This window comes from Acidovorax sp. AC410, from assembly GCF_979253235.1.
The window spans coordinates 6243433-6353836 of record NZ_CEEDCG010000001.1 but is presented as its reverse complement, the minus strand read 5'-3'; the positions used below and the strand labels follow the sequence as shown (position 1 = coordinate 6353836).

106 protein-coding genes, 2 tRNA genes and 1 pseudogene (1 of these 109 cut by a window edge) are annotated in these 110404 nt (G+C 66.0%); 63 read left to right on the top strand and 46 right to left on the bottom strand.

Annotated elements, in window-relative coordinates:
- Positions 1 to 11: 11 nt before the first annotated feature.
- Entirely contained in the window at positions 12 to 1529 is a 1518-nt protein-coding gene (tnpC, locus tag AC0IZS_RS29520; RefSeq protein ID WP_471638930.1) for an IS66 family transposase, read from the top strand.
- 49 nt (positions 1530 to 1578) lie between these two features.
- A pseudogene (locus AC0IZS_RS29515) lies at positions 1579 to 1878 on the top strand (transposase); the annotation flags it as partial.
- Here AC0IZS_RS29515 and AC0IZS_RS29510 read toward each other — a convergent pair.
- The 4 genes from AC0IZS_RS29510 to AC0IZS_RS29495 are packed head-to-tail and all read right to left on the bottom strand — an operon-like array spanning position 1875 to position 5482.
- Positions 1875 to 2753, bottom strand: coding sequence for a glycoside hydrolase family 25 protein (locus tag AC0IZS_RS29510; protein WP_471638929.1), 879 nt, complete (start codon positions 2751 to 2753; stop codon positions 1875 to 1877). The pseudogene AC0IZS_RS29515 and the gene AC0IZS_RS29510 overlap by 4 nt on opposite strands.
- A gap of 18 nt (positions 2754 to 2771) precedes the next feature.
- Positions 2772 to 4598: a caspase family protein gene (locus AC0IZS_RS29505; protein ID WP_471638928.1), complete on the bottom strand. Its 1827-nt coding sequence runs from the start codon at positions 4596 to 4598 to the stop codon at positions 2772 to 2774.
- 24 nt (positions 4599 to 4622) lie between these two features.
- Positions 4623 to 4964, bottom strand: a complete 342-nt coding sequence (locus AC0IZS_RS29500; protein WP_471638927.1) for a hypothetical protein — start codon at positions 4962 to 4964, stop codon at positions 4623 to 4625.
- On the bottom strand, positions 4961 to 5482 hold the full coding sequence (locus tag AC0IZS_RS29495; RefSeq protein WP_471638926.1) for a hypothetical protein: 522 nt from the start codon (positions 5480 to 5482) through the stop codon (positions 4961 to 4963). The genes AC0IZS_RS29500 and AC0IZS_RS29495 overlap by 4 nt, the downstream gene beginning before the upstream one ends.
- Positions 5483 to 5845: 363 nt before the next feature.
- Between AC0IZS_RS29495 and AC0IZS_RS29490 the strand changes: the two genes are divergently transcribed.
- From AC0IZS_RS29490 to AC0IZS_RS29475, 4 genes are all read left to right on the top strand, one after another.
- Positions 5846 to 6019, top strand: coding sequence for a hypothetical protein (locus tag AC0IZS_RS29490; protein WP_471638925.1), 174 nt, complete (start codon positions 5846 to 5848; stop codon positions 6017 to 6019).
- Between the two features lie 578 nt (positions 6020 to 6597).
- Positions 6598 to 6984, top strand: coding sequence for a hypothetical protein (locus AC0IZS_RS29485; RefSeq protein ID WP_471638924.1), 387 nt, complete (start codon positions 6598 to 6600; stop codon positions 6982 to 6984).
- A 42-nt stretch (positions 6985 to 7026) separates the two neighbouring features.
- Positions 7027 to 8100, top strand: coding sequence for a hypothetical protein (locus tag AC0IZS_RS29480; RefSeq protein WP_471638923.1), 1074 nt, complete (start codon positions 7027 to 7029; stop codon positions 8098 to 8100).
- 198 nt (positions 8101 to 8298) lie between these two features.
- The gene (locus AC0IZS_RS29475) at positions 8299 to 9351 is read left to right on the top strand and encodes a hypothetical protein (protein WP_471638922.1); all 1053 of its coding nucleotides are present in this window, start codon (positions 8299 to 8301) and stop codon (positions 9349 to 9351) included.
- A gap of 19 nt (positions 9352 to 9370) precedes the next feature.
- Here the strand turns inward: AC0IZS_RS29475 and AC0IZS_RS29470 are convergent, their stop codons facing one another.
- Positions 9371 to 10324, bottom strand: coding sequence for a GlxA family transcriptional regulator (locus AC0IZS_RS29470; protein ID WP_471638921.1), 954 nt, complete (start codon positions 10322 to 10324; stop codon positions 9371 to 9373).
- A 109-nt stretch (positions 10325 to 10433) separates the two neighbouring features.
- On the opposite strand from AC0IZS_RS29470, the gene AC0IZS_RS29465 reads away from it, so the two are divergent.
- Positions 10434 to 11429, top strand: a complete 996-nt coding sequence (locus AC0IZS_RS29465; RefSeq protein WP_471638920.1) for an SLAC1 anion channel family protein — start codon at positions 10434 to 10436, stop codon at positions 11427 to 11429.
- 3 nt (positions 11430 to 11432) lie between these two features.
- Here AC0IZS_RS29465 and AC0IZS_RS29460 read toward each other — a convergent pair whose 3' ends face one another.
- Positions 11433 to 12443 carry a GlxA family transcriptional regulator gene (locus AC0IZS_RS29460; protein WP_471638919.1) on the bottom strand — a complete coding sequence of 337 codons (1011 nt, stop codon included), beginning with the start codon at positions 12441 to 12443 and terminating at the stop codon, positions 11433 to 11435.
- 63 nt (positions 12444 to 12506) lie between these two features.
- Between AC0IZS_RS29460 and AC0IZS_RS29455 the strand changes: the two genes are divergently transcribed.
- The 4 genes from AC0IZS_RS29455 (at position 12507) to AC0IZS_RS29440 (ending at position 16775) form a co-directional block, all read left to right on the top strand.
- Entirely contained in the window at positions 12507 to 13250 is a 744-nt protein-coding gene (locus tag AC0IZS_RS29455) for an SDR family oxidoreductase (RefSeq protein WP_471638918.1), read from the top strand.
- A complete protein-coding gene (locus AC0IZS_RS29450) occupies positions 13247 to 14254 on the top strand; it encodes a bestrophin family protein (protein ID WP_471638917.1) in 1008 nt (335 codons plus the stop codon). Before AC0IZS_RS29455 ends, AC0IZS_RS29450 begins: the two co-directional genes overlap by 4 nt.
- A 141-nt stretch (positions 14255 to 14395) precedes the next feature.
- The gene (locus tag AC0IZS_RS29445; RefSeq protein ID WP_471638916.1) at positions 14396 to 15043 is read left to right on the top strand and encodes a TetR/AcrR family transcriptional regulator; all 648 of its coding nucleotides are present in this window, start codon (positions 14396 to 14398) and stop codon (positions 15041 to 15043) included.
- A 19-nt stretch (positions 15044 to 15062) separates the two neighbouring features.
- Entirely contained in the window at positions 15063 to 16775 is a 1713-nt protein-coding gene (locus AC0IZS_RS29440) for an acyl-CoA dehydrogenase family protein (protein ID WP_471638915.1), read from the top strand.
- 80 nt (positions 16776 to 16855) lie between these two features.
- Here the strand turns inward: AC0IZS_RS29440 and AC0IZS_RS29435 are convergent, their stop codons facing one another.
- Entirely contained in the window at positions 16856 to 17488 is a 633-nt protein-coding gene (locus AC0IZS_RS29435) for a dioxygenase family protein (protein WP_471638914.1), read from the bottom strand.
- 40 nt (positions 17489 to 17528) lie between these two features.
- Complete coding sequence (locus AC0IZS_RS29430) at positions 17529 to 18389, bottom strand: MurR/RpiR family transcriptional regulator (RefSeq protein WP_471638913.1); 861 nt, start codon at positions 18387 to 18389, stop codon at positions 17529 to 17531.
- A gap of 115 nt (positions 18390 to 18504) precedes the next feature.
- On the opposite strand from AC0IZS_RS29430, the gene AC0IZS_RS29425 reads away from it, so the two are divergent.
- Entirely contained in the window at positions 18505 to 19509 is a 1005-nt protein-coding gene (locus AC0IZS_RS29425) for a Bug family tripartite tricarboxylate transporter substrate binding protein (RefSeq protein ID WP_471638912.1), read from the top strand.
- Between the two features lie 4 nt (positions 19510 to 19513).
- Entirely contained in the window at positions 19514 to 20470 is a 957-nt protein-coding gene (locus AC0IZS_RS29420; RefSeq protein WP_471638911.1) for a M14 family metallopeptidase, read from the top strand.
- A 6-nt stretch (positions 20471 to 20476) separates the two neighbouring features.
- On the opposite strand, the gene AC0IZS_RS29415 is transcribed toward AC0IZS_RS29420, so the two are convergent.
- Complete coding sequence (locus AC0IZS_RS29415; RefSeq protein ID WP_471638910.1) at positions 20477 to 21253, bottom strand: AraC family transcriptional regulator; 777 nt, start codon at positions 21251 to 21253, stop codon at positions 20477 to 20479.
- A 351-nt stretch (positions 21254 to 21604) separates the two neighbouring features.
- Here AC0IZS_RS29415 and AC0IZS_RS29410 point away from each other — a divergent pair, with 351 nt between their 5' ends.
- The 3 genes from AC0IZS_RS29410 to AC0IZS_RS29400 all read left to right on the top strand — a co-directional run bounded on the left by AC0IZS_RS29410 (position 21605) and on the right by AC0IZS_RS29400 (position 23910).
- Entirely contained in the window at positions 21605 to 22261 is a 657-nt protein-coding gene (locus AC0IZS_RS29410) for a pyridoxamine 5'-phosphate oxidase family protein (RefSeq protein ID WP_471639599.1), read from the top strand.
- On the top strand, positions 22248 to 22982 hold the full coding sequence (locus AC0IZS_RS29405; RefSeq protein WP_471638909.1) for a siderophore-interacting protein: 735 nt from the start codon (positions 22248 to 22250) through the stop codon (positions 22980 to 22982). The genes AC0IZS_RS29410 and AC0IZS_RS29405 overlap by 14 nt, the downstream gene beginning before the upstream one ends.
- A 271-nt stretch (positions 22983 to 23253) precedes the next feature.
- Positions 23254 to 23910, top strand: coding sequence for a 2'-5' RNA ligase family protein (locus AC0IZS_RS29400; RefSeq protein WP_471638908.1), 657 nt, complete (start codon positions 23254 to 23256; stop codon positions 23908 to 23910).
- 4 nt (positions 23911 to 23914) lie between these two features.
- On the opposite strand, the gene AC0IZS_RS29395 is transcribed toward AC0IZS_RS29400, so the two are convergent.
- A complete protein-coding gene (locus AC0IZS_RS29395; protein ID WP_471638907.1) occupies positions 23915 to 25633 on the bottom strand; it encodes a methyl-accepting chemotaxis protein in 1719 nt (572 codons plus the stop codon).
- Between the two features lie 47 nt (positions 25634 to 25680).
- On the bottom strand, positions 25681 to 26400 hold the full coding sequence (locus tag AC0IZS_RS29390; RefSeq protein ID WP_471638906.1) for a helix-turn-helix domain-containing protein: 720 nt from the start codon (positions 26398 to 26400) through the stop codon (positions 25681 to 25683).
- A gap of 154 nt (positions 26401 to 26554) precedes the next feature.
- On the opposite strand from AC0IZS_RS29390, the gene AC0IZS_RS29385 reads away from it, so the two are divergent.
- The 4 genes from AC0IZS_RS29385 (at position 26555) to AC0IZS_RS29370 (ending at position 31293) form a co-directional block, all read left to right on the top strand.
- Entirely contained in the window at positions 26555 to 28105 is a 1551-nt protein-coding gene (locus AC0IZS_RS29385; protein ID WP_471638905.1) for a PAS domain-containing sensor histidine kinase, read from the top strand.
- Positions 28102 to 28743 (top strand): response regulator, encoded by a 642-nt coding sequence (locus AC0IZS_RS29380; RefSeq protein WP_471638904.1) that lies wholly within the window; start codon positions 28102 to 28104, stop codon positions 28741 to 28743. Before AC0IZS_RS29385 ends, AC0IZS_RS29380 begins: the two co-directional genes overlap by 4 nt.
- A 208-nt stretch (positions 28744 to 28951) precedes the next feature.
- A complete protein-coding gene (locus AC0IZS_RS29375; protein ID WP_471638903.1) occupies positions 28952 to 30919 on the top strand; it encodes a putative bifunctional diguanylate cyclase/phosphodiesterase in 1968 nt (655 codons plus the stop codon).
- Positions 30920 to 30960: 41 nt separating this feature from the next.
- Positions 30961 to 31293 carry a hypothetical protein gene (locus tag AC0IZS_RS29370; RefSeq protein WP_471638902.1) on the top strand — a complete coding sequence of 111 codons (333 nt, stop codon included), beginning with the start codon at positions 30961 to 30963 and terminating at the stop codon, positions 31291 to 31293.
- Positions 31294 to 31444: 151 nt separating this feature from the next.
- On the opposite strand, the gene AC0IZS_RS29365 is transcribed toward AC0IZS_RS29370, so the two are convergent.
- Both AC0IZS_RS29365 and putA read right to left on the bottom strand, forming a co-directional pair.
- On the bottom strand, positions 31445 to 32359 hold the full coding sequence (locus AC0IZS_RS29365) for a diguanylate cyclase domain-containing protein (protein ID WP_471638901.1): 915 nt from the start codon (positions 32357 to 32359) through the stop codon (positions 31445 to 31447).
- Between the two features lie 267 nt (positions 32360 to 32626).
- Complete coding sequence (gene putA / locus AC0IZS_RS29360) at positions 32627 to 36373, bottom strand: trifunctional transcriptional regulator/proline dehydrogenase/L-glutamate gamma-semialdehyde dehydrogenase (RefSeq protein ID WP_471638900.1); 3747 nt, start codon at positions 36371 to 36373, stop codon at positions 32627 to 32629.
- Between the two features lie 127 nt (positions 36374 to 36500).
- Between putA and AC0IZS_RS29355 the strand changes: the two genes are divergently transcribed.
- The 3 genes from AC0IZS_RS29355 to rlmD all read left to right on the top strand — a co-directional run bounded on the left by AC0IZS_RS29355 (position 36501) and on the right by rlmD (position 39055).
- Entirely contained in the window at positions 36501 to 36974 is a 474-nt protein-coding gene (locus tag AC0IZS_RS29355) for an Lrp/AsnC ligand binding domain-containing protein (RefSeq protein ID WP_471638899.1), read from the top strand.
- 244 nt (positions 36975 to 37218) lie between these two features.
- Positions 37219 to 37518: a hypothetical protein gene (locus AC0IZS_RS29350; RefSeq protein WP_322596495.1), complete on the top strand. Its 300-nt coding sequence runs from the start codon at positions 37219 to 37221 to the stop codon at positions 37516 to 37518.
- A 73-nt stretch (positions 37519 to 37591) separates the two neighbouring features.
- Entirely contained in the window at positions 37592 to 39055 is a 1464-nt protein-coding gene (gene rlmD, locus AC0IZS_RS29345) for a 23S rRNA (uracil(1939)-C(5))-methyltransferase RlmD (RefSeq protein ID WP_471638898.1), read from the top strand.
- Between the two features lie 64 nt (positions 39056 to 39119).
- Here the strand turns inward: rlmD and AC0IZS_RS29340 are convergent, their stop codons facing one another.
- Positions 39120 to 39482 carry a hypothetical protein gene (locus AC0IZS_RS29340; RefSeq protein WP_471638897.1) on the bottom strand — a complete coding sequence of 121 codons (363 nt, stop codon included), beginning with the start codon at positions 39480 to 39482 and terminating at the stop codon, positions 39120 to 39122.
- Between the two features lie 111 nt (positions 39483 to 39593).
- Positions 39594 to 40289, bottom strand: coding sequence for a Bax inhibitor-1/YccA family protein (locus AC0IZS_RS29335; protein WP_471638896.1), 696 nt, complete (start codon positions 40287 to 40289; stop codon positions 39594 to 39596).
- Between the two features lie 258 nt (positions 40290 to 40547).
- Here AC0IZS_RS29335 and AC0IZS_RS29330 point away from each other — a divergent pair, with 258 nt between their 5' ends.
- Positions 40548 to 40955, top strand: a complete 408-nt coding sequence (locus AC0IZS_RS29330; protein ID WP_057203655.1) for a GlcG/HbpS family heme-binding protein — start codon at positions 40548 to 40550, stop codon at positions 40953 to 40955.
- An 81-nt stretch (positions 40956 to 41036) separates the two neighbouring features.
- On the opposite strand, the gene AC0IZS_RS29325 is transcribed toward AC0IZS_RS29330, so the two are convergent.
- The 10 genes from AC0IZS_RS29325 to AC0IZS_RS29280 form a co-directional block, all read right to left on the bottom strand.
- Positions 41037 to 42236: a fatty acid desaturase family protein gene (locus tag AC0IZS_RS29325; protein ID WP_471638895.1), complete on the bottom strand. Its 1200-nt coding sequence runs from the start codon at positions 42234 to 42236 to the stop codon at positions 41037 to 41039.
- A gap of 412 nt (positions 42237 to 42648) precedes the next feature.
- Positions 42649 to 42873, bottom strand: a complete 225-nt coding sequence (hemP, locus tag AC0IZS_RS29320) for a hemin uptake protein HemP (protein ID WP_471638894.1) — start codon at positions 42871 to 42873, stop codon at positions 42649 to 42651.
- A 217-nt stretch (positions 42874 to 43090) separates the two neighbouring features.
- A complete protein-coding gene (locus AC0IZS_RS29315) occupies positions 43091 to 43498 on the bottom strand; it encodes an ExbD/TolR family protein (RefSeq protein ID WP_471638893.1) in 408 nt (135 codons plus the stop codon).
- Between the two features lie 3 nt (positions 43499 to 43501).
- The gene (locus AC0IZS_RS29310) at positions 43502 to 44221 is read right to left on the bottom strand and encodes a MotA/TolQ/ExbB proton channel family protein (protein WP_007856166.1); all 720 of its coding nucleotides are present in this window, start codon (positions 44219 to 44221) and stop codon (positions 43502 to 43504) included.
- A 15-nt stretch (positions 44222 to 44236) separates the two neighbouring features.
- Positions 44237 to 44929, bottom strand: a complete 693-nt coding sequence (locus AC0IZS_RS29305; protein ID WP_471638892.1) for an energy transducer TonB — start codon at positions 44927 to 44929, stop codon at positions 44237 to 44239.
- Between the two features lie 101 nt (positions 44930 to 45030).
- Entirely contained in the window at positions 45031 to 45303 is a 273-nt protein-coding gene (locus tag AC0IZS_RS29300; RefSeq protein WP_007856164.1) for a (2Fe-2S)-binding protein, read from the bottom strand.
- 121 nt (positions 45304 to 45424) lie between these two features.
- Positions 45425 to 46546, bottom strand: coding sequence for an alpha-hydroxy acid oxidase (locus tag AC0IZS_RS29295; RefSeq protein ID WP_471638891.1), 1122 nt, complete (start codon positions 46544 to 46546; stop codon positions 45425 to 45427).
- A 30-nt stretch (positions 46547 to 46576) separates the two neighbouring features.
- Positions 46577 to 47269 carry a Fe2+-dependent dioxygenase gene (locus AC0IZS_RS29290; protein ID WP_471638890.1) on the bottom strand — a complete coding sequence of 231 codons (693 nt, stop codon included), beginning with the start codon at positions 47267 to 47269 and terminating at the stop codon, positions 46577 to 46579.
- A 57-nt stretch (positions 47270 to 47326) separates the two neighbouring features.
- On the bottom strand, positions 47327 to 49576 hold the full coding sequence (locus AC0IZS_RS29285) for a TonB-dependent receptor (protein ID WP_471638889.1): 2250 nt from the start codon (positions 49574 to 49576) through the stop codon (positions 47327 to 47329).
- A 305-nt stretch (positions 49577 to 49881) separates the two neighbouring features.
- A complete protein-coding gene (locus AC0IZS_RS29280) occupies positions 49882 to 50214 on the bottom strand; it encodes an SWIB/MDM2 domain-containing protein (protein ID WP_007856154.1) in 333 nt (110 codons plus the stop codon).
- Positions 50215 to 50546: 332 nt separating this feature from the next.
- Here AC0IZS_RS29280 and rraA point away from each other — a divergent pair, with 332 nt between their 5' ends.
- Entirely contained in the window at positions 50547 to 51059 is a 513-nt protein-coding gene (rraA, locus tag AC0IZS_RS29275; protein ID WP_471638888.1) for a ribonuclease E activity regulator RraA, read from the top strand.
- Here the strand turns inward: rraA and AC0IZS_RS29270 are convergent.
- Entirely contained in the window at positions 51048 to 52004 is a 957-nt protein-coding gene (locus AC0IZS_RS29270; protein WP_471638887.1) for a DMT family transporter, read from the bottom strand. The two genes, rraA and AC0IZS_RS29270, sit on opposite strands and share 12 nt — an antisense overlap.
- Positions 52005 to 52191: 187 nt before the next feature.
- Between AC0IZS_RS29270 and AC0IZS_RS29265 the strand changes: the two genes are divergently transcribed.
- The 12 genes from AC0IZS_RS29265 (at position 52192) to AC0IZS_RS29210 (ending at position 63761) form a co-directional block, all read left to right on the top strand.
- Positions 52192 to 53169, top strand: coding sequence for a zinc-binding dehydrogenase (locus AC0IZS_RS29265; RefSeq protein WP_471638886.1), 978 nt, complete (start codon positions 52192 to 52194; stop codon positions 53167 to 53169).
- Between the two features lie 32 nt (positions 53170 to 53201).
- Complete coding sequence (locus AC0IZS_RS29260) at positions 53202 to 53624, top strand: gamma-glutamylcyclotransferase family protein (RefSeq protein WP_428000268.1); 423 nt, start codon at positions 53202 to 53204, stop codon at positions 53622 to 53624.
- Between the two features lie 331 nt (positions 53625 to 53955).
- Positions 53956 to 55275, top strand: a complete 1320-nt coding sequence (gene aceA / locus AC0IZS_RS29255) for an isocitrate lyase (RefSeq protein WP_471638885.1) — start codon at positions 53956 to 53958, stop codon at positions 55273 to 55275.
- A gap of 373 nt (positions 55276 to 55648) precedes the next feature.
- On the top strand, positions 55649 to 57568 hold the full coding sequence (gene thrS, locus AC0IZS_RS29250; protein ID WP_471638884.1) for a threonine--tRNA ligase: 1920 nt from the start codon (positions 55649 to 55651) through the stop codon (positions 57566 to 57568).
- Positions 57569 to 57648: 80 nt separating this feature from the next.
- On the top strand, positions 57649 to 58257 hold the full coding sequence (infC, locus tag AC0IZS_RS29245) for a translation initiation factor IF-3 (RefSeq protein ID WP_471639598.1): 609 nt from the start codon (positions 57649 to 57651) through the stop codon (positions 58255 to 58257).
- A gap of 184 nt (positions 58258 to 58441) precedes the next feature.
- Positions 58442 to 58645 (top strand): 50S ribosomal protein L35, encoded by a 204-nt coding sequence (gene rpmI / locus AC0IZS_RS29240; RefSeq protein ID WP_007857467.1) that lies wholly within the window; start codon positions 58442 to 58444, stop codon positions 58643 to 58645.
- Between the two features lie 24 nt (positions 58646 to 58669).
- The gene (gene rplT / locus AC0IZS_RS29235) at positions 58670 to 59029 is read left to right on the top strand and encodes a 50S ribosomal protein L20 (protein WP_005795139.1); all 360 of its coding nucleotides are present in this window, start codon (positions 58670 to 58672) and stop codon (positions 59027 to 59029) included.
- Between the two features lie 104 nt (positions 59030 to 59133).
- On the top strand, positions 59134 to 60186 hold the full coding sequence (gene pheS, locus AC0IZS_RS29230) for a phenylalanine--tRNA ligase subunit alpha (RefSeq protein ID WP_471638883.1): 1053 nt from the start codon (positions 59134 to 59136) through the stop codon (positions 60184 to 60186).
- A 105-nt stretch (positions 60187 to 60291) separates the two neighbouring features.
- Positions 60292 to 62739, top strand: a complete 2448-nt coding sequence (gene pheT, locus AC0IZS_RS29225; protein ID WP_471638881.1) for a phenylalanine--tRNA ligase subunit beta — start codon at positions 60292 to 60294, stop codon at positions 62737 to 62739.
- A 42-nt stretch (positions 62740 to 62781) separates the two neighbouring features.
- The gene (locus AC0IZS_RS29220) at positions 62782 to 63135 is read left to right on the top strand and encodes an integration host factor subunit alpha (protein WP_322596515.1); all 354 of its coding nucleotides are present in this window, start codon (positions 62782 to 62784) and stop codon (positions 63133 to 63135) included.
- A gap of 98 nt (positions 63136 to 63233) precedes the next feature.
- Positions 63234 to 63653 (top strand): MerR family transcriptional regulator, encoded by a 420-nt coding sequence (locus AC0IZS_RS29215; RefSeq protein ID WP_471638880.1) that lies wholly within the window; start codon positions 63234 to 63236, stop codon positions 63651 to 63653.
- A gap of 31 nt (positions 63654 to 63684) precedes the next feature.
- Positions 63685 to 63761 (top strand) — tRNA-Pro (locus AC0IZS_RS29210).
- Between the two features lie 100 nt (positions 63762 to 63861).
- On the opposite strand, the gene AC0IZS_RS29205 is transcribed toward AC0IZS_RS29210, so the two are convergent.
- Positions 63862 to 64080 carry a hypothetical protein gene (locus tag AC0IZS_RS29205; RefSeq protein WP_471638879.1) on the bottom strand — a complete coding sequence of 73 codons (219 nt, stop codon included), beginning with the start codon at positions 64078 to 64080 and terminating at the stop codon, positions 63862 to 63864.
- A 572-nt stretch (positions 64081 to 64652) separates the two neighbouring features.
- On the opposite strand from AC0IZS_RS29205, the gene AC0IZS_RS29200 reads away from it, so the two are divergent.
- Positions 64653 to 64970 carry a single-stranded DNA-binding protein gene (locus tag AC0IZS_RS29200; RefSeq protein WP_179680835.1) on the top strand — a complete coding sequence of 106 codons (318 nt, stop codon included), beginning with the start codon at positions 64653 to 64655 and terminating at the stop codon, positions 64968 to 64970.
- A gap of 83 nt (positions 64971 to 65053) precedes the next feature.
- Here the strand turns inward: AC0IZS_RS29200 and AC0IZS_RS29195 are convergent, their stop codons facing one another.
- The 9 genes from AC0IZS_RS29195 to AC0IZS_RS29155 all read right to left on the bottom strand — a co-directional run bounded on the left by AC0IZS_RS29195 (position 65054) and on the right by AC0IZS_RS29155 (position 74684).
- Positions 65054 to 65260 carry a hypothetical protein gene (locus AC0IZS_RS29195; protein WP_471638878.1) on the bottom strand — a complete coding sequence of 69 codons (207 nt, stop codon included), beginning with the start codon at positions 65258 to 65260 and terminating at the stop codon, positions 65054 to 65056.
- Between the two features lie 374 nt (positions 65261 to 65634).
- The gene (locus AC0IZS_RS29190) at positions 65635 to 66912 is read right to left on the bottom strand and encodes a PDDEXK-like family protein (RefSeq protein ID WP_471638877.1); all 1278 of its coding nucleotides are present in this window, start codon (positions 66910 to 66912) and stop codon (positions 65635 to 65637) included.
- Positions 66913 to 67013: 101 nt separating this feature from the next.
- Positions 67014 to 67089 (bottom strand) — tRNA-Thr (locus tag AC0IZS_RS29185).
- 12 nt (positions 67090 to 67101) lie between these two features.
- Entirely contained in the window at positions 67102 to 68109 is a 1008-nt protein-coding gene (locus AC0IZS_RS29180; protein WP_471638876.1) for a class 1 fructose-bisphosphatase, read from the bottom strand.
- A 36-nt stretch (positions 68110 to 68145) separates the two neighbouring features.
- A complete protein-coding gene (locus tag AC0IZS_RS29175) occupies positions 68146 to 68988 on the bottom strand; it encodes a tetratricopeptide repeat protein (RefSeq protein ID WP_471638875.1) in 843 nt (280 codons plus the stop codon).
- A 16-nt stretch (positions 68989 to 69004) separates the two neighbouring features.
- Positions 69005 to 71719 carry an aminopeptidase N gene (gene pepN, locus AC0IZS_RS29170; RefSeq protein ID WP_471638874.1) on the bottom strand — a complete coding sequence of 905 codons (2715 nt, stop codon included), beginning with the start codon at positions 71717 to 71719 and terminating at the stop codon, positions 69005 to 69007.
- On the bottom strand, positions 71703 to 72437 hold the full coding sequence (locus tag AC0IZS_RS29165) for an HAD family hydrolase (protein WP_471638873.1): 735 nt from the start codon (positions 72435 to 72437) through the stop codon (positions 71703 to 71705). The genes pepN and AC0IZS_RS29165 overlap by 17 nt, the downstream gene beginning before the upstream one ends.
- A protein-coding gene (prfB, locus tag AC0IZS_RS29160) for a peptide chain release factor 2 (RefSeq protein WP_322596523.1) occupies positions 72437 to 73541 on the bottom strand; the annotation gives its coding sequence in 2 pieces (ribosomal slippage) (positions 72437 to 73459 and positions 73461 to 73541; 1104 coding nt in all). Before prfB ends, AC0IZS_RS29165 begins: the two co-directional genes overlap by 1 nt.
- Before the next feature lie 216 nt (positions 73542 to 73757).
- On the bottom strand, positions 73758 to 74684 hold the full coding sequence (locus AC0IZS_RS29155; RefSeq protein WP_471638872.1) for an alpha/beta fold hydrolase: 927 nt from the start codon (positions 74682 to 74684) through the stop codon (positions 73758 to 73760).
- Between the two features lie 198 nt (positions 74685 to 74882).
- Here AC0IZS_RS29155 and AC0IZS_RS29150 point away from each other — a divergent pair, with 198 nt between their 5' ends.
- The 11 genes from AC0IZS_RS29150 to AC0IZS_RS29100 all read left to right on the top strand — a co-directional run bounded on the left by AC0IZS_RS29150 (position 74883) and on the right by AC0IZS_RS29100 (position 85930).
- Positions 74883 to 75887 (top strand): AraC family transcriptional regulator, encoded by a 1005-nt coding sequence (locus AC0IZS_RS29150; RefSeq protein WP_471638871.1) that lies wholly within the window; start codon positions 74883 to 74885, stop codon positions 75885 to 75887.
- A 290-nt stretch (positions 75888 to 76177) separates the two neighbouring features.
- Positions 76178 to 77731 carry a methyl-accepting chemotaxis protein gene (locus AC0IZS_RS29145; protein ID WP_471638870.1) on the top strand — a complete coding sequence of 518 codons (1554 nt, stop codon included), beginning with the start codon at positions 76178 to 76180 and terminating at the stop codon, positions 77729 to 77731.
- 213 nt (positions 77732 to 77944) lie between these two features.
- Positions 77945 to 79225 (top strand): anthranilate 1,2-dioxygenase large subunit AndAc, encoded by a 1281-nt coding sequence (andAc, locus tag AC0IZS_RS29140; protein ID WP_471638869.1) that lies wholly within the window; start codon positions 77945 to 77947, stop codon positions 79223 to 79225.
- A 13-nt stretch (positions 79226 to 79238) separates the two neighbouring features.
- Positions 79239 to 79757 carry an anthranilate 1,2-dioxygenase small subunit AndAd gene (gene andAd, locus AC0IZS_RS29135; protein ID WP_471638868.1) on the top strand — a complete coding sequence of 173 codons (519 nt, stop codon included), beginning with the start codon at positions 79239 to 79241 and terminating at the stop codon, positions 79755 to 79757.
- 80 nt (positions 79758 to 79837) lie between these two features.
- Positions 79838 to 80149, top strand: a complete 312-nt coding sequence (andAb, locus tag AC0IZS_RS29130; RefSeq protein ID WP_471639597.1) for an anthranilate 1,2-dioxygenase ferredoxin subunit AndAb — start codon at positions 79838 to 79840, stop codon at positions 80147 to 80149.
- Positions 80150 to 80212: 63 nt separating this feature from the next.
- The gene (locus tag AC0IZS_RS29125; protein ID WP_471638867.1) at positions 80213 to 81418 is read left to right on the top strand and encodes an ABC transporter substrate-binding protein; all 1206 of its coding nucleotides are present in this window, start codon (positions 80213 to 80215) and stop codon (positions 81416 to 81418) included.
- Positions 81419 to 81455: 37 nt separating this feature from the next.
- Positions 81456 to 82376, top strand: a complete 921-nt coding sequence (locus AC0IZS_RS29120; protein ID WP_471638866.1) for a branched-chain amino acid ABC transporter permease — start codon at positions 81456 to 81458, stop codon at positions 82374 to 82376.
- Positions 82377 to 82378: 2 nt separating this feature from the next.
- Entirely contained in the window at positions 82379 to 83368 is a 990-nt protein-coding gene (locus tag AC0IZS_RS29115) for a branched-chain amino acid ABC transporter permease (protein WP_471638865.1), read from the top strand.
- Complete coding sequence (locus AC0IZS_RS29110) at positions 83365 to 84123, top strand: ABC transporter ATP-binding protein (protein ID WP_471638864.1); 759 nt, start codon at positions 83365 to 83367, stop codon at positions 84121 to 84123. Before AC0IZS_RS29115 ends, AC0IZS_RS29110 begins: the two co-directional genes overlap by 4 nt.
- Positions 84120 to 84839 (top strand): ABC transporter ATP-binding protein, encoded by a 720-nt coding sequence (locus AC0IZS_RS29105; RefSeq protein WP_471638863.1) that lies wholly within the window; start codon positions 84120 to 84122, stop codon positions 84837 to 84839. Before AC0IZS_RS29110 ends, AC0IZS_RS29105 begins: the two co-directional genes overlap by 4 nt.
- A gap of 17 nt (positions 84840 to 84856) precedes the next feature.
- The gene (locus tag AC0IZS_RS29100) at positions 84857 to 85930 is read left to right on the top strand and encodes a CDP-6-deoxy-delta-3,4-glucoseen reductase (RefSeq protein ID WP_471638862.1); all 1074 of its coding nucleotides are present in this window, start codon (positions 84857 to 84859) and stop codon (positions 85928 to 85930) included.
- A gap of 7 nt (positions 85931 to 85937) precedes the next feature.
- On the opposite strand, the gene AC0IZS_RS29095 is transcribed toward AC0IZS_RS29100, so the two are convergent.
- Positions 85938 to 86981 carry an AraC family transcriptional regulator gene (locus tag AC0IZS_RS29095; protein ID WP_471638861.1) on the bottom strand — a complete coding sequence of 348 codons (1044 nt, stop codon included), beginning with the start codon at positions 86979 to 86981 and terminating at the stop codon, positions 85938 to 85940.
- A gap of 251 nt (positions 86982 to 87232) precedes the next feature.
- On the opposite strand from AC0IZS_RS29095, the gene AC0IZS_RS29090 reads away from it, so the two are divergent.
- The 8 genes from AC0IZS_RS29090 (at position 87233) to AC0IZS_RS29055 (ending at position 97329) form a co-directional block, all read left to right on the top strand.
- The gene (locus AC0IZS_RS29090) at positions 87233 to 88033 is read left to right on the top strand and encodes an SDR family oxidoreductase (RefSeq protein ID WP_471638860.1); all 801 of its coding nucleotides are present in this window, start codon (positions 87233 to 87235) and stop codon (positions 88031 to 88033) included.
- Between the two features lie 10 nt (positions 88034 to 88043).
- Entirely contained in the window at positions 88044 to 89588 is a 1545-nt protein-coding gene (locus AC0IZS_RS29085; RefSeq protein WP_471638859.1) for a flavin-containing monooxygenase, read from the top strand.
- 38 nt (positions 89589 to 89626) lie between these two features.
- A complete protein-coding gene (locus tag AC0IZS_RS29080) occupies positions 89627 to 90847 on the top strand; it encodes a dienelactone hydrolase family protein (RefSeq protein ID WP_471638858.1) in 1221 nt (406 codons plus the stop codon).
- A gap of 131 nt (positions 90848 to 90978) precedes the next feature.
- Complete coding sequence (locus tag AC0IZS_RS29075; RefSeq protein WP_471638857.1) at positions 90979 to 92304, top strand: ABC transporter substrate-binding protein; 1326 nt, start codon at positions 90979 to 90981, stop codon at positions 92302 to 92304.
- A 75-nt stretch (positions 92305 to 92379) separates the two neighbouring features.
- Positions 92380 to 94128 (top strand): ABC transporter permease, encoded by a 1749-nt coding sequence (locus AC0IZS_RS29070; protein ID WP_471638856.1) that lies wholly within the window; start codon positions 92380 to 92382, stop codon positions 94126 to 94128.
- Positions 94129 to 94141: 13 nt separating this feature from the next.
- Positions 94142 to 95227 carry an ABC transporter ATP-binding protein gene (locus AC0IZS_RS29065; RefSeq protein ID WP_471639596.1) on the top strand — a complete coding sequence of 362 codons (1086 nt, stop codon included), beginning with the start codon at positions 94142 to 94144 and terminating at the stop codon, positions 95225 to 95227.
- Between the two features lie 77 nt (positions 95228 to 95304).
- Entirely contained in the window at positions 95305 to 96189 is an 885-nt protein-coding gene (locus tag AC0IZS_RS29060) for a LysR family transcriptional regulator (protein ID WP_471638855.1), read from the top strand.
- A 78-nt stretch (positions 96190 to 96267) separates the two neighbouring features.
- Positions 96268 to 97329, top strand: a complete 1062-nt coding sequence (locus AC0IZS_RS29055) for an aldo/keto reductase (protein WP_471638854.1) — start codon at positions 96268 to 96270, stop codon at positions 97327 to 97329.
- A gap of 33 nt (positions 97330 to 97362) precedes the next feature.
- On the opposite strand, the gene AC0IZS_RS29050 is transcribed toward AC0IZS_RS29055, so the two are convergent.
- Together AC0IZS_RS29050 and AC0IZS_RS29045 are read right to left on the bottom strand one after the other, a co-directional pair.
- A complete protein-coding gene (locus AC0IZS_RS29050; RefSeq protein WP_471638853.1) occupies positions 97363 to 98796 on the bottom strand; it encodes a M20 family metallopeptidase in 1434 nt (477 codons plus the stop codon).
- A gap of 22 nt (positions 98797 to 98818) precedes the next feature.
- Positions 98819 to 99811 carry a Bug family tripartite tricarboxylate transporter substrate binding protein gene (locus tag AC0IZS_RS29045; RefSeq protein ID WP_471638852.1) on the bottom strand — a complete coding sequence of 331 codons (993 nt, stop codon included), beginning with the start codon at positions 99809 to 99811 and terminating at the stop codon, positions 98819 to 98821.
- 167 nt (positions 99812 to 99978) lie between these two features.
- Here AC0IZS_RS29045 and AC0IZS_RS29040 point away from each other — a divergent pair, with 167 nt between their 5' ends.
- Genes AC0IZS_RS29040 through plsY form a run of 3 tightly spaced genes read left to right on the top strand, consistent with a single transcriptional unit; the run spans position 99979 to position 102131 of the window.
- Positions 99979 to 100920 carry a LysR family transcriptional regulator gene (locus AC0IZS_RS29040; protein WP_471638851.1) on the top strand — a complete coding sequence of 314 codons (942 nt, stop codon included), beginning with the start codon at positions 99979 to 99981 and terminating at the stop codon, positions 100918 to 100920.
- 20 nt (positions 100921 to 100940) lie between these two features.
- Positions 100941 to 101432 (top strand): Cys-tRNA(Pro) deacylase, encoded by a 492-nt coding sequence (gene ybaK / locus AC0IZS_RS29035; protein WP_471638850.1) that lies wholly within the window; start codon positions 100941 to 100943, stop codon positions 101430 to 101432.
- A gap of 45 nt (positions 101433 to 101477) precedes the next feature.
- The gene (plsY, locus tag AC0IZS_RS29030; protein WP_471638849.1) at positions 101478 to 102131 is read left to right on the top strand and encodes a glycerol-3-phosphate 1-O-acyltransferase PlsY; all 654 of its coding nucleotides are present in this window, start codon (positions 101478 to 101480) and stop codon (positions 102129 to 102131) included.
- Positions 102132 to 102170: 39 nt separating this feature from the next.
- Here plsY and AC0IZS_RS29025 read toward each other — a convergent pair whose 3' ends face one another.
- Genes AC0IZS_RS29025 through AC0IZS_RS29015 form a run of 3 tightly spaced genes read right to left on the bottom strand, consistent with a single transcriptional unit; the run spans position 102171 to position 104376 of the window.
- Positions 102171 to 103202, bottom strand: a complete 1032-nt coding sequence (locus tag AC0IZS_RS29025) for an HD-GYP domain-containing protein (protein WP_471638848.1) — start codon at positions 103200 to 103202, stop codon at positions 102171 to 102173.
- Between the two features lie 22 nt (positions 103203 to 103224).
- A complete protein-coding gene (locus AC0IZS_RS29020; protein WP_471638847.1) occupies positions 103225 to 103878 on the bottom strand; it encodes a retropepsin-like aspartic protease family protein in 654 nt (217 codons plus the stop codon).
- Between the two features lie 12 nt (positions 103879 to 103890).
- Positions 103891 to 104376, bottom strand: a complete 486-nt coding sequence (locus AC0IZS_RS29015) for a YajQ family cyclic di-GMP-binding protein (RefSeq protein ID WP_471638846.1) — start codon at positions 104374 to 104376, stop codon at positions 103891 to 103893.
- A gap of 71 nt (positions 104377 to 104447) precedes the next feature.
- Here AC0IZS_RS29015 and murB point away from each other — a divergent pair, with 71 nt between their 5' ends.
- Positions 104448 to 105521 carry a UDP-N-acetylmuramate dehydrogenase gene (gene murB, locus AC0IZS_RS29010; RefSeq protein WP_471638845.1) on the top strand — a complete coding sequence of 358 codons (1074 nt, stop codon included), beginning with the start codon at positions 104448 to 104450 and terminating at the stop codon, positions 105519 to 105521.
- Positions 105522 to 105591: 70 nt separating this feature from the next.
- Here murB and argG read toward each other — a convergent pair whose 3' ends face one another.
- The 4 genes from argG to AC0IZS_RS28990 all read right to left on the bottom strand — a co-directional run bounded on the left by argG (position 105592) and on the right by AC0IZS_RS28990 (position 108648).
- Positions 105592 to 106932 (bottom strand): argininosuccinate synthase, encoded by a 1341-nt coding sequence (gene argG / locus AC0IZS_RS29005; protein WP_471638844.1) that lies wholly within the window; start codon positions 106930 to 106932, stop codon positions 105592 to 105594.
- Between the two features lie 23 nt (positions 106933 to 106955).
- Positions 106956 to 107273, bottom strand: a complete 318-nt coding sequence (ppnP, locus tag AC0IZS_RS29000) for a pyrimidine/purine nucleoside phosphorylase (protein WP_007857410.1) — start codon at positions 107271 to 107273, stop codon at positions 106956 to 106958.
- Between the two features lie 212 nt (positions 107274 to 107485).
- On the bottom strand, positions 107486 to 108112 hold the full coding sequence (locus AC0IZS_RS28995; protein WP_471638843.1) for a glycine zipper 2TM domain-containing protein: 627 nt from the start codon (positions 108110 to 108112) through the stop codon (positions 107486 to 107488).
- A 146-nt stretch (positions 108113 to 108258) separates the two neighbouring features.
- Positions 108259 to 108648 carry an arsenate reductase gene (locus AC0IZS_RS28990; protein WP_471638842.1) on the bottom strand — a complete coding sequence of 130 codons (390 nt, stop codon included), beginning with the start codon at positions 108646 to 108648 and terminating at the stop codon, positions 108259 to 108261.
- Between the two features lie 57 nt (positions 108649 to 108705).
- Here AC0IZS_RS28990 and folC point away from each other — a divergent pair, with 57 nt between their 5' ends.
- A complete protein-coding gene (gene folC, locus AC0IZS_RS28985) occupies positions 108706 to 110034 on the top strand; it encodes a bifunctional tetrahydrofolate synthase/dihydrofolate synthase (RefSeq protein WP_471638841.1) in 1329 nt (442 codons plus the stop codon).
- Between the two features lie 24 nt (positions 110035 to 110058).
- Positions 110059 to 110404: the start of an SPOR domain-containing protein gene (locus AC0IZS_RS28980; RefSeq protein ID WP_471638840.1), read on the top strand. Its footprint extends 554 nt past the window's final position; only the first 346 of its 900 coding nucleotides appear in the window; its start codon is at positions 110059 to 110061; its stop codon lies off the right edge, out of view.

The following is a 110404-nucleotide window of genomic DNA, read 5'->3' as shown; positions in this document are numbered from 1 at the left end:
CACTGCCTGCCATGTTGATGCAGCCGCAATCCCTGGATGATCTGAGCGCCGAGCAATTGCGCGAGATGACCGCGCGCCTGCTCACCGAGCTGCGCCACAGCCAGGCGCTCAACGCCAAGCTCGCCCACGAGAACGCGCTGCTCAAGCGCATGAAGTTCGCCGCGCAGTCCGAGCGCTTCAATGCCGAGCAGCGCGGCCTGCTCGAAGACGAGATCGAGGCCGACCTGGCGGCAGTCGCCCACGAGATCGAGCAACTGCAGCCGCCTGCGGCGCCCGCCCCAGAGGCCAGGCAGCAACCCAAGCGCCAGCCGCTGCCGGCCCATCTGCCGCGCCGCGAGATCAGGCACGAGCCCGAGTCGAGCACCTGCCAGTGCGGTTGCCTGATGCAGCGCATCGGAGAAGACGTGGCCGAGAAGCTCGACTATGTGCCCGGTGTGTTCACGGTGGAGCGCCACGTTCGTGGCAAGTGGGCCTGCGCCCAGTGCGAGACCATCGCCCAGGCTCCAGTTGCAGCGCATGTGATCGACAAGGGCATCCCCACCACGGGCCTGCTGGCCCAGGTGCTGGTCGCCAAGTACGCCGACCACCTGCCCCTGTACCGCCAGGAAACCATCTTTGCGCGCGCTGGTCTGGTCATTGCCCGTTCCACCCTGGCGCAATGGGTGGGCACCTGCGGCGTGCGGTTGCAGCCGCTGGTGGATGCGCTCAAAGCCGAGATACTGAGCCAGCGCGTACTGCACGCCGACGAGACGCCGGTGCAGATGCTCAAGCCCGGCAAGGGTGCGACCCACCCCGCCTACCTGTGGGCCTACGCACCAGGAGCCTTCCAGGACATCAAGGCCGTTGTGTACGACTTCTGCGAGTCCAGGGCCGGTGAACATGCGCGCAACTTCCTGGGCGAGTGGAGGGGCGCGCTGATCTGCGACGACTTTGCTGGGTACAAAGCGGGCTTTGCGCAGGGCATCACGGAAGTCGGTTGCCTGGCGCACGCGCGGCGCAAATTCTTTGACCTGCATGCGGCGAACAAAAGCCAGATCGCAGGCTTCGCACTGGAGCAGCTCGCCAAGGTCTACGACATAGAGCGCGAGGTCAAAGACCTCAACGCCGATCAGCGCCAGGGCATCCGCCAGCAGCACACCAAACCGGTGCTTGATGCGCTGCACGAATGGATGGCGCTGCAGCGGCAAAAGCTGCCGGACAGCTCAGCGACGGCCAGAGCGCTGGACTACAGCCTGCGGCGCTGGACTGCGCTGACGCGCTTCGTCGATGACGGGCAATTGCCCGTGGACAACAACTGGATCGAGAACCAGATCCGGCCGATCGCCATTGGTAGGAGCAACTGGCTGTTCGCCGGCAGCTTACGCGCGGGCCAGCGGGCGGCGGCGGTGATGAGCCTGGTGCAGTCAGCCCGCATGAATGGGCATGACCTCTATGCCTACCTCAAGGATGTGCTGACGCGGCTGCCTACGCACAGGGCCAGCCGGGTGGAAGAATTGCTGCCGCATCGTTGGCAAGCTGCGAGCCCCTGATCGATAGCCGGCAGGCCGGCTACGGTCAACATGGGATTGCCGCGTGCTTACCACACACAAGACGCCCGCCATCAAGAACTGGCTTGCTCGGCACCCTCGCTTTCAGGTGCATTTCACGCCGACCTCTGCGTCCTGGTTGAACCAGGTCGAGCGCTGGTTCGCCACTCTGACGCTGAAGTACATTCGCCGCAGCATCCACCGATCCACTCGGCAGTTGGAGCAAGCGATCAGGCACTACATCAAGGTCAACAACGAAGATCCCAAGCCATTTGTCTGGTCAAAGACCGCCGATGACATCCTCGCTAGTGTCGAGAGATTTTGTCTGCGAACTTCTAACTCACGACATTAGCGTGGCGCTACTTTACCCGACAGCACGTCGAGGTCCTTACCCTTGAGCCGATTGACGTCGAACTTCACGCCCCCTCCATCGATGCCACCCACATCGGTAAATTGCCACGCCAAATGACGATGCGCTTTGACGCTCTTAGGGGCGCCAGCATTAATGCTCGACTGGCGATAGTCAGCGATCCAATGCGGGTAGTCCTTGAGCAGCATGCTGCCCGCCATCCTCTCGTTCCACCATGAGGCAGCGGTATATATCATTGGACGTCGACCCGTCGCGCTCTGTACCGCGTCGAGCCAGGCTTTCGCAGTCCGAACAATCTCTTCCGCAGGAACCTTGGACCATCGGTCTACCCGGGCGCTGCCCACCTTTTCCAAGTCCCATTCCAAGTCCAAAACAGGCGTGAGGTCATTGTTTGCAAGCCCACCGGACTTATTAACGAGCGTGAGATAGTTTTTTGCCTGCTCTGCCCCGTCAGCGCCTGCCGTAAGGAAGTGATAGGCGCCTCTTACAAGGCCAGCGTCGGCCGACGCACGCCAGTTGGCATCAAATTTTGGGTCACGGAAGTTGGTGCCCTGGCTGGCCTTGATATAGACAAACTTCACTCTCGAATCTGCGAGTTTTTCCCAGGGTACCAGCCCGTTGTGATGCGAAATGTCCACGCCGTAGACACCGTCATCCGCATCCGTGGGAAAGGAGAATGCTCGACGCACACTCCTCTCCCCAGGCGGCGCAAATCGAAGTAACTCATAGGCTGCTATTTGCGAGCGCGATTGGTCGTCGACAAGGTCAACCCAAGAGGGGTCAGCACCGGGCTGAGCCCAAGAAAATGGGGCGAGGAGCACCATCGCTACTGTCACAATTGTCTTTTTCTTCCACATGCGTTCTCTCCGTCGTGATTACTGAGGACTTTCTTTCTTGCCAACCCATACTTCGATCAGCCGCGCGCCGTTGAGCTGAGCGTCGTATCCAGGCACGAAGCGAGCCTTCACCGTTCGTTTCAACAGAGGCTGCATTGCGCGTGCCACCTCGGCGGCGTCGGAAGCCTCGCTTTTAGAGAAATAGCGAATCTCGGTCTCATTGGGAGATTTCTCAACCACCTCGATTCCCTTGGCAACCTTCGCGTTTGGCAACTGCTGAGCTAAATTGACGCCGAGTTCCGAAGCCTTACCCACCTGCTCCTGCGTCGCCGCTTGGACATAGATCGTAGGTCCCGCAGCGGCCGGCGTGGCACCGTCACACACCAGGATCGTCATGTAGTCGGAGGCCGAACCCGGCTTTTCTTCAATGCGAAGCTGCGGTCCGAGGCTCGACTGCAAACTCATTGCCCAGTCCTTTTGTGCGGGACTGTCGCGATTGAAGGTCAGCACAGAATCCCGCACCTTGTAGAGCGTTTGGTTCACTGCCGGCGGTATCGGAACGAGCCGCACCTCACCCACCTCAAGACCACCCACGGGAGAGCTGGTTCCGGTGAGCTGAAGGAGGTGCTCGCGAATGACTTCGGACTTCAGGCGGCGCTTCTCGGTGGCAGTATCACCCACGCAATAGAGAACATCGAATCGTACTTTCCGCGTATTCGCCGGGGCCGTTGGTGTGACAGCGGGCGCAGTTGCCTTCAACGTGAGGGTGGGATCAGGCACAGCCGGAAACTGCGCAACCGTCATGTTTTGCGTGCGTACCCGCATAAGTCTTGGTGCGGCAGTTGCACCGATAGTTCTCCCGACACTAAAAGGAGTGACTGGCCCAGTGATTGGTATAGCTTTTGACGGGGTTGTTGGACGTGGGCCAAATTCATCGTAAAATGACTTCCATTCCTCCTCGAGGGTTGGGCATCCCCGAATGCAGAACTTGGGCGGGCGTAGGATAATGCCAGATCGTCCGGTGTACTGGCGTCGGCTGCTGTCAAGAATGACTTCTCTAGTGACCGCACTCACGAGGTGATCGAGTTCGTCCTGATGCGCGACTGTTTGAGATCGGATTACGCTTGCCAATATTCGCGCGTACCGCGAAATTCCCCCTGGTGCACTGTCCGGTGAAGGCTCTCCTGCTATGGTTGAAAATGCGTAGAGGATGTTGTATGGTTCTGATGATTTGGCTGGATAACGGATCAAATCGAGGCCCACATCGCGCAATTTATTCAGGACTGGATTGGTTCTGCACGCATCGATAAATACAACTACGGCCTTGCCCCATAGCGGTTGGATTTGGCGCATGGTTTCGTCCAGCGGTACTGCGGCACCGCCAAAGAGTAGGGAATTTGGGTTTGCCCTATATGTGTCAAATTCGACCTTTTCATTTACCTCGGCGTCGACGCCAAAAAGATAATTCGTGCCTGCAACCTCGGCTCCATGACCGGAAAAATAAATAATGCCGAACGCACGTGGTTCGCGGCGCACCTTATCATTAAATTTCCTAATTTTCTTCGCAAGGTCATCCGTGGTGAGGTTGCACGCAACGTCAACGCTCCATTCGGCTGCCATCAGTGCATCTGCTACGGCTTTCGTATCGCTGTTTTCGGATTTGTCATCCGAGCAAGGAGAACCCAGAGTGGGCATATTGCCGTACTCGCCGTAGGCTGCATTACCGATAACGAGTGCAAACCGCGTAGGCTCGAGCATTTTTTTTAGCGATTGCTGTGCATATGCAGATCCATAGGCGGCAGTGGCAGTGACCGCTACAGCAAGTAGTCGCCAAGTGCTAGACCATATTTTTTCCGTAGACGTCATAGTTCAATCCTTAAGATTGGGTGCCTAGTTTTCTCTCACTTCAACGTCTTTGTACTTGCTCCTGATATCGTCCTCTAGCATTTTCAGTTTTTTGTTAAACTGCTGTAAGGTGCTTGTACAGAACTCATAGGATTTGAGCAAAGTGATATATGCCCTGCGGCATTCCGCGAAATCTTGACGGGTGTGCAGCGCGAGATCAGGGAGATCGGCATAAGTCATTTGCGTAGTCGGTGACGCCGTTGCGACACACGCGTTCTTTAAATCTGGTACGGTACATTCTGGAGCCGCAGCAGGCCGGATGATGACGGTCTTACATCCAGCGCAGGCGAGCACCACGACAATTATTCCAAAACGGATCGCATTCATGGTGTGCTCATCGAGTAGGTGGCCTTGAGCCTTATCAATTGCCCGTCAGCGACAGGCGTTGCAGCGCACAACTGCTGCAGCTTGTCTTGGTCTGTCAAAAGCGCCAGCGCCTCCGCGATCTTGGCCTCGCGTTCGGTATTGCCAACAGGGAGTTTCCCAATGGCTGTTGTGAGCGTAGCGGCTGAACTCTTTACTGAGACGCCCCCGCGTTTCAATGCCGCCGTAGCCTCAGCTAGCCCCTCGCGCGCACCATCAAAATCTGCGCGAACTTTATCGATTTCGCGCGCGTATGCGTCTACCAGCGCTTGATTTTTATCCTTAATCGCTGCGTCGAACGAGGACTTGAGTTCTGTTACGCGCTGGCCAAGCGTCCGGTACTCGGCTAATTGAGACTGCAGCCTGTCTAATTCGCCTTGCTTTACTTTCATCCCGAAGTAGAACCCCAGACCGCCGATGATTCCGACGGCAATGACACCTGGCGCAAGTTTGAGCAGCAGTGACCCGATAGGCAATGGCATTTTTTTTGTCGCGGATACTGAACACCCGTGAACCCTCCTTAGGGCGGAGAGTAGATCGATTTATTGGCATTGTGCAAGACTTAAATGACTCATTCCTCGTTGTGCAAACTGCGCAGCTTGCCACGGTAGGGCGCCGCTCAAAACCCACCTACTCAACCCTGAGCCCCAAGCCAAGCCGGAGCCTCCGCATGATCACGCCCCGCAGCGCCTTGCAGTTCGACCTCTTTGCCGACGCTCGCGCAAGCCCAAGACCGATGAGGTAGGCGATCCACTGCAGGCCATCGCCCAGCACATCGACTTCGGTGAACTGGCGGCGCTGGTAAGAGGGCCTTCTTTACTTTTTCGTCTATCCACCCACCAACATTGAGTGCCGCATCGTTGGCCTGCTGCACGCCCTGGGCCTGCCGCCTGCCGCCTGCTCCGTTGAGCGGCGCGCCCATGCGCGAGGAGGGCCTGCACCTCACCATCGAGAAGATGGGCCGCTTCATGGACCGCATTCCAGCCCGTCAGTTCGACCTTGCGATGGCGGCAGGCTAGAGCCTGTTGGCGGAGCCGTTCGATATCCACCTGGATGCCGTGCAGCACACCCGCGGTCCGATGGCAAAAGCACGGCGCAGCTGACAGGCCGTGCGTCGGGGCTGCGCTGCATGAAGGATTGCGAGCACGGCCTGGCGCAGGCCATGCGGCGGGTGGGCTTTCGAGAGCCACATTCGCCGCAGCTTCAACCCCTATGTGACGTTGGACTACTAGCATGCACCTTTTGCCCCGCGTTCGATTGAACCGATTGCCTGGCGGGTGTCTGAATTCTTGCTGGTCGACAGCCTGCATGGCCGTAGCAAGCATGTGGTGCTAGGCCGCTGGCCGTTGGTGGCGCGGCGCCAGCAGGCGTTCGATTGGTAGCGGCCTGCCCCGCATGCGTGACTGAAAGTGTCTCCGGGCGACGCTGGCCATGGGGTCGCAGGCCAAGTGAGCGCTCGCAGCAAGCCATACCTCGGTAGGGTTCACGATCCCGCGATGCACTTCCACAATAGCCTGGACCGTGTCGCCCTGGCCTGCGCAGGGCCATGTGCAGTTCCTGTCCATTCACATTGATCGCTCACTCCGAAACCATGCCCATGACCTTTCCGCGAATCTCCTCTGCCTGCGCCGCATCCCTCCTGGTCCTGTGCGGCTGCGCCACCACCGTCACGCAGCAAGGCATCGAGCAGCGCACGTCGCAAGCCATCGGCCGCGAAGTCGGCACCTTCACCATCAGCGACCAGCAAAAGGAAGAAGGCAGCAACGGCCGCATCAACTACCGCGTTCGCACGCGCGAGGGCGCCAGCTATTCCTGCTACATGTATTCGCCCTCGCAGTTCACGAAGGCGATGACCTTCGGCCAGACGCCGCAGTCGGATGCGATCTGCACGGCCATGGCAGGGCAGGGTGGGGGTGGCGCTGCCACTGCTGCTCCCGCTCCCGCGTCGTGCAACGCCTTGCTGCGCGCGGCGAAGCGTTGCTGAGCGCGGTTGAGGTCGTCACTTCGCCCATCGCCACAAAGCGCCATGCATTTCAAGCTGCCCCCGGTGTGCCTGCGCGCCCCTGCACGTCTGTCCGCCACGGCGCTGTGCGCCGTCATGTCGGCAGGCATGATCACGGCTTGCGGTGGGGGTGGGGACGATGCCTCCGGCAGTCTGGCGGTATCCGGCGTGCTGTCGGGTCTGGAGCAGGGCAAGACCGTCACCCTGCAGAACAACGGCAGTGATGAGCTGGCGCTCAACGCCAACGGCGCATTTGCGTTTGGGCACGCGGTAGCGCCTGGTGCGCCCTATGCCGTGACAGTCAAGACCCAACCCGCCGGCCAGCACTGCACCGTGGGGCAGGGCACGGGCACCCTGGCGGCAGCGCCCACGAATGTGCGGGTCGACTGCATGGGCGTGGGGGCTGGCTTCACGCTGGGTGGCACGGTGAGCGGCGTGCCGGCTGGCCAGGCCGTGGTGTTGACCAACGCGGGTGGTGAAGACCTGGCCGTTGCTGCCGACGGTGCGTTCACCTTCGCCAGGCCGCTGGCCGCGGGCGCCAGCTACTCGGTGGCGGTGAAGACGCCCCCCGCTGGCTCGGGTTGCGTGGTGCGCAATGGTTCTGGCGTGGTGGCCGCTGCGGCGGTGAACACGGTGGCGGTGCAGTGTGCGCCGCTGTCCACGCTGCCGGACGGTGAATGGCAGCAGGACCGGTGCCAGGCCTCGGCCAGTGGCGGCGTGCGAGACCTGTGGCGCCTTTCAGTTCGGGGCGAGGGCTGGTCGTCGGTTGACGTGGCCGTGGGCACGGTGAATTACCCCAATGGGCAATGCAATGGCATAGGTGTCGCGACCCCGGGTGCCTTGAGCCGCACCTTCTGGTTCCAGCCGCAACGCTCGGAGTTCGGGGCAGGCCTGGCAGTGTTCTGGGGCAACACCCAAGCCTTCCCATACGGCCATTTGCTGGCCCCGGTCTGGACGCGGGTGGCGCTGGTGCGCAAGGCCAATCACCTGTGCCTGCTGGACGACCCGGCAACGCTGTCGACCTTCTCCACTGCCGCCAGCCTGGAGCCGGTTGTCACGGCGGCCATCGCTGCTGGCCAGTGCTACGCCCCGCGTTAGCGTGCGGGCTGGCATGCCGGCCGTCGCCAAGGCACTGCGCCTGTTTTGCCCCGCAGCCCTAGACCCGTCCAGCCGTGCCAATGCATGACAATTTTCAAATTGTCATGCATGTAGCGCCGGGGCCACAGGGCGGGTGAAAGGTTGCGGCAGCCTTCACGCACAATGCGGCGCATCGTTGTTGCAGTGGAGGCATGTCCGATGAGCTACGTGGTCCATCTTTGGGAGCATCCCGAACCGGCCAGCCTGACGGCGGCGGATCGCTTGCACGAGTACCTTTCCGATCGGCCGTCGCCCCGCTCCGCAAAATGGCAGCGCCTGCACGATGAGGTCGAATCGCGCATGGCGGCGCTGGGTACACCCATGGAGTGGATCGAATCCCCCATCGACCCCGAGCACCGGGAGCGCACCTACGGCCTGCTGTTCGACGGGCCCGATAATTTCCAGCAGGTGCTGGTGCAGAGCGCCACGTCGCTCGGTCTGAGCGTTTACGACGACCAGGCCGCGCGCCTGTACCTGCCGTTTGGCTATGTGCTGACCTTCGACGGCATTGCGCGCATGGACTGGGGCGATGGCGCAATGCCGCCAGCCCGCATCGGCCCTGCAGAGCGCGAGGCGGTGCTGGAGCACTGCGAGGCGGCGTGGCGGCCGCGTTTCGAGGCGCTGGGCTTTGGCCTCGGCCGCGGCGAACTGGTGCGCGACGCGATTCCCCTGGTGGCCGAGCGCAAGGTGCCGGTGGGCACGCAAAGCATCGAGATCAGCTTTTCCGCCTTTCAGGACCGCCTGTCGTGCAGCGTGGTGGCGGCTGTTTTGCCGGACCTGCCCGACGCCGTGCGCGAGGCCTGCGGCGGCGTCAAGCAGATCCAGGTGCGCGGCCGCGAGTACCGTGGCATGGCCGCCTTCATGCGCGATTCAGGCAACGAGCCGCTGAGCATCGGCGGCGCCCTGCGCAATGCCGAGTACGTGGACCGGCTGATCGATGGCCTGTTCGAATACCTGGACGACGAGATCCTGCCCACGCTGGACGCCTGCACCACGGCCAACGGCGTGCTGCACGCGGCACTGCACCCGGACGAGAAGCCCGGCGTGCTGCGCCCGAGCCGGCTCACCTTGGCCTTGGCCTGGCTTGCGGGCGACAGCACACTCGAACGCGTGGCTGCGGAGCACGCCAAAATCCACCCGGACTGGAGCGCGGACTGGGGCGACAAGGTGGCCGAGGCGCTGCGCGCCTTGCCGCGGGGCTCGGTGGCATAGCTCACCGGCTTGACCGCTTTCACCCCGCAAACCGCCTGCGGTACTCCACCAGGCTCACCCCCAGCCGGCGCGTAAAGGCACGCCGAAACCCGTCCACGTTGGCGTAGCCCACGGCATCGGCCAGGCGCTTGGCGGGCAGGTCCGATTCCTCGGCCAGGCGGCGCGCGGCATCGATACGCGCGTTCTCGACAAACTCCGCAGGCGTGGTGCCGGCCTCGCTGCGAAAGGTGCGGGCAAAGCTGCGCTCGCTCATGCCGGCGTGCGCCGCCAGGGCGGGCACGGAGAGGTCGCTTTTCAGGTTGGCGAGGATATGGTCCTGCAGCGCACGCACGCTGCTGCGCTCTGCCGTCTGCGCCGCCAGGTGGGCGCTGAACTGGCTTTGCCCGCCGGGCCGCTTGAGAAACATCACCAGCTCGCGCGCCACGCGCAGTGCGAGATCGCGGCCATGGTCTTCCTCCACCAGGGCCAGGGCCAGGTCCATTCCCGCGGTGACGCCGGCGGAGGTGAAGAGCCTGCCGTCCTTTACGTAGATGGCGTCGGCCTCGACGCAGGCCTCGGGGTAGGCAGCGCTCAGCCGGGCGGTGGAGTTCCAGTGCGTGGCCACGCGCTTGCCGTCGAGCAGGCCGGTGGCCGCCAGCACGAAGGCGCCTGTACACACCGATCCATAGCGCCGCACCGTGCGCGCGCGGCGGCGCAGCCAATTCTGCAGGTGCTCGTCGGCCGCCATGTCGTCGAGGTTGGGGCTGCCCGCCACCAGCAGGGTGTCGATGGCACCGCGGTGCGTGGCCACGGTGGCATCCACCGCCATGCGCAGCCCGCTGCTGCTGCGCAGCGGGCCTGCGCTCGCGCTGAGCACCTGTACCTGGTAGGCGCGCGGCTGGCCGAGCTGGCGCGCCGCTTCGGCAAAAACGTCGGCCGGCCCGGCCACGTCGAGCAGCTGAAAGCGGGGAAAGGCGAGGATGGCGATGCGCATGGCAGTGGGGGCCCGGTGATTGGCAGAAAACGCCGTGCCGTGCCTGGGACGGCTGCGCCAGTTTGGCAGAAACTACCTGTCCATGCAAATTCTGCCAAGCGAGCCAGCCATGCAAAGCCTTTCCATCCCTTCTTCATTACCCGCTTCAACGCCCCGCAACGAAGCCTCGGTGCGCAACCTGCCTGTCAACCTGTTCGCCTCGGTCATGGGCCTCAGTGGCCTGGCGCTGGCCTGGCGGTTGGCGCACGGCAGTTTGGGCGCGCCTGCCGTGGTCGGTGAGGCCATCGGCGGGTTCGCGCTGCTGGTCTTCGTGCTCCTGTCGGCGGGCTACCTGGCCAAGATCGCCAGGCACCCCGACGCGGTGCGCGCCGAGTTCAACCACCCGGTGGCGGGCAACTTCTTCGGCACCACCGCCATCTCGGTGCTGCTGCTGTCTGCCGTGATCGATCCCTACAGCGCATCTGCCGCGCAGGGCATCTGGACGGTGGGCGTGGTGGCAACGCTGGTGCTGTGCTTTGTCGCCGTCTCGCGCCTGCTCAAGGGGCAGGTGGATGCATCGCTCGCAGTGCCGGCCTGGATCGTGCCGTGCGTGGCCACGCTCGACATCCCCGTGACCGGTGGGCACATGCCCATGGCCTGGGCGGGCGAGGTCAACCTGCTGGCCGGCGCCGTCGGCACCGTGCTGGCCCTGGTGTTGCTCACGCTGATCATCGGCCGGCTGGTACACCGCGACCCGCTGCCGCCCGCCATGGCGCCCTCGCTGATGATCCTGGTGGCGCCGTTTGCCGTGGGTTTTCTGGCGTACGCCAACCTTGCTGGCGGCATCGACCGCTTTGCCGGCATGCTGTTCTACGTCGGGCTGTTCATGTTCGCGGTGGTGGCGCCCAAGGTGTTTCGGCGCGGCGTGCCGTTCACGCCGGGCTGGTGGGCCATCAGCTTCCCCATGGCGGCGCTGGCGAATGCGGCACTCAAGTACGCGGAATGGCGCGCGAGCGGGCCGCTGTGGGCGATTGCCATCGTGCTGCTGGGCGCGCTGAGCATTGCCCTGGCCGTGCTCACGGCGCGCACTGTGCGCATGGCGCTCGACGGGTCGCTGCTTCGATAGCGCTCAACTGCGCGCAAAGCGCCTGCGGTAGTCCCTGGGCGCTACCCCCAGGTGGCGCTGAAAGGTCACGCGCATGCGCTCCTCGTCGCCAAAGCCGCATTGGTTGGCGATCTGGTCGATGTGGCGGGTGGAGTCCTCCAGCAGGCGCTTGGCGGCCTCCAGGCGAAACACCTCCACCGCCTTGGCCGGTGTGCGGCCGGTCTTTTGCTTGTACATGCGCGCAAAGTTGCGCGGGCTCATGCGGGCGCGCTCGGCCAGGAACTCCACTGTGAGGTCCTCGCGCTGCAGGTGGGCGCAGATCCACAGGTTGAGCTCCTCGAACGCGGGCGAGCTGTCGGCCTGTGAGCGCAGCAGCGCGCTGAACTGCGATTGCCCGCCGGGCCGCTTGAGGTACACCACCAGCTCGCGCGCCACCTCCATGGCCACGTCGTGGCCGCAATCGGCCTCCACCAGCGCCATCGCCAGGTCGATGCCGGCCGTGACGCCGGCCGAGGTCCACACGGCACCCTGCTGCACGAAGATCGCGTCGCGGTCGATCTCCACCGTGGGAAAGCGCTCGTTCATGCGGTCGAACATGAGCCAGTGCGTGGTGGCGCGCTTGTGGTCCAGCAGGCCGGCCGCGGCCAGCAAAAAGGCGCCGCTGCACACCGATGCGGTGCGCCGCGTTTTGGCCGATGCGCGGCGCAGCCACTGCACCAGCGCGGTGGACTGGTCGAGCACCCCATCCATGTGCGGCGAGCCGGGCACGATGAGCGTGTCCACCGTGCTGGCACGGCACTGGCGCAGCGCCACGGTCTGCAGCTCCAGCCCCTCGGCGCTGCGCACCAGGCCGCCTGCGGGGCTGGCGGTGATGCGCTCGTAGCCCGGCAGGCCACGCGCTTCCATGGCCTTGGTGGCCGCCCAGAACACAGTCTGCGCGCCGGTCAGGTCGAGCAGGCCCACGTCGGGGAAGGCCACGAACAGCACGCGCCGGGCATGCGCGCGTTTTGGCAGGATTTCAGGGGTATTGGTCATTTGAGACGGATGGCATCAATCCTACCATTCAGGCATCGACCCGCACACACCCCAAGGATCACCATGAAAATCGTCGTCATCGGAGGCACCGGCCTCATCGGCAGCAAGGTCGTCAAGCTGCTCACCGCGCGCGGCCACGAGGCCGTGGCCGCATCGCCCAACACGTGCGTCAACACGCTCACGGGCGAGGGCCTGGCTGCCGCGCTGCAAGGCGCGCAGGTGGTGGTGGACGTGGCTAATTCGCCTTCGTTCGAGGACAAGGCGGTGCTCGACTTTTTCGAGACCTCGGGCCGCAACCTGCTGGCGGCCGAGGCGGCGGCCGGCGTGCAGCACCACGTGGCGCTGTCGGTGGTGGGCACCGAGCGCCTGCAGGGCAGCGGCTACTTCCGCGCCAAGCTGGCGCAGGAAAAGCTGATCAAGGCTGCTGCCATCCCCTTCACCATCGTGCATGCCACGCAGTTCATGGAGTTCCTGGCCGGCATCGCCCAGGCGGGCACCGAGGGGCAGACGGTGCGCCTGTCGCCCGCGCTGGTGCAGCCCATCGCGTCCGACGACGTGGCCGCAGCCATGGCCGATGCAGCGCTGGGCGCCCCCGTCAACGGCACCATCGAGATCGCCGGGCCCGAGCGCGTGGGCCTGGCCGCGCTGGTGCGGCGCTACCTAGCGGCCATCGGCGATGCGCGCACGGTGGTGGCCGATGCCGCGGCACCGTATTTTGGCGTGCAGCTCGACGACCGCTCGCTCACGCCGAGCGATGCGCCGCGCCTGGGCACCATCACATTCGAAACCTGGATGACGCAGCGATGAACGTTGGCAGGGGATACCGGCTCTCCGAGTTCATGGTCTGGACGCGGCGAGAGCTGTATGTCCTGATCGCGCTGGGCCTGGTGCCCGTCTGCCTGTACCAACTGGCCCACTGGCGCTGGTTGAGCGTGCCGTGGACGGTGGTGGCGCTGATTGGCACGGCCACGGCGTTCATCGTGAGCTTCAAGAACACGCAGACCTATGCCCGCACGGTGGAGGCGCAGCAGGTGTGGACCGGCATCCTCAACGCCAGCCGCGCCTGGGGCCTGGTGAGCCGCGACTATGTGAAGAGCGATGCGGCCACCCGGCAACTGGTCAACAGGCACCTGGCCTGGGTCACCGCGCTGCGCTACCAGATGCGCCGGCACCGCGCGTGGGAGAGCACCAACCGGCGCACCAATGCCGAGTACCAGCGGCACTACTGTGTGCCCGAGCAGGAAACTGCGCTCGAGGTGGAGCTGGCGCGGTTTCTGGACGCGGACGAACTGCGCGAAGTGCTCGCCTCACGCAACAAGGCCACGGCCTTGCTGGCCAACCAGAGTAGGACAATTCTGAAATTGTTCCAGATGGGCGAGATCCCCATCAACTTCTTCATCGAGATGGAAAAAGCCCTCAAGGAGCTCCTGGACCACCAGGGGCGCAGCGAGCGCATCAAGAATTTCCCGTACCCGCGCCAGTACGCGATCATCAACACGTTCTTCATCCGCTTCTTCTGCGTGCTGCTGCCTTTCGGGCTGCTCAAGGAGTTCGATGCGCTGAATGCCGTGGCCAGCGGCTGGATGCAGGGCCACATGGTGTGGCTGGTGGTGCCCTTCAGCGTGATGATCTCGTGGATGTACACCACGCTGGAGCAGGTCGGTGCCAGCACCGAGAACCCGTTCGAGGGCGGCGCGAATGACGTGCCCATCGCCCAGATCAACCGCATGGTCGAGATCGAGTTGCGCGAGCTGCTGGGCGACACGGACCTGCCGCCGCTGCTGCGGCCCCAGAACAACATCATTCTTTGAAGGGAAGTGCGGGGGCTGCGCAGGGCCGCCAGCTTTATTGCGCGGAGCGCTGCGTACGACGGGTCTTTGGGCAATCACCCTTGCGCAAATAAAAGACTGAACTAGAATTCACTTCATTGCTGAACTGGAGTTCATTTCTTCATGGCCTACCGCCAGACCCCTGCCGTGGAAGCCCGCCTGCAGGACAACCGCAGCCGCATCCTCCAAGCCGCGCGCGCCCTGGTGAGCGAGGGCGGCTGGAAGGAGGCGCAGGTGGCCAGCGTGGCAGCGGCCGCAGGCATCGCCACGGGCACGGTGTACCGCTACTTTCCGTCCAAGGCCGAGCTGTTTGCGCAGGTGCTGTCGGCGGTGTCCCAGCGCGAGGTCGATGTGCTGACCGAGATCGCCAAGTCGGACGGCACCGCGCTGGTGCGGCTGCATTCGGCGGTGGAAACCTTCGTGCGGCGTGCCATGCGCAACCCGCGACTGGCCTATGCGCTGATCGCCGAGCCCTGCGACCGCGAGATCGACGAGGCGCGGCTGACCTACCGCGCCGCCATCAGCGAGGTGGTGCGCTCCATCATCGCTGCGGGGCAACTGGCGCAGGAAATGCGGCCCGACGTGCAGCCCGACATCGCTGCCTCCGTCATCGTGGGCGGGTTCATGGAGGGGCTGATCGGCCCGCTGTCGCCGCTGAGCCGCCAGCAGCACCAGGACACGGACAGCTACCGGCACGAAGTGGCCCTGCTCGCCGGCCAGATCGCGCGCCTGGCCTGCGCCAGCGTGGCGACACCCCCGTCCACGGTTTGACAACCCCACTGGAGACACCATGAACAAGCCCCATCCGCCCGGCATCCTCGACGCCTCGCCCGCCGAGCGCTATGGCACCCACGTGGTGCGCAACCAGGCACAGCCCGCCAGCGGCTTCAATGCCTTTACCGGCGACGCGGTGCTTCGCGCCGCCATCGAGCGCGAAGCCCCCTGGGCCGCCGGCCGCTGCGAGGCCCTGGGCGCGCTGGTGGGGGACGAGCAGGTGCAGGAGCTGGCACGCCTGGCCAACCGCCACATCCCCGAGCTCAAGACGCACGACCGCTTTGGCAACCGCATCGATTGGGTCGATTTCCACCCGAGCTGGCACGAGCTGATGGCCCTGGCCTGGAAGCACGAGGTGCCCAACCTGGCCTGGCGCACCCAGGAGAACAACGGCCACTACGCCCGCGCCGTGCTGTCTTACCTCTGGAACCAGGTCGAGCAGGGCACCGCCTGCCCGACCGGCATGGCCTACGCCTCGCATGCCGGCTTTGCGGCCGAACCGGCCCTGGCCATCTGGGCCGAAAAGTCCAAGGGCACGGCCTACGAATTCAGCCGCCGTGAGGTGGGCGACAAGCCGTCCGTGGTGGTGGGCTATGCCATGACCGAGAAGCAGGGCGGCTCGGACCTGCGCGAGACGCAGACCACGGCGCAGTACTCGCATGCGGGCGACTACCACGGTGCCACGGCACGCTGGTACGAGCTGACCGGCCACAAGTGGTTCTGCTCGGTGCCGCAGTCCGATGGCTTCTTCACGCTGGCCAAGGTCGCGGGCGAGGTGAGCTGCTTCTTTTTGCCGCGCACGCTGCCCGATGGCAGCTACAACCGGTTCTTCGTGCAACGGCTCAAGGACAAGGCGGGCAACCGATCCAATGCCTCCAGCGAAGTGGAGTACGCAGGAACGCTGGCCATCCTGGTCGGCGAAGAGGGCCGTGGCATCCGCGAGATCCTGTCCCATGCGCACCTGACGCGGCTCGATTTCGCGATCGGCTCGGCGGGCCTCATGCGCCAGTCGCTGACCCTGGCCTTGCAGCACACCAGCACGCGCAGCGCCTTCGGCACCCCCATTGCCGAACGGCCGATGATGGCGAACGTGCTGGCCGACATGGCCGTGGAGGTCGAGGCAGCCACCTTGATGGCCCTGCGCGTGGCCAGGGCCACCGACCGGATGGCGGCCAACGAGCACGAGCGGCTGCTGGCCCGCGTGGCCACCCCGGCAGCCAAGTTCTTCAACTGCTCGCGCGCCCCCTCCATCGCCTACGAGGCGCTGCAGTGCCATGGCGGCAACGGCTTCATCGAAGAGAACCCGATGGCGCGCCTGTACCGCGAGGCGCCGCTCAACAGCGTCTGGGAAGGCACGGCAAACATGATGTGCATGGACGTCCGCCGCGCCATGGCCAAGGACTCCCGCACCATCGACGCCCTGTTCGATGAAGTCAGGCCCTTGGCCGGTCAGGATGCGCGTTTCGACGCCCTGGTCCAGCACACCGCCCGCCTGGTGCGCGCGGCGGTGGACGACGAGTTCCTGGCCCGCCCCATGACCGAAGCGGTGGCGCGCGTGCTGCAAGGCGCCGAGCTGCTGCGCCACGGCAGCCAGGAGGTGGCGGACATCTTCCTGGGCACCCGCAGCCCGGGTGCCTCGGGCACCTGGGGTTCGCACTATGGAACGCTGGCCTTCACCACCACCCAGGCTGCGGCGCAGAAGGTCGTGCAGCGGGCCATGGTGGCTTGATCGCTTGATTGCGGGGAGGCCAAGACCCCTTCGTCGGTGCTGCTAGCGGTGTGTGGGCCGCAGCGCCTGGCGCATCCCTCTCAGGCTGCCACCACGATGGGAAAGCGCGCCTGCAACCCGTCCGGTCCGCGCGTGAAGGGCACCGTGAGGGCACCGCGCCCGGCGTCCGGCAGATTGCGCCACAGAAAATCGCGCGCATTGCCTGCATCGCCGGCCACGTAGAGCTGCGTGGTCAGCAGCTCGCGCGGGCCCAGGCGCACCTTGAAATGTACGTGCGGCGTGCGGCCGCTGTAGGGCACGGGGCGGATGGTGCGAAAGCGGTAGGTGCCGTCGGCCCCCACGGTCACCTTGCCAAAGCCCTGGAAGGCGGCGTCGGCCTTGTCGCCATCGCCCGGGTGGTGGTAGTGGCCGTTCTCGTCGCACTGCCAGATCTCGACCTGCGCGCCGCGCACGGGCTTGCCGGCCAGGTCGGTCACCGTGCCTTCGACCCAGGCCGGCTGGCCGCCGTGGTAGCTGAGCTGGCCGTTGCGCAGCAGGTCGTGGTCGGCATCCTGGGGCAGGCGCACGGGGTAGAACGGCCCCTCGGTCTGCGAGGGGGTGGCGATGCGTGCCGCGGTGGGCTGCGCGCGGGCGCCCAGCCAGAGGACCGGGGCGGCGACCAGGGCGGCTGCGACGACGGCGCGCCGGGGGAGGGCGGTGGTGGGCATCGCCATGTGAGCGCAGGGGCGGGGCGCGAGTTCCCGCAAACTGTCGTCAGCCCGGGTTTTCCTTCCAGTGCCTGGCCCACAGCGCTTCGCCGCGCTCCAGTGCGGCGCCTAACTCCTTCTTGCGGCGCTGGGCCACGGCCATCACGAGCGCGTTGGCGACCGAGAGCGCGGCCGTGTACGAATCGAACGGCGATGCGCTGGACGTGCGCACCAGCAGCACGTGGTCGGCCGAGGCGACCGCCGGGGCCGTGGGGTCGTCGGTCATCAGCACCACCCGAGCGCCTTGCTCCCGGAAGTATTTTGCGGCGCGTGTGATGGCCAGTGAGTGCCGGCGGAAGGTGGGTGCCAGCAGCACGTCGTGCTCGCCCAGCCAGAGCATCTCGTCTTCGATGAACAGGGGACTGGTGGCCGCCATCAGTCGCACCTCGGGCAGGCACATGTTCAGGTGCAGCGCCAGGTGGCTGGCGATGGGGGTGCCGTGGCGCTGGCCCAGCAGGTACACGCGCGCCTTGCGTTGGGTGAGCAGGCGCACCGTGGCCTCGAAGGCCGCCACATCGAGCGCGGCGAAGGTGGCCGCCAGGTTGTGCTGGTCGTGCAGCAGCACGTTGTCCAGGCACGAGCGGATGGAGATGTCGTCGCCAATCACGGCGCTGGCCCGCGTGCCCGGCGCGGCGAGCAGGGCGGTGACCTCCGAGCGGGCTTCCATCTGCGCCTGGGCATAGCTTTCGTAGCCCAGCTTGATGAGCAGGCGCACCACGGTGGATGCGCTGGTGTTCACCTTGCGTGCGAGCTGGGTGGCCGACTCGAGCAGGCCCTGCGGATGCTGGGCCTGCAGCTCGGCGATCAGGCGCTGCTCGCTCTTGGTGAGCTTTTTGCCGTAGCTGGCGATGCGTTGGTTCAGGTTCATGGCCATGGGATTGTGCGCAGATCGGCAGGGTACCAATTTTGCGCATGTTGTTGCAAAATTTTATTCAAACTGCAAGAATGCCTTCAAATTTCGCCATCCCCTTTTCAGGAAGCCCATGAACTCCACATCCCCTGCCTCCACCCTGCGCCGCCGCCAGCTCCTGGGCGCGGGCGTCGCCGCTGCGGCCGCGGCCTTGCCCTTTGCTGCCCGTGCGCAGGCTTATCCGTCACGCCCGGTGACGCTGGTGGTGCCGTTCCCCGCAGGCGGCTCGGTGGACCTGATCGCACGGCTTTATGCCGAGCCGTTGGCCAAGGCGCTGGGCACCTCGGTGGTGGTCGACAACCGCGCCGGGGCCGGCGGTTCCATCGCCAGCGCCCAGGTGGCGCGCGCCAAGGCCGATGGCTACACGCTGGTCGTGTCCTCACAAAGCTCGCACCTGGCCAACCCGCTTACCCAGGCCAACGTGGGCTACGACCCGATCAAGGACTTTGCCTCCATCGCCCAACTGGCGCGCACGCCCAACGTGCTGGTGGTCAACCCGGCCGTGCCGGCGAAGAACCTCAAGGAATTCATCGCGCATGTGAAGGCCAACCCCGGCAAGCTCAACTTCTGCAGCGCCGGGCCGGGCAGCATGGGACAGCTCAATGCAGAGCTGTTCAAGAACGCCGCGCAGCTTGACGCGGTGCATGTGCCCTACCGGGGCGGTGGCCCGCTGGTCACGGCGCTGATGGCCAACGAGGTGCAGTTCGGGCTGGACAACCTCGCGCCCTTCCTGCCCCAGATCCAGGCCGGCAAGCTGCGTGCGCTGGCCGTGGCCGCGCCCACGCGCCTGTCGGTGTTGCCCGATGTGCCCACCTTCGAAGAGCTGGGCTACCCCCTGAGCAACTCCACCTCGTGGATCGGCCTGGCCGCGCCCGCGAAGACCCCGCCCGAGGTGCTGGCCGCGCTGTACAAGGCCGTGCGCTCGGTGGCCGAGCAGCCCGCGATGATCGAAGCGCTGCAAACACGCGGCGCGCTGGTGCCAGAGGCCCTGTCGTCAGCGCAGTTCACCGCGATGATGGGCGAGCGCCTGGCGATGTATGGCGACCTGGTCAAGCGCCTGGGCATCCGGGGTGAGTAAGCCGATGTCGACGCAAGCCGCCTTCGCCCCCGACGATTCGCCCCTGGAGGTGCTGCCGCGTGATCTGTCGGCCTACCGCCAGGGCAACACCGGCATCGATTACGTACACCGCTTCGAGTCGGGCCGGCCCGGCCCACACGTGCTGATCAATGCGCTCACGCATGGCAACGAGATCTGCGGCATGGTGGCCGCCACGCACCTGCTGGATACCGGCATGCGCCCGAAGATCGGCACGCTCACGGTGAGCTTTGCGAACGTGGAGGCCTACGAGGCCTTCGACATCGACCGACCGTACGAGAACCGCCAGCTCGTGCACAACCTCAACCGCATCTGGTCGCCCGAGATGCTGGACGGCAGCGAGCAAAGCCCCGAGCTATGCCGCGCGCGCGCGCTGCGCCCGGTGCTGGCTGCGGCCGACAGCATCCTCGACATCCACTCCACGCGCGCGCCGGTGCAGCCCTTCTGGGTCTACCCGGAGTTCGAGCGCAATGCTGCCTTGACCCTGGCCGTGGGCAACCCGCTGGTGCACCTGGTGATGCCACCGGGCGCGGCACCGGGCACGGGGGTGATGTCCTATGCGCGCCATGGCGACGCGGCCAGCGACAGCCTGGGCGCGGTGGTGGTGGAGTGTGGGCAGCATTTCGCCCGGTCGGCCGCCGACCTGGCCACCGACGTCACCTTGCGCTTTCTGGCACACCATGGGCTCATCGACGCCATGCCTGCAGCCGCCGACAGCGCGCCCGCGCGGCGCTTTCGGCTGCTGGAGGTGCACCTGGTGCAGACACCGCAGTTCGCGTTCACGCGGCCGGTCATCGGCTTCGAGACCTTTGCCAAGGGCGAGCTGATCGCGGTGGACTCTGGCAAGGAGATCCGCTCGCCCTGCGACGGCTGCACCATCTTCATGCCCACGCGCGACCCGGTGGTGGGGCGCGAAGGGGTGTACCTCACGGTGCAGGTCTGAAGCGCCTCACAGCCGCTGCCGATAGGCCGCAGGGGTCTCCCCGAAGCTGCGCTTGAACAGGGTGATGAACGCGCTGGCCGTGGCGTAGCCCAGGTCCAGTGCGATGCTGTTCACGGGCACGTTGGCAGCCAGCATCTCCAGCGAGCGCATGAGGCGCGCGCGCTGCCGCCAGGCGGTGAAGTTGAAACCCGTTTCCTCCACGAAGCGCCGGCTCAGCGTGCGCGAGCTCAGGGCCGCCCACCGGGCCCAGGCCTCCAGGTCGCGCCCGTCCGCCGGGTCGGCGATGAGCGCATGCGCAATGCGCTGCAGGCGCGCATCCTTGGGCAGGGGCAGGCCCAGGGGCTCGACCGGCAGGCTGCGGATTTCGTCCAGGATCACCCCGGCCACGCGCGACTGGCTTGCATCGAGCGGGCCCAGCGGCCACTCGGCCGCGCGCAGCACGGCCTCGCGCAGCAGGCCCGAGGTGCGCAGCGTGCAGGGCCTGGCAGGCAGGCCCTGGCAGGCGGCAGGCTCGATGTACACGCTCCAGCCATGGAAAGGTCCATGCGACTGTGCGGCATGCAGGTGGTGCGGCGGCAGCCACACGGCATGGATGGCGGGCACGACCCATACCGCGTCCTGCACCCTCACCGAAATCAGCCCGCGCAGCGAGCCGAAGAGCTGGCCGCGTGCGTGCTGGTGCGGCTCGGACATGCGCTCGCCGTCCTGCGTGCCGGCGAGGGCGATGACCAGCGGGCCGTTGGGCGCGTCGATGGTGGCGAGGTCGAGCTTCAGGTCGGACATGGGGCGTTGGTGGCGGCGTAAATGGCGGATTCGAGCAATCAAATGGCTTATTCAGTCTACAGCCGCCAGATAAATGCATCTTATTCTTGTTTGCATCACATCAACAGGAATCAGGCCATGCGCGCACAGGATGTTCTTCCAGACCATGTCAACGAGGTGGAGGTGGGCGGCGTCACCGTCCGCAAGGGATCGGTGGGGGCCTTCCTCGCCAATGCGCGGGTGCTGCAAGATCCCGGCGCATCCGCCGGGGCCCGCGCGGCCGCTGCGGACGACATCGGGGCATTGGCGCCGGCGCTGCGCGCGCTGGGGCTGTTCGACGTGCTCGAAGTCAGGGACCCGCAGTTGCGCGCCCTGGTCGAGCCGCCTGTGCCAGAGCCGGTGGCGGCAGATGTGCCCGACCTCGATGCGCTGTACTCGCCCCCGTCCGAGATGATCCAGAAAGCGGTGCTCGATCGCCTCACCGGTTCGCACGAAAGCTACCTCAAGGCTGCGACCTTCTTCTGCCTGGCCACGGGCAGCGCCCAGGGGCTCGATGCCTCGCCGCGCGGCGGCCCGCCGGGCTTCGTGCATGTGCTCGACGCACACACGCTGGCCTTTGCCGACTGGCCGGGCAACAACCGCATCGAGTCCCTGCGCAACCTGGAGCACGACGACCGCGTGGGCATGCTCTTCATCTTTCCGGGGCTCGAAGTCTTCCTGCGCATCAACGGCCACGCCAGGGTGTCCACCGCCCCCGAACTGCTGGCCGAGTTGGCGGAACAGGGGCGCACGCCCAAGACCGCCACCGTGGTGGCCATCACCGAAGTGCTCATGCACTGCGGCAAGGCGGTGAACCGCGCCAAGCTGTGGGCCCCGGCATCGCTGGTGGACCGCGCCAGCCTGCCCACGGTGGGGCAGATGCTGGCGGAGCTCACCCGGCTGGGTGGTGCCACCACGCAGATCGGCGACGAGCAGGTCGGGCAGATCAACGCCCACTACGACCACGAGGTGCGGCATGCCCTTTACTGAGGAAGAGCGCAGGCCGGGCCTGCTGGAGCGCACCTTCGACCGGCTGCTGCTGCGCAACACGCGGGTTGCCGCCGTGCAGCAGGTGTCGGAACGCTTTCGGCTCATCGACCTGGAGGGCGAGGCGCTAAAGGGCGCGGCCTGGGCGCCTGGGCACAAGCTGCAGGTCAAGGTGGCCGGGCCGTTCACGGCACGCACCTTCACCCCCATCGTGTTCGATGCGGTGCAGGGGCACACGCGCCTGCTCGGCTATGCGCATGGAGCCGGGCCCGGCAGCGACTGGCTGCGGCGCGTGCAGGTGGGCGATGCCTGCCAGGTCTTCGGCCCGCACCGCTCGCTGGCGCTGGGCGATCTCACGGGGCCGGTGGTGCTGCATGGCGACGAGACATCGTTCGGCCTGGCCGCTGCGGTGGTGGCGGCCATGGCCGGCCGTTCCGTGCCGCGCTGCATGTTCGAGGTGGAGTCCCGTGCCGAATCCGCGCTGGCGCTGCAGGCGCTGGGCGTGGGGGCCGCAGTGCTGGTGGAGCGAAGCGACGAGGCGCTGCGCATGCAGGCGGCCAGCGAACTCTGGTCGCAGTGCAGCGGCGACGGCACGCTGTTCGTGCTCACGGGCCGGGCGCAGTCCATACAGCATGCGCGCCAGGCGCTCAAGGGCCATGGGGTGCCGTCTTCGCGCATCCTGTTCAAGGCCTACTGGGCTCCGGGCAAGGCGGGCATGGACTGACGGGGGCCTGCAGGCCCTGCTTACATCTGTTCTCGCAACGCACTGGACAAGCGGGCCCGCGAGCGCTAGTGTGGGAGCTAGGGCCTATTCACACTAATTTCGGGGATCGCGTTGCCCGGCCTGGGGGCTGGATGCAAGGCGCCCGTGCGCAGCAAGGTAGGTACCTTGCAAGCGCGGGCAACGCCGCAGATGGCCCCCAGGCCGGGCAACCCGAAGGGCCTTCGCGACCCCGAAATTAGTGTGAATAGGCCCTAGCCCATGGAGCCACGCCATGCCACACCAGCTGTCCTTGCCAGGGGTGGAACCCGCCGAGCCACGCCCGTCCCGGCCGCACCCCCAGCCCGCCCCCGAGCGGCGTGCGCGGCCCCACCACCTCTTTTTCGCGGTGCTGGCGGACTCCTCCACGGCATGGTGTGCAGACCGCTTGCGCCGCGACCTGATCGCACGCCACCAACTGGCCGGCAGCGAGGTGCGCACCGAGCGCCTGCACCTGACCCTGGTGTCGCTGGATTGGCATGCCGAGTTTTCCGAGGCACTGGCCCTGTGGGCGGCGCGGGCCGCCAGCGGGGTGGACATGCCGGCCTTCAATATCCGGCTCGACCGCTTTCTCAGCTTTCACCGGCGCCGTGGCAATCGCCCGCAGGTGCTGTGCGGCGCAGGCGAGGGAGTGGCCGGCTTTCTTGCGCTGTACCAGGCATTGCACGATGCGCTGCAGGCCGCCTGGCCCGTCCCGCACCCCGTGCGTGCCGCACCGGTCATCACACCCCACATGACCCTGTACTACAGCCCCCGCGACGTGCCGGCGCACCCCGTGGAGCCGCTGTGCTGGACGGTGCGCGAGTTCCAGCTGCTCTACAACCGGCTGGGCTCAGGGGGCGCCTACCGGGTGCTGGGGCGCTGGGCGCTGGACCACCATCGGTTTCATTAAGGCTCTATGCAGAGAGGCCCTTTGCAACTGGCGCAGTGATACGGTGCAGAGACTGCGGCCGTTGTCCCCGCTTTTCATCTTTGCGCGTGTCGCAGGTCTCGACTGCTCTGCGCTGGGCCTGTTTCCTCCGGGGGAATCCGTTGAGGCGGCTATCGTGGCTGTCTGGAACTATCTGGAACACGGATACCGCACGCTGCACGGTTTCTGCACTTTGGCTGAGGGTACCCGCTGATGCGGCCGACTCTTCCACCAGGGCGGCGTTTTGCTGGGTGACGGTGTCCAGTTGCAGCACCGCCTCATTGACCTGGGAGATGCCCTGCGACTGTTCCCTGGTCGCACCGGTGATCTGTCTCACCATGGCACCCACCTCGCGCACGGAGTTGGTGACCTCCACCAGTGTCTTGCCTGCGCCGTTGATGCGCTCAGAGCCTTCAGCGATGCGCTGGGCGGCCTCCGCGGTCAGCTGCTGAATTTCCTTGGCGGCAGTGGCGCTGCGTTGCGCCAGCGCACGCACTTCCGTAGCGACCACAGCGAATCCCCGGCCGCTTTCCCCTGCGCGGGCGGCCTCCACCGCCGCATTGAGTGCGAGAAGGTTGGTCTGGAATGCGATGCCTTCGATGACCGCCGTGATGCTGCCGATCTTGCGGGAGGTTTGCTCTATGGCGTCCATCGCCACACGGGCATCCTGCACCGCCTGTTCTCCGCGGCCTGCAATGAGGCCGCTGTCGTCGCTGCGTGTCGCCATCACCGAGGCTGTTTCTGCGGTCTGGCGCACTGTGCTTGCCAGTTCCTCCATGGCCGCTGCGGTTTCCTCCAGGCTGGCGGCCTGCGTTTCGGTGCGGCCCGCCAGGTCGAAACTGCCCTGCGCGATTTCCCTGGCGGAGGCGTTGAATCCGGTGATTTCCTTGCGAACATCTCCGACCACCGCACGAAGGTTGATCTGGACCTGGTTGAGCCGGCGCATCAAGGCACCCATCGGCTCGGGAAAGTCAAGCCGTGGGACGCCCGTCAGATTGCACGCCGACAGTTCGCCCGCAAATCGCAAGGCTTCGTGCAGCGCCGCATTCAGGCGCCAGGTGAACCAGGCCAATACGATGCCCAGGCCGGTGGCGAGGATGCCGGTTCGCGCGATGGTCGCCAACGCGCCTTGCCAGTCCATGGCGTCGGGCAGCATCGACAGGGTGGCCACCAGGGCCAGAGCGAAGCCCATGCGCGATGTCAGCGATGACTGGATCGCCGAGGCCGCCAAGCCTCGCACACCCCGTCTGCGAACCTGGCCGGCTGCAATATAAAAGTCCTCCTTGCCGTTCTTCGCCTGCTGTGCCAGCCGCAGGTACAGCGACTGTGCTGCATCGATCTGCTCCCGTGTCGGCTTGGTGCGAACGGACATGTAGCCGCTGGGCTTGCCACCTTCCATGATGGGCGTGACATTCGCCACCACCCAGTAGTGGTCGCCGTCTTTGCGGCGGTTCATGACCACGCCGGTCCAGGGCTCGCCACCGCCTATGGTCCGCCACATGTCCTTGAAGGCTTGCGCGGGCATGTCGGGGTGCCGGATCATGTGGTGCGGCTGGCCAATGAGTTCGTCGTACGCATAACCGGACACTTCGACGAAGGCGTGGTTGCAGTGCGTGATGACCCCTTGCCGATCGGTCATCGACACCAGGGAGTCGGTATCGGGATAGTCGTGCTCACGGTGGGTGACGGGAAGGTTGATCTGCATGGGGAATCCTTCGTAGGAATGGGTGAGTGGCAGTGGGGCCAAGCCTGCTAGTGAATGGCTGCTTGCGATTCGTTGCCCAGCAGCCTTCCTGCGTCAGCGATGCAAACGTGCCGCTGGTGTACCGTCAGGATTCCTTCGTGGGCCAGCCTGGAGAACAGCCGGCTTACGGTCTCCAGCTTCATTCCGAGGTAGGAGCCGATTTCCGCGCGCGTCATTCGCAGCACCAGTTCCGATCCCGAGAATCCGCGCGCATGAAGGCGCTTGACCAGGTTCAGCAGGAAAGTTGCCAGCCGCTCCTGCGCCCGCATGCTGCCCAGCAATAGCATCATCTGGTGCTCGCGAACGATCTCCCGGCTCATCGCCTTGTGCAGATGCTGTTGCATGACGGGCAGTTCACGCGAGAGCTCCGCCAGCCGAGCAAAGGGAATCGCGCATACCTCCGAATCTTCGAGCGCCACCGCATTGCCCATATGGCGCTCTGTGACGATCCCGTCCAGGCCAAGCATTTCGCCGGCCATCTGGAATCCGGTCACCTGCTCATGCCCCGTCTCGGTGGCAAGACCCGTTTTGAAGAAGCCGCTGCGCACGGTGAAGAGGGCCTTGAACGCATCGCCGTCGCGGAAGAGGTGCTCGCCTCGCTTGATCCGGATGCGCCGAATCGACAGTTGGTCCAGAAGTGCCAGCTGTGACGGCTCCAGGTCCATGGGAAAGCACGTGTCGCGTTGCGTGCAGTGGGAGCAGGTGGCGGCGGTGGAAGCGTTGGTCATGGTGCAGGTCCCCGGTTGGTGCCTTGACTGTAGGCAGCCGCCCTGGATCTGGCTGTGGGGAGTTCTCCACTGCGCGTGACGGGAGCTTCGGTCATGTTTCCTTGGCCATCCCAGCCCAAGCGAACCTACAATGTTCTAAAGAGGGTGGAGCGGCATGGGTGGTGCATCGGTGCATGCGCTGCCTGCCGCCTGGTTCCAACAAGAGGCGTACTTCCATTTGACTGACATGCCGCCACTGCCGATCGAGGCGCAGACCGGGCTCTCCGACAGCGAAGCCCGGCTGAGGGCGTTGTTCGAGTCGGCAATGGATGGCATCGTCACGATCGATGCAACGCAGCGCATCGTGCTCTTCAACAAGGCTGCGGAGCGCATGTTCCGCTGCGAGGCTGCGCAAGCGCTGGGCCACCCGATCACCCGCTTCATGCCCCAGCGATTTCGCGGGCAGCATGCGGCCCACGTCGAAGCTTTCGGCACCACAGGCATCACCACCCGCCGCATGGGCTCCATCGGTGCCATCAGCGGCCTCAGGGCCGACGGGGAGGAGTTCCCCATCGAGGCATCCATCTCGCAGGTGGAGATTGCGGGGCAGAAGCTCTTCACCGTGATCCTGCGCGACGTCACGGAGCGGGTCCAGAATGAGCTGCGCCTGCGCGAGCAGCAGGAGACCCTGGCCGCGGTGATCGATGCGGCCAGCGACGCGGTAATCAGCTGCGATGAAGAGGGGCGCATCGTGCTGTTCAACCCGGCGGCCGAGCGCATTTTCGGGCGCACCGCCGCCAGCATGCTCAATCAACCGCTGGACTCGCTGATGCCCGAGCGCTATCGCAGCGGGCATGGCGCCGATCTGCATGGGTTTGTCGAATCCAAGGTCACGCGGCGTGCCATGGGCGCTGGCCGCGTCAAAGGCGTGCGCGCCGACGGAGAGGTCCTGGAGCTGGAAGCGTCCATTTCACGTGCGATGGTCAATGGCAAGCTGACCCTCACAGCGATCTTGCGCGATGTCACGCAAAGAGCCCGGGCAGAAGAGGCGTTGCTGCGCTACCAGAGTGAGTTGTCGGATCTGGCGCAGCAGCTCATGCACCAGGAAAAGGAGACGACACAGCGGCTCGCTCAGGCGCTGCACGACCAGCTCGGTCAGACGCTCACCGCGATCAGGCTCACATTCGATGCAACCCCCATGGGGGCTCAGGAGGTTCAGGCCGGTGGGAGGGCCAGAGAGCAACTGGGTGGCCTGATTGACCAGGCGATCAAGCAGGTGCGTCAGGTCCTGGTGGATCTGCGCCCACCATTGCTGGACGATGACGGACTTGCAGCAGCCCTGGACAATGAATTGAGGTCGCGCGACCTCACCCTTCCCGGCATCGACCTGTTGCTTGAAGTCGAGCCTGAGGTCGCGCGCATGCGCTGGCCAGCCGATGCAGAGTACGCCGCCTTCATGGTCGCACGGGAGGCCACCTCCAACGCCGTGCAGCATGCGAAAGCGACCCTTGTGAGGGTTGTTCTGACAGGGGATGAAGGTCAGTTTCGGATCGATGTTGTTGATGATGGCCAGGGCTGGGCCTTGGATACGCAGATCGCCCGCCCGGGGCACTTGGGCGTGGTGGGCATGCGCGAACGCGCGCTTGCCACGGGCGCCCGCTTCAGTATTGCGCCGAACCCCGCAGGCGGCACCATCGTGCGGCTGGAGTGGAGAGGGCGCCCATGAGCAGACTTTATCTGGTGGACGATCACCTCATGGTTCGGGAAGGGCTGCGGGCGGTGCTGCAGATCGCGGGCCACGAAGTGGTCGGTGAGACGGCTGATCCCACTGTGGCCGTTGCCGACATCCAGCGGCTGATGCCGGAGGTGCTGCTCCTGGACTTGAGCCTGGGGGGACGGTCTGGATTCGAAGTGCTGGCCGATTTGCAGCGCCGCTCGCTGAGCGTGCGCACCGTGATGCTCACGATGTCGGCACAGCCCCAGCATGTAGCCGAGTCGTTGCGCATGGGGGCTGCGGGGTATGTCCTGAAGGGTGCTCCATCGAGCGAGGTGCTGCGCGCGATCGAGGTGGTGTTGCAGGGCCGCCGCTACCTTGGCCAGGAGGTGGCGGATCTGGCAGTGCAGGCCCTTACAGCGGATACAGATGTCAACCCTTTCGGGGCGCTGTCGCCCCGTGAGCGGCAGATCGTCGTCATGGTGGTCACAGGGCTGTCCAGTGCAGCCATCGGCCGAGAGCTGCACCTCTCGCCCAAGACCGTGGATACCTACCGCAGCCGCCTCATGGGCAAGCTGGGAACCTCCAATGTGACCGCGCTGGTGCGTCTTGCAATGCGCCATCAATTGCTCGGGACGGACGCGCAATAGTCCGCATCGGGGGCTGCCACCCGTTGGCGCGGTTGCCCGGATTGGCCGTCTGACATCGGCTGCGAAAGATGCCAGCGTGCATGCGCGTGTCGAGCTTCCCCCCACCCAGTCCATCAAGACTTCCCCACAGACCGGCCGGCCGACCGTTTCTACACTGAGCCATCTGGAGCGCGATCTGCTCGCTCCCGGTTCCTCTGCAAGGAAACATATGGCCGAGCAACACACTGTCTCCATCGACGCACATGGCGCCCACCCGGCTTTTGGCAGTGAGGTGGTCGGCATGCTGCTGCAGGCCATGCGGGAATCACCCGCGCCGATGGTGTTGACCGAACCTGACGGATGCATTCTCAAGGTGAATGAAGCGTTTGAATGCGCGACCGGCTATGCAATGAACGAACTCGTCGGGCGCAGCCCGAGCATGCTGCGATCTGGGCTGCAGGGGCGCAGCTTCTACAGCACCATGTGGGCATCGCTGGGCAGCCAGGGGCGCTGGCAAGGCGAAATCTGGAACCGCCGCAAGGACGGCCAGTTGTCGCAGGAGTACCTGACCATCGTCACCTTGCGTGGATCGGATGGCGTGGCCGCGTACCATCTGGGCACGTATGCAGAGCAGGGGGCTCAGCCGACCGGCAGCGGTAGTGCGAGACGGGACACCGCCACGGATGCCACCACGGGTTTGCTCAGCCGCAAGGCATTCACCGAGGCCGCCGACCTCCTGAGCGAGAAGGCCGATGTCGTCCATGTCCTCGCGCTGGACATCGATGGCTTCACGGAACTCAATGAGCTGCACGGGCTTGCCTCTGGCGATGCTGTGCTGCGCCAGATGGCACTGCGGTGCACGGAGGTCGCCGCTGCCGATGGCCGGCCTGCGGTGGTCGCTCGCGTGGGACCGGATGAGTTCGCGATCGCGTTGGCCGACTCGAATGGTGGCAGCGGCGATGTGGTCCAGTCGTTCGCATCGCGCCTGTATGCGAAGACGGCCCTGGCTTTCGACCTCGGCGAGGGAAAGCACATACAGATCTCGGTCAGCGTGGGCCTGTCATCGTTGGCGCGGGGTTGCGCAAGCGCTGCCGAAGCCCTGCTCCATGCATCGGCCGCCCGTCAGGAGGCTGTGCCAGGTTTGCCCACGCTGCAGTGCTATGAGGCGCAAGATGGACAGCGGCGCATGGCGCTTGCATTGCGCGATGCGGTGCGCCTGAACCAGATCACGGTAGCGTACCAACCCAAGGTGGATCTGGCTTCGGGGCAGTTGTCGGGTGTCGAGGCTCTGGCCCGATGGGTGCTGCCCGATGGCAGCAGTATTTCTCCTGGCGAATTCATTCCGCTGGCTGAGCGCCGTGGCCTGATCGGGCTGATTGGCGACAGCGTGATGGAGCAGGCGCTGGCACAACTCTCGTCCTGGCAGGCGCAGGGCCTGGCGGCGCCGGTGGTGGCTGTCAATTTTTCTGCGCTGCAGTTTCAACGGCAGAACTACGTGCAGCATGTTGCGCTGGCGCTCGACCGCCATGGCATTCCTGCCCGGCTGCTCGAAATCGAGCTGACCGAATCATTGCTGTTCGGCGATATCGACGCCGTCATGCAATCGCTGCAGTCGTTTCGCAACCTCGGGGTTACGCTCAGTATCGACGACTTCGGCACGGGATATTCCTCCTTGGCCTATCTGCGCCGTTTCCCGGTCCAGTATCTGAAGATTGACCGGCAGTTTGTATCGGCCATGGAGGACGACGCGAGCGCGTGCGAGATTGTGCGCCTCATTGTGGACATGGCCCACCGGCTGGATTTGCGCTGCATCGCGGAAGGGATTGAAACCGAAGCCCAGTTGAAGTTGCTCCAGTCGATGGGATGCGACGAGGGGCAGGGCTTTCTGCTTTCGCGCCCACTGGACGCTTCGGCCGCGCTGTCTGTCGTCTCTGGTCACCTTCCTTGGGCACCGCTTTTCGGATCGGGGCACGCGGAAATGGAGGCGGTTGACCTGGATCAAGTTGCCAAGAAAAAAGGAACTTCACAATCGCTCTCTGCGGGTTGCACTGGCGACGTTGCTGATGGTTCATTCACAGAGAGGCCTTTCCAAGACATGCGAGATGCAGCCGACACATGTGGGGTCGCCTTTTTGCATTTGCAGGATGCCGCATCAGCCCGTTCGCCCTTCGGGAGCGATTTGTGCCGGACAGACTAAACACTCTCAGGCAGAACATCGCGCCCTGCAGGGTTCTGACCGTGCTGCCGACCCGCAGGCACAGGCAAGCGGTTCAGGCGGTTTGCCGCGTGCGCGATCCCGGCTGCGTCATTACCGACGTACCCAGCGTGACGGATGCGGTGCTGGTGCTTTTGAGCGATCCCGTCGATGTGGTGGTGGTGGACATGGGGTTCGCGGGCGACATGTTAGGAGTGCTCCAGCACCATGCTCGCCGTTCCGCACCCAGAGCGAAGGTGGCCTTGTTCCGGGGCGAGTCGCACTCGGGGGGGGCTTCAACCACCGGTGATCTGTCGCAAGGCCATCCCTGGTCGGACATGGAGGCGACCCTGAGTCGACTGCTTTTGGATGCATGAAGCGTGCTCAGGTGGGCGATGAGCGTACAGCATTCCCCTGTTCTTCTTGCAGCAAGCGCCGATGCGATACGTTGAACTTGTAGCCCGGAGCAACTTCTTGACCATGGCCAGTGGGTACTGCCGCGCAACGCTGTATTGCCGGACCGCAGCATCAAGAGTGCCTTGCAGATGCAATCGAGTCAGGCATTCCGGGTGTAAAAACGATGCTGCGTCCCCGGCCCTGTGCCTTGGCGTGGTACATGGCGAGGTCGGCGCAACGCATCAATGCCTCGGACTCCTGTGCATCCTCAGGGTACATGGCGATACCCAGGCTGCAGCCTGTCTGCACTGCAATGCCGTCGAGGGTGCGAGGGCGTGAGAGCGCGGCGACCAGCTTGTCAGCCACCCGGACTGCGTCCGATACCGCGTCGACCTCGCGCAGCAAAACCACAAACTCGTCGCCGCCAATGCGGGCAACGACATCGCTGGCACGCACTTGCGCTGTCAGACTCCCCGCCACATCGACCAGCAGCTTGTCGCCAACGGCGTGTCCGAAGCTGTCGTTGACGGACTTGAAGCCATCCAGGTCCAGCAACAAAAGGGCTATCCGCCTGCCTGCGCGCCCTGCATGCGCAATGGCTTGACGCAGGTATTCACCCAACAGCCAGCGATTGGCCAGGCCCGTCAGCGCGTCGTGCGTTGCCTGGTGCTGCAGCTGCCGCTCGGACTGTTTGGTCGCGCTCGTATCGCGAACAAAAGCGATCGTACCGACATGGCCATCTGCATCCAGGTGGCTCAGTGCGATGTCTATAGGTACGCTTGCCCCGTCCTTGCGCAGCAGGGTCAGGTTGCCCATGGTCCCCATGGGCCTGCGTTGGGGGTCGAGCGCATATCGCTGCCTGTTTTCCACATGCAATCGGCGCAGGTCGGCAGGCAGGAAGAGCTCGACGGATTTTCCAAGCAGTTCATGGGGCTGGTAGCCTGACAGCGCACACAGAGCCTCGTTGGCCAGCACGATGGTGCCACTGTCCGATACGAACAGGATGCCATCGGGAGCCTGAGCGACGATAAGTTCGGAAAGGTTCATGGGGCGCGAGATCCGTGGTTGCCCTGCTGGGCGGTGCGCCGGAACCGTTGTGGGTCCGGGTACCTCTCCATGGTCGGCCAAGTGCATGCTCACCGGCTTGACTTGCATCATGTCTTGCGCTGGTGTACCTCGGACGCTGCTGAATCAGTGAGTCCTCCCGCCTGGGGTCGGACAAGGTTCGCAATCGCGAAGTTGCTGCACTGCGACACCCGCACCCAGCTGCCAGCCCCTCTGGAGGGCCGGCACGTGCTGGGATTTTTTGTCGTTCTAGCCAATCGTCATCAGGCTCGCATTGCCGCCCGCCGCCGCCGTGTTCACGCTCAGCGCGCGCTCGATCACCAGGCGCTCCAGCGGCACCTCGGTGCTGCCTGGGGGCAGGGCCGTGACGGCGACGATGGGGCCCGGGCGGCGGGCGAGCTGTTCGCACACGCTGCGCAGTGCGTCGGGACTGCCGTGGTGCAGCACGGCAGCCAGTTCGATGCCGCCGTCGGCCAGGTCATTGCCGGTGGTGCTGATGCGCGCCTGTACCTCGGCAGGGAGTGTGGTGCGCAGGGCGGTGTGGGCATCGGCCCAGACGGCCTTGCCGCCGCTGGCGAGCACGGCGGCCAACTGGGTCAGCAGTTCGTCCTGTGTGGTGGCGATGCACAGCACGGTGGCGCGTGGCAGCAGGCTGTAGACATTGCGCTCGCCCGTGGGGCCGGGCAGGGTGCGTGCGGTGCCGCTCTGGCTTTCGGCGGCAAAGCGGCGGCAGGTGGCGGCCAGGGCGGCATGGCCCTCCATCTGGGCCCAGCGCTCCAGGGCACGCAGGGGCATGAGCAGGTGCTCGCGCGCAGCCATGTCGGCCGGCACGGCGCGGTCGGCGGTGGCAAAGGTTTGTGCCAGTGCGTTGGCCGGGCGCTGGGCCAACAGGCGCAGCAGGTACAACGGGCCGCCGGCCTTGGGGCCGGTGCCCGACAGGCCCTCGCCGCCAAAGGGCTGCACGCCCACCACGGCGCCCACCATGTTGCGGTTGACGTAGACGTTGCCGGCGTGCGCCCGGTCCACCACGCGGGCGATGGTCTCGTCGATGCGTGTGTGGACGCCCTGGGTCAGGCCATAGCCGGTGGCGTTGATCTGGTCGAGCAGCTGGTCCAGGTCCGTGCGCGCATAGCGCACCAAATGCAGTACCGGGCCGAAGACCTCGCGCTGCAGCTCGCTGATGGCGTTGAGCTCGATCAGCGTGGGCGGCACGAAGGTGCCCTGCTCGGTCTCGGTGCCATCGCTGCGGCAGTGCTGGAACACGCGCTGGCCACGGCTTTTGAAGGCCTCGATGTGCTTGTTGATGCCGGCCCGGGCTTCGGCGTCGATCACCGGGCCCACGTCCACCGCGAGCGCGGCGGGGTTGCCCATGCGCAACTCGCCCATGGCGCCCTTGAGCATTTCGACCACGCGGTCGGCGGCATCCTCCTGCACGCACAGCACGCGCAGGGCCGAGCAGCGCTGGCCTGCGCTGTCGAAGGCCGAGGACACGGCATCGGCCACCACCTGCTCCACCAGGGCCGAGGAGTCCACGATCATCGCGTTCTGCCCGCCGGTCTCGGCGATCAGCGGGATGGGGCGGCCGGCGGCATCGAGCCGGCCGGCGATGCTGCGCTGCAGGATGCGCGCGACCTCGGTGGAGCCGGTGAACATGACGCCCATCACCCGGTCATCGCCGATCAGGCGGGCGCCCACGGTTTCGCCCTGGCCGGGCAGCAGCTGCACCGCGCCGCGCGGCACGCCCGCCTGCCACAGCAGGCGCACGGCCTCGGCGGCGACCAGCGGCGTCTGCTCGGCCGGCTTGGCCAGCACCGGGTTGCCGGCGGCCAGCGCCGCAGCCACCTGGCCCATGAAGATGGCCAGCGGGAAGTTCCACGGGCTGATGCAGGCCACCGGGCCCAGCGGGATGTGCGTGGCGTTGTCGAAGGTGCTCTCGACCTGGGCCGCGTAATAGCGCAAGAAGTCCACGGCCTCGCGCACCTCGGCGATGGCGTTGCTGGCGCTCTTGCCGGCCTCGCGCATCAACAGGCCGATCAGGGGCTGCATGCGGTCTTCGAGCAGGTCGGCGGCGCGTTGCAGGATGGCGGCGCGTTCGGCCGGGGCAATGGCGGCCCAGACGGGTGCTGCCGACTGGGCGTCCGCCAGCGCCTGGTCCACATCGTCGGCCGTGGCTTCCTGCACCTGGCCGACCACGTCGCGCAGATCAGAGGGGTTGCGCACGGGCAGGGTCGCACCGGCGGGTGCATCGGCCGCCAGCAGCGGGCCGGCCTTCCAGTCGTGCAGCGCACTGGCCTGCAGCGTGGCGGCGAGCTGCGCCAGCGTCGCGTCACTGGCGATGTCGAGGCCCCGCGAGTTGGCGCGGCCGTTGCCGTACAGCGCCCCCGGCAGCGGGATGCGCGGGTGGGGCAGGGCGGCCGTGCCTTCGCGGGCTGCGGCTTCGTCCACCACCTGCACGGGGCTGCGCACCAGCTCGGCCAGGGCGATGGTCTCGTCGGCGATGCGGTTCACGAAGGAGGTGTTGGCGCCGTTTTCGAGCAGGCGGCGCACCAGGTAGGCCAGCAGCGTTTCGTGCGTGCCCACCGGGGCATAGATGCGGCAGGGGCGGCCCAGCTTGCCGGCCGTGACGGCGCCCACCACCTGCTCGTACAGCGGCTCGCCCATGCCGTGCAGGCACTGGAACTCGTACTGGCCCGCGTAGTAGTTGCTGCCTGCCAGGTGGTAGATGGTGGCCAGGGTCTCGGCGTTGTGCGTGGCGAACTGCGGGTACACGGCCTCGGGCGCGGCCAGCAGCCTGCGCGCGCAGGCCACATAGGAGATGTCGGTGTGCACCTTGCGGGTGTACACGGGGTAGTCGGCCAGGCCGTCGATCTGGGCGCGCTTGATCTCGCTGTCCCAGTAGGCGCCCTTGACCAGGCGCACCATGAGGCGGCGGCGCGTGCGCCGTGCCAGGTCGATCACGAAGTCGATCACATGCGGGCAGCGCTTCTGGTAGGCCTGGATCACGAAGCCGATGCCGTTCCAGCCCGCAAGGCTGGGCTCATGGCACAGGCGCTCCAGCAGGTCGAGCGAGATCTCCAGCCGGTCGGCCTCCTCGGCGTCGATGTTGATGCCGATGTCATAGCTCTTGGCCAGCTCGGTCAGGCGCAGCACCTGGGGGTAGAGCTCGTCCATCACGCGGGCGAATTGCGCGCGGCTGTAGCGCGGGTGCAGGGCCGACAGCTTGATCGAGATGCCCGGACCTTCGTAGATGCCGCGCCCGGCCGATGCCTTGCCGATGGCGTGGATGGCTTGCTCGTACGAGGCGTAGTAGCGCTCGGCGTCGGCCGTGGTCAGGGCCGCTTCGCCCAGCATGTCATAGGAGTAGCGAAAGCCCTCGGCCTCCATGCGGCGGGCGTTGGACAGCGCCTCGGCAATGGTCTCGCCGGTGACGAACTGCTCGCCCATCATGCGCATGGCCATGTCCACGCCCTTGCGGATCAGCGGCTCGCCGCCCCGGCCGATGAGCCGGCCCAGCGATGCACCCAGGCTGCCTTCGCTGTGCGTGGCCACCAGCTTGCCGGTGATCAAGAGGCCCCAGGTAGCGGCGTTGACGAACAGCGACGGGCTCTTGCCCAGGTGCGGCTCCCACTGGCCGTTGCTGATCTTGTCGCGGATCAGCGCGTCGCGCGTGGCTGCATCGGGAATGCGCAGCAGGGCCTCGGCCAGGCACATCAGGGCCACGCCTTCTTGGGACGAGAGCGAGAACTCCTGCAGCAGCCCCTGCACGATGCCGGCACGGCCGCTGGCGGCCTTGCGCTGGCGCAGGGCCCCCGCAATGCGCAGCGCCAGTTGCTGCGACGCCGCGGCCACGTCCTGCGGCACGCGGGCCTGGGCCAGCAAGGGGGCCAGGGCCTCGGGTTCGGGCCGGCGGCAAGCCGCGGTGATGGCGGCGCGCAGCGGGTTGGCCAGCGGGGTGCGCGGAGCGAAGTCTGCAAAAGCGGCGGCGGTCGTTGTCATGGCGGGTTCTCGCAGAGGAATATTCGGGCCCGACGGCTGTCCGGCCCACTGAAACGGATCATCTCTGGACTTGCGATGAATAAATGATCGAAAATCGGCCTATCGAACGAACGAATCACTAGAGCCAATGACCAACGATGCCGATCTGGACCGTATCGACCGCCGGATACTGTCGATCCTGCAGGAAGACGGGCGCATTGCCAACCTCAAGCTGGCCGAGGCCGTGGCCCTGTCTCCCACGGCGGTCCTGGCGCGCGTGCAGCGGCTCACGCGCGACGGCTTCATCCTGGGCTACGAGGCGCGGCTGAACCCGCTCAAGCTGGGCGCCGGCATGCTGGTTTTCGTCGAGGTGCTGCTGGACCGCACCACGCCCAACGTGTTCGACCAGTTCAAGGCGGCCGTGCAGGTACACCCGGAGATCATGGAATGCCACATGGTGGCGGGCGGCTTCGACTACCTGCTCAAGACCCGCTCGGCCGACATGAATGCCTACCGGGTGTTCGCCGGAGCGGTGCTCTGGCAACTGCCGGGCGTGCGCGAGACACGTACCTATGCCGTGATGGAAGAGGTCAAGCACAGCAACCACCTCGTGTTGAAGTGAACCCCCTGAGTCGCTTCGCGCCTTCCCCCTGAAAGGGGGACGCCCCCAGCGCACGCAAGCGAAGCGCCGCATGCGCGGCTTGGCGGCCCTTGCGCGGGGGCACTGGCTTTGAGCGCGCCAGTTTCGTCGGCAGCGGGTCACTGATCCGGGATCCGTGTGGGCATAGGCGCAACGCTCGCGTTGGCGAGCGCCCTGCAAGCCCGCATAATGGGCACCATACCCGAAAGTTGCAGGAGGAGTTCTCATGTCCGCATTCAAATTCGCCGCAGCGGCCCTGGTGGCCGCCTGCTTCAGCCAGACCGCCTCCGCCGCCTGCTACGTGGTCTACAGCCCGGCCAAGGAAATCATCTACCGCTCGCCCGAGCCGCCGGTGGACATGTCCTTCCAGATCCATGAAGTCCTGCCCCGCGTGGCGCCCGGCAGCACGCTGGTGTTCACGCTGGACAACTGGGGCTGCGACCTGCGCATCAATGAGCTGCCCCGCTTCGCGCCCGCTGCCATGGGTGGTGGTGGCCGCCGCGCCCCGCGCGCCGACCGCGGCTGAGCCCAGGGGGGGCCCATCGCGCCCCCGGGGGACGGGGTGTGGAACGGTTCGCGGCCTCTGAGACAATCGGGGGATGAGCGAACCCAAAGAATTGTCCCCCTCGTATGAACCCGCCCAGCAGGAGGCGGGAGAACTGCCGGAAGGCTGGCTGTCCGTGCAATCCCTGGACCTCGAAGCCCAGGGCGTGGCCCGCAGACCCAATGGCAAGGTGGTCTTCATCGACGGCGCCCTGCCGTTCGAATACGTCACCGCCAACACCCACCGCAAGAAGAACAACTGGGAGCAGGCCAGCCTGACGGCGATCCACCGCGAATCGTCGCAGCGCGTGCGTCCGGGCTGCCCGCATTTCGGCCTGCACGCCGGCGCCTGCGGCGGCTGCAAGATGCAGCATCTGCACGTGGGCGGGCAGGTGGCGGTCAAGCAGCGCGTGCTGGAAGACAACCTCTGGCACCTGGGCAAGGTACGGGCCGAGATGGTGCTGCGCCCCATCGAGGGCCCCGCCTGGGGCTACCGCTACCGCGCGCGCCTGTCGGTGCGCCATGTGATCAAGAAGGGCACCGTGCTGGTGGGCTTTCACGAGCGCAAGAGCCGCTACGTGGCCGACATGCAGACCTGCCCGGTGCTGCCCCCGCACGTGGACGCGATGCTGATGCCGCTGCGCGCGCTGATTGCCTCGATGGACGCGCGTGACACCTGCCCGCAGATCGAACTGGCCTGTGGCGACAGCGTGACTGCGCTGGTGCTGCGCCACCTGGAGCCGCTGAGTGCGGACGACATGGGCCGGCTGCGCGATTTCGCCACCGCCCACCAGGTGCAATGGTGGCTGCAGCCCAAGGGCCCCGAGACCGTGAAGCTGATGGACGAGGGCGGTGAGCAGCTGTCCTATGACCTGCCGGACTTCGGTATCACCATGCCCTTCAAGCCCACCGATTTCACGCAGGTGAACCCGCACATCAACCGCGTGCTGGTCACGCGCGCGCTGCGCCTGCTGGACGTGCAAAAGCACGAGCGCGTGATCGACTGGTTCTGCGGCCTGGGCAACTTCACGCTGCCCCTGGCCACGCAGGGCCGCGAGGTGCTGGGCATCGAGGGCAGCGAGACCCTGGTGGCGCGCTCGCGCGAGAACTACCGGCTCAACCAGGGCCTGGTGGCCGAAGGCGGCAAGGCCCTGGCGCCCACCGACTTCGTGGCACGCAACCTGTTCGACATGACGCCCGAAATGCTGATCGCCGATGGATCGGCCGACAAGTGGCTGGTGGACCCGCCGCGCGAAGGCGCCTTCGCGCTGGCCAAGGCGCTGGCCGATATCGAGCAATCGCGCATCGGCGCCGAAGGCGCGGCACCGCTGCCCCCCGGTGCCGAGCACTGGACGCCGCCCAAGCGCATCGTCTACGTGAGCTGCAACCCCGCCACGCTGGCGCGCGATGCGGGCCTGCTGGTGCACCTGGGTGGCTACCGCTGCAAGGCGGCCGGCATGGTCAACATGTTCCCGCACACGGCGCACGTCGAAAGCATGGCGGTGTTTGAGCGGGATTGACGCTGGGCAGCATCGCCCGCCACGAAGCGCAAAGGGGCCCGAGGGCCCCTTTGTCTTGGTGGGTTCAATTCTCGGCGGGTGCGGATGCCCTTGGCGCTGCACGCCGGGGCGGCGGCTCGGCGGGCTTGACGACCACCGCGGGCGTGCCCTCGATCTTGTTGTCGCGCATGTACTGGTCCATGTCTTTCCACCCGTCGAAGACGGCCGCCTTGGGGGCCTTGGGGTTGAGGGTGTAGCAGTCCTCCACCCCGCGCAGCGCGTGGCGGCAGGCGCCGCCGATGGCCCTGGCCTCGGTGTCCTTCTGCTGCGCCTCGTTCAGCCCCAGTGTGGCGGTGAGCTGGTCGCACCCGCTCAGTGCCAGCAGGACAGCGGACACAGCCAGAAGGCGCAGGACAGGCTGGGGGGCGAAGAAGTCGATATGGCGCATGTACTTCCATTATCGGCAGCAGCCCGCCCGGATTGAGGGTTGGCCGTTGCGCAGGCTCAAGAAAAAGGCTCCCGAAGGAGCCTTTTGGGGGAAGCAGGGCCAAAAAGGAACTCAGTCCTTTTCGCCGCCCATGATGCCCAACAGGGCCAGCAGGCTCTGGAACACGTTGAAGATGTCCAGGTACAGGGCCAGGGTGGCGCTGATGTAGTTGGTCTCGCCGCCGTCCAGGATCTGCTTGAGGTCATACAGCATGTAGGCGCTGAAGATGCCGATGGCTGCCACCGAGATGGCCATCATGCCAGCCGTGGAGCCCACGAAGTAGTTGATGATGCCGCCCACCATGAGCACCAGCGCGCCCACCATGAGCCACTTGCCCATGCCCGAAAGGTCGCGCTTGATCACGCTGGCCAGGGTGGCCATCACGAGAAACACGCCTGCCGTGCCGGCAAATGCGGTCATCACCAGGTCGGTGCCGTTCTTGAAGCCCAGCACCATGCCGATCATGCGCGAGAGCATGAGGCCCATGAAGAAGGTGAAGGCCAGCAGCACCGGCACGCCAGCAGCCGAACGCTTGGTCTTTTCGATCGCGTACATGAAGGCGAATGCGCCGCCCAGGAACACGATCAGGCCCACGCCGCCGCGCAGCGACTGCGTGATGCCCGTGGCGACGCCGATCCAGGCGCCCAGCACGGTGGGGATCATGCTCAGTGCGAGCAGCCAGTACGTATTGCGCAGCACCTTGTGGCGCTCTTCCTGCGAAATGCCATAGCCCGCCGAATGGTTCAGGGTGGTGACTTGGTCATTCATCTGTATCTCTCCTAGTTGCCTGCACGGTACAGGCTTGGACAAATTCTAGGTGGAGGCGTTCCCCCCAAAGGCAATACCCGCACCGGCCAACGGGCTTGCCATGGGATGCGCTGGTGGCGGGGCTGGAGGGATTGCGCTGTCCGTGGTCACTATTCTTTCGCCCCAGGCACAGTTGGTGGCCCCGCCGGGAGCCGCTATGCTTGCCGGTTTCCATCCCTGGAGGTGCTCTGGCGCCTCCTCCAACCTCGCACCGCATCCATGAAAACCAAGCACGAACTCGAACTGGCCGACGTCAAGGCCATTGCCGCAGCCGCCGAAGCCGAAGCCCTGAAGAACAATTGGGCCGTGACCATCGCCATCGTCGACGATGGCGGCCACCTGCTGTGGCTGCAGCGCCTGGACGGCGCGGCCGCCGTGTCCTCGCACATCGCTCCGTCCAAGGCCCGCACGGCCGCCCTGGGCCGCCGCGACAGCAAGGTGTACGAGGACATCGTGAACGGCGGGCGCACCGCCTTCCTGAGCGCGCCCACCATCGACGGCCTGCTCGAAGGCGGCGTGGCCATCCTCAAGGATGGCCAGTGCCTGGGCGCCGTGGGCGTGAGCGGCGTGAAGTCGACCGAAGATGCGCAGGTCGCCCGCGCCGGCATCGCCGCCATCGGCCTGTGAGCCACGACATGCCTTTTGGCATGCACCACCCATGAAAAAAACCGGCCTTGGCCGGTTTTTTCGTTTTGGGGACATCAGAGATCAGGCGGTGGCGTCCGCCATCGGGTGGGGCAGGGCGTTGCTGCTGGGCGCTGCAGAGGGGCTGGGCACGGGGGCCTGGCTGGCCGCTGCAGGCCGGCGCACGGGGTTGCGCAATGCGACCAGCCCCTTTTGCTCCAGGTCGATGCGCGGTGCGCTGGGCTGGCCCTTGAAGTCGAGCCACTGGTGGTTCTCGTAGTCGTAGAGCTTGCAGGTGCGCATGGTGCGCAGCAGGGTACGCACCGAGGCCTTCTCGATCACCAGCTTGTGCCCCACCAGCTCGTTCATGCGCTTTTGCGCGGCCAGCAGGTGGTAGGACGGGATGCCGGCGTGGGCGTGGTGCGCGGCGTGGTTGTAGACGTTGTTGACCACCTTGGAGATCCAGTCGGGCAGCACCCAGACCACCGAGCAGACCTCGGGGCTGTGGCGGTTGCTGCGCAGGTCGTCGCTCTTGAACCAGGGGATGTTGGGGTGGGTGTGCATGATGTACAGCGAGGTGCTGCTCAGGAACATCAGCGTGAACAGCGGCAGCACCCAGCCCAGCAGCACGGCCTGCAGGGCCGTGACGGGGGCGAAGGCGGGCGAGCACAGCAGCAAGGCCACGTAGCTGCCGTGGTAGGCCAGCAGCAGGGCAGAGTACTTGCGCGACTCGGGCACCTGGTCCTTGGGCGTGCGCACGTTGGGGTACACGCGGGTCGGGAACCAGTGGATCGCGAAGTACAGCCACAGGCCGATGCCCAGGGGCGCGCGGTAGATGTGCTCCAGCACCTTCCTGTGCCAGGGCAGCGCGTCGTAGCCGGCCTTGGAGTAGGGCGTGTAGTAGTCGAAGTGGTCGCCGTTGGTGTAGGGGTGGTGTACCTTGTTGTGGTCGTGCGACCACATGCGGTAGTTGTGCGTGGCAGGCACGCCGGCCACCAGGGCCAGCACCCAGTTCAGGCGCCTGGAGCGCGCCAGCGTGCCGTGGGCGGCGTCGTGCGCCAGGGTGTAGAACGATGACAGGCGCACGCCCGCCATCAGCGCGGCCACGAGCTTGAGCCACATCGGCTCGGCCAACAGCACTGTGGCGATGAAGCCCCAATACAGCACATGGTCGCGCAGCACCAGGGTCACGCCCTTGCGGTCACTGGGATTGGCGAAGGCCGAGAGCTCCTGGAGCAACTGGGCTTTGGAAATCTCGGGCCGGGCGGCGGTGGGCTGGGTCATGGGCTGTGGAAGGTAGGCGGATGGCCCCTTTTGCGCTACGCCGATGGCGTGTGGCTGGCCCCCAGATTGGGTCTGGATGGCGATGCCCGCAAAGGGGAGAAACGTCAAGAAGTGTTTCACACACCTATCCCGACCCTGCGTGGGAACAGCGGGGTGATATCCGTCCATTTCCGGCGTTTGCCTGCAAGGTGGCGCGCAGGGTCTGGCGTGCACCAATGAAAACGGCCCCGAGGGGCCGTTGAAAGGTCGGTGGCGTGCCGCAGTGGCTGCTGGCGCACCCCGAAAAGGCTGCCGTGGAAAAAAGGCCTGGCTACGCGGGACAATCTGGCCCGTTGGCTGGCAAAAACGACCCTTGCGGACTGGAAGCCCGGGAGTCGCCCCACGATGAAACCGGTTGAAGAAAAAATGCCCCCTATTTGGTCAGGATCAGCTTGCCAAGCTTGGTGGCCTGCAGGCGGTACACCGAGCCGTTGTGGCTGATGGCCACGGCCTTCTGGCCCTGCAGCAGATCGTTGCTGTCCACGGCGGCGGTTGCGTTCCCTGCGGCGGCGCTGCGCAATGCGCCGGCGTGCTGCGGCTGCAGTGGGTCTGCAGAGGCGGGGCGCAGGAGCGTGGCGGCAGTGAGGGTGGCTTGCATGGAAGGGTTCCTGGTACGTTGAATCGTGTACGGTGTGCTAATGATAGTGATTCGCAATTACTGGTCAAGTGATTTCGCACATTGAAGGGTATGAATCTCGGTTGCGGCCCGGATTGGGTGAAACCATTGCGGCTTGTGCGCTACAGGCCCCAAGCAAAACAGGCCCGAAGGCCTGTTGTTGCGGGGCAGCGGACCGCGCCTTGCGGCGCAGGGCGCATCACTGCGGATCGGTCACGAAGCCGATCTTGCGCACGCCGGCGCGCTGGGCGCTGGCCATGGCCTGGGCCACGCGTTCGTAGCGCACTTCCTTGTCGCCGCGGATGTGCAGGTCCGGCTGGGGCTGCTTGGCCGCTTCGGCCTGCAGGCGCGGGAAGAGTTCCTCGTCCGACACCTGGGACTCGTTCCAGTAGTACTTGCCGTCGGCCGCCACGGACAGGCGCACGGTCTCGGGCTTGATGTCCTCGGGCTGGTTGGTGGCGCGCGGCAGGTCCACGTTCACCGAGTGCTTCATGACGGGCACGGTGATGATGAAGATGATGAGCAGCACCAGCATGACGTCCACCAGCGGCGTCATGTTGATCTCGTTCATCACGTCATCGGCTTCGTCTTGCGTTCCGAAGGCCATGGCTTAGCTGCCTTTCTTGAGCGGCAGCACCTTGGCCTGTTCGCCGCCGGCAGACACGCGGGCACCGGTGACGAAATAGGCGTGCAGGTCGTGGGCAAAGCTGTTGAGGCCGCCCAGGATGGACTTGTTGCCGCGCACCAGGGCGTTGTAGCCGAGCACGGCGGGGATGGCCACGGCCAGGCCCAGGGCGGTCATGATCAGCGCTTCGCCGATGGGGCCGGCCACCTTGTCGATGGTCGATTGGCCCGAGGTGCCGATGGCCAGCAGGGCATGGTAGATGCCCCAGACGGTGCCGAACAGGCCGATGAAGGGGGCGGTGGAGCCGACCGAGGCCAGGATGGCCAGGCCCGACTGCAGGCGCGAGGTGAATTCGTCGATGCAGTTGCGCAGGCAGCGCGTGACCCAGTCGCTCACGTCCAGGCTGTCGTGCAGGTGGGCCTTGGTGTTGCGGTGGTGGGCCGTGGCTTCGCGGCCTTCCAGGGCCAGGTGGCGGAAGGGGTTGGTGTTGTCGCTGCCCAGCTTGGACAGGCCGGCGGCAAAGTCCTCACTGTGCCAGAAGTCCTGGGCGGCACGGGTGTGCTTCTTGAACTTCACGATGTCCAGGGCCTTGATGATGATGACGATCCACGAGGCCAGGGACATGGCCAGCAGGATGACGGCCACTGCGCGGGTGACAAAGTCACCCTGGATCCATACGTTGGCGATGCCGAATTGCGATTCCATGAGAACTCCTGATGATTATTCGAGAACAAAATTGACGGGTACCAGGTTCCACATGGTCTCTGGCACGCCATTGCGCTTGCCGGGCGTGAAACGCCAGCGCATGACGGCTTCCTGGGCCTGGCGGTCCAGGCGTTCGAAGCCGCTGGACTTGTTGATTTCCACCTTCTGCGGCGAGCCGTCGGTGCCGATGAGCACGCGCAGGACCACCTTGCCCTGCTCGCCCATGCGCTTGCTGATGGCGGGGTAGCTCGGCTTGGGGTTGTTCAGGTAGGCGGCGTCGCTCGAGGGCAGCTCGATCTTGGGCGGGGCCGGAGGCGCGGGCGGGGCCGGTGGCGGTGCTTCCACGGCCACGGGGGCGGCGATGGGCGGCGCGGGGGGCTGCGGCGTGGTCACACCCGTGGGGGCATTGGGTGCCGGTGTCGGGTCGGCAATGGCCACGGGCATGGGGGCCGGGCGCGGCGCCTTCACCTGGGGCGCCGGCCGCGGTGGCGGTGGTGCCGGTGGCTTGGGTGGTGGCTCGATCTTGGGGGCGGGGGGCGCGATGAACTCGCTGAGCAGTTCTGCCGGCACGATGATTTCCGCCGCGCGACGCAGCAGGCCCGACTGCAGCGCCCAGATCCCCGCCACATGCAGCAGCACGACGGAGCCTACGATCACGGTATTGCGACTGACGCCCGAGGGAGGGGCAAAACGATCAGGGTGAGACATAAGTGTGATGGCAGCTGCCGCCGCTTGCACGGCAAGCGGCGCAGGCCCGTGAGACCTTGATTATTTGCGGAAGATCCACCAGGCCGAGCCTGCGACGAGGATCAGGCTGCCGGCGAGTGTAGAGAGGAGTTCCATGCCTTGCTTTCCATGATGGAGCTGGCAAGCTGGATCGTCTGGGGCGCTGCCTCGTTGTGCAGGGCGGCGACCGGACTCGATGCACTGCACTGGGCCACCACGTCGCGGGCGCAGCTTTCGCAGCATCCGCATTGGGTGGCGACGCCCAGTTCGAACTGGATTTCATCAAAGCTCATGCCTGCACGGGCGTGGCGGGCGATCTCGCGGTCAGAAATCCGGCGGCAAACACAGACGATCATGGCGGCAGGCAGTGGTGGCTGGCTGGTAGAAGATGGGTGATTATAAATGCGAATTTTTCGCATTTGCAACAAACCATTCCTGGCGAGAGGGGAAAACCCGATTGCCGGCCTTGAACGCGTTCTAGAGATCCGCTCCCAGCAAGGCGGGCGAGGCATCTGCCAGCGTGGCGCAGCCGGTGAGCGCCATGGCGATTTCCAGCTCGTCGCGCAGCAGGCGCAGCACGTGCGCCACCCCGGCAGCACCCGCATTGGCCAGGCCCCAGACCACGGGGCGGCCCACCAGCACGGCCGATGCCCCGAGCGCCATGGCCTTGAGCACGTCGGTGCCGCGGCGGATGCCGCCGTCCACCAGCACGGGCAGGCTGCCCTCCACCGCCTGCACGATGCGCGGCAGCGCGCTGGCCGTGGCGGGCGCGGTGTCGAGGGTGCGGCCGCCATGGTTGGACACCACCAGGCCGGCCACCTGCAGGCCCGCGGCCTGGCGGGCGTCGGCCGGGTGCAGCACCCCCTTGAGCAGCACCGGCAGCCGGGTGATCGATTGCAGCCAGACCACATCGTCCCAGGTGGGGGCCTGGTGCAGCAGGGCATCGAACAGCGCGCTCTGGCCGGGCTGCAGCGCCACGGCCGGTGCCGGCGGCATCTGGGCCAGGTTCACGGCGCCGATGCCGGGCGGCAGGCGAAAGCCCGCCCGGCGCTCGCGGTCGCGTGTGCCGCTGGACGGCGCATCCACGGTGAGCACCAGGGCTTCGTAGCCGGCGGCTTCGGCACGTTCCACCAGGGCGCGGGTGAAGCCCCGGTCGTGCTGCAGGTACAGCTGGAACCACAGGGGCCCGCGCCCGGCATCGTTGAGCACGGCCTGGGCAATGGTCTCCAGCGGCAGCGTGGCCTGGGTGCTCAGCACCAGCCCGGCGCCCATCGCGGCAGCCGCGTAGGCGGTGGCCAGCTCGCCGTCTGCGTGGGCCATGCGCTGGAAGGCCACAGGTGCCAGCAGCACCGGGTGGGCCAGCGTGCGGCCGAGCAGTTCAATGCGCGTGTGGCCACCTGCCAGGGGGCGCAGCACGCGCGGCCATAGGGGCAGGGCGTCCCAGGCGCTGCGGTTCGCGCGCAGGGTGATTTCGTCGGCTGCGCCACCGGCAAAGTAGGCCCAGGCGTTGTCGTCCAGGCGCTGCCTGGCGTGCTGCTCGTGATCCGCCAGGCTGGCGATGCCCGGGGGAAGCGGTTGGCGTGTGGGAACGTCGGTCATGCAATGCCAATAGGAGCTGGCGTCAGGCCATCACACATCGGCCCACATGCGCAGCAGGTTGTGGTAGGTGCCCGACAGCGTGATCACCGATGGGTCTTTTTCGCCCGCGCTCTGTCTGAGCCGCAGCAGTGCCATGTCCATGTCGAACAGCAATTGCCGCTGCTCCAGGCTGCGCACCATGCTCTCCACCCAGAAGAAACTGCTGATGCGATGGCCGCGGGTAACGGGCAGCACCTGGTGCACGGTACTGCCGGGGTACATGACCATGTCGCCAGCCGGCAGCTTGATGCGCTTTTCACCCCAGGCCTCGGTGGCCACGAGTTCGCCGCCTTCGTACTCGTTCGGCGGGGTCAGGAACAGCGTACACGACAGGTCGCTGCGCATCCAGGCGTTGTCGGCCCGGGAGAGCATGACGGCACTGTCCACGTGGTCGCCATAGAAGTTGGCGCCGTCGCCGTAGTGGTTGAACAGCGGGTTGTAGATGCGCCGAGGCAGGGCGGCTGAAAAGAACAACGCGTTGCGGGCGAGCGCCGCCTTGACCAGGCCCTGCAGCTGGCCCGAGAGCTCGCTGCCCTGGGACAGCTGCAGATTGTTCTTCTGGTGTGCGGCCTGGCCGCCCGCGCTGCGGGCTCCGTCCACCCACGGGGTGTCGGGTGCCCAGAGCTTTTGCCGAAAGAGTGCGATTTCTTCGGCCGTCAGTACATTCTTGATGTGCAGGAACATGGGGCCTGATTGTGACTGCGCCCCCGGTGAAGGGGGCGCAGTCATCTCGTCACGGCATCAGAAGCGCGTCTTCAGCGTCATCTGCACGGAGCGTGGCACGCCCGGCGTGTAGAAGCCCCGGTACAGGCCGTCGGCATAGGTGCGGTCGAACAGGTTGTTCACGTTCAGCTTCAGCGAGGTCTTGTCGTCGAAGGCATATTCGACCATGGCATCCATCACCGCAAAGCCGCTGGCGTACACCGCGCGCGAACCTTCAGGGTTTTGCTTGCTGCGGTAGGTCAGGCCTGCACCCAGGCGCACCTTGGAGGTGACCGCATAGGTCGTCCACACGCTGCCGCTGTGCTTGGGTGTCAGGCCGGGGCGGTCGCCCTGCACCTGTGCGCCGCCGCCGTTGGCTGGCAGCGCCACGTTGCTGTCGTCGATCTTGGCCGAAGGAATCCAGGTGTGGTTGGCAAACAGCTCCCACTGGGGCGTCAGGCGGCCTGCCAGATTGAACTCCATGCCGGTGGCGTGGCGCTTGCCGGACAGCAGCTCTTGCTGGGCTGCGGTGTCAGGGTCGGTGTTGCGCTCGTTGTACTTCTGGCTGTAGAACGCGGCCACACCCAGCAGCGCACGGCGCTCGAACAGCTCGAACTTGCTGCCGATCTCGAAGTTGCGACTCTTCTCGGGCGGGGTGTTGGCCGTGCGGGCGGTGGCGGTGCCGGGGTTGCCGAACTGGTAGGTGTCGCCCGAGGTGTTGTACGACGTGCCGAACGATGCGTAGTACGAGGCCCATTCGTTGGGCTGGAACACCAGGCCCACGCGGGGGCTGAGCAGGCTGTCGGAGCGGGAGTTGCTCAGCGCGCCGGTCGCGTTGTTGTAGGACGCCTTGAAGTGGTCATAGCGCAGGCCGGCCACCAGCTTGAGCGTGTCGTTGAGCGAAACCGTGTCCTGCAGGTACAGGCCCAGGTTGCGCGAGGTGAAGGTGTTCCACTGCACCGGTGCGCGGCCGTCGGCCACCCAGGCGCCATCGTTGGGTGAACCCACGGTGGTGTTCGGGCGTGTCGTGGTATTGGCGTAGTTCTGGTTGCGCCTGGCATCGTCGTCGTAGTAGTCCACGCCCGCCAGCACCGCATGCTTGCGGCCACCCCAGTTGAAGGTGTTGTTGTAGTCGCTTTGCACCTGCAGCACTTCGCTTTCGCCCAGGCGGCCCTTGGAGCCACGGGTCAGCGCGGTGTCGCCGTTGATCTGGTCCAGCGTGAGCGCGCCGTTCTGGAACCCGATGGTGCTGGCCAGCAGGTCGCGCTCGTACTTGCCGTAGCGCAGGCGCGTGTTCACCTCGCCGTTGTCGTCAAAGCGGTGGATGTGCCCCAGCGTGACGTACTGCGAAGAACTGTTGTTGTGGTCGCTGGCCAGGCCGTAGTAATTGCGCGCCTCCAGGGGCGTGTTGATCTTGCCGTCGACCAGGCGCCAGGGGTGGTTGTACAGCGGGCGGCCCTTGGATTCGAGGTAGTACAGCCCGATCGAGAACTCGTCGCGCGTACCGATGCCCCAGGCGAAAGTCGGCGCAATGCCGCGCTTGTCCTGCTTGGCGCCGTAGTTGTCGTACTCCTGCACCATGGCGTTCAGGCGCAAGGCCGCGTTTTCGCCGGTCTTGAAGTTGAAGTCGCCCGTGGCGCGGTGGTACTGGCCGGTGCCGAAGGTGTAGGCGGCTTCGTGCTGGTCGATCAGCAGCGGGTACTTGTTCACCTGGTTGACCACGCCACCGGTCGAGCCCTTGCCGAACAGCATGGAGGCCGATCCCTTGAGCACTTCGATGCGGTCGTTGTTGAACGTGTCACGCTCGATCAGCGGGGCGTCCTTCATGCCGTCCACATAGATGTCGCCGGCCTGCCCCAGCGAGAAGCCGCGCAGGCGCACGTCTTCCTCGCCGGTTTCACCGGACTGGAAGGTCACGCCCGCCGTGGTGCGCAGCACCTCGCGGAAGTCGTCCTGGTTGCGGTCGTTCATGAGCTTTTCGGTGAACACCGTCACGGACTGGGGAATGTCCTTGATGTCCTGGTTGCCCTTGCCGACCGTGGTCTTCTTGAGCAGCAGGGTGTCCTTGCCTTGCACTTCGGCGGCTTCCTTGATCGTCACCGTGCCCATGGTGGCTTCGGGCGTGGCGGTCTGGGCCCAGCTGCTCACCGAGGCGGCCAGCATGAGCGCGCCCAGGGGCAGCAGGCCCTTGTCGGAAGTGAAGGAGGAGGTGGTGGCTGCAGCGATGGGTGCAGCGGCGGCGGCGTGCACAGCAGGCTGAGCTGCACGGCGGATTTTTTTCTTGGCCAAGGTGGCTTCTCCAACGGAACAAAGGGGTCGCGAGGGGGCCCGCGGCAGGGGTGTTCAGAAGCAGTGGCTGGCAGGCGGCGTGCAGGGCAGGAGTTGCTGCAAAGGGTGCAGTGGCTGGCAACGGCAGATCGCGTGCGTGGCTGTGCTTCAGGGCGTCGGAATATTAATCTTATTGCGTATTATTTTTATTCAGCTCGTTGCTGTTTTGCAACGTTCTTGCATGGATTTCACAAAGAGGACGCAAAAAAGCCGGCGCGAGGCCGGCTTTTCAGAGAGTGCGGGAGGCGCTCTGTGCGCTTGCGTGTTTACTTGACGTGCTTGCCGATCAGGCCAGCCAGTTCAAACATCGACACCTGGGGCTTGCCAAAGAGCTCCTTGAGCTTGGCATCTGCATTGATGTTGCGCTTGTTCGCAGCATCCTGCAGGTTGTTGGCCTTGATGTAGACCCACAGCTTGCTGATGATCTCCGTGCGTGGCAGCGGTGCCGAGCCGACCACAGCCGCGAGAGCGGGGCTGGGGGTGAGGGCCTTCATGAACGCAGCGTTGGGCGTGCGCTTCTTGGCAGGAGCCGCCGCCTTGGTGGCGGGCGTCTTGGCTGCGGGTGCTGTTTTTGCCGGAGCCTTTTTTGCAGTTGCCATGTTGGATTTTCCTTGTTGGAAGTAGATTGTCTGACCAGTGAGAGCCTAGCCTCTCTGCTGGCAGGCCGATGCTACTGGGAAAAAAACGCGTTTCCAAGGGAGAAAACGCTTTTTTTGCCTCGATTTGTTGCTTGCTTGCCCTTGGGAAGGTAAAGCTCACCGTTTTGGTGCTTTCCCCAGGGGGAAAGTGGGCCCCGGCGGTTTATTCGGGCGCGCCCCGCGACGGGGCAGGTGTGCAGTCACACGCCGCGGCGTTGCATGACAATCAACGGCGACGGACTGCCGCGCAGTTCCCGCCTTCCCCTTTTTCCACCACGAAAGGCCTTTGCAACATGACAGCCCCATCCTCCCCGGCGTTCAGCACCTGCGATTTCTGCGACGTACACAAAGGCGACGACAGTGGCGCCTTCCGGGTGCTGCCCCCGGTATTCCAGGACCTGGGTGGCGTGCCGGCCTTCAGCGGGCCGGTGAGCACCGTCAAATGCTTCGAGGACAACACCCTGGTCAAGGCCGCGGTCGATTCACCCGGCAACGGCCGCGTGCTGGTGGTGGATGGTGGCGGCTCGTTGCGCAAGGCCCTGGTCGGGGGCAACCTGGCCGCCGCCGCCGCACGCAACGGCTGGGCCGGCGTGGTGGTGGATGGCTGCGTGCGCGACATCGCCGAGTTGCGCGCTGCGGCGGTCGGCATCCGCGCCCTGGCCCTGATGCCCCTGCCCACCGAGAAGCGCAACGAGGGCCAGCGCGACGTGGCGGTGCAGATCCAGGGCGTGTGGGTGCGCCCCGGAGACTGGCTCTACGCCGATGCCGATGGCATCGTGGTCAGCGCGACGGCGCTAACGGCGTGAGCCCTTGCCCACGCGCCAGGCCAGGCGCGAGGGCAGGGTGGCCAGCAGCACGCTGGCCAGCGCGATGCCAAAGGCCAGCAGTTGCAGGCCGCTGAGCGATTCGCCCAGCACCAGCACGCCCACCAGGGCGGCGCTCACGGGCAGCAGCACGGTGAACACGCCGCCCTGCGCTGCGGGCACCACGCGCAGGCCGGTCATCCACAGCCACACGGTCCAGATGCTGGCCGCCAGGGCATAGAACACCAGCAGCACCCAGGTGCCCCAGCCCACGGCCGCGAAGTCGAAATGCCACGCGGCGTACAGGCCCAGGGGCATGGACAGCGTGAAGCCCCACAGGTTGATGAGGGAGGTGATGCGCTTGGGGCCCAGCGCGCCCGTGAGCTTCTTGCCGATCACGGAGTACGCCGCCTCGCACACCACGGCGCCCAGCAGCAGCAGCTGGCCCAGCCAGGCCAGGTCGGCCTTGCCTGCGGGCGCATCGGCACCTGCCGGGCCTGCATGGCCGGCGCTGGGGCTTGCCAGGGCAAACAGGGCAATGCCCACCACGGCGCAACCCACGGCCACCCAGGTGCGCGGTGCCACCTTCTCGCGCAAAAAGGCCCAGCTCATCACCGCCACCGCCGCCGGCATGCTGGCCATGGTGACGCCCGCCGACACCGCATTCGTCAGGCTCACGCCATAGATCATGCAGGCGGTGAACAGGAAGTTGCCCAGGAAGGATTCGAGGAACAGCAGGCGCCGGGTCTGCGCCGTCATCGGCGGTTCGTCGGCCGGCTTCTTGAGCCAGTGCAGCATGGCCAGGCCGCCGATGCCAAAGCGCATCCACGCCAGCAGGAACACCGGCAGAACGGCGGCCAGCGGCTTGGACAGGGCGACATAGCTGCCCACCAGCGACATGCTGAGGGCCAGGCAAAGGTAGGCAAGGGTGCGGCTGGGGGCGGTCATCGAGAGCGGGAGTGTCTTGCGTGCCAGTGCCCCAGTGCCCTGGCAGAGGGCATTTGGATGGCAGGCGGGAATCGGGCGTGTCGGCACGGCGACCCCGCGATGATTGCACAGACGCTAAGCTCCCAGGCGCACCCGGCGCAGACCTCGCGCCGCTCTTTTCACCCTCCACTGTTCTGAGGAATCCCCCATGCGCAGCGTCGTTTTTGAATCCTTTGGCGAACCTTCCGCAGTGCTGACCCTGGCCGACCGGCCGCAGCCCCAGCCCGCCGCCGGCCAGGTGCGGGTGCGCATGGCGATGTCGCCCATCCACAACCATGACCTGGCCATCATCCGCGGCAAATACGGCTACAAGCCACCGCTGCCGGCGGTGCCGGGCACGGAAGCGGTGGGCGTGGTCGATGCGCTGGGCGAGGGCGTCACGCACCTGAAGGTGGGCCAGCGCGTGATGCTGGCCGGCGCCAGCGCCACCTGGGCCGAGTATTTTCTGGCCCAGGGCGCCAAGCTGATCCCGGTGCCCGATGCGCTGGCGGACGGCCTGGCCTGCCAGCTGATTGCGATGCCGCTGTCGGCCGCCATGCTGCTGGAAGACCTGCAGCTGCAGCCGGGCCAGTGGATGGTGCAGAACACCGCCAACGGCGCCGTGGGCAAGACCGTGGCCATGCTGGCCCAGGCGCGCGGCGTGAAGGTGGTGAACCTGGTGCGCAGGGATGCCGGGGTGGCCGAGCTCGACGCCCTGGGCATTGCCCATGGCGTATCGACCGAGCAGGCCGGCTGGCAGGAGCGCGTGCAGGCCATCACGGGTGGCGAGCCCATCGTGCGGGCCGTGGATTCCATCGGCGGCGATGCCGCCAACCAGATCATGGATGTGGTGGCAACGGGTGCCACGCTGGTGTCGTTTGGCGCCATGTCGGGCCAGCCCCTGGTGCTGAGCGCCAACAACCTGATCTTCAAGCAGGCCACGGTCAAGGGCTTCTGGGGTGCCAAGCGCTCCGAGGCCACGCCACCGGCCGAGATGGCGCGCCTGATCGGCGAGCTGATCCGCCTGGCCGCCAGCGGCGAACTGCGCCTGCCGGTGGAGGCCTCTTTCGACATTGCGGATGCGGCCAAGGCGTCGGCCGCCAGCGATGTGCCAGGGCGCGCCGGCAAGATCACGCTCACTGCCTGACAGGCAGCGCCCAAAAAATGGATCTGCACGCCATGCCCGATGCATCCCATCCGCCCGGCCCCTTGCGCTGTGTGTTCGTGTACGGAACCCTGCGCCAGGGCGGCACCAACGACATCACGCGCTTGCAGCCGGCGCCGCGCTTCGTCGGGATCTCGCGCACCGCGGGCACGCTGTACCACCTGGGGGCGTATCCCGGGCTGGTGCTGGGCGGCACCCTGGACGTGGTCGGCGAGGTCTATGCGATTGCGCCGGCGCTGGAGCGGCGCCTGGACGAGATCGAGGAAATCCACGGCAGGCCCGACGACGAGTACTTCAGGCGCGAGCGCACGCTGCAGGTGGATGGCCGGCCGGTCGACTGCCTGGTGTACGAGATCAACCCTGGCCGGGTGACCTCTGCCGCACGCATCGAGAGCGGCGACTGGATGCTCGAATTGTCACGTTCTGTAAGGAAATAGGGCGGCGGGCAAGGCGGAAACGGGAGGAGTTGCCTGCTGGGCCTGGAGGGCAAGGACGGTTTTCGAACTGGGGTCCTTCTAATTTCACATTGCAAAAATTGCTTTTGGCGATATGGAATGCAAGAATGTTGCGGTGCGGCAATTTCTCTCAATACGAGAAAATGGTTTTCACATTGAGGAATTTGAAGCATAAGGTGTTGTTTTAAAAGAGAAAAATTTATCTCTTATATAAGACATAAGAGCTTGTGCAACTCTTATAGAAGACTTAAAGTTCTCTCCATGGGCAGCAAACGCAGCCCGGTGTTTTCAACCAACCTCAGGAGTAGACCCCATGCCCCAATCCTTCAACGAACAACTGAGCCGCGAACAGCAGATTGCCGCCCTGGAAAAAGACTGGGCCACCAACCCCCGCTGGAAGGGCATCAAGCGCGGCTACTCCGCTGCCGACGTGGTGCGCCTGCGCGGCTCCTTCCAGGTCGAACACACGCTGGCCCGCCGCGGTGCCGAGAAGCTGTGGGACCTGGTGAACAACGAACCCTACGTGAACTGCCTGGGCGCGCTGACCGGTGGCCAGGCCATGCAGCAGGTGAAGGCCGGCATCAAGGCCATTTACCTGTCGGGCTGGCAAGTCGCTGCCGACAACAACGAATACTCGGCCATGTACCCCGACCAGTCGCTGTACCCAGTGGACTCGGTGCCAAAGGTCGTGGAGCGCATCAACAACTCCTTCACCCGCGCTGACGAGATCCAGTGGTCCAAGGGCATCAACCCAGGTGACAAGGCGTATATCGACTACCACGCGCCCATCGTGGCCGATGCCGAAGCCGGTTTCGGCGGCGTGCTCAACGCCTACGAACTGATGAAGGCCATGATCCGCGCTGGCGCCGGTGGTGTTCACTTCGAAGACCAGTTGGCCTCCGTGAAGAAGTGCGGCCACATGGGCGGCAAGGTGCTGGTGCCCACCACCGAAGCCTGCCAGAAGCTGATCGCCGCCCGCATGGCTGCCGACGTCTACGGTGTGCCCACCCTGGTGATCGCCCGTACCGATGCCGAAGCCGCCGACCTCTTGACCAGCGACTACGACGAGAACGACAAGCCCTTCCTGACCGGTGAACGCACCGCAGAAGGCTTCTACAAGACGAAGAAGGGCATGGACCAGGCCATCTCGCGCGCCGTGGCCTACGCCGAGTACGCCGACCTGGTGTGGTGCGAAACCGGCACGCCCGACCTGGAGTTCGCCCGCAAGTTCGCCGAAGCCGTGCATGCCAAGCACCCCGGCAAGATGCTTGCCTACAACTGCTCGCCTTCGTTCAACTGGAAGAAGAACCTGGACGACGCCACCATCGCCAAGTTCCAGCGCGAGCTGGGCGCCATGGGCTACAAGTACCAGTTCATCACGCTGGCTGGCATCCACTCCATGTGGTACAACATGTTCGATCTGGCCCAGGACTACGTGGCCCGCGGCATGTCGGCCTATGTCGAGAAGGTGCAGGAGCCCGAGTTCGCAGCCCGCGACCGCGGCTACAGCTTCGTGTCGCACCAGCAGGAAGTGGGCACGGGTTACTTCGACGAAGTGACCACCGTGATCCAGGGCGGCAAGTCCAGTGTGACCGCGCTGACCGGCTCGACCGAAGAAGAGCAGTTCCACTGATCTGAAGTCCCTCGCGAAGAGGGATGAGGAGACTGCAAGAGGCCACCCCACGGGGTGGCTTTTTGCTTTCAGGGTGTGGGGCGAATGTTGTCGGCACGCGACTGGCGGTGCGCCCTCTTGTGAACATGGTTAAAATGGTGGCATCAACTGTTTGATTTCCCACAAGGGCGAGAAAGGCAATCTGGTTATGACACCGCGAACTACAACGGAGTTCTCCACCGGCCACTAGTGGCTGGCCGTTCGCGCCTGCACGAGATTCATTCTCCCCAATCAAAAGCGCGGCCGGTTCCGCGCTTTTTTGTTTTTCGATTCCGCAGGGCGTGTGCCCCGTGATCGACCCCGATACCCACCATCCACGGACAAGAGACCCACCATGATCCATATCACGCTCCCCGACGGTTCGCAGCGAGAGTTCCCCGGCCCGGTCACGGTCGCCGAAGTAGCGGCATCGATCGGCGCTGGCCTGGCCAAGGCGGCCCTGGCCGGCAAGATCGGCGACAAGGTGGTGGACACCAGCTACCAGATCACGGCCGACAGCCCGCTGGCCATCGTGACGGCCAAGGACGCCGATGGCCTGGAGGTCATCCGCCACTCCACGGCCCACTTGCTGGCCTATGCCGTCAAGGACCTGTTCCCCGAAGCGCAGGTGACCATCGGCCCGGTGATCGAGAACGGCTTCTTCTACGACTTCGCGTACAAGCGCCCCTTCACGCCCGAAGACCTGGTGGCGATCGAAAAGCGCATGGCCGACCTGGCCGCCAAGGACGAGCCCGTGCAGCGCCGCGTGCTGCCGCGCGACGAGGCCGTGGCCTATTTCAAGGGCCTGGGCGAGAACTACAAGGCCGAGATCATCGCCAGCATCCCGAGCAACGAGGATGTGAGCCTGTACCGCGAAGGTGCGTTCGAAGACCTGTGCCGCGGCCCCCACGTGCCCAGCACCGGCAAGCTCAAGTTCTTCAAGCTCATGAAGGTGGCGGGTGCCTACTGGCGCGGCGACCACCGCAACGAGATGCTGCAGCGCATCTATGGCACGGCCTGGTCCACCAAGGACGAGTTGCAGCAGTACCTCACCATGCTGGAAGAGGCGGAAAAGCGCGACCACCGCAAGCTCGGCCGCGAACTCGACCTGTTCCACATGGATGAGCATTCGCCCGGCACCGTGTTCTGGCACCCCAAGGGCTGGGCCCTGTGGCAGGAGGTGGAGCAGTACATGCGCCGCGTGTACCGCACCAACGGCTACCAGGAGGTCAAGGGTCCGCAGATCCTGGACAAGCAGCTGTGGGAGAAGACTGGCCACTGGGACAAGTACCACGACAACATGTTCACCACTGAGTCGGAAAAGCGCGAGTACGCGCTCAAGCCGATGAACTGCCCCGGCCACATCCTGATCTACAAGCAGGGCATCAAGAGCTACCGCGACCTGCCGCTGCGCTACGGCGAGTTCGGTGCCTGCCACCGCAACGAGCCCACGGGCGGCCTGCACGGCATCATGCGCGTGCGCGGCTTCACGCAGGACGACGGCCACATCTTCTGCACCGAAGAGCAGGTGCTGGAGGAGTGCGCCAACTACACGGCGCTGGTGCAGAAGGTCTACAAGGACTTCGGCTTCACCAACATCATCTACAAGGTGGCCACGCGCCCCGAGGCGCGCATCGGCACCGATGAATCGTGGGACCGCGCCGAAAAGGCGCTGATGGACGGCCTGCGCCATTCGGGCTGCGAGTTCGAGATCGCCGAAGGCGAGGGCGCCTTCTACGGCCCCAAGATCGAGTACACGCTCAAGGACGCGCTGGGCCGCCAGTGGCAGTGCGGGACGATGCAGATCGACCCGAACCTGCCCGAGCGCCTGGACGCCGAGTACGTGGCCGAGGACGGCAGCCGCAAGCGCCCGCTGATGCTGCACCGCGCCACGGTGGGCAGCATGGAGCGCTTCATCGGCATGCTGATCGAGCACTATGCCGGCGCCTTCCCCGTCTGGCTGGCCCCGGTGCAGGTTGCGGTGCTCAATATCACCGACGCGCAGGCCGATTACTGTCGCGAAATTGTTGAACGGCTGCAAAAAGCACTGCCGAATCAAGACCTTAGGTTGGCCCTGGATCTGCGCAACGAGAAGATTACGTATAAAATACGCGAGCATTCGTTGCAAAAGCTGCCGTACATCCTCGTCGCGGGCGACAAGGAGAAGGCCGCAGGCGCCGTTGCAGTACGCGGCCGGGGCAATCGTGACCTCGGAGTGATGTCCATAGAAGCGTTCGCTGAGCTGATCGCCAATGACATCGCCACCAAAGCCTGAGTTTGATTCAAAACGCGCTTTGTCGCTTGCCAACTGTACGGTTGTAGCTACATTTTTTGTAGTATTTTGATTGAAGGAAGATAGCCATCGCTACTGAATTTCGTGATCGTCGCCACCGTGAAGAGCGCAAGCACCGCCTGAACCGTGAAATCATGGCCCCGGAAGTCCGTCTCTCCGGGCCCGAGAATGAGCCTTTGGGCGTGGTCAGCCTCATGGAAGCCCTGCGCATGGCAGGTGAGCTGGACGTGGATCTGGTGGAAATCGCTGCCACAGCGAACCCGCCGGTGTGCCGCCTGATGGACTACGGCAAGTTCAAGTACCAGGAGCAAAAGCGCGCTGCCGAGGCGAAGGCCAAGCAGACGGTGATCGAGATCAAGGAAGTCAAATTCCGTCCGGGTACGGACGATGGTGACTACAACATCAAGATGCGCAACATCCGCCGCTTCCTGGCCGATGGTGACAAGTGCAAGATCACGCTGCGTTTTCGCGGCCGTGAAATCACCCACCAGGAGCTGGGTCTGGCGTTGCTCAACCGCATTCGCGACGAGCTGGCCGACACCATCATCATCGAGCAGTTTCCCAAGCTGGAAGGCCGCCAGATGATCATGATGATTGCGCCGGGCAAGAAGAAGCCCGCTGCAGCCAAGTCGGCCGCGACAGAGGGCACGCCTTCGGGCAGTGCCGCCTGAGGCGGACCGCAGCAGAGAGACAGGATTTGCCGGGCAACCCCTGCAAGGGGGATGCCCGGCGATAGGCAGCGCGAAAGCGCTGCCGCACAGCCGGTGAAAGCCGGCTGAAAAAGTGGCTCGGGGCCAACAAGTTTGCAAATCGTTTTGCAAACGCCTCACGAGCACAAAGAAAAGGAGCATTCACATGCCCAAAATGAAGACCAAGAGCAGCGCGAAAAAACGTTTCCGCGTTCGTCCCGGTGGCACCGTCAAGCGCGGTCAAGCCTTCAAGCGTCACATCTTGACCAAGAAGACCACCAAGAACAAGCGCCACCTGCGTGGTGCAGTGAATGTGCATGAGACCAACATGGGCTCTATTGCACAAATGCTGCCCGGTGCTGGCCTTTAATAACGACGAACAAGGAGTACTCACATGCCTCGCGTCAAACGTGGTGTAACGGCCCGTGCCCGTCACAAGAAAGTTCTCGCCCTTGCAAAGGGCTTCCGTGGTCGCCGCGGTAACGTCTTCCGTATCGCCAAACAGGCGGTAATGAAGGCTGGGCAATATGCCTACCGTGACCGCCGCACCAAGAAGCGCGTGTTCCGCCAACTGTGGATCGCCCGTATCAACGCCGCTGCCCGTGAACTGGGCCTGACCTACAGCCAGTTCGCCAACGGCCTGAAGAAGGCATCCATCGAGATCGACCGCAAGATGCTGGCCGACCTCGCAGTGCACGACAAGGCTGCCTTTGGCAGCATCGTGGAGCAAGTCAAGGCCAAGCTGGCTGCTTGAGTTCACGACAGGCGGTCGTCTCTCACCGGACGGCTGTTTGCGCAATAACAGCAAGGGCTAGGGCTTGTGAAGGCACTAGCCCTTGTTCATTTTCAAGAGTCGATATGAACGAGTTGGATTCCCTGGTCGAGAGCGCGACGCAACTGTTTGCCCAAAGCGCCACCCCTGCTGATCTGGAAAACGCCAAGGCGCAGTTCCTGGGCAAGGCCGGTCGCGTGACCGAGCTCATGAAGGGCATGGCGCAGCTGTCGGTGGACGAGAAGAAGTCCCGCGGCGCCGCCATCAACGTCGCCAAGCAAGCCATCGAGGCCGCGCTGACCGCGCGCCGCCAGGCGCTGGCCGATGCGGAGCTGCAGGTCCAGCTCAAGGCCGAGGCCCTGGACGTGAGCCTGCCAGGGCGCCAGCGCGGGCAGGGCGGGCTGCACCCCGTGTCGCTCACGCTCGAGCGCATCGAGGGCATCTTCGGCTCCATGGGTTTCGACGTGGCCCAGGGCCCCGAGATCGAGACCGACTGGTTCAACTTCACCGCACTGAACACGCCGGAAGACCATCCCGCGCGTTCCATGCACGACACCTTCTACGTGGAAGGCGGCACCCCCGAGGCGCCCAACCTGCTGCGCACGCACACCAGCCCGATGCAGATCCGCCACGCGGTGCAGCATGTCAAGAAGCACCGCGCCGCGCTCGACTCCGGCCAGCCCATGCCCGAGATCCGCGTCATCGCGCCGGGCCGCACCTACCGCGTGGACAGTGATGCCACGCACTCGCCCATGTTCCACCAGTGCGAAGGCCTGTGGATCGGCGAGAACGTGAGCTTCAAGGACCTGAAGGTGATCTTCACGGCCTTTTGCCGCACCTTCTTCGAAAGCGACGACCTGGTGCTGCGCTTTCGTCCGAGCTTCTTCCCCTTCACGGAGCCCAGCGCCGAGATCGACATCCAGTTCCAGACCGGCCCGCTGGCCGGCCGCTGGCTGGAGGTGTCAGGCTCGGGCCAGGTACACCCCGATGTGGTGCGCAACATGGGCCTGGACCCCGAAAAGTACATCGGCTTTGCCTTCGGCATGGGCCTCGACCGCATGACCATGCTGCGCTATGGCGTGAACGACCTGCGCCTGTTCTTCGACGGCGACATCCGCTTTTTGTCGCAGTTCCAGTAAGCAAGGGCCGGCCCTGCCTGCAAGGCCGGGTTGCCCCGCCGTTTTCGTCCTGGTGCGCGCTTCGATCCTGGCCGCACAGGGCACTTTCCGTACAAGAGTTCGACTATGCAATTCCCTGAATCCTGGTTGCGTGAGTTCTGCAACCCACCCCTTTCGACCGCCGAGCTGGCCGAGACTCTGACCATGGCCGGCCTGGAGGTGGAGGAGCTGCGCCCCGTGGCGCCGCCGTTCGCGAAGATCGTCGTGGGCGAGATCAAGGAGGCCGTGCAGCACCCCGATGCCGACCGCCTGCGCGTGTGCCAGGTGGACGTGGGGCAGGGTGCCTTGCTCAACATCGTCTGCGGTGCGCCCAATGCGCGCGTGGGCATCAAGGTGCCTTGCGCCCTGGTGGGTGCCGAGCTGCCACCCGGTGACGATGGCAAGCCCTTCCTGATCAAGGTGGGCAAGCTGCGCGGGGTGGAAAGCCAGGGCATGCTGTGCTCGGCGCGCGAACTCAAGCTCTCGGAGGACCATGGCGGCCTGCTCGAACTCGATGCCTCCGCGCCTGTGGGCCAGGACATCCGCGCGTACCTGAACCTGGACGACACGCTGTTCACGCTCAAGCTCACGCCCAACCTGGCGCACTGCCTGAGCGTGTACGGCATCGCGCGCGAGGTCTCGGCGCTGACCGGCGTGCCGCTCTCGCAGCCCGCCTTCCCTGCGGTGAGCTCGTCGGTCCCTGACACGCTGGCCGTGAAGATCAGCGCGCCCGACCTGTGCGGCCGTTTCAGCGGACGCGTGGTGCGCAACGTGAACACCCGGGCCACCACGCCGCAGTGGATGCTCGACCGCCTGGCGCGCTGCGGCCAGCGCGGCGTGTCGCCGCTGGTGGACATCTCCAACTACGTGATGTTCGAGCTGGGTCGCCCCTCGCACATCTTCGACCTGGACAAGATCCATGGCGGCCTGGACGTGCGCTGGGGCAAGGCCGGCGAGCAGCTCAAGCTGCTCAACGGCAACACCATCACGGTGGACGAGAAGGTCGGCGTGATCGCCGACGGCCAGCAGGTCGAATCCCTCGCCGGCATCATGGGCGGCGATGCCACCGCCGTGTCGGACGACACCAGGCACATCTATATCGAGGCCGCCTTCTGGTGGCCCAGGGCCGTGGCCGGGCGTTCGCGCCGCTACAACTTCTCGACCGATGCAGGCCACCGCTTCGAGCGCGGCGTGGACCCAGAGCTGACGGTGGAGCACATCGAGCGCATCACGCAGCTGGTGATCGACATCTGCGGCACGCCCGAGACGGCCTGCGGCCCGATGGACGACCAGCGCGTGAACCTGCCCGTGCCAGCACCCGTCACGCTGCGCGTGGCACGCGCGGCCAAGGTCATCGGCATGCCGATCACGCAGGCGCAGTGCGCCGACGTGTTCAAGCGCCTGGGCCTGCCGTTCACCGAGGGCGAAGGCACCGTCACCGTGGCGCCGCCCGCCTACCGCTTCGACATCACCATCGAGGAAGACCTGATCGAAGAGGTCGCGCGCATGGTGGGCTACAACAACCTGCCCACCACGCCGCCGCTGGCCCCCATCACGCCCAAGCTGCCGGCCGAGGCGACGCGCAGCCCGTTCGCCGTGCGCCGCACGCTGGCCGGCCTGGGCTACCAGGAGACCATCAACTTCAGCTTTGTTGAAGAGCGCTGGGAGCAGGAGCTGGCGGGCAATGCCCAGCCCATCAAGCTGCTCAACCCGATTGCCAGCCAGATGAGCGTGATGCGCTCGAGCCTGCTCGGTTCGCTGCTGCAGGTGCTCAAGTTCAACCTGGACCGCCGTGCCGAGCGCGTGCGCGTGTTCGAACTGGGCCGCGTGTTCCTGCGCGATGCCAGCGTGCGCAACACCGACACCACGGTGGAGGGCTTTCACCAGCCCATGCGCGTGGCCGGTGTGGCCTACGGCGCCAACGACATGCTGCAATGGGGCCGCAAGGAGCAGGGCATCGACTTCTTCGATGTGAAGGGTGATGTGGAGGCCCTGCTGGCCCCGCTGCAGGCCACGTTCGAGCCGGGCGAGCACCCCGCCATGCACCCCGGCCGCTGCGCCCGCGTGCTGGTGCAGGGGCGTGCCATCGGCTTCGTGGGCGAGCTGCATCCGCAGTGGCGCCAGTCGTGGGAGCTGCCGCTGGCGCCGGTGCTGTTCGAGCTGGAGCTCGACGCCGTGCTGCAGCGCGTGGTGCCGCAGTTCAAGTCGGTCGCCAAGCACCAGGCCGTGGAGCGTGACCTGGCCGTGGTGGTGGCCGAGCGCGTGACGCATGCCGAGGTGGTGGCGGCCTTGCAGGCCGCCGTGCCTGGGGCCATGCTGCGCTCGACCGTGCTGTTCGATGTGTACCGCCCCAAGCCGCTCAAGGCCGGCGAGGAAACGCCGGTCGGTGGCCTGGCCCCCGGCGAGAAGAGCCTGGCCGTGCGTCTGACGCTGGGCAGCGATGAGGCCACCCTGACCGAGGCCGAGATCGAAGCCGCCGTGCAGGCGGCTGTGACGCAGCTCACACAGCGCGTGGGCGCGCGGCTGCGCGGCTGACCATCGCGGCGACAATAGCCCCGAGCGAACGAACACAACAACATGACGATGCTGACTGGGAGAGATGCCGTGATCGAATTTGCAGTCGAAAGCCTGGAAACCCCTGCGCTTACCAAGGCGCAGCTGGCCGATCTCTTGTTCGACCAGATCGGGCTCAACAAGCGCGAGTCCAAGGACATGATCGACGCGTTCTTCGACCTCGTCTCGCAGAGCCTGGTGGAAGGCAACGACGTGAAGCTCTCGGGCTTTGGCAACTTCCAGATCCGCACCAAGGCGCCGCGCCCGGGGCGCAATCCGCGCACCGGCGAGGCGATTCCGATCCAGGCGCGCCGTGTGGTGACCTTCCATGCCAGCAGCAAGCTCAAGGAACAGATCCAGGCGGCTGCCGGATTGTGAATTTTTGCCAGTTTGCGCGCTGAATTTCAGGGGTGGGCTGGCAGTTCCCGCCGGCCTGCAGTACCCTTGCAGGCTTTCCTGTTTGAATCCGGAACCCCATGGGCACTGTGCTTCCCGCCATTCCTGCCAAGCGCTACTTCACCATCGGTGAGGTGGCGGAGCTGTGCGGTGTGAAGCCGCACGTGCTGCGTTACTGGGAACAGGAATTCACCCAGCTGCGCCCCATGAAGCGGCGCGGCAACCGCCGCTACTACCAGCACCACGAGGTGCTCATGATCCGCCGCATCCGCGACCTGCTGTACGACCAGGGCTTCACCATCAGCGGCGCCCGCAATCGCCTGCAGGAGCTGGCACTGCCCGCGCGCAGCGATGCAGCGGACGGAGCCGACAGCGAGCTGCCCAGCATGCTGGTGGACGATGCGGGTGACCTTTCCATCGGCTCGTCGGCCTTTGCTTTCGACTCGAATGCAGTGCGCCAGGAATTATTTGAGATCAGAGCACTGCTTTCTCCAAACTGACCCGAAATTGTGCATATAATCTAAGTCTTGTCGGCGTGTAGCGCAGCCTGGTAGCGCACTTGCATGGGGTGCAAGGGGTCGCGAGTTCGAATCCCGCCACGCCGACCATTTTCTTCGATGAACAACGGGCTATCGCCACAAGCGGTAGCCCGTTTTTCTTTGTCCGATCGCGCTCGCCCGGGTTGGGGCGAGGTCCGCTGTACTGCTGCTACCTGCCCAGGCGCGCCAACGACTGCTGGATGTTGGCAAAGGCCTGGGTGAGCTTGTGGGTGGCGCGTTGCAAGGCTTCGGGCGTGACCTCGCTGGTGCGGCGGCACCGGGGGCAGGTGATGCGCGGGCTCTGCTTGAGCTTGCCCAGCCGCTCCCTGATGGTCTGCTGGCAGTGCGGGCAGGGCAGTTCGATGCTGGCGTCGTCCAGAACAGTCATGGTGGCCCCTCTCGAAAGATGGTGGGTGCGAACTGGTGGAGCTTGCCGAACCATTGTGACCGGTTTGCCGGTGCGCGCCAATGGTGGATTGTCCGCCGGTGCGAGCGGGCCTCGATGGAGCGCCGCCCCAGTCCGCCGGCAGTGTCGCGTGCATGCCGCACCGTGTGGTCAATGCGCCCTGTTTGAAGGGCCGGTGGTTACAATACGTACTGGCTTTTGGATGGATGTGCGTGGCGCCCATGGTGCTTGCCGCGCAGGTCAAGACAAGGCGCCATGCGGGTTGGTCCGATGCGACGGGGCAGTTCGGTTCCGGGGCGGGCCATGGTTTCAGGGAGTCGGGTGGGGTGATCGCCATGCATTGGCGGTACCGCTGCCGCCTGGCATTCCCAAGAAAAACCCGTGCTGGCGGCGACCCCATCATTCGCAGCGAAAGCCCAGAGCCGTTGGTTGGTCCTGGGCTTTTTTTGTGGGCAGGGGTGGCAGGTTTTTCGAGACTGCTGTGTTCCGGCTGGGTGGGCGGGGCGATGGCCCCGGCGAGAACAAACCGACAACAAGTGCTGGATGGGGATTGCATGATCGATGGACTGATTTCGGGCCGTCTCTACGGGGGCCCAGAGCGGCGTCTGGACAAGGTAGGAAAGCCCTACATGGTGGCCAAGGTGCGGGCGCCCAGTGCCGAGGGCGAGATGCTGTTCGTCAACGTCATCGCGTTCGACGACGACGTGTGCATGGCCATGGAGCAACTGCACGATGGCGAGTCCATCTCCGTCGCGGGCTCCGTCACTCCCAAGGTGTGGACCGACAAGCAGGGCAATGTGCGCCCCGCGCTCGACATGGTCGCCCACCGCGTGATGAGCGCGCGCGACGCGTACCAGACGCAAACCAACTGACCTGCAACTGGTTGGCGGGGTGGGCGTTGTCGCCCTTGCCCTGTCGTCCGCTGCTTGCGGTGACCCTGCTGCCTGTGTTGCGTTCAGGATGCCTTGTTCGGCGCGGTGGTATCTGCCTGCGCAGTGCCAAAACCCATGGCCACCCATTCTTCGGGCGAAAGATGGAGTTCGCGCACTTCGGGCTGGCGTGGCTCGATGGCGCGGCGCCGCTCGTGCTTGTCCGGTGGGCCAGCTTCGGTCTGGCGGCGGTCCTTGCCGCTACGCCGATCGCAGGGGGGTTGCTTGTCCATGGCGTGGGCCTGTCAATTTCTGAGGCTGTCGATCAATCGGTGGGGTGCGTATCGGCGCGATCGGGCTGCTCGGCTGTCTGTGCAGTACTCGGTCCCGTCGTCGCTCGCACGAGTATGCCTTCTGCGGCTGTCCGGCGTGGTAATTGCAAGACTTGTTGACGTTTGCGCGACTTTGACAAATGCTCAGGTGTGTTGTGGCGCGAGGCACGCGAGCGCCGCTCGCGGCTTAGGTGTGTTACATACGGGCGGCCGCCACGGTCGTAGTGTGGCTCGCTCAAGCTGCCGCACCAGGAAATTGGCTGGTACCAGCTGCATGGGTGAAGCCTGGGCCAGCGCGCCTTCAGCTGCTTCAGCCTCTCTTGTTCGGTGGTCGATCAACTGATTGCCAGAGCTGCTTTCAGTCGCTTATGTGCCTCGTGGTACAGCGAGAGTACGGTGGAGTGAAAGGGTTGCGTGCTGCTTTGATGCAGGGTGGACCAGGCCTGATGCGACAGGCCACCTTCGCTTGCGAGGTTTTTGTGCGAGTCATCCTTTGGCTTGGACCACCATGGCCACAGCGGTGTCTCCGACTTCCCGTTGGGGATCCAGTCATTCATTGTGGTGAAAATGGTGATGCACTCTTGTTCGGTCAATGGGGTTGCGTCCTTGCGTTGGTAGATCCCGTAGTACAAATGAAGAGAGCCGGCGTCCTTGAAATCAAACCATGCGAAACGCAGCAAGAGTTCTCTCTCGTGATCAAGGGTCAGTTCAAAACCCGAGTTAGACGCGAGGGAGGGCAGATTTTCATCCCACTGAAGCGTGATGTTTTTCTGCAGGCATGCACGTTCCAGTGTTTCTTGAAATTGCCGGAGCAGTTCTTTCTGAAGCTCGCGGATTGACTGGACTATGTCCATGGCCGTGTCGACAGTTTGCGGGGTGGCGCAGATGATCTGCAGTACCTGTGACATCGTTGCTTCCTCTTGTTCGTAGTTGATATGGCGGCGGATGTACTCGCACAGCGACTCCACGAATAGCCGGACTTTGACCGCCTTGATGTATCGGGTGCATTCATGCAGCCAGTCCACAATCTGCGTCCAATTGAGGTGCATGAGTTGTCCGGCGGTTTGGTACTGCTGGCTTGTTGGGGCGTCTATGCTGAACTCGCTTGGTTCTCTGTTGCACATATAGACGAGTAGCCACGGCTGACCGTTGCTGGTGCTCTGCATGTACGAGGCGTAGTCCGCCAATTGCATTTCCTGGTCCTGCGCCCAGGGTTTGTTCTCTATGCCTATGCTTCCGGCGTTGGTGCGAATGTGAATGTCCAGGAACCTGCCTTTGTCCGTGATTTTTTCCAGCGTGATGTGGCTGCTTCTACTCTGCTGCACCCAGTCCAGCTGCTTTGTGGTATCGGATAGAAGCTTGGTAAACGATTGCCAGAAGAGTTCTCCTTGTCCGTGCGGGCCCTGGGGATCCAGCAGCATTGCGAGATATTCCGATATCGCGCGTTCGTTGTTGCGCAGGTAGTTCATCAGGGAGAAAGAGGGTGCTAGCTGTGGTGCCACCAATTGCTGTGCATACCTATAGCCCTGAATGCGCGCCTGTACGTCTGCGATCATCTGGTGAATGCGCGGCGCGAAGTGCGTTGGTGCGTCGATTGGGCTTACAGGGCTCATGGTGGTTGGTTCGAAGGAAGAGTTGGGTGGGGCTCAATCTGCGCGGATCTATCACCCCAAGCAAAAAGCCCCTGACTCTTGCGAATCAGGGGCTTTTTATCTGGTGCCGGAGAGATGAATCGAACACCCGACCTTCTCATTACGAATGAGCTGCTCTACCGACTGAGCTACACCGGCGTAAGACTTAGATTATAGCGTGGAATGGTAGCTTGTCACGCGCTCGACCTCATTTTTTGATCCGAGGATCACGCTGACGCGTTCATGCAACTGCGTGGGCTCGATCTCCATGATGCGCTGCTTGCCGTTGGTGGCGGCGCCTCCGGCCTGCTCGATGAGCCAGGACATGGGGTTGGCCTCGTACATCAGGCGCAGCTTGCCGGGCTTGTTCGGCTCGCGCTTGTCCCAGGGGTACAGGAAGATGCCGCCGCGCGTGAGGATGCGGTGTACGTCGGCCACCATGCTGGCGATCCAGCGCATGTTGAAGTCCTTGCCGCGCGGGCCGTCCTTGCCCTGCAGGCACTCGTCGATGTAGCGCTTCACAGGGGCATCCCAGTGGCGCATGTTGCTCATGTTGATGGCGAATTCCTTGGTGTCGTCGGGAATGCGCACGTTCTCTTCGGTCAGCACGAAGGAGCCCTGCTCGCGGTCCAGCGTGAACATGGCCACGCCGTCGCCCACGGTGAGCACCAGGGTGGTCTGCGGGCCGTAGATGCAGTAGCCCGCTGCGACCTGGCTGGTGCCGGGCTGCAGGAAGTCGCCGGCCTCCACGCCGCGGTCGTCATCGGGCTTCTTGAGCACGCTGAAGATGGTGCCGATGCTGACGTTCACGTCGATGTTGCTCGACCCATCGAGGGGGTCGAACAGCAGCAGGTATTCGCCCTGGGGGTAGCGGTTGGGCACCAGGTAGATGCCGTCCATTTCTTCCGAGGCCATGGCGGCCAGGTGGCCGCCCCATTCGTTGGCTTCGATCAGCACTTCGTTGGCGATGATGTCCAGCTTCTTCTGGATTTCGCCCTGCACGTTCTCGCTGGAGGCCGTGCCCAGCACGCCGCCGAGCGCGCCCTTGTTGACGGCCTGGCTGATGCTCTTGCACGAGCGGGCCACCACTTCGAGCAGCAGGCGCAGCTGAGAGGGGATGAGTCCGTCGATGCGTTGCTGCTCGACCAGGTAGCGGGTGAGGGAGATGCGGGAGCTCATCGGTGGTGTGTCCTTGGGCTTTGGGTTTTTGTGAAATCAGGGTTGCGATTGCTCGCGCTCGGCCAGCTCTGCCAGCGTGGCCTCTGCTTCTTCGAGCAGGTTTTCATCGCCGCTGGCGTGGGCAATGGCCACGCGCTGCTGGAGCAGGTTGTGCGCCAGTGCGCTGTCGCCGGACTCGTGCGCCAGCACACCCTGCTGAAAAAGCGTGTCCAGCACGATGCCGTCGTCGTTGAGGGCCTGGCCCAGCGCCAGGCGCTGTTGCAGGTAGCGCCGCGCCTGGGCCGCGTCGCCCATTTCGTAGGCGTTTTGCGCCAGGTTGTTGATCAGGCCCGACAAGCGCACGTCCGTGTCGGAGCCGAAGGCGCTCTGCGCATCGGCCAGCAACTGCTGGTTGTGCGCCAGCGCCTCGTCAAAGCGCCCGGCCTCGTGCAGCGCATAGCCGATCTCTTCGCGGATGCCCAGCTTCTGCTCGTCGCTCAGCGTGGCGCCGGCATGGTCGGCCCAGTGGGCCGACTGGCGCAGGTGCTCGATGGCGGTGTCGTACTCTTCGGACTGCAGGGCCGACTCGCCGATGGCGTAGTGCTGCTCGTAGCGGTCCGTGGGCGTGAGGTCCGACAGGGCGCTGCGGATGGCCAGGGCGCGCAGTCCCAGGGGCAGGCCTTCGTCATCCATCTGGCGCTTGGAGTAGACGATGAACTGCAGCCAGAGCAACTGGGCCAGTTCGGAGGACTCGGCACCCAGGCCTTCGGCCAGCGGGCGCAGGGCGGCCAGGTCGGCCGACATGGCCGAGCCGCTGAACATGGCCTCGGCGTCGTACACGGTATCGCGCAGCGGATTGAAGCGCCGCGCGAACTCTTGTGCGGAATCGGTGAATGCCATGGTGGCCTGCGCGCGATCAGTCGGCCAGTGCGCGGGTGACCACCTCGCGCACGTCGTTGCTCAAGTCCGGGCGCGTGGCCACGCGGGCGATCGCCTCGCGGGCGGCTGTGCGCCAGGGTTCGGCCAGCTTCTTCCAGCGGTCGAGCGCGCGCGCCAGGCGGGCGGCGACCTGCGGGTTGATGGCGTCGAGCTCGATCACGCGGTCGCTCCAGAACACATAGCCCGCCGCATCGGTGCGGTGGAAAGCGCCGGGGTTGGCACTGCAGTAGCTGAAGATCACGCTGCGCGCGCGGTTCGGGTTCTTGAGGCTGAAGTCCGGGTGCTGCATGAGCTGGCGCACGGCGGGCAACACGTTGCCGCCCTTGTCGGGCGCGCCGGCCTGCAGGGCAAACCACTTGTCGATGACCAGGGGCTCGTCCTTGAACAGCGCGTGAAAGCGCGCCAGCGCCGTGGCCGTATGCGCGCTGCCGCTGGCCACCAGGGCCGTGAGCGCGTTGAAGCGGTCGGTCATGTTGCTGGCCACCTTGAAGCGCTGGTAGGCCTTGCCGGGCCAGACTTCGTCGCCGGTGCGCTGGGCGGCGATGCACAGCATGTGCAGCGCCATGCCGCTGAGCGAGCGGTGGCCGGAGGAGACCGGGTCGGGGCTGTAGCCACCGGTGTCCTGGTTCTGCTCCCAGGCCCATTCCCAGTCGGCCTTCAGGGCCAGGGCCAACTGCTCGCGCATGGCTTCGCGCACGGCGTGGATGCGCTGCGGGTCCACCACGTCGAGCTGCTCGGCGATGTAGGTCTCGGACGGCAGGGTCAGCACCAGTTCCTTGAAGGCCGCGTCCAGCGCCGGGTTGCGCAGCACGCTGCGAAGCGCATCGACCACGGCCGCGGGCAGGATGTTGCCGCTGGTCGGGCCGCTGCCGGTGATGGCATGGATGGCGGTGCGCAGCGCCAGGCGCTGGCCGGCTTCCCAGCGGTTGAAGGCGTCGGTGTCGTTGGCCAGCAGGGTGAGCAACTGTTCGTCGGTGTACTCGATGTCCAGCACCACGGGGGCGGTGAAGTCGCGCAGCAGCGAGGGCACGGGCTCGGCGTCGAGGCCGGTGAACACCAGCGTCTGGCTGGCTTCGGTCAGCACCACGGTGCGCGATGGCGCGCCGGCCGTGTCTTCGCCCTGCAGTTGCAGGGGCAGGGCGGCACCTTCTTGCGTGAGCAGGCCCAGGCCGACGGGGATCACGAAGGGCAGCTTCTCGGCCTGGCCCGGCGTGGGCGCGCAGCTTTGCGCCAGGGTCAGCGAGTAGGTGCGCGCGGCGGCATCGTAGCTGCCCGTGGCCTTCACGCGCGGCGTGCCGGCCTGGCTGTACCAGCGCTTGAACTGGGGCAGCAGGCGCGCCAGGTCGCTGGCGGGGTTGGCGTCGGCAATGGCCTGGGCGAAGTCATCGCAGGTCACGGCCTGGCCGTCAAAGCGCTCAAAATACAGCTTCATGCCCTTGGCAAAGCCTTCGCGGCCCACCAGGGTGTGCATCATGCGCACCACCTCGGCACCCTTTTCGTAGATGGTGACGGTGTAGAAGTTGTTGATCTCGATGTAGCTGTCGGGCCGCACCGGGTGGGCCATGGGGCCTGCATCCTCGGGGAACTGGGCGGTGCGCAGCACGCGCACGTCCTCGATGCGCTTGACAGCGCGGGCCGAGGGGCTGCCGGCCAGGTCCTGGCTGAACTCCTGGTCGCGAAATACCGTGAGGCCTTCCTTCAGGCTCAGCTGGAACCAGTCGCGGCAGGTGACGCGGTTGCCCGTCCAGTTGTGGAAGTACTCGTGGCCGACCACGCTCTCGATGTTGGCGAAGTCCACGTCGGTGGCGGTCGATTCGCTGGCCAGAACATACTTGGTGTTGAAGATGTTCAGGCCCTTGTTCTCCATGGCGCCCATGTTGAAGTCGCTGGTGGCGACGATCATGAAGCGCTCCAGGTCCAGGGGCAGGCCGAAGCGCGCCTCGTCCCAGGCCACGCTGGCCATCAGCGAGTTCATGGCGTGCTCGGTCTTGCCCAGGTCGCCCGGGCGCACGTACACCTGCAGCAGGTGGTCGGTGCCCGAGCGGGCGCGGATCTTTTGCTCGCGCGCCACCAGCTTGCCCGCCACCAGGGCGAACAGGTAGCAGGGTTTCTTGTGCGGGTCGACCCACTGGGCGAAGTGGCGGCCGTCTTCCAGGTCGCCGCTGTCCACCAGGTTGCCGTTGGACAGCAGCACCGGGTACTGGGCCTTGTTGGCGCGCAGGGTCACGGTGTAGCTGGCCATCACGTCCGGGCGGTCCAGGAAGTAGGTGATGCGGCGGAAGCCCTCGGCCTCGCACTGCGTGAAGAAGGTGCCCTGGCTCACGTACAGGCCCATCAGGTGCGTGTTCTTGGCGGGGCAGCAGGTGGTGAAGATCTCGAGCGCGAAGGCGTCGGTGCCCGTGGGCAGGTTCTCCAGCACCAGGCGCGAGCCCTCCATCTTGAACGAGGTGCCCTGGCCGTTGACCAGCACGCGCGCCAGGTTCAGGTCCTCGCCGTCGAGCTTGAGCGGCTGCTCGGCCACGTCGAGGTTGCGGCGCAGCGTCATGCGGTTGAGCACGCGCGTCTTGGCGGGGTCCAGGTCGAAGGTCAGCTCGACGCTGTCGATCCAGTAGGCGGGGGCGGTGTAGTCCTCGCGGCGGATGGCAATGGCCGGTCCCGCGCCGCTTGCGTCTGCGTTAGGCGATGGCAACATGGATGCGCTCCAGAAAGTCGGTGTTCATGAGTTCGTGGTAGTCGCGCACGGCGGCCAGCACATGCGGGCCCGCCAGATCCTGCGCGCTGTGGGTGCTGCACACCGCCACGGCATGCATGCCCGCGCGGCGCGCGGCCTCGATGCCGAAGGGGGCGTCTTCAAACACGATGCAGCGCTCGGGCGCGGCACCGATGCGGCGCGCCGCTTCGAGAAAAATCGCTGGCTGGGGCTTGCCGGGCAGGCCCTCGTCACCGCGCACAATGGCCAGGGGCTCGGGCTCCATGCCAAGGCGCGACATGGCGAAGGCCACGTTGTGGATGTCGCCCGCCGTGCCCACCGCCAGCTTGTAGCCGCGTATGGAGGCCTGTGCCGCAAAGGCGCGAAAGCCCGCCACCTCGGCGAAGGCCGGGCCGAACAGCTCGCGGTAGATGTCTTCCTTCTCGCGCGTGAGCGCGTCGGCCTCGGCCTGTTCCACTTCGCGCTGCAGCAGCTCGCGAATGCACTCCGTGCCGTTGCGGCCCGTGGTGCGGGCCATCAGGTCGGGCACGTCGATGGCCATGCCACGGCGCCGCGTGAACTCGACCCATGCCTTGGCGTGCCAGGGCATGGAGTCGATCATGGTGCCGTCCATGTCGAAGATGAAGGCTTCGACGGGGATCGCGCTGCGGCCCGGGGCCGTGGCTGCGACGGTGGTGGCGGCTGCTGCGTCGCGCTGCATCACACGCCCTGCTTGAGCGAGGCTTCGATGAAGGCGTCCAGGTCGCCGTCCAGCACCTTCTGCGTGGCCGAGATTTCCACCCCGGTGCGCAGGTCCTTGATGCGGCTGTTGTCCAGCACGTAGCTGCGGATCTGGTGGCCCCAGCCCACGTCGGTCTTGGTGTCCTCGAGCTTTTGCTGCTCTTCCTGGCGCTTGCGCATCTCGTGGTCGTACAGGCGCGAGCGCAGGCGCTGCCAGGCGATGTCGCGGTTGCCGTGCTGGCTGCGGCCGTCCTGGCACTGCACCACGATGCCCGTGGGGATGTGGGTCAGGCGCACGGCCGAGTCGGTCTTGTTGATGTGCTGGCCGCCCGCGCCCGATGCGCGGTAGGTGTCGGTGCGCACGTCGGCCGGGTTGATGTCGATCTGGATCGAGTCATCGATCTCGGGGTAGACGAACAGGCTGGCAAAGCTGGTGTGGCGCCCGCCCGACGAGTCGAACGGCGACTTGCGCACCAGGCGGTGTACGCCGGTCTCGGTGCGCAGCAGGCCGTAGGCGTACTCGCCCTCGACCTTGATCGTGGCGCTCTTGAGGCCGGCGATGTCGCCCGGGGTTTCTTCCTCGACCGTGGTCTTGAAGCCCTTGCGTTCGGCGTACTTGAGGTACTGGCGCAGGAGCATGCCGGCCCAGTCGCAGGCCTCGGTGCCGCCGGCGCCGGCCTGGATGTCGACAAAGCAGTTGAGCGGGTCGGCCTCGTGGCGGAACATGCGGCGGAATTCGAGCTGCTCGATCTCGGGCTGCAGCTTGGCGGTCTCGGCCTCGATGGTCAAGAGGCCGTCTTCGTCGCCGTCTTCCTTGCTCATGTCATAGAGCTCGGTGTTGTCGGCCAGCTCGCGCGTGAGTTTTTCGAGCGTGAGCACCACGCCGTCCAGCGACTTCTTCTCTTTGCCCAGTTCCTGGGCTTTTTTCGGATCGTTCCAGACCGAGGGGTCTTCGAGCGATGCGTTGACGGTTCTCAGGCGTTCGAATTTGGCATCGAAGTCAAAGATACCTCCGTAACTCTTGCGTGCGCACGGTCAGGTCGCTCAAGGTGTTGCCGATGAGGTTGATGCGTTCTGCGTCCATGGTGGTGTCCTGGTAGGTGTGTTCTGTAGAGGGTGACAAGGCTGAACAGGCCCCTGTAGCCTTGCGCTGGTGTTGCGCATGCAAGGAGGCATGCCTCGCATGGAGGCGGGATGGTTCAGCATCGCCCGAATCGGCCATTTTCTCATGGATGGGCACGGGGGTCGGCAATGCCCCTTGCCCTCGTGAAAACAGCCTCAGAACAGTACGCAGGACCGATCAGGAAGACAGGTGCTCTTCGATCAACCGCGCCACGGCTTCGGGCTGGTCGTGGTGCAGCATGTGGGCGGCGTCCTGCACCACGGCCGTGCGGCAGTCGCGCACGTGGGTCAGGCGCTGGTGGTATTCAGGAAGGGCGTAGCGGCCCTTCCACCACTGGCCCAGGCTGTCGTCGCTGGCCTCCACGGCCAGCACCGGGGCGGCAATGCGCTCGTACAGGGCCAGGGCCTCGTCCAGGCGGTACAGCTGCGAGCTGGTGATCTTGTGCGCCGGGTCGCCCAGGATCTCCCAGCGGCCCTCTCCATTGGGCTCGGCCCAGTGCTGGGCCAGCCAGTCGGCCTTGTCCTGCGACAGGCGCGGGTTGGTCTTCATCAGGCGTTGGGCCACGCCAGCCACGCCGTCGTAGGCCTTGAGGGCCATGTCGCCCGTCTGCAGCTGCTTGATCTCGTCGATCCACTGGGCATAGCGCTTGGGTGCCTGCTCGGGTTTTGTGGCGGGCATGCCAAAGCCCTCCAGGTTGACCAGGCGGCGGATGCGCTCGGGCCGCACACCCGCATACATCATGGCAATGTTGCCGCCCATGCTGTGGCCCACCAGGTCCACGGGCTGGTCGCCCACATAGTGGTCGAGCAGCAGATCCAGGTCGGCCAGGTAGTCCGGAAAGGTGTAGTGGTCGCAGGGCGTGGGCAACTTGCTCAGGCCGAAGCCGCGCCAGTCGGGCGCGATGATGTGCCGGCCATCGGCGAACGCGGCCGAGAACGCATCCACCACGAACTGGTAAGAGGCGCCCACGTCCATCCAGCCGTGCACCAGAACCAGCGGGGGCCTGGCCTTGTCGCTCGATGCCTCGCCCCAGTGGCGGACGTGGTAGTTCAGGGTGCGGATGGGGACGAACTCGCTGCGCGAGGTGCGGACGGTGGAATACATGGAGGAAGCGAGGTGAAAGGGTGAACAGGCGTTGCTCCGATGGTACGTCGGCAGCCCGGCGACCGTGGCTGCGGGGTTGTCGCATTGGCGCCTGCCGGGCTATGGGTATGGAAATTGCTGAGCTTGATGCAAATCAAAGCCGCATGCCTTGACGCATGCCGCGCCCCACCCACGCCGAGGTCCTGCCTGATGGTTCCCATGTCTGCCCTGTCCCTGGATCTGTCGGCGCTGCAGCAGCGCCCGGTCTTCACGTCGGACCTGCGGGTGGACTCCCATGACCTGGTGGCGCGCGAGTTCTCGGACCATGGGTTGAAATGGTGCGGCGGGCCAGTGGCCACCTCGCTGTCCAAGGTGCGGGTGCGCCAGCTGCAACTGTTCATGCTGCAATACGGTGCGGAGGTGGAAATCCGCCCACGCCCGTTTGACGACTTCGTGCTGGTGCATCTGTCGCTCTCGGGCACGGCCGAAATGGTGTCCGATGGCGTGCCCATCCGCCTGCCCGCCGGCGCCGCCGCGCTCATCGCGCCGCGCCACAACCTGCACATGCGCTGGCAGCAGGGGGCGCGCCAGCTCATCCTCAAGGTACCGTGCCAGTTGCTGCGCGCCTGGGCGCCCGAGTCCCTGGTGGGCGATTCGACCTTTGTTCACCCGCTGCTGCCGCTGAGCGCAGGGCAGGGCCAGCAGTGGCACTTCCTCATGCAATCGCTGCTGCACGTCAGCCAGCAGGCGGTGGAGAGCACTGCGCACGCGCGCTGGGTGGACCACATGGAGAGCAATGTGGCGCTGTTCCTGGCCTCCTGCGCGCAGAGCGTGCCGGTGCCTGCGGCGCCCATGTTGCCCTTGCTGGACGCGGGTGCCGACAACCTCTTGCCAGGCGCACATGGCGATGTGCGCCGGCTTGACCGGCTCGATGCCTACATGCGCAGCCGCCTGTGCGCGCCCGTGGCGCTGGAAGACCTGGCGCGTGCCGCCGGTGTCAGCGTGCGCGGCCTGAACATGCTGTGCCAGCGCCACCATGGCGAATCGCCCATGGCGCTGCTGCGCAACATGCGGCTCGACGCAGTGCGTGCGCGCCTGCAGGAGCGCCCCGGCCACTGCGTGACCGACGCAGCGCTGGAGTTCGGCTTCGGCCACCTGGGCCGCTTTTCGAGCTACTACCGTGAGCGCTTTGGCGAGCTGCCGAGCCAGACGGTGGGCCTGTAGACCCGTTCAGAACCAGTCCAAGGCTTGCCGGCAATGCGACAGGGCCCAGGGGCCACAGCCCAGCGTGCGTGCTGCACGCATGGGCATGGGCTGGCCTGCGCACTGCAAGAAAACGACAGAATCCCGCGAAAAGCCGCCATTGCGACTGCTGTGGCTCATCATCTGCCTACCTGGGGCGGGCCGCGCCGGCGAAGCTGGCCGCAAGCACCGGCGCTGGCGGTCCGTTCAGTGCCTGCGCCGGCCACGATGGCCTTGCGCGGTCGTTCCTGCAGTTCAACCTGAGACTACCCATGAAATTCAACACGCGGCTATTGCTCTGTGCCCTGGTTCCAGCGGCCCTGTTCGTGTCGGCCCTGGTCGTGAGCCTGTGGGGGCTGGTGCGCACGCAGAATGAGTTCGACGACTACATCAAAACCGAGCAGGCCATCTCCAACGGACTGACGGAGATGTATGCGCAAGGCTTGCAGATGGGGCAGGCTTTGCGCAACGTTGTGCTCGACCCGGCGAACAAGAGGGCCTACGAGAATTTCAGCGCGGCGGAGGCGGCCTACGACAAGGCGCAACAGCAGACGGCTCTGGTTGCACAGGGAACCGAGGTGGGCAAGCGGCTGCAGGGGATGGTTCCCCTGCGCGAAAATCAGGCGGCCCAGCAAAAGCGCGTGCTGGAGCTGGTGAAATCCGACCCTGCCGAGGCGATCAAGGTGTTGAACACCGGCGAGACCCCCGCATGGCGGCAATTGCGCGAAAAGCTCGTCAACGAGATATCGTCGGGCCGGGAACTGGCGAGCAGCGCACAGGAGGCCACGCGCCAGCGTGCGAACCGCATGATCACCATCGCCGTGTCGCTTGCCATCATCGCCGCCCTCACGTCCATGGCGTTGGTGGTCCTCATGCGCCGCACGGTTCAGCGCGAGCTCGGTGCCGATCCTGCCGAGGTGCGCCGCTCGCTGCAGCAACTGGCCAATGGGGACCTGACCTCAGCTGGCGGCCAGGCCCCTGCTCCTGAAGGCGTGATGGCAGAACTGCTCAGAACCCAGCACAAGCTGCACGAGCTGGTTGCCCACGTACAGAAGAGTGCGGGCAGCATCGGCATTTCCACCCAGGAAATTGCCTCCGGCAACAACGACCTGTCGGCGCGCACGGAGCAGCAGGCTTCTGCCTTGCAGCAGACGGCAGCCTCGATGGAGCAACTGGGCTCCACCGTGCGCCAGAACGCGGACAACGCGCGGCAAGCCAACCAGATGGCCGTCAAGGCATCGACGGTGGCGGTGCAGGGTGGCGACGTGGTGGCCGAAGTGGTCGAGACCATGAAAGGCATCAACGCCAGCAGCAACAAGATCGCCGACATCATCAGCGTCATCGATGGCATCGCCTTCCAGACCAATATCCTGGCCCTGAATGCCGCAGTGGAAGCCGCCCGTGCGGGAGAGCAGGGCCGGGGCTTTGCCGTGGTGGCCAGCGAAGTGCGCAGCCTGGCCGGGCGCAGCGCCGAAGCGGCCAAGGAAATCAAAAGCCTGATCACCGCCAGCGTGGAGCGGGTGGAGCAGGGCACCCTGCTGGTGGACAAGGCAGGCGCCACCATGACCGAAGTGGTCAACTCCATACGCAAGGTGACGGACATCATGGGTGAGATCAGCGCCGCCAGCAGCGAGCAAAGCGCGGGCGTGGGCCAGGTGGGGGACGCCGTCACGCAGATGGACCAGGCCACGCAGCAGAACGCAGCACTGGTGGAAGAGATGGCGGCAGCAGCCAGCAGCCTGAACAGCCAGGCAATGGAGTTGGTGAGCGCCGTCGCCGTGTTCAAGATCGCCGGCGGTGGAACCTCCGTCAAGCGGCTTGCATAGCGGTCTGTCGCAAGGCCTGCCCGCATCCTGCACCGAACCCGGGTGAGCAGCTTCGGGTGCCACCGGCGTGGCGGGTGAAGCGGTCTCGCTGCCTGGCAGTACACCGCATTTGCAAGAACCGGACAGCGTTGGCGCCTTGCGTGCCAATACTGGATAGCGGAGAAGGGCGCTGGTTTCTAGCATGGAGGCATACCAATCGAAGAGGTCTTGCCCATGTCTGAAACCACCGTTGTCGCTGTTGCGCCGCCCGTCTCGCTCAAGGCGCAGCGGCAGGTGTTCTTCCCGCAGCCCGATGGCTCCAACGTGCCCTACCGGGTGTTCAGCTCGCAGGAGGTGTACGAGCGCGAGCAGGAGCGCATCTTCCGCGGCCCGGTGTGGAACTTTCTGGGGCTGGAGGCCGAGATCCCCAACGTGGGCGACTTCAAGTCCACCTTCGTCGGCGATACCCCTGTAGTCGTTACGCGCACGGCAGAGGGGCTGGCCTGCTGGGTCAACCGCTGCGCCCACCGCGGCGCCATGGTCTGCCGCGAAAAGCGCGGCAACGCCGCCAGCCACACCTGCGTGTACCACCAGTGGAGCTTTGCCGCCAACGGCGACCTGCAGGGCGTGCCGTTTCGCCGCGGCCAGAAGGGCATGGTCGGCATGCCCAAGGATTTCAAGACCGAAGAGCACGGCCTGCAGAAGCTGCGGGTGGACAGCTACAAGGGCCTGCTGTTCGCCACCTTCAGCGACGAGACGCCGCCGCTGCCCGAGTACCTGGGCGAGCAGATGCGCCCGTGGATCGACCGCATCTTCCACAAACCCATCGTCTACCTGGGCTGCACGCGCCAGTTCTCCAAGTCGAACTGGAAGCTGTACTTCGAGAACGTCAAGGACCCCTACCACGCCAGCCTGCTGCACCTGTTCCACACCACCTTCAACATCTTCCGCGTGGGGATGAAGGCGCGCTCCATCCCGGATGCGAACCATGGCCTGCACAGCATCATCACCGTGACCAAGCCCGAGGTGGAGACGGACACCGCCGCGGCCTACAGCGCGCAGAACATCCGCTCCATGGATGAAGGCTTTGCGCTCGAAGAGCCTGCGCTGCTCGGCCAGATCCAGGAGTTCGACGAGATGACCACCAACCACATCCAGCCGATCTTTCCGCAGCTGGTGGTGCAGCAGATCCACAACACGCTGGTGGCGCGCCAGCTGCTGCCCAAGGGGCCGGGCAACTTCGAGCTGGTGTTCCATTTCTTCGGCTACGCCGACGACACGCCCGAGCTGCGCGAGCTGCGCATGCTGCAGGCCAACCTGGTGGGCCCGGCAGGCTACATCTCGATGGAAGACACCGAGGCCACCGAGCTGGTGCAGCGCGGCACCGCGCGCGACGGCGACAAGCACTCCTACATCGCCATGGCGCGCGAGGCGCCCGAGCAGATGGACACCGTGATCACCGAGAACCTGATCCGCCGCTTCTGGGTGGGCTACCAGGGACTGATGGGCTACTGAGGCACCGCACACCATGACCACGATGACACCCCCCACCGCCCCCATCGGCATCAGCCGCCAGGAGCGCCTGCAGCTGTGGACCGAACTGCTCGAGCTGCAGCACCGCTACGTGAGCGCGCTGGACAACAACCGCCTTGAAGAATGGCCCGGCTTCTTCGTCGAGGAAGGCCGCTACGAGATCATCCCCAAGGAGAACTTCGACGCCGGCTTTCCCGCACCCATCATGTACTGCCGCAATGCCGGCATGCTGCGCGACCGCGTGCTCTCCCTGCGCAACGCCAACATCTTCGAAGACCACGTGTACCGCCACAGCACCTCGGGGCTGGTGATCACGGCGGTGAAGGACGGCGTGGTGCACACCCAGTCGAGCTACGTGGTGGTGATCACCGGCACGGCTGGCGATTCGAGCGTCTACCAGGCCGGCACCTACCTCGACGAGGTGGTGCTGCACGAAGGCGAATGGCGTTACCGCAGCAAGCGCGTGGTCTACGACACCTCGCGCGTGGCCACCTTGCTTGCCACCCCCATCTGAGGACCAAGGCCATGCAGACAACGACCGACAACGCACTGGAACAGGGCGCGGTGGACACCGCCGACGCTGCTGCAGCAGCAATGGTGGCAGCCTGGCACGACGTGGGCGAGCCCGAGGATTTCCCGGACGGTGCCGTGTGGCCCGTGGTGGTGGACGGCCTGCCCGTGGCGGTGTTCCGCGAGGGGGAGGGCCTCTTCGCGCTGTACGACCTGTGTACCCACGGCGCCGCCAAATTGTCCGACGGCTGGGTGGAAGACGGCTGTGTGGAATGCCCCTTGCATCAGGGCACCTTCGACATCCGCACGGGGGCGCCCTGCAAGGCGCCCGTCACCGAAGCGGTGCGCGCGTTCCCGGTGCGCGTGGTGGCAGGGCGTGTCGAAGTGGGGCTTTGACGCACCGCGACCGTAGCGCTCCCGGTTTTTGGTTTCCCTTTTGATGATGGATAAGGATTGAAGATGGCACAACTCTCCCGCACCTCGCTTCGCAACCGGCTGGGCGCAGCCGCCCTGGCAACCCTGGCTGCCTGCGCAAGCTTCACTGCAGCAGCGCAGCAGGGCCCCATCAAGGTCGGCATGGCGCTCGACATTTCGGGCCCTTTCTCCGGACCCGGTGCCGATGCGCGCGACGGCTTCAACCTGGCCATCAAGCAACTCGGCGGCAAGCTTGGCGGCCAGTCGGTGGAGTTCGTGCAGACCGACATGGCCGGCAGCCCCGACCAGGCCAAGCAGCTGGTCGACCGCTTCGTGCAGCGCGAGAAGATCGACCTGTTCACCGGCCCCATCGCCTCCAACGTGGCACTGGCCGTGGCGCCCACGCTGTTCGCCGCCAAGGTGCCTTACCTGTCGAACAACGCCGGCCCGAGCCAGCTCGCTGGCGCGCAGTGCAACGCCTACTTCTTTGGTACCGCCTACCAGAACGACCAGTACCACGAGGCCGCAGGCCAGTTCGCGGCCGACCGCGGCTTTGGCCGCATGGTGCTGATCGCACCCAACTACCCCGCCGGCAAGGACGGCCTGACGGGCTTCAAGCGCAAGTTCAAGGGCACGGTGGTCGATGAGATCTACACCAAGGTCGGCCAGATCGACTACGCGACCGAACTGGCGCAGCTGCGCGCCGCCAAGCCCGAAGCCGTGTATTTCTTCCTGCCCGGTGCCATGGGCATCAACTTCATCAAGCAGTTCGTGGGCGCCGGCCTGTCCAAGGACATCATGCTGGTGACGAGCGGCTTCTCGGCCGACGAGGACATCATCGGTGCGGTGGGCGAACCCATGCTGGGCCTGTTCAATACCTCGCACTGGGCGCATGACCTGGACAACGCGGCCAACAAGGCCTTCGTCACGGCCTTCCGCAAGGAATACGGCGGGCGCTACCCGTCCATCTACGCCGCGCAGGCCTTCGATGTGATCAGCGCCATGGACTCGGCCGTCAAGGCCGTGGGCGGCAAGGTGTCCGACCGCGAGGCCCTGACCAAGGCCCTGGCCAAGGCGCAGTTTCCCTCGGTGCGCGGCAGCTTCCGCTATGCCAACAACCACTACCCGGTGCAGAACTTCTACCTGCGCACCATCGGCAAGAACGCCGAGGGCCGCGTGACCAACAAGACCATCAAGACGGTGCTGGAGAACTACGGCGACGCTTTCTCCGCCCAGTGCCCCTTGAAGTGACCTTGCCCTCGCCGTACCTGCGTACCTGTTTCACGCCATGAATCCGATCCTCGTCATCGAGCAGTTGCTCAACGGAGCCGGCTACGGGCTCATGCTTTTCCTGATCGCGGCGGGGCTGACCCTGGTCTTCGGGATCATGGACGTGATGAACCTGTCGCACGGCTCGCTGTTCATGGTGGGCGCCTACGTGGCGGCCACCGTGCATGTACACAGCGGTTCGTTCGCGGGGGCGGTGCTCGTGGCGGCGGCCGCCACGGTGCTGGTGGCCGTGCTGCTGGAGGTGACGCTGATGCGCCGCCTCTACGGGCGCGATCACCTGGCCCAGGTGCTGGCCACCTTCGGCGTGATCCTCGTGGCCGACGATGCGGTGAAGATGATATGGGGCCCATCTCCGGTGATGGCGCCCACGCCCGCCCTGCTGTCGGGCCCAGTGGAGCTGTTCGCCGGCCTGCCTTACCCCTCGTACCGGCTGGTGGTGCTGGCGGCCGGGGTGCTGGTGGCGGGCCTGTTGTACCTGCTGGTCAACCACAGCCGCGTGGGCATGCTGGTGCGTGCGGGGGCGTCGGACCGGTGGATGGCCGAGCTCATGGGGGTGCGCGTCAAGCGCGTGTTCAGCGGCATCTTCGTGCTCGGCGCGGCGCTGGCGGCCCTGGCCGGCGCCCTCATGGGCCCGCTGATGGCCGTGCAGGTGGGTATGGGCGAGGCCATCCTGATCCCGGCGCTGGTGGTCATCGTTATCGGCGGCATCGGCTCGGTGCGCGGGGCCTTCGTGGCTGCGCTGCTGGTGGGGCTGGTGGACACCATCGGCCGCGCCTTTTTACCGCTGCTGCTGCGCGCCACCCTGCCGCCCGCCGTGGCCGCCGACCTGGGGCCGCTGTGCGCCGAGGTGGCCATGTACGCCTTGATGGCGGCGGTGCTGAGCTTTCGCCCCGCTGGGTTGTTTTCTGCCAAGGCATGAGCATGTCCGCTTCCCTGACTTCTTCGCTGCCTGCGGGCGCTGCAACGCCACTCTGGCGCGGCGCACTGCTGCCGCTGGCCTTGCTGGTGGCGCTGGCGCTGTTTCCGCTGGTGGCATCGGCCCTGGGCCTGGATTTCTACATCGGCTTCATGCGCCGGGTGCTGGTGGTGGCGCTGGCCGCCGCCAGCCTGAACTTCATCATGGGCTTTGGCGGCATGGTGGCGCTGGGGCATGCGGGCTTCGTCGGCGTGGGCGCCTATGCGGTGGTGGTGCTCAGCGATGCGGGCGCTACCTCGGCCTGGGTCGTCTGGGGCGCTGCCATGGCCGCAGCCGCGCTGGTGGCGGCGCTGGTGGGCGCCATCTCGCTGCGCACCAAGGGCGTGTACTTCATCATGATCACCCTGGCCTTCGCGCAGATGCTGTACTTCGTGTTCGTCTCGCTGCGAAGCTATGGCGGCGACGATGGCTACACGCTGCCGATGCGGCCGGCGCTGGGCCTGGGCCTCGATGTGATGCACGAGCCCACGCTGTACTGGGTGGTGCTGGCCCTGGTGGCGCTGGTGCTGTGGTGGCTGGACCGGGCCACGGCCTCGCGCTTCGGCGCGGCGCTGGCGGGCATCCGCGACAACGAAACCCGCATGCGCGCCCTGGGCTACCCGGTGTACCTGCTGCAGCTGGCGGCCTTCACGCTGGCCGGTGCCATTGCCGGCCTGGCGGGCGCGCTGCTGGCCACGGGCAACAGCTTCGTGAGCCCGTCGATGATGCACTGGACGCAGTCGGCCACGCTGATCGTGATGGTCGTCATCGGCGGCCTGGGCCGGCGCTGGGGTGGCCCGGTGGGCGCTGCCGTCTGGCTTGCGCTCGAAGAGGTGCTCAAGCTCAACACCGACTACTGGCACATGCCGCTGGGCGTGCTGCTGATCGCCACCGCGCTGTATGCGCCCAAGGGCCTGGCCGCGCTGGCAGACCTGCGCACAAGGAGCATGCGATGAGCCTCTTTCAAGTGCAGGGCCTGGTCAAGCGCTTCGGCGGCCTGCTGGCCACCGACCATGTGGACCTGTCGGTGGCGCATGGCGAGGTGCATGCCCTCATCGGACCCAACGGCGCCGGCAAGACCACGCTGGTCAACCAGATCTCGGGCCTGCTGGCGCCCGACGCGGGCCGGGTGCTGCTCGACGGTGCCGACATCACCGCGCTGCCCATGCACCGCCGCGTGGCCAAGGGGCTGTCGCGCTGCTTTCAGGTGACGCGCATCTTTCCGCAGCAGACCGTGCGCGACAACCTGCTGCTGGCCGTGCAGGCGCACAGCGGGTCGAGCTTTCGCTTTGTGCAGCCGCGCTCGCAGGCGCGCGACCTGTACGAGGCCGCCGACCGGCTGGCCGAGCGGGTAGGCCTGCAAGGCAGCATGGGCGAGAGCGCCGGAGCCCTGCCGCACGGCGCGCAGCGCACGCTGGATGTGGCGCTGGCGCTGGCCTCGGCCCCCAAGCTGCTGCTGCTCGACGAACCCATGGCCGGCATGGGGCCTGACGAATCGCTGCAGATGGTGCAGCTCATCGAAACCCTGCGCAAGGACATGGCCGTGCTGCTGATCGAGCACGACATGGAGGCCGTGTTCCGCCTGGCCGACCGCATCTCGGTGCTGGTCTATGGCCGGGTGCTCACCGCCGGAACGCCCGACGAGATCCGTAACAACGCCGAGGTGCAGGCGGTGTACCTGGGCACCGAAACCCTGGAGACCACCCCATGAGCGCGCCCGAACCCTTGCTGAGCTGCCAGGGCCTGGAGGCCGGCTACGGCGTGAGCCAGGTGCTCTTCGGCATCGACCTCGCCATCGCTGCAGGCGAGGTGGTGTCCCTGCTCGGCCGCAACGGCATGGGCAAGAGCACCACCATCAAGACCCTGGTGGGCGCGCTGCGCCCCACCGCCGGCGGCATCCGCTTCGCGGGGCAGGCCACCGATCGCCTCAAGAGCGACGCCATCGCCCGCCTGGGTCTGGCCATCGTGCCCGAAGGGCGCCACGTGTTCCCCAACCTCACGGTGCGCGAGCACCTGCTGGCCTTTGCCGATAACCGCAACGGCCTGCGCGATGCCTGGGATATGGATCGCATCTACGGGGTGTTTCCGCGCCTCAAGGAGCGCCAGAACCACCTGGGCAACCAGCTCTCGGGTGGCGAGCAGCAGATGCTGGCCATCGGCCGGGCGCTGTCGACCAACCCGCGCCTGCTCATCCTGGACGAGGCCACCGAAGGCCTGGCCCCGGTGATCCGCGAGGAGATCTGGCGCTGCCTGGCCACGCTCAAGGCCGCCGGGCAGACCATTCTGGTGGTCGACAAGTACGTACACCGCCTGGTGGGCCTGGCCGACCGCCATGTGATCCTGGAGCGCGGGCGCGTGGTCTGGCAGGGTGATTCCGCCGCACTCAATGCCGACCGCAGCCTGTGGTCGCGCTATCTCACCGTTTAAGCCTCCAAGGGTTTCCCATGCAGATGATCGAAGAGGTCGGCGCAGCCGTGGCCGACGCGCCCATGCACGCCATCACCTTGCTGCCGTCCGGCAAGACCTTCTCCAGCCCGGCGGGCGAAAGCGTGCTCGACGCCGCCCTGCGCCAGGGCATCCTGCTGCCCCACCAGTGCAAGACCGGCACCTGCGGCGCCTGCCGCGCCCGGGTGGTGCATGGCGAGGCCGTGTGCCTGCCAGGTACGCAGCCTGCCGCACTGTCACCGGAAGAAGCCGGGCAGGGCATGCACCTGCTGTGCTGCACCCAGGCCGCGAGCCCGCTGCATATCGAATGCGCCGAGATCCCGCACATACCGGGCATCGCCGTGCGCAAGCTGCCGGTGCGCGTGGTGGCGATGGAGCGCCTGGCGCCCGACGTCATGCGCGTGCAGCTGCAGCCCCCGGCGGGCCAGCAGCGCCTGCACTACGCCGCAGGCCAGTATGTGGACGTGCTGCTGCCCGGCAACCGCCGGCGCAGCTACTCGCTGGCCACGCCGGCCCTTGAGGGGCAGGAGCTGCTGGAACTGCACATCCGCCACTTGCCGGGCGGCCTGTTCACCGACCAGGTGTTCGGCAAGCTGAAAGCCCGCGACGTGCTGCGCATCGAGGGGCCGTTCGGCACCTTCGGCATGCACGATGGGGCATCGCAGGCGCCGGCCATCCTGCTGGCCAGCGGTACCGGCTTCGCGCCCGTGAAAGCCCTGGTGGAGCAGCTGCTGGCCGCTGGCAGCGGGCGCCGCGTACACCTGTACTGGGGCGGCCGTGCGCGGGCCGATCTGTACCTGCACGGCCTGTGCCTGGAGTGGGAGCAGGCCCTGCAGGGCCGCCTGAGCTATGTGCCCGTGCTGTCGGATGCGCCCGAGGCCGATGCCTGGGCCGGCCGCACCGGCTGGGTGCACCAGGCCGTGCTGCAGGACCATGCGGACCTGTCGCAGCACGAGGTGTACGCCTGTGGTGCCCCGGCCATGGTGGACGCTGCCCGGCACGACTTCGCCGCGTTGGCGGGCATGCGGCCCATGGCGTTCTTTGCCGATGCCTTCGTGGCGCAGCCGGGGTGAGCCGGACTCAGTGCGGCCTGCCGTGCCGCTGGCGCGTGTCCGACGGGGTCTCGCCAAAGCGCCTGCGGTAACCCTCGGCAAAGTGGCCCAGGTGAAAGAAGCCGTAGCGCGCCGCGATGTCCGAGACCTGCGGGGCACGCTCTGCCAGGGAGGGCTGTTGCAGTGCTGCGCGCACGGCATCGAGCCGCAGCTCGCGCAGGAAGGCCATGGGGCTCTTGCCTGTGCACTGTGCAAAGGTCTGCTGCAGCGAACGCGCGCTGACGCCCACATGCGCGCACACCTCGGCCAGGGTGATGGGCAGCTCCAGCCGGCTGTGCATGAACTCCTGCGCCCGCTTGACCACGCGCGGCAGCACCACGGGTGCGCTGCCCGGCATGGCCGTGCCGGCCGCCAGGGCCTGTGAATAGTTGTGCTGCGTGGACAGCAGCAGGCTGGTGAGCAGATGGTTCTCGGCCTGCTCGGCCAGCACCGGGTGGCCCAGCAGGAAGGCATTGGTCTCCACCGCCGAGCGCAGGTAGGCAATGAAGCTGGCCATGCCCATGAGCGCGGGTTGGGCCAGGTCCACCCCGAGCTCGAACACCAGTGGCTGCTGCACCGGTGTCTGCAGCAGGGCCGACATGCGGGTATGCAAGGCCGCGCGGTCGATCTTGACGATGAACTGCGGGCTGTCCTCGTGCCAGCGCATGGACAGCGGCTCGGTGGGCGAGGGCAGCGAGGCCATGAGCGCATGCGACTCCACCGCCTGGCCGCCGCAACGCACCGTGGCGCCACCGCGCAGCGGTATCTGCAGCAGGTAGAAGCCGCCCAGGTGGCCCGGCTCGATGCGCACGGCCGGGCCGTACTGCACATAGTTCAGGCTGGCATCGCGGTGCAGGGGCACGCTGTGGTGGCAGGCATCGAGCTGCGCGCCCCGGTGCAGGGTGGCCAGCTCGTGCGGGCAGAACACGCGGCCCACGAACTCGCGCGCCTCGTCCAGGTCATGGCTGTCGAACAGGCGAAAGCGCTCCAGCGGTAGCGGGTGCGCGGTGCTGCTCTGCTGGGCGGTGTGCATGCGGTTCGGCCAGTGGGGTGTTGGTTCTTGGGAAAGCACGAAACACGCCACGGCAGGGGGCGCGAAAACATGCGTTTGCGGGATACGCCCTGCGCTTTCGGGATGTGGATGCGCGGGCTGCCTTTCTATTCTTGTGCAGGCCCCGGGTGCTGCGCAAGAGCGTTAGCACCCGGGTGCAGGGAGGCGGATGTGACGGCGTGTTACCGCTGCTGCACTGCAACACACTTCAGACAGCACAGGAGTCAGTCAGCATGGTCCAGGGATTCGACAGCATGCGCGGCAAGAGCGCGATCGTGACCGGGGGCGCCACCCTCATCGGCGCCGGGGTGGTGCGTGCAATGCACCAGGCTGGGGTGCGGGTGGTGGTGGCCGACATCAACGCCGAGGCCGGCCAGGCGCTGGCGGACGAGTTGGGTGAGGGGGTGCTGTTCAGCCGCACCGACATCACCGACGACGCCCAGGTGGCCGCCTGTGTGGCCCTGGCTGCCGAGCGCCACGGCGGGGTGAACTACCTGGTGAACCTGGCCTGCTCATACCTGGACGATGGCATCGCCTCGCCGCGCGAGGACTGGCTGGCCTCGCTCAACGTCAACCTGGTCAGCGCGGTGATGGTGCTCAAGGCCGTGCGCCCGCATTTCCAAAAGGCCGGGGGCGGGGCGGTGGTCAACTTCACCAGCATCTCTTCGGGCGTGGCGCAGACGGGGCGCTGGCTGTACCCGGTGGGCAAGGCGGCCATGGTGCAGCTCACGCGCAGCATGGCCATGGACCTGGCGGGCGAGGGCGTGCGCGTGAACAGCGTTTCGCCCGGCTGGACCTGGTCGGCCATCATGGACCAGCTCACCGGCGGCGACCGCGCCAAGACCGACCGCGTGGCTGCGCCCTTTCACCTGCTGCGCCGCGTGGGCGACCCGGCCGAGGTGGCCAACGTGGTGCTCTTCCTGTGCTCGGACATGGCCAGCTTCGTGACCGGTGCCGACTATGCATGCGACGGCGGCTACTCGGCCATGGGGCCCGAGTCGTACGAGCCCGCCATCCCCAAGCTCATGTCGTAAAGGAGAAGCCATGACCATCCGATCTGTAGGCATCATCGGTGCCGGCTTTGCCGGACTTTCCACGGCCAAGGTGCTGCGCGCCTTCGGCTTCGAGGTGACGGTGTTCGAGAAGGAGCCCGACGTAGGCGGCGTCTGGGCTGCCTCGCGCCGTTACCCGGGCCTGACCACGCAGAACCCGCGCACCACCTATGCACTGTCGGACTTTCCGATGCCGGCCAGCTACCCCGAGTGGCCCTCGGGCCAGCAGGTGCAGGCCTACCTGCATTCGTATGCCGAGCACTTCGGCCTGGTGCCCTCTCTGCGCATGTCCACCACGGTGGAGAGCGCGGTACTGGACGAAGAGACCGGCGTATGGACCGTGAAGGCGCGCCGGGCCTTGGCAGGGCAGGGCGCCTTGCCGACCGAGATGCACCGCTTCGACTACCTGGTGGTGTGCAACGGCATCTTCAGCGAGCCGGCCGTGCCGCACTACCCCGGCGTGGATGAATTCGTGGCCGCGGGCGGGCGCGTGTGCCATACCAGCCAGTTCAACGATGCGGGCGAGGCGCGCGGCAAGCATGTGCTGGTGGTGGGCTACGGCAAGTCCTCGTGCGACGTGGCCAATGCCATCGCCGCCGACAGCGCCAGCACCACGGTGCTCGCGCGCCAGCTGATCTGGAAGATCCCGAAGAAGTTCATGAACGTGCTGAACTTCAAGTTCCTGCTGCTCACGCGCATGGGCGAGGCGCTGTTCAAGTACATCGAACCCAAGGGCTTCGAGAAATTCCTGCACGGCCCGGGCCTGCCGGTGCGCAACTCCATGCTGGGCAGCGTGGAGTCGGTGGTCACGCGCCAGCTCAAATTGCGCGAGATCGGCCTGCATCCGGGCACCCCGCTGGAGACCATTGCCCGCAGCACCGTGAGCCTGGTGACCGATGGCTTCTACGAGAAAGTGGCGGCCGGCGAATTGGGTGTGCGCAAGGGCGTGAGCATCCGCGCGCTGCAGCCCGGCCAGGCCGTGCTGAGCACTGGCGAGACGGTGCCCGCCGACATCGTGGTCTGCGGCACGGGCTGGCACCAGCAGGTGCCCTTCTTCGACAGCAGCGTGCTGCAGCGCGTGACCGATGCGCGCGGCAACTTCCGCCTGTACCGCTCCATCCTGCCCGTGGGCATGCCGCGCCTGGCGTTCAACGGCTACAACTCGTCCTTTTTCAGCCAGCTCAACTGCGAGATCGGTGCGCTGTGGCTGGCCAACCACCTGCGCGGCGGGCTGCAGCTGCCACCGCCGGACCAGATGAACGCGCAGATCGATCGGCGCCTGGCCTGGATGGAGGAGCGAACCGACGGCAAGCACTCCAAGGGCACCAACATTATCCCGTTCTCGGTACACAACATCGACGAGCTGCTGCAGGACATGGGGCTGCCCCTGGGCGCCTTCACCCGCTTCCGGCAATGGCTGGAGCCGGTGAACCCCTCGAACTACGCGGTGGTCACCCGGCAGTTGCTGGCGCGGCATGCGGGCGCCGCCACCCCTGCGCCGCTGGCGGCGTCCGCGGCTGCAGGCACCCGGGCCTGACGATCGTTTTCTCTTCCCCATCCACAAAGGACATGAACATGCCAGGACAATGGACCACGCTGGACGCCGCAGACGGCAGCGGCCGCTTTCGCGCCTACCTCGCCACCCCGGCCAGCGGCAGCGGCCCGGGGCTGGTGCTGGCGCAGGAAATCTTCGGCGTCAACCAGACCATGCGCGACGTGGCCGACTACTACGCCGAAGAGGGCTATGTGGTGCTGGTGCCCGACCTGTTCTGGCGCCAGGAACCGGCGGTGGAACTCGACGCCGCCAACGACATGCCGCGCGCCTTCGGGTTGTACCAGGGCTTTGACGAGGCCAAGGGCGTTCAGGATCTGCAGACGGCCATCTCAGCACTGCGCGCACGGCCCGAGGTGGCAGCGCACGGCGGCAGGGTCGGCGTGCTGGGCTTCTGCCTGGGCGGCAAGCTGGCCTACCTGGCGGCGTGCCGCACCGATGCCGACGTAGCCGTGGGCTACTACGGCGTGGGCATCGAGGCCGCGCTAGCCGAGGCCGCAGAAATCCAGTGCCGCCTGGTGCTGCACATCGCCGAGCTCGACGGCTTTTGCCCACCGCCGGCGCGCGAAGCCATCGTGCAGGCCCTGTCGGGCCGCGAGAACGTGGAGCTGTACGTCTACCCCGGCACCGACCACGCATTTGCGCGGGTGGGCGGCGACCACTTCCACAAGCCTTCGGCCCTCATGGCGCACCAGCGCAGCGTGGCCGCGCTGCGGCGCGCCATGGGCCCGCACTACGACCTGTCGGCCCTGTGGGACAAGCACTGCGAATACGAGTTCGCCACGCGCGACGTGGACGCCACCATGTCCACCATGGTGGCCGAGCCCTACGTGAACCACATCCCCACCATGACGGGCGGCGTGGGCCACCGGCATCTGCATGATTTCTACACGCGCCACTTCGTCAACAGCAACCCGCCCGACACCCGCCTCACGCCGATCTCGCGCACGGTGGGGGCCACGCAGGTGGTCGACGAGATGCTGTTCTGCTTCACCCACACCACCGAGATCCCGTGGATGCTGCCGGGCGTGGCGCCCACCGGCCGGCGCGTGGAGATACCGCTGCTGGCGGTGGTGAAGTTCCGTGGCGACAAGCTGTTTCACGAGCACATCTACTGGGACCAGGCCAGCGTGCTGGTGCAGGTGGGGCTGCTCGACCCGAAGGGCCTGCCCGTGGCGGGGGTGGAGACGGCGCGCAAGCTGCTCGATGAAACGTTGCCGTCGAATGGGTTGATGGAGCGCTGAGAGTGGGTTCCCGATGTCCTAGGTGATAACCCGACAGGCTGTGTGACTGATGTGCCGCATCAGAAACAATGATTGGCCGCCGCTGCGGTGGCGGCCTACATTGGGGCCACTAGAACATCAAGGAGACATCCATGCAGCGCATTCTTTGTGCGGGGGCCCTGGCCGCCGGTTTGTTGTGTGCCGTGCAGGGCGTGCAGGCGGGCACCGTGACGGTGCTCACCTCCTTCCCCAAGGAACTGACCACGGCCTACCAGAAGGCCTTCGAGGCCAAGAACCCCGGGATCAAGGTCGAGATCCTGAACAAGAACACCACGGCCGCAATCGCCTACGTGCGTGAGTTGCCCGAAGGCCAGCGCCCCGACATCATGTGGGCCTCGGCCCCCGATGCCTTCGAGGTGCTGGCGCGCAACAAGCTGCTGCAGGCCGCACCCGACACGAAGAACCCCGCGGCGCCGACCAAGATCGGCAACTACCCGCTCAACGACCCGCAGGGCCTGTACTACGGCCAGGCGCTGGCGGGCTACGGCATCATGTGGAACACGCGCTACCTGCAGGCCAACAAGCTGCCGGCGCCCAAGGAGTGGGCCGACCTCACGCGCCCTGAATACTTCGGCCATGTGGCGATCTCCTCGCCATCGCGTTCGGGCACCACGCAGCTCACGGTGGAGACCATTTTGCAGGGCGAGGGCTGGGACAAGGGCTGGTCACAGCTGCTGGCCATGATGGGCAACGCCGCCGCCGTGACCGACCGCAGCTTTGCCGTGCCCGATGGCGTGAACAACGGCCAGTACGGCATCGGCATCGTGATCGATTTCTTCGGCCTGGCAGGCAAGTACTCGGGCTTTCCGGTGGACTTCGCCTACCCGGCCATGACGGCCGTGGTGCCGGCCAACATCGCGCTGATCGCGGGCGGCAAGAACACCGACGAGGCCAAGAAATTCATGGCCTTCAGCATGTCCACCGAGGGCCAGCAACTGTTGTTCGATCCCAAGATCAGCCGCCTGCCCATCCTGCCCTACAGCAGTCTCAAGGCGCCTGCGGGCTACCCGGTGCCGCAGGACGTGGCACAGCGCGCCAAGGTGCAGTTCGACGCGGACCTGTCCGAGAACCGCTACCAGGTGGTCACCAGCCTGTTCGACCAGATGGTGACCTTTCGCCTGAAGGAGCTGCAGGCCGCCACCCGCGCCATCCACGATGCGGACAAGGCCCTGAAGGCCAAGCCCAATGCCAAGGGTAGCGAGTTGCTGGCGCAGGCGCGCAGCCTGGCCTACACCGCACTGGTGGGCGAGAGCAACGTGAAGAACGAAGAGTTCCTGGCGCTGTTCCGCAAGAACCGCCGTGACGTCGAGGTTTCCAAGCAGCTCACGGGCCTGGAGCAGCTGTGGGCCACCAAGGCGCGCGAGAACTATGAGCGCGCGCGCAGTCTGGCGCAGCAAGCCCAAGCCATGGCCAAGTAAGGGCCTGCAACCCTCTCTCCTAACCGGCGCACCCGCGCCCTGGGCGCCCCGCAGGGGCGCCGGGAAGCCACCACCATGTCTGCTGTCTATTCCGAACCCGGCGCTGCCGGGCCCGGTGCGGCCCGCCCGCGCCGTCTGCTGCACGCCCTCACGGGTGTGGGGCCCTGGGTCGCCTTCGGGCTGATCCTGGCCTTTCTCCTGCTGTTCCTGCTGATCCCTGTGGGGCTGGTGGTCTACACCGCCTTCATCAACGAGACGGGGGCGCTCACCATCGGGCACTTCGCCAATTTCTTCGAACAGTCGGTGTTCCGCGAGTCGTTCTTCAACAGCCTCGTGGTGTCACTGGCGAGCGTGTTCTTTGCGAGCTTGATCGCGGTGCCCCTGGCCTACCTCACGGTGCGCTTCGAGTTCCGCGGGGCGCTGCTGATCCAGACGCTGGGCGTGCTGCCGCTGATCATGCCGCCCTTCGTCGGTGCAGTGGCGCTGCAGCTGATCTTCGGGCGCAATGGGTCCGTCAACCTGCTGCTCAACGAGTACTTCGGCTTCACGGTGCCCATCATGGACGGCCTGGTGGGTGTGACCTTCGTCGAGAGCATCCACTACTTTCCGTTCATCCTGCTGAACCTGGTGGCGTCCATGCGCAACATCGACGGTGCCATGGAGGAGTCGGCCCTGAACCTGGGCGCGCGTGGCTGGCGGCTGTTCCGCCGGGTGATCTTCCCGCTGGCCATGCCGGGCTACCTGGCGGGTGCGGCCCTGGTCTTCGTGAAGGTGTTTGACGACCTGGGCACGCCGCTGGTGATGGGCGTGACCAACATGCTCGCACCCCAGGCCTACCTGCGCATCACCTCGGTGGGCATCGACGACCCGCTCGGCTATGTGATCAGCGTGATCATGATCGCGTTCTCCATCCTCGCGCTGTGGATGGCGGCGCGCGTGATGAAGGGCAAGGACTACGCCACCTTGCAAAAGGGCGGCAGCTCGCTGCAGCGCAGGCGGCTGTCGGCCTGGGAGTCGGTGCTGGCCTATGGCTGGATAGGGCTCATCCTGCTGGTCACGCTGGCGCCGCACATCGGCATATTGCTGATGTCGTTCTCCAAGGTGTGGAGCTTCTCGGTGCTGCCCGACTCCTACACGCTGGAGCACTACGCCACGGTGTTCACCGACTCCAAGCAGATGATCGGCAACACGCTGCTGTACTGCTTCATCGCGGCCGGGCTGGACGTGGTGATCGGCACGTCCATCGCCTACCTGATCCTGCGCACACAGCTGCCGGCGCGCCGCTGGCTCGATTACCTGGCGTCGGCCGCGCTGGCCATCCCGGGGCTGGTGCTGGCGATCGGCTACCTGCGCATGTTCAAGGGCGTGAACCTGCCCTTCACCGACACTCCGATGGTCACCACCTGGGTGCTGATCATGCTGGCCTATGCCGTGCGGCGCCTGCCGTATGCGCTGCGCTCATGCATGGCGGCGCTGCAGCAGGTGCATGTGTCGCTGGAGGAGGCGGCGCAGAGCCTGGGGGCATCGCGCATGTCCACCATCCGCCGCATCATGGTGCCGCTGATGATGGGCGGCATCCTCGCGGGCTTCGTCACCAGCTTCATCACGGCGGCGGTGGAGCTGTCGGCCACCATTTTGCTTGCCTCGGCGCAAAGCCAGGCGCCCATGAGCTACGGCATCTACCTGTACATGCAGAGCATCTCGGGCCGCGGCCCGGGCGCGGCCCTGGGCGTGCTGGCCGTGGTGGTGGTGGGGCTGGGTACGTATTTCTCGCACCGCTTCGTGGAACGCTCGCGCACCACGGTGCAGGCCAAACAGGGGTGAACATTCCATGCATCTGAACAAAGTCTCTCTCGAAGCCCGGCACATCAGCCTGAGCTATGGCAGCACCGAGGTGCTGCGCGACGTGAACCTGCGCATCGAGCCCGGCGAGTTCTTCGCGCTGCTGGGCCCCTCGGGGTCGGGCAAGTCGACCCTGCTGCGCCTGATCGCGGGCTTCAACCAGCACCAGCGCGGCGAACTGCTGGTGGACGGGCAGGACATCACCGGCACGCCGCCGCATGCACGCAACGTGGGCATGGTGTTCCAGAACTACGCGCTGTGGCCGCACATGACGGTATGGGACAACGTGGCTTTCGGCCTGGTGGAGCGGCGCGAAACCAAGGACGCCATCCGCCGCAAGGTGGGCGCGGTGCTGGAGCTGGTGGGCCTGGGTGACTATGCGCAGCGCCGGCCCGGGCAGCTCTCGGGTGGGCAGCAGCAGCGCGTGGCGCTGGCGCGCACCGTGGTGATCGAGCCCAAGCTGCTGCTGCTCGACGAGCCCCTGTCCAACCTGGACAAGCAGCTGCGCGTGCAGATGCGCGAGGAGCTCAAGAACCTGCAGCGCAAGCTGGGCCTCACCACCATCTTCGTGACCCATGACCAGGAGGAGGCCATGACCACGGCCGACCGCATGGCCGTGCTGGACAAGGGCATTCTGCAGCAGGTGGGGGCCGCCACGGGGCTGTACGACTATCCGATCAACCGCTTCGTGGCGGGCTTCGTGGGCACGGCCAACCTGCTGGAGGGGCAGGTGGTGTCGGTGGGGGGCGAAACACTGGTGTTCCGCGTGGAGGGCCTGGGCAACCTCACGTTGCCCCGGCCGGCCGATCCGCCCGCCGTGGGCGCGGCGGCCCTGGCCTTCCGGCCGCACCAGGTGAGCATCCGCGTGCGCGACGAGCAGGTCGATGCCTCGCGCCTGTGGCTCAACGGGCTGGTGGAGAGCGCCGAGTTCCTGGGCGAGTTCTCGCGCTACCGGGTGCGCGTGGGCGAGGTGGCCATGGTCACCGACCAGCCGCACTATGCGGGCCTGGCCATGTTCGCGCCGGGCTCCGAGGTGCGCCTGGGCATCGAGCCCACGCAGGTGCGCTTTCTGGACCAGTAAGAAGGTGTGACCACGCCACAATGCAGCCCGATGCCTGAACCTTTCTTCTTCTGCTCCTTCTTCGTGGCCTGACCGGCATGGAGATCTACCAACTGCGTGCTTTCGTCACGGCGGCCAAGCTCGGCCACGTGACACGCACTGCCGAAGCCCTGCACCTGACCCAGCCGGCCATCACCGCCCAGATCAAGGCCCTGGAGGAGGAACTGGGCGTGGCCCTGTTCGACCGGCGGCCGGGCCGCATCAGCCTGACCCGGGCGGGGGAGGCCCTGCTGCCCGAGGCCGAGAACGTGCTGACGGCCGCAGGCCACCTGCTGGGCAAGGCCCGCGATCTGCAGGGCGAGGTCACGGGATCGCTCACCCTGGGCACCGTAGCCGACCCCGACACCCTGCGCCTGGGCTCGCTGCTGGGCGCCCTGGTGCGCAGCCTGCCGCTGCTGGAGATCCGCACGCGCAACGGTGCCGCCGAGGAACTGCGCGAGCAGGTTGCGGCGGGGCTGCTGCAAGGGGCCTTCTACATCGGCCCCAACATCCCGCGCGAGGTCATGGGCCTGGCGCTGCAGACCATCCACTACCGGATCGCCGGGCCAGCCAGCCAGGCGCCGCAGGTGCTGCATGCGGGCTGGCGCGACATCGCGGCCATGCCCTGGATCGGTGCGCCGCCGCTGCACCATGTGCAGACGCTGATGCGCGACATGTTCGCGCGCCAGGGGCTCACGCCGCACCAGGTGATCGAGTCCGACGAGGTCTCTTTGCCACAAAGCCTGGTGCGCGCGGGCGTGGGCCTGTCGCTGCTGCGCGAGGACGTGGCCTTGCCTGCCAGCGAACGTGGCGAGGTGGTGATCTGGCCGCACGCCCGGGTGGGGGCGCTGTTGAGCTTCATCTACCCGCGCGCGGCCGAGCACGACCCGGCCATCGTGGCTACGCTGCAGTTGCTGCGCAGCGTCTGGGGTCTGTCGGGGTAGGTCTGGGGGGTGGTCAGGCCCTGTCCTGCAGACTTTGCCGGCAACCCGTAAACTGCGCGGCTTGCCAACGGAGTCCGCATGAAAACCATCCAGCTCGGTCAGAGCGATCTGCACGTCACCCCCATTTGCCTGGGCACCATGACCTTTGGTGAACAGGTCAACGAATCCGATTCCCACGACATCCTCGCCCGCTCGCTGGCCCGGGGCGTGAACTTCATCGACACCGCCGAGATGTACGCGGTGCCCGCCAGGGCCGAGACCTTTGGTGCCACCGAGACCATCATCGGCAACTGGTTCGCGAAGAACCCGGGCGCGCGCGAAAAGCTGGTGGTGGCCACCAAGGTGGCCGGCCCCTCGCGCGGCATGCCCTGGGTGCGCGAAGGCAAGGGCCTGGCGCCTCAAGACATCGTTGCCTCCTGTGAGGGCAGCCTGCGCCGCCTGCAGACCGACGTGATCGATCTCTACCAGATCCACTGGCCCGAGCGCCACGTGCCGGCCTTCGGCGCCATGTACTACGACCCAGCCAAGGAAACCTCGCAGACCCCCATCCATGAGCAGCTGGAAGCGCTGGCGGGCCTGGTCAAGGCCGGCAAGGTGCGCTATGTCGGCCTCTCGAACGAGACGCCCTACGGTGTGCATGAATTCGTGCGCCTGGCCGAGCAGCATGGCCTGCCGCGCGTGGCCACGGTGCAGAACCCCTACTGCCTGGTCAACCGCACCTGGGAAAACGGGTTGGACGAGACCTGCCACCGCCTGAACGTGTCGCTGCTGGCCTACTCGCCCCTGGCCTTCGGCCTGCTCACGGGCAAGTACGACGAGAGCGGCACCACTGGCCCTGACGCACCCAAGGGTGCGCGCATCTCGTCGTACGAATCGGTGCGCAAGCAGCGCTGGGGCCGCCCCGAGTCGCTGGTGGCCGCGCGCCGCTACAACGCGCTGGCGCGCGAAAACGGCCTCACGCCCACGCAGCTGGCGCTGGCGTTCTGCTACACCAAGTGGCAGGTGGCCAGCACCATCATCGGCGTGACCTCGGTGGCACAGCTCGAAGAAGACCTGAACGCCTGGGGCACGACGCTGTCTCCCGAGGTGCTCAAGGCCATCGACGCGATCCGCCACGAACTGCGCGATCCGGCGCTGTGACGAATGGGTGACGGCCTGGCCGTCACCATGTCTTTACCCCGCCGCAGCCTCAGCGGCCAGCGCGCCTTCCTTCCAGGGCACACCTGCAGGCTCGCCCAGGTCCCAGAACAGGCCGGCCATCACGGCCAGGCCTTCGCGCGCCACGCTGGCCAGCAGGTGCTCGTTGGGCGCGTGCTGGGCGCAGGCCGGGTACGAGTGCGGCACCCACAGCGTGGGGAGCTGGAGGTCGTCGGCGAAGATGTCGTTGGGCAGCGAGCCCGCGAGGTTGGGCAGCAGGGTGGGGGCATGGCCCGCGCTGTGCTGCATCGACGCGAGTGCCCAGTCCACCCAGGGGTTGTGCAGGTCCAGGCGCGTGGCGCCGCACTGCATCCCGAGTTCGATCTCCACCTCGGCAAAGCCATGTGCGTCGAGGTGGGCGCGCACGATGTCCTGGAGGTTTCTCCAGTCCGTGCCGACCACGAAGCGCAGCTGGCAGTGCGCCACTGCGCTGGAGGGAATTGCGTTGACGGGCCGTGCGGGCAAGCCCGCACCCAGTGCCAGCACCTCCAGCGTGTTCCAGCCGACCAATTGCTCGCCCGGTGTGAGGCCCGGCTCGCCCCAACCCGGCGTCAGGGCCGGATCGTCGGCGCCGCCGCCGATCACCACGTCCTTGAGGGCCGTGCGCAGCTTCTCGGGCAGAGGCGGGGGCAGCAGGCCGGGCACGAGCATGCGGCCTCGGGCATCCACCATGCTGGCCACCGCGTGGGCCAGCACCGTAGCGGGGTTGGACAGCACACCGCCCCAGTTGCCCGAATGGTAGGCCTTGGGTCGGCTTTGCACCGTGAGCGAGAAATTGATGGCACCGCGCGAGCCCAGAAACAGCGTGGGCCGCGCCGCATTCACGCGCGGGCCGTCGCTGGCGATGAACAGATCGGCCCTGAGGGCCTCGCGCTGCTGCTGGCAGAAGGCGGCCAGGCCGGGCGAGCCGGCTTCCTCGCCCATCTCCATGAGCAGGGTCACGTTGTAGCCCAGGCGCCCCTGGCGGGCGGCGATCGTCTGTGCCAGGGCCGCAAGCACCACCGTGTGCTGGCCCTTGTTGTCGGCCGTGCCGCGGCCATACCAGCGGTCCCCTTCGATCTTCAGTTCCCAGGGCGAGAGGCCTTCGCGCCAGTTGGCATCCTGGCCGTTGACCACGTCGCCATGGCCGTAGGTGAGCACCGTGGGCAGGTCGGGCGATTCCACGCGGCGCGCCAGCAGCACCGGGCCACCGCGTGCGTCGGGGTTGTCCAGCACCTCGCAGGCAAAGCCCAGGGGGATGAGGCCGGGCACGATCTCGTCGGTCAGGTACTGGCGCAGGGCCGGAGCGCCGGGCTGTCCGGTGTCGCTCTCGGTGCGCCAGCCCACGCGGCGGCGCAGGTCGGCCTCGAAGGTGCCGCCATCGAAGTGGTGCTGGACGCTGGCCAGCAGTTGTTCGCGGGATGGGTTCATCGTCGTTGTCGTCATGCTGTCATCACTCCACAATGATTTTGGCGCGGTGGGCGAGGGCGCGGTAGCGCCCGATCTCGTCGTCGATCACGGCACGCGTGGCCACGGGCCCCAGGTGTACGGGCTCCATGCCCTGGGCGCGCATCTGTTCCTGTATCGCGGGGTCGCGCGTCACGGCCTCGACCTCGGTCACCAGCCGGCGGATGATGGGCAGCGGCGTGCGTGCCGGCGCGGCGATGGCATACCAGGCGTCGAAGGCCGCATCGGGCAGCTGGAGCTCGGCCACAGTGGGCACGCCGGGCAGCATGCTGGAGCGGTTCTTGCCCGCAATCGCCAGGGCGCGCAGCTTGCCCGCGCGGATCTGCGGTGCCGCCGCCGCCACGGTGTCGATGCCCAGCTGGATCTCGCCGCCGATCAGGGCCATCAGTGACTGGCTGCTGCCGCGGTAGGGCACGTCCTGAAGCTGGATGCCGGCGGCCTGCTCCAGCAGCGCGCCTGCCAGGTGCGGGCCCGAGCCGGAGCCGAAGGTGGCGTAGTGGAGGGTTTTGGGCGCGGCCTTGGCGGCTGCGATCAGGGCGTTGAGGTCCTTGTAGGGCGCACTGGCGCTGACCACCATCACCAGCGGCGCGCGGGCCACCGTGGCCACGGGCACCAGGTCGTTGACCGGGTCGTACGGCAGCTTGGCGCGCAGCGCGGGGTTCACCGAGTAACTGGTGGAGCCCGAGACCAGCAGGGTGTAACCGTCGGGTTTGGCACGCACCACGGCCTCGGTGCCGATGATGGTGGAGGCGCCGGGCTTGTTGTCCACCACCACGGGCGTGCCCAGGCGGGCACCGAGCTTCTGCCCCAGGGCGCGGGCCACCGCGTCGGTGCCGCCACCAGGCGGGAAGGGCACGACCAGGCGCACGCTCTGCTCGGGCCAAGGGTCTTTGGCGGCAGTGGCGGTTTGGGCGTGTGCCGCTGTCAACGTGGTGGCAAGCACGGCAAGAAGCAGGGGGACTCGAAGGCGTTGGTTCATGGAAGCTCCAGAGTAGGGCGCCGGGCTTTGCAGCGCAAGGCGCAGCACCCGCGTGGCTATCGGTTGATTGGAGCCTCGATGCACGCAAGATCGATGCTGGTTTACCATTGCTATTCATAGAGAATAAGCAACTAACCATTGCCTTGAAGGCAATGCAAGAACACTCCATGTCCCTGTCCCTGCTGAGCCTGCCCCTGCGCTACTTCCTCGAAGTGGCCCGCACCGGCTCGGTCAACCAGGCCGCGCAGCGCCTGCATGTGGCCGCGTCGGCGGTGAGCCGCCAGCTCGCAAAGCTTGAGGACTCGCTGGGCGTGGTGTTGTTCGAGCGCCAGTCGCGCGGCATGCGCCTGACAGCCGCAGGCGAGCGCCTGCTGGCCCATGCGGGCGCGCATGCGCAGGAGTCGGCCCAGTTGGTGGAGCAGTTGCAGGGCCTGGCCGCGCAGGACGCGCGGCGCGTGCGGCTGGCCTGCACGGAGGGTTTCGCCGCGGGCTTCATGCCGCTGGTGATGGCGCAGTTTCGCGAGATGCATCCCGAGGTGGAGCTGCAGCTGCACGTGGGCGTGCCCGAGGAGGTCTCGGCGCAGGTGGCGCGTGGCGATGCGGACCTGGCCCTCAAGTACAGCGTGGCGCCCGAGAAGGGCCTTGCGGTGCTGCACTCGGCCATTGCCCCGGTGTTCGCGATCACCGTGGCCGCCCATCCGCTGGCGCAGCAGCGCATGGTGAGCGTGGCCGACGTGGTGCGCTACCCGTTGCTGCTGGGCACGGCCGGCATCACCGGGCGCCAGTTGTTCGACCTGTCGTGTACGCTGCAGGGCCTGCGCTACACGCCTGCGGTGGTGAGCAATTTTTCATCGGCCCTGTTGCCGCTGCTGGGCCCGCGCGATGTGGCGCTGGCCAGCTACCTCACGGCCGCGCGCTGGGTCGAAGAGGGTGTGCTTGCAGCCCGCCCGTTCGAGGACGTGCAGCTGCAGCAGCGCCGCCTGCAGGTGCTGGCGCTCGATGGGCGCGTGCAACCGCCGCTGGTGCAGGAATTCACCGGGGTGCTGGTGGCCGCCATCGAACAGTACGGCAAGCGCAAGGTGGGGCGGCGCAAGCGCGCGACCGTGTGAATGGGTACCATCGCTGCGCCATGGCCAAGAAAGAACACGTTTCCGAAACCCCTGCCACCCAGCTCCTCAAGGCGCACAAGGTGGCCTTCACCGAACATCCGTACGAGTACCTGGAACATGGCGGCGCCCTGCACAGCGCCGAGGTGCTGGGGCTGGACCCCTTCACGGTGGTCAAGACCCTGGTGATGCAGGACCAGAACGCCAAGCCCCTGATCGTGCTGATGCACGGCAACCGCAAGGTCTCCACCAAGAACCTGGCGCGCCAGATCGGCGCCAAGTCGGTCGAGCCTTGCGCGCCCGAGGTAGCCAACCGCCACAGCGGCTACCTGGTGGGCGGCACCTCGCCGTTCGGCACGCGGCGCGACATGCCGGTGTACATCGAGGGCAGCATCCTCGATTTGCCGCGCATCGCCATCAATGGCGGCAGGCGCGGCTTTCTGGTGCAGATCGACCCGCAGGTCTGCGTGCAACTGCTCGGTGCGCAGACCGTGCATTGCGCGCTGGCAGAATAGCGGGCCTGCGCCGCCGTCGGCACGCACCCCATCCAAGGAACTGAATTGACCGCCGTGTACCCCTTTCTCGCCACCCTGGCGGCCTACCTGCTCGGGTCGCTGTCGTTCGCCGTGATCGTGACGCGCGCCATGGGCATGCGCGACCCGCGCACCTATGGCAGCAAGAACCCCGGTGCCACCAATGTGCTGCGCTCGGGCAACAAGGTGGCGGCCATTGTCACACTGGTGCTTGATGCCGTGAAGGGCTGGCTGCCCGTGGCCCTGGTGGTCTGGTTCGGCAAGCCCTACGGGATGCAGGAGGGCACCATGGCCCTGGTCGGCCTGGCGGCCTTCCTCGGTCACCTGTGGCCGGTGTTCTTCCGCTTCGAAGGTGGCAAGGGCGTGGCCACGGCGCTGGGCGTGCTGCTGGGCGTGAGCGGCTGGCTTGGCCTGGCCACAGCGGTCACCTGGGTGATCATCGCCTTCTTCTTTCGCTATTCGTCCCTGGCTTCCTTGGTGGCGGCGGTGTTTGCGCCGGTGTACTACCTGCTGGCCGATGGCGTGGTCTGGAATGCCGATGGGCGCATTGCGGCAGCCATGGCCGTGATGGCCCTGCTGCTGGCCTGGCGCCACAAAGAGAACATCAAGCGCCTGCTGGAGGGCAAGGAGTCGCGCCTGGGCAGCAGCAAGGTGGCGAAAGCCAAGGGCGCCAAGGGCTGACCCAGCCCCTTGCATCGGGCTGCAGGGGGGCGGCCTGTGCTATCGCGTGCCCAGCGCAGCGGGCGCCGTGATCAGCGTGCGCATGCTGGAGATGCGCTGCGCTGCATACAGGCCCAGCCGCACCATGGTGCGGTGGTTGAGCTCCACCTTCACGGCCGAACGGGCCACGGCCGACTGGATGCGGGGCTTGCCGCTGGCCGTCTGGTACAGGTTGGGCTGGGTCTGCTGCTGGCCCACCGGGTCCAGCAGGCTGGCCACCAGCGGGTAGTTGGCCTTTTCACTGCGGCGCAGCACGATGGCCACCTCGCCGTTGTCCAGCCGCACGAAGGTGCCGGGAGGGCACAGGCCGATGGAGCGCACGAGGGTGTAGCTGACTTCGTCGCGCTGGTCCACCTCCTGGCCCACGATGGCGCGCACCGAGTCGGTGGCGCTGCGCCCGGCGCGCGACTTGCGCGGGCTGATCATGGCCGCGTAGCGGTCGATGGTGCCCAGGATGCGCGTCAGGCGGTCTTCCGGGTTTTGCTGGGCCAGGGGAACCTGGTCGGCCATGTTGGTGTGGTGCTGGCCAACGACGTCGAGCCACAGGGGGTCGTTCACGAACAGGCGTTCCAGCAGGGCCTGGCTCTCCTCGGGGTGGCTGCGGATGGCTTCCTGCTGTGCGCTGCTGGGGCGGTCGCGCTGCTCGGCCAGTTCGTCCTGCAGCGCGGTCATGCCGATGTTCATGGTGAGCGCGGCGCGCACCAGGCTGTCGCGTTCACTCTGCGCCAGGCGCAGGTCCTGCGCCATGATGTGGCACAAGGTGCCACAGACCAGGGCGTGTGCTGCGCTGTAGCCCACCGACGAGGTCGAGGCGAGCTGGAACATGAGGTACAGCGCGGCGTCGATGTCGTGCGCTACCAGCTCCTGCAGCCACAGGTCGAAGCTGCGCACCTTGCCTGGAAAATCCTGCACCTGCAGCGGCTTGGACAACAGCACCGAAAGGGCCGACTCCAGGTCCGACCACAGGCCGAGCAAGTCCTCGTACTCGCCTTCGTGGGGGCTGTTGCCGGGCAGGGGGGTGGTGGCGTTCATGGCAGGGGTGGGGCGCGACGGTTCAGTGGCGCTTTTCCAGCACCATCTGGTCGTTGTTGCGGGTCATCTGGAATTGCGTCAGAAAGCTGTTGCCCAGCAGCACGTAGGGCATGCCCTCGGGCATGATGACGGCCATCACGCCGAGCACTTCCACGTCGCCCAGGCGCATGGAGTTCAGGCGCACGCGCCAGCCGACGGCGGAGCCGTTGGCCGTGCTCATGATCACCTTCTGGCTGTCGTCGACCTTGATGCCCATGCGTTCTGCGTCGGGCTTGCCGATGGCGACCACGGATGCACCGGTGTCCACCATGTACTTCATCGGCTTGCCGTTGATGGTGCCGGTGTTGATGAAGTGGCCCTGGTTGTCGGCCATGAGGACGATGCGCTTGCCGCTGCCACTGGACCCCAGCGCCACGGGCGATTCACCGAGCCGCAGCAGGCGCCGGGCGCCCAGGACTTCCACGGTGGCTTCGTCGCGCGTGACGGACAGCACCTTCACGCCCCGGTGCGTCTCGCCGGGTCCAACGGCACGTGGCTCCCCCCCATCGACCACCAGCAGGGCCTTGCTCCCCAGCATGCCTGCCAGGGCGATGGACTGACCGGATGGCTGCGCCGCCAGCGGCCATGCCAGGCCCGCGGCGAGGGCGAAGGAGAGGGCAAAGCGCAGATGGCGCATGGTCGGAACGCGTCAGTCGCGGAAGTTGTCGAACGACAGGGGCACGTCGGTCACGTCCTTGCGGATCAGCGCCATGGCCGCCTGCAGGTCGTCGCGCTTGGCGCCGGTGATGCGCACCTTGTCCTCCTGGATGGCGGCCTGGACCTTGAGCTTGCTTTCCTTCATGAGCTTCTGGATCTTCTTGGCCAACTCGCTCTCGATGCCGTTGCGCACCTTGATGACCTGCTTGACCTTGTCGCCGCCCATCTTCTGCACGTCGCCCATGTCCAGGAAGCGCACGTCCACATTGCGCTTGGTGAGCTTGTTGCGCAGCACGTCTTCGATCTGGGTGAGCTGGAAGTCGGCGTCGCCGATCAGTGTGATGTCCTTGTCCTTGATCTCGATGCTGGCCGACGTGCCCTTGAAATCGAAGCGGGTGGCGATTTCCTTGGCGGTGTTCTCGACGGCGTTCTTCACTTCGACCAGGTTGGCTTCGCAGACGGTGTCAAAAGATGGCATGGTGGTGGTTCTCTCTCGGGAATACGGTTTTCGCCGCAGCGCGCGGATGCGTGGGTGCGACAATCGGGCCAATGGTAGTCGAGAAAAACGCCCCTTTGCAGCCCTGCAACACCTTCGGCATTGCGGCACGCGCCCAAACCCTGGTGCGCGTGCGCTCGGCCGATGATATTTCGGCCTTCCTGGCCGATAAAGAACTGTCTGGCGGCCCGGTCTTCGTGCTGGGCGGGGGCAGCAACATCATTCTGACCGGGGATGTGCGCCCCGTGGTACTGAAGATGGAAATCAGGGGCCTGCGGCTGGTCGAAGCGACCTCCAAGGCCTTCATCGTCGAAGCCGGTGCCGGCGAGGTCTGGCACGACTGCGTGGCCTGGACCCTGGCGCAGGGCTATCCGGGCCTGGAAAATCTGGCGCTGATCCCCGGCACGGTGGGGGCATCGCCGGTGCAGAACATCGGCGCCTATGGCGTGGAACTGCAGGACCGCTTCGAATCCCTGGATGCCATCGACCTTGCCACGGGCGAGCGCTTCACGCTCAACGCGGCGCAGTGCGCCTTTGGCTACCGCGATTCGGTGTTCAAGCATGCCCCGTCGCAGCCCGAGGTGGCGGGCGGGCTGCCGCGCGGCATGGGCCTGGCCGGGCGCGCGGTGATCACGCACGTGCGCTTTCGGCTGCCGCGCCCCTGGAAACCCGTGCTGGGTTACCTGGAGCTGGAGCGCCGCAGGGCCGAGGCTGGGATCGAGCAGCCCACGGCGCAGCAGATGTTCGACTGGGTGTGCGACATCCGCCGCGCCAAGCTGCCCGACCCGGCCGTGGTGGGCAACGCCGGCAGCTTCTTCAAGAACCCGACGGTCTCGCCCGAGCAGTGCGCCGACATCATCGCGCGCGAGCCCAAGATCGTGCATTACCCCATGCCCGATGGCAGCATCAAGCTGGCCGCTGGCTGGCTCATCGACGCCTGCGGCTGGAAGGGCAAGTCCATCGGCAAGGCCGGCGTGTACGAAAAGCAGGCGCTGGTGCTGGTCAACCGCGGCCGTGGCGCCCACAGTGTGACGGGCGGCGAGGTGATGACCCTGGCCAAGGCCATTCAGACCAGCGTCTATGAGCGCTTTGGCATCCGGCTGGAGCCAGAGCCGGTGGTGGTGTAGGTCGCTTCGGCTCACCCCCAATGCAAGAAAGCCACCCGAGGGTGGCTTTCTTCATGGCGGCGGAGCGGTGTTATTCGCTGCGTTCGTTGTTCAGCTGCGCCAGTGCGGCATTGCCGTCCAGCGACAGCAGGCCGCTGCGCGCGTACACGCCCAGCTTGGCACGCGTGTCGATGATGTCCAGGTTGCGCATGGTCAACTGGCCGATGCGGTCTGCGGGCGAGAACGGCGCGTCTTCGACCTTTTCCATGCTCAGGCGCTCGGGGGCGTAGGTCAGGTTGGGCGATTCGGTGTTCAGCAGCGAGTAGTCGTTGCCGCGGCGCAGTTCCAGCGTGACCGTGCCGGTGATGGCACGTGCCACCCAGCGCTGGGCGGTGTCGCGCAGCATGATGGCCTGGGGGTCGAACCAGCGGCCCTGGTAGAGCAGGCGGCCGAGCTTGAGGCCGTTCAGGCGGTACTGCTCGATCGTGTCCTCGTTGTGGATGCCGGTCACCAGGCGCTCGTAGGCGATGTGCAGCAGCGCCAGGCCCGGGGCCTCGTAGATGCCGCGGCTCTTGGCCTCGATGATGCGGTTCTCGATCTGGTCGCTCATGCCCAGGCCGTGGCGCCCGCCGATGCGGTTGGCTTCCAGGATCAGGGCCACGGGGTCGCTGAACTCCACGCCGTTCAGGGCCACGGGCTGGCCTTCCTCGAAGCGCACCGAGACTTCCTCGGCCTTGACCTGCACGTCCTCCTTCCAGAACGCGACGCCCATGATGGGGTTCACGATGCGGATGCCGCTGTTCAGGAATTCGAGGTCCTTGGCTTCATGGGTGGCACCCAGCATGTTGCTGTCGGTGCTGTAGGCCTTCTCGGCGCTCATCTTGTAGCCGAAACCTTCCTTGGTCATGAAGGCCGACATTTCGGCGCGGCCGCCCAGCTCGTCGATGAACAGCTGGTCCAGCCAGGGCTTGTAGATCTTGAGCGAGGGGTTGGTCAAGAGGCCGTAGCGGTAAAAGCGCTCGATGTCATTGCCCTTGAAGGTCGAACCATCGCCCCAGATGTGGACGTCGTCTTCCTTCATGGCAGCCACCAGCATGGTGCCGGTGACGGCACGGCCCAGCGGCGTGGTGTTGAAGTAGGTGACGCCGGCGGTGCTGATGTGGAAGGCGCCGGCCTGCAGGGCGGCAATGCCTTCGTGCGCCAGCTGCGTGCGGCAGTCCACCAGGCGGGCCTTTTCGGCGCCGTATTCCATGGCCTTGGCAGGAATGGCGTCGTAGTCGGGCTCGTCGGGCTGGCCCAGGTTGGCCGTGTAGGCGTAGGGCACGGCGCCCTTGTTCTTCATCCAGCGCAGTGCGGCGCTGGTGTCGAGGCCGCCGGAGAAGGCGATGCCGACCTTCTCGTTGAGGGGCAGGTTCTGGAGGATGGTGGCCATGTCGTTCAGGGCTTTCTCGGGGCTCAGCCGAAGTGGCAGATGTAGTGGTAGGCGCTGGCGACGCGGATCTCGAACTTGGAGTTGCCGGGCACGCTGAATTTTTCGCCCGCGCCGGACTTGACCCAGGCATCGGTGCCGTCGAGCTTGTACTCGCACTCACCGCCCACGCATTCCATGATCTCGGGCGCGCCGGTGTTGAAGGTCAGCGAGGCGGGCAGGACCACGCCCACCGACTTCTTCGTGCCATCGGGGAAGGTGATGTTGTGGCTCACGCACTTGCCGTCGAAGTACACATTGGCCTGGGTGGTGACGGACACGCCGTCGATTTTTTCGGTGGTCATGGATGCGCGTTGGTTAGAGGGAAACCCCTGATTTTAGGCCACCATGCCGCATGGACGCTTTCGATATGGCGCAGGGCAAAAAAAAGAGCCCCGAAGGGCTCTTTGGAGGACTGGACGCCAGGGGAGGGCAGCCGTCAACGGCAATGGTCACTGGGCCGGCAGCGTGTTCATGCCGACGGCTGCCTGGGCTGCCCGCCCGAACTCAGCGGTTCTTAGCGCCAGTAGGGATTGCGCGGGTGGTGGTACGAGCGGTCGTAGCCGTACTCGATCACCGTGACCGGGGGCGTCACGTAGGTGGGGGGCGGTGCCGGGTAGGTCGAGGTGACCACGCCGGGCTGGGCATAGCCCTGCTGGTACGAGGGTTCCGTGGAGTAGGTCTGGCCCGGCTGCACGCTCACGGGGATCCAGCGGCCCGGGTCGTACTGGGTGCGTGTGGTGTACTGGCGGCCTGCGTACTCGTAGGTCACGTTGTAGCCCACCGTGCGGTTCTCGTAGTAGGTCTGGTTGTGGCAGCGCTGCACGTTCTCGTACTGCGGCTGGCCATTGCCTTCGATGTTGTTGCCCAGCACGGCGCCACCGATCAGGCCCAGCGCCGTGGCGGCCGCACGGCCGCTGCCCTTGCCAATCTGGTTGCCCACGGCACCGCCGGCAATGGCGCCGATCACCGCGCCGCCACCGGTGGTGCGGTTGCCGCTGTACACGGTTTCGTTGTTGCACACCTGCTGGGGCACGGCCACCTGCTGGACGATGGGGGTGGTCGAGAGCACGCGGCCCTGTTCCTGGGCTGCGGCCATGGAGGCAATGGCTGCCATGGCGGAAAAAACGACGATCTTTTTCATGGAGAAACTCCTTTCAGGTCGGTACATAACGCACCAGACTGTCGAAAAGTTTAGGCGCTACCCGTCAATACCGGGTGGGCAGGCCGTAAAACTGCGTAAAGATTTGTGCAATATCTCCGGTTTCAATGCACTGCATCCGGGCGACTTCAGTGCTTGGAGCCTGCTGCGCGCCATTCGTTCCAGGTTTCAGGCGCAAAACCCACCGAAATGCGGGTCGTGCCGCCCTGGCTCCACTCCACCACGGGCCGCTTGACCACGCTGGGCTGGGCCTGCAGCAGGGCGCTGGCACTGGCGTCGTCCTGCACGGCGGCCTGGGTGTCCGCGTCAAGCTTGCGCCACGTCGTTCCCTGGCGGTTGACGAGCTTGTCGCGCCCCGCGGCGGCCAGCCAGCCGGGCAGGCGGTCGGCTGGCACCCCTTGTTTCTTGAAATCGTGGAAGCTGTATTCGAGGCCCTGCTCGGTGAACCAGGTGCGCGACTTCTTGACGGTATCGCAGTTGGGAATGCCGTAGACGGTGATAGTGGGTGCAGTTGTCATGGGAAATAGGGCGTGAGGATGTGTGTGACCGTGGGCTCGGCGACAATCGCGGCCTGTATGCACACCAATAATATCGACACCCTGGACGGCTGGCTGCAGCACTGTGAGCAACTGCACCCGCACAACATCGACATGGGCCTGGACCGGGTCAGCAAAGTGGCCCGCCGCATGGCGCTGCGCTTCGACTGCCCGGTGATCACCGTGGCGGGCACCAATGGCAAGGGATCCACCTGTGCCATGCTGGAGGCCGTGGGCCTGCAATCGGGCTACCGCACGGGGGTCTACACCTCGCCCCACCTGGTGCATTTCGAAGAGCGCTGCCGCGTGCATGGTGAAATCGTGGCCGCCGCCGACCTGGTGCCGCACTTCGCCGCGGTGGAGGCGGCCCGCGTGCAGGGTGGCGAAGCCATCTCGCTGACCTATTTCGAGTTCAGCACCCTGGCCATCCTGCGGCTCATGAGCCAGGCGCGCCTGGACCTGGCCATCCTCGAGGTCGGCCTGGGCGGGCGGCTCGATGCGACCAACATCATCGACGCCGACTGCGCCATCATCACCAGCATCGATATCGACCACACCGAATTCCTGGGCAAGGACCGCGAAAGCATCGGCCGCGAGAAGGCCGGCATCATGCGCACCGGCCGCCCGGTGATCGTGAGCGATCCCATGGCCCCGCAGAGCGTGGTGGACCATGCCACCGAGATCGGCGCCGACCTGTGGCGTTCGGGCCGCGACTTCAACGTCTCGGGCGACAAGCAGCAGTGGAGCTGGGCCGGCCGGGGCCGGCGCTACGCGGGCCTGGCCTACCCCTCGCTGCGCGGCGCCAACCAGCTGGTGAACGCCGCCGGCGTGCTGGCGGCCTTCGAGGCGCTGCGCGAGCGCATTCCCGTGACGGCCCAGGCCGTGCGCACGGGCATGGCCATGGTGGAGCTGCCCGGGCGCTTCCAGATCGTGCCGGGCGAGCCCACGCTGGTGCTGGACGTGGCGCACAACCCGCATTCGGTGGCGGCCCTCACGGCCAACCTGGACGCGATGGGCTTTTTCCCCACCACGCACGCCGTGTTCGGGGCCATGGCGGACAAGGACCTGGCCACCATGCTGGCCAGGGTGGGCCCGCTGGTGGACCGCTGGTACTTCACCAGCCTGCCCACGCCCCGGGCCGAGACGGGCGCGGCGCTGCAGCAGAAGTGGAATGCCCTGCAGATGGTGGCCGGCGGGCGCCGCGAGGTGGCCACCAGCGTGTACCAAGACCCCATGCAGGCACTGCAGGCGGCCGTGGCGGCGGCAGGCCCCGCTGATAGAATCGTGGTCTTTGGCTCGTTCTTCACGGTGGGCGGGGTATTGATCAACGGAACGCCCCGCCTGCACGCCAAACATCTGGGCGCGTAAGCACCCCGCACGAGTCGCAACTCCATGGCATTTTTCAAGTTTCGGTGGCCCGGTCAGAGTGAACCCGCACCGGCCGACAAGCCGGCCAAGCGCTCGCGCGCAGCGCCCCCGGCCGAAAGCATCGAAGCGATGCGCCGGCGCGCGCGCCACCGCCTGATCGGCGCGGCCGTGCTGGTGGCCCTGGGCGTGGTGGGCTTTCCGCTGCTGTTCGACACCCAGCCGCGCCCTGTCGCGGCGGACATCCCCATCGAGATCCCTGATCGCAACAAGACCGCGCCCGTGGTCGTGCCCGCCCCTGCGGCCGCGCAGGCACCGGCGCCTGCGCCCGCGCCAGCCTCTGCCGCCGTGGCACGCCAGGCGGCGCCAGTGA

Excerpts from the sequence above, each read along its gene's own strand:
- rplT (WP_005795139.1), top strand. The coding sequence starts at position 58,670 with ATGCCTCGCGTCAAACGTGGTGTAACGGCCCGTGCCCGTCACAAGAAA.
- AC0IZS_RS29380 (WP_471638904.1), top strand. The coding sequence starts at position 28,102 with ATGAGCAGACTTTATCTGGTGGACGATCACCTCATGGTTCGGGAAGGG.
- AC0IZS_RS29460 (WP_471638919.1), bottom strand. The coding sequence starts at position 12,443 with ATGACCAATACCCCTGAAATCCTGCCAAAACGCGCGCATGCCCGGCGC.
- AC0IZS_RS29435 (WP_471638914.1), bottom strand. The coding sequence starts at position 17,488 with ATGGCGATGCCCACCACCGCCCTCCCCCGGCGCGCCGTCGTCGCAGCC.
- AC0IZS_RS29110 (WP_471638864.1), top strand. The coding sequence starts at position 83,365 with ATGAGCCTCTTTCAAGTGCAGGGCCTGGTCAAGCGCTTCGGCGGCCTG.
- AC0IZS_RS29500 (WP_471638927.1), bottom strand. The coding sequence starts at position 4,964 with ATGAATGCGATCCGTTTTGGAATAATTGTCGTGGTGCTCGCCTGCGCT.
- tnpC (WP_471638930.1), top strand. The coding sequence starts at position 12 with ATGTTGATGCAGCCGCAATCCCTGGATGATCTGAGCGCCGAGCAATTG.
- AC0IZS_RS28995 (WP_471638843.1), bottom strand. The coding sequence starts at position 108,112 with ATGAAAAAGATCGTCGTTTTTTCCGCCATGGCAGCCATTGCCTCCATG.
- AC0IZS_RS29145 (WP_471638870.1), top strand. The coding sequence starts at position 76,178 with ATGAAATTCAACACGCGGCTATTGCTCTGTGCCCTGGTTCCAGCGGCC.
- AC0IZS_RS29440 (WP_471638915.1), top strand. The coding sequence starts at position 15,063 with ATGAACAAGCCCCATCCGCCCGGCATCCTCGACGCCTCGCCCGCCGAG.
- AC0IZS_RS29195 (WP_471638878.1), bottom strand. The coding sequence starts at position 65,260 with ATGGACAAGCAACCCCCCTGCGATCGGCGTAGCGGCAAGGACCGCCGC.
- AC0IZS_RS29315 (WP_471638893.1), bottom strand. The coding sequence starts at position 43,498 with ATGGCCTTCGGAACGCAAGACGAAGCCGATGACGTGATGAACGAGATC.
- andAd (WP_471638868.1), top strand. The coding sequence starts at position 79,239 with ATGACCACGATGACACCCCCCACCGCCCCCATCGGCATCAGCCGCCAG.
- AC0IZS_RS29430 (WP_471638913.1), bottom strand. The coding sequence starts at position 18,389 with ATGAACCTGAACCAACGCATCGCCAGCTACGGCAAAAAGCTCACCAAG.
- pheT (WP_471638881.1), top strand. The coding sequence starts at position 60,292 with ATGCAATTCCCTGAATCCTGGTTGCGTGAGTTCTGCAACCCACCCCTT.
- AC0IZS_RS29350 (WP_322596495.1), top strand. The coding sequence starts at position 37,219 with ATGTCCGCATTCAAATTCGCCGCAGCGGCCCTGGTGGCCGCCTGCTTC.
- folC (WP_471638841.1), top strand. The coding sequence starts at position 108,706 with ATGCACACCAATAATATCGACACCCTGGACGGCTGGCTGCAGCACTGT.
- AC0IZS_RS29505 (WP_471638928.1), bottom strand. The coding sequence starts at position 4,598 with ATGACGTCTACGGAAAAAATATGGTCTAGCACTTGGCGACTACTTGCT.
- AC0IZS_RS29395 (WP_471638907.1), bottom strand. The coding sequence starts at position 25,633 with ATGCAGATCAACCTTCCCGTCACCCACCGTGAGCACGACTATCCCGAT.
- AC0IZS_RS29100 (WP_471638862.1), top strand. The coding sequence starts at position 84,857 with ATGCAGATGATCGAAGAGGTCGGCGCAGCCGTGGCCGACGCGCCCATG.
- AC0IZS_RS29125 (WP_471638867.1), top strand. The coding sequence starts at position 80,213 with ATGGCACAACTCTCCCGCACCTCGCTTCGCAACCGGCTGGGCGCAGCC.
- andAc (WP_471638869.1), top strand. The coding sequence starts at position 77,945 with ATGTCTGAAACCACCGTTGTCGCTGTTGCGCCGCCCGTCTCGCTCAAG.
- AC0IZS_RS29120 (WP_471638866.1), top strand. The coding sequence starts at position 81,456 with ATGAATCCGATCCTCGTCATCGAGCAGTTGCTCAACGGAGCCGGCTAC.
- AC0IZS_RS29300 (WP_007856164.1), bottom strand. The coding sequence starts at position 45,303 with ATGATCGTCTGTGTTTGCCGCCGGATTTCTGACCGCGAGATCGCCCGC.
- AC0IZS_RS29180 (WP_471638876.1), bottom strand. The coding sequence starts at position 68,109 with ATGAGCTCCCGCATCTCCCTCACCCGCTACCTGGTCGAGCAGCAACGC.
- AC0IZS_RS29480 (WP_471638923.1), top strand. The coding sequence starts at position 7,027 with ATGCATTTCAAGCTGCCCCCGGTGTGCCTGCGCGCCCCTGCACGTCTG.
- AC0IZS_RS29085 (WP_471638859.1), top strand. The coding sequence starts at position 88,044 with ATGACCATCCGATCTGTAGGCATCATCGGTGCCGGCTTTGCCGGACTT.
- AC0IZS_RS29465 (WP_471638920.1), top strand. The coding sequence starts at position 10,434 with ATGCAAAGCCTTTCCATCCCTTCTTCATTACCCGCTTCAACGCCCCGC.
- AC0IZS_RS29415 (WP_471638910.1), bottom strand. The coding sequence starts at position 21,253 with ATGTCCGACCTGAAGCTCGACCTCGCCACCATCGACGCGCCCAACGGC.
- AC0IZS_RS29325 (WP_471638895.1), bottom strand. The coding sequence starts at position 42,236 with ATGACCCAGCCCACCGCCGCCCGGCCCGAGATTTCCAAAGCCCAGTTG.
- AC0IZS_RS29355 (WP_471638899.1), top strand. The coding sequence starts at position 36,501 with ATGACCAACGATGCCGATCTGGACCGTATCGACCGCCGGATACTGTCG.
- AC0IZS_RS29115 (WP_471638865.1), top strand. The coding sequence starts at position 82,379 with ATGTCCGCTTCCCTGACTTCTTCGCTGCCTGCGGGCGCTGCAACGCCA.
- murB (WP_471638845.1), top strand. The coding sequence starts at position 104,448 with ATGGTAGTCGAGAAAAACGCCCCTTTGCAGCCCTGCAACACCTTCGGC.
- pheS (WP_471638883.1), top strand. The coding sequence starts at position 59,134 with ATGAACGAGTTGGATTCCCTGGTCGAGAGCGCGACGCAACTGTTTGCC.
- AC0IZS_RS29220 (WP_322596515.1), top strand. The coding sequence starts at position 62,782 with ATGACGATGCTGACTGGGAGAGATGCCGTGATCGAATTTGCAGTCGAA.
- AC0IZS_RS29260 (WP_428000268.1), top strand. The coding sequence starts at position 53,202 with ATGCCCGATGCATCCCATCCGCCCGGCCCCTTGCGCTGTGTGTTCGTG.
- AC0IZS_RS29365 (WP_471638901.1), bottom strand. The coding sequence starts at position 32,359 with ATGAACCTTTCCGAACTTATCGTCGCTCAGGCTCCCGATGGCATCCTG.
- AC0IZS_RS29045 (WP_471638852.1), bottom strand. The coding sequence starts at position 99,811 with ATGAACCAACGCCTTCGAGTCCCCCTGCTTCTTGCCGTGCTTGCCACC.
- AC0IZS_RS29025 (WP_471638848.1), bottom strand. The coding sequence starts at position 103,202 with ATGAACGCCACCACCCCCCTGCCCGGCAACAGCCCCCACGAAGGCGAG.
- AC0IZS_RS29510 (WP_471638929.1), bottom strand. The coding sequence starts at position 2,753 with ATGTGGAAGAAAAAGACAATTGTGACAGTAGCGATGGTGCTCCTCGCC.
- AC0IZS_RS29075 (WP_471638857.1), top strand. The coding sequence starts at position 90,979 with ATGCAGCGCATTCTTTGTGCGGGGGCCCTGGCCGCCGGTTTGTTGTGT.
- AC0IZS_RS29290 (WP_471638890.1), bottom strand. The coding sequence starts at position 47,269 with ATGTTCCTGCACATCAAGAATGTACTGACGGCCGAAGAAATCGCACTC.
- hemP (WP_471638894.1), bottom strand. The coding sequence starts at position 42,873 with ATGCAAGCCACCCTCACTGCCGCCACGCTCCTGCGCCCCGCCTCTGCA.
- AC0IZS_RS29205 (WP_471638879.1), bottom strand. The coding sequence starts at position 64,080 with ATGACTGTTCTGGACGACGCCAGCATCGAACTGCCCTGCCCGCACTGC.
- AC0IZS_RS29040 (WP_471638851.1), top strand. The coding sequence starts at position 99,979 with ATGTCCCTGTCCCTGCTGAGCCTGCCCCTGCGCTACTTCCTCGAAGTG.
- AC0IZS_RS29375 (WP_471638903.1), top strand. The coding sequence starts at position 28,952 with ATGGCCGAGCAACACACTGTCTCCATCGACGCACATGGCGCCCACCCG.
- AC0IZS_RS29055 (WP_471638854.1), top strand. The coding sequence starts at position 96,268 with ATGAAAACCATCCAGCTCGGTCAGAGCGATCTGCACGTCACCCCCATT.
- thrS (WP_471638884.1), top strand. The coding sequence starts at position 55,649 with ATGATCCATATCACGCTCCCCGACGGTTCGCAGCGAGAGTTCCCCGGC.
- AC0IZS_RS29020 (WP_471638847.1), bottom strand. The coding sequence starts at position 103,878 with ATGCGCCATCTGCGCTTTGCCCTCTCCTTCGCCCTCGCCGCGGGCCTG.
- argG (WP_471638844.1), bottom strand. The coding sequence starts at position 106,932 with ATGGCCACCATCCTCCAGAACCTGCCCCTCAACGAGAAGGTCGGCATC.
- pepN (WP_471638874.1), bottom strand. The coding sequence starts at position 71,719 with ATGTTGCCATCGCCTAACGCAGACGCAAGCGGCGCGGGACCGGCCATT.
- AC0IZS_RS29270 (WP_471638887.1), bottom strand. The coding sequence starts at position 52,004 with ATGACCGCCCCCAGCCGCACCCTTGCCTACCTTTGCCTGGCCCTCAGC.
- AC0IZS_RS29470 (WP_471638921.1), bottom strand. The coding sequence starts at position 10,324 with ATGCGCATCGCCATCCTCGCCTTTCCCCGCTTTCAGCTGCTCGACGTG.
- AC0IZS_RS29280 (WP_007856154.1), bottom strand. The coding sequence starts at position 50,214 with ATGGCAACTGCAAAAAAGGCTCCGGCAAAAACAGCACCCGCAGCCAAG.
- rraA (WP_471638888.1), top strand. The coding sequence starts at position 50,547 with ATGACAGCCCCATCCTCCCCGGCGTTCAGCACCTGCGATTTCTGCGAC.
- ppnP (WP_007857410.1), bottom strand. The coding sequence starts at position 107,273 with ATGACCACCGAAAAAATCGACGGCGTGTCCGTCACCACCCAGGCCAAT.
- AC0IZS_RS29165 (WP_471638873.1), bottom strand. The coding sequence starts at position 72,437 with ATGCAGCGCGACGCAGCAGCCGCCACCACCGTCGCAGCCACGGCCCCG.
- AC0IZS_RS29200 (WP_179680835.1), top strand. The coding sequence starts at position 64,653 with ATGATCGATGGACTGATTTCGGGCCGTCTCTACGGGGGCCCAGAGCGG.
- rpmI (WP_007857467.1), top strand. The coding sequence starts at position 58,442 with ATGCCCAAAATGAAGACCAAGAGCAGCGCGAAAAAACGTTTCCGCGTT.
- AC0IZS_RS29080 (WP_471638858.1), top strand. The coding sequence starts at position 89,627 with ATGCCAGGACAATGGACCACGCTGGACGCCGCAGACGGCAGCGGCCGC.
- AC0IZS_RS29335 (WP_471638896.1), bottom strand. The coding sequence starts at position 40,289 with ATGAATGACCAAGTCACCACCCTGAACCATTCGGCGGGCTATGGCATT.
- AC0IZS_RS29215 (WP_471638880.1), top strand. The coding sequence starts at position 63,234 with ATGGGCACTGTGCTTCCCGCCATTCCTGCCAAGCGCTACTTCACCATC.
- AC0IZS_RS29305 (WP_471638892.1), bottom strand. The coding sequence starts at position 44,929 with ATGTCTCACCCTGATCGTTTTGCCCCTCCCTCGGGCGTCAGTCGCAAT.
- AC0IZS_RS29455 (WP_471638918.1), top strand. The coding sequence starts at position 12,507 with ATGAAAATCGTCGTCATCGGAGGCACCGGCCTCATCGGCAGCAAGGTC.
- putA (WP_471638900.1), bottom strand. The coding sequence starts at position 36,373 with ATGACAACGACCGCCGCCGCTTTTGCAGACTTCGCTCCGCGCACCCCG.
- ybaK (WP_471638850.1), top strand. The coding sequence starts at position 100,941 with ATGGCCAAGAAAGAACACGTTTCCGAAACCCCTGCCACCCAGCTCCTC.
- AC0IZS_RS29310 (WP_007856166.1), bottom strand. The coding sequence starts at position 44,221 with ATGGAATCGCAATTCGGCATCGCCAACGTATGGATCCAGGGTGACTTT.
- AC0IZS_RS29265 (WP_471638886.1), top strand. The coding sequence starts at position 52,192 with ATGCGCAGCGTCGTTTTTGAATCCTTTGGCGAACCTTCCGCAGTGCTG.
- AC0IZS_RS29015 (WP_471638846.1), bottom strand. The coding sequence starts at position 104,376 with ATGCCATCTTTTGACACCGTCTGCGAAGCCAACCTGGTCGAAGTGAAG.
- AC0IZS_RS29405 (WP_471638909.1), top strand. The coding sequence starts at position 22,248 with ATGCCCTTTACTGAGGAAGAGCGCAGGCCGGGCCTGCTGGAGCGCACC.
- AC0IZS_RS29175 (WP_471638875.1), bottom strand. The coding sequence starts at position 68,988 with ATGGCATTCACCGATTCCGCACAAGAGTTCGCGCGGCGCTTCAATCCG.
- AC0IZS_RS29385 (WP_471638905.1), top strand. The coding sequence starts at position 26,555 with ATGGGTGGTGCATCGGTGCATGCGCTGCCTGCCGCCTGGTTCCAACAA.
- AC0IZS_RS29420 (WP_471638911.1), top strand. The coding sequence starts at position 19,514 with ATGTCGACGCAAGCCGCCTTCGCCCCCGACGATTCGCCCCTGGAGGTG.
- AC0IZS_RS29095 (WP_471638861.1), bottom strand. The coding sequence starts at position 86,981 with ATGCACACCGCCCAGCAGAGCAGCACCGCGCACCCGCTACCGCTGGAG.
- aceA (WP_471638885.1), top strand. The coding sequence starts at position 53,956 with ATGCCCCAATCCTTCAACGAACAACTGAGCCGCGAACAGCAGATTGCC.
- AC0IZS_RS29445 (WP_471638916.1), top strand. The coding sequence starts at position 14,396 with ATGGCCTACCGCCAGACCCCTGCCGTGGAAGCCCGCCTGCAGGACAAC.
- AC0IZS_RS28990 (WP_471638842.1), bottom strand. The coding sequence starts at position 108,648 with ATGACAACTGCACCCACTATCACCGTCTACGGCATTCCCAACTGCGAT.
- AC0IZS_RS29425 (WP_471638912.1), top strand. The coding sequence starts at position 18,505 with ATGAACTCCACATCCCCTGCCTCCACCCTGCGCCGCCGCCAGCTCCTG.
- AC0IZS_RS29050 (WP_471638853.1), bottom strand. The coding sequence starts at position 98,796 with ATGAACCCATCCCGCGAACAACTGCTGGCCAGCGTCCAGCACCACTTC.
- AC0IZS_RS29190 (WP_471638877.1), bottom strand. The coding sequence starts at position 66,912 with ATGAGCCCTGTAAGCCCAATCGACGCACCAACGCACTTCGCGCCGCGC.
- AC0IZS_RS29060 (WP_471638855.1), top strand. The coding sequence starts at position 95,305 with ATGGAGATCTACCAACTGCGTGCTTTCGTCACGGCGGCCAAGCTCGGC.
- AC0IZS_RS29070 (WP_471638856.1), top strand. The coding sequence starts at position 92,380 with ATGTCTGCTGTCTATTCCGAACCCGGCGCTGCCGGGCCCGGTGCGGCC.
- AC0IZS_RS29495 (WP_471638926.1), bottom strand. The coding sequence starts at position 5,482 with ATGCCATTGCCTATCGGGTCACTGCTGCTCAAACTTGCGCCAGGTGTC.
- AC0IZS_RS29340 (WP_471638897.1), bottom strand. The coding sequence starts at position 39,482 with ATGCGCCATATCGACTTCTTCGCCCCCCAGCCTGTCCTGCGCCTTCTG.
- AC0IZS_RS29450 (WP_471638917.1), top strand. The coding sequence starts at position 13,247 with ATGAACGTTGGCAGGGGATACCGGCTCTCCGAGTTCATGGTCTGGACG.
- rlmD (WP_471638898.1), top strand. The coding sequence starts at position 37,592 with ATGAGCGAACCCAAAGAATTGTCCCCCTCGTATGAACCCGCCCAGCAG.
- AC0IZS_RS29105 (WP_471638863.1), top strand. The coding sequence starts at position 84,120 with ATGAGCGCGCCCGAACCCTTGCTGAGCTGCCAGGGCCTGGAGGCCGGC.
- AC0IZS_RS29475 (WP_471638922.1), top strand. The coding sequence starts at position 8,299 with ATGAGCTACGTGGTCCATCTTTGGGAGCATCCCGAACCGGCCAGCCTG.
- AC0IZS_RS29400 (WP_471638908.1), top strand. The coding sequence starts at position 23,254 with ATGCCACACCAGCTGTCCTTGCCAGGGGTGGAACCCGCCGAGCCACGC.
- AC0IZS_RS29155 (WP_471638872.1), bottom strand. The coding sequence starts at position 74,684 with ATGTATTCCACCGTCCGCACCTCGCGCAGCGAGTTCGTCCCCATCCGC.
- andAb (WP_471639597.1), top strand. The coding sequence starts at position 79,838 with ATGGTGGCAGCCTGGCACGACGTGGGCGAGCCCGAGGATTTCCCGGAC.
- AC0IZS_RS29150 (WP_471638871.1), top strand. The coding sequence starts at position 74,883 with ATGTCTGCCCTGTCCCTGGATCTGTCGGCGCTGCAGCAGCGCCCGGTC.
- AC0IZS_RS29090 (WP_471638860.1), top strand. The coding sequence starts at position 87,233 with ATGGTCCAGGGATTCGACAGCATGCGCGGCAAGAGCGCGATCGTGACC.
- AC0IZS_RS29295 (WP_471638891.1), bottom strand. The coding sequence starts at position 46,546 with ATGACCGACGTTCCCACACGCCAACCGCTTCCCCCGGGCATCGCCAGC.
- AC0IZS_RS29330 (WP_057203655.1), top strand. The coding sequence starts at position 40,548 with ATGAAAACCAAGCACGAACTCGAACTGGCCGACGTCAAGGCCATTGCC.
- AC0IZS_RS29485 (WP_471638924.1), top strand. The coding sequence starts at position 6,598 with ATGACCTTTCCGCGAATCTCCTCTGCCTGCGCCGCATCCCTCCTGGTC.
- AC0IZS_RS29390 (WP_471638906.1), bottom strand. The coding sequence starts at position 26,400 with ATGACCAACGCTTCCACCGCCGCCACCTGCTCCCACTGCACGCAACGC.